This window comes from Halorhodospira halochloris (assembly GCF_002356555.2).
Lineage (GTDB): Bacteria > Pseudomonadota > Gammaproteobacteria > Nitrococcales > Halorhodospiraceae > Halorhodospira > Halorhodospira halochloris.
In genome coordinates, this window is sequence record NZ_AP017372.2 from 2,113,871 (window position 1) to 2,229,213 (window position 115,343).

Annotated in this window: 73 protein-coding genes, 9 pseudogenes and 1 riboswitch (2 of these 83 running past the window's edge); of the genes and pseudogenes, 30 read left to right on the plus strand and 52 right to left on the minus strand. The window is 58.1% G+C overall.

The annotated features are described in order from the left end of the window. The 8 genes from HH1059_RS09635 to HH1059_RS09690 all read right to left on the minus strand — a co-directional run. On the minus strand, window positions 1-5 hold the 5' portion of the coding sequence (locus HH1059_RS09635; protein WP_096409954.1) for a DUF4194 domain-containing protein. It extends 604 nt beyond the left edge of the window; only the first 5 of its 609 coding nucleotides appear in the window; it begins with the start codon at window positions 3-5; the stop codon falls past the left edge of the window. Window positions 6-12: 7 nt separating this feature from the next. Beyond that, window positions 13-1,449, minus strand: coding sequence for a DUF3375 domain-containing protein (locus tag HH1059_RS09640; protein ID WP_096409955.1), 1,437 nt, complete (start codon window positions 1,447-1,449; stop codon window positions 13-15). A gap of 17 nt (window positions 1,450-1,466) precedes the next feature. Beyond that, window positions 1,467-2,249, minus strand: coding sequence for an SDR family NAD(P)-dependent oxidoreductase (locus tag HH1059_RS09645; RefSeq protein ID WP_096409956.1), 783 nt, complete (start codon window positions 2,247-2,249; stop codon window positions 1,467-1,469). A 67-nt stretch (window positions 2,250-2,316) separates the two neighbouring features. After that, window positions 2,317-2,736, minus strand: coding sequence for a secondary thiamine-phosphate synthase enzyme YjbQ (locus HH1059_RS09650; RefSeq protein WP_096409957.1), 420 nt, complete (start codon window positions 2,734-2,736; stop codon window positions 2,317-2,319). 263 nt (window positions 2,737-2,999) lie between these two features. Next, the gene (locus tag HH1059_RS09655; protein WP_096409958.1) at window positions 3,000-8,732 is read right to left on the minus strand and encodes a PAS domain S-box protein; all 5,733 of its coding nucleotides are present in this window, start codon (window positions 8,730-8,732) and stop codon (window positions 3,000-3,002) included. A 32-nt stretch (window positions 8,733-8,764) separates the two neighbouring features. Next, a complete protein-coding gene (locus tag HH1059_RS09675; protein ID WP_096409959.1) occupies window positions 8,765-9,691 on the minus strand; it encodes a diguanylate cyclase domain-containing protein in 927 nt (308 codons plus the stop codon). A gap of 445 nt (window positions 9,692-10,136) precedes the next feature. Continuing rightward, window positions 10,137-10,316 (minus strand): hypothetical protein, encoded by a 180-nt coding sequence (locus HH1059_RS09685; protein WP_096409961.1) that lies wholly within the window; start codon window positions 10,314-10,316, stop codon window positions 10,137-10,139. Between the two features lie 116 nt (window positions 10,317-10,432). Next, the gene (locus HH1059_RS09690; protein WP_096409962.1) at window positions 10,433-10,918 is read right to left on the minus strand and encodes a helix-turn-helix domain-containing protein; all 486 of its coding nucleotides are present in this window, start codon (window positions 10,916-10,918) and stop codon (window positions 10,433-10,435) included. 183 nt (window positions 10,919-11,101) lie between these two features. Between HH1059_RS09690 and HH1059_RS09695 the strand changes: the two are divergent. Beyond that, a pseudogene (locus HH1059_RS09695) lies at window positions 11,102-11,329 on the plus strand (helix-turn-helix domain-containing protein); the annotation flags it as partial. Between the two features lie 250 nt (window positions 11,330-11,579). Here the strand turns inward: HH1059_RS09695 and HH1059_RS09700 are convergent. Then, window positions 11,580-11,888 (minus strand): hypothetical protein, encoded by a 309-nt coding sequence (locus HH1059_RS09700; protein ID WP_096409964.1) that lies wholly within the window; start codon window positions 11,886-11,888, stop codon window positions 11,580-11,582. A gap of 161 nt (window positions 11,889-12,049) precedes the next feature. Here HH1059_RS09700 and HH1059_RS09705 point away from each other — a divergent pair, with 161 nt between their 5' ends. Beyond that, a complete protein-coding gene (locus tag HH1059_RS09705; RefSeq protein ID WP_096409965.1) occupies window positions 12,050-12,682 on the plus strand; it encodes a precorrin-8X methylmutase in 633 nt (210 codons plus the stop codon). Between the two features lie 172 nt (window positions 12,683-12,854). On the opposite strand, the gene HH1059_RS09710 is transcribed toward HH1059_RS09705, so the two are convergent. Continuing rightward, a complete protein-coding gene (locus HH1059_RS09710) occupies window positions 12,855-13,568 on the minus strand; it encodes a hypothetical protein (protein WP_096409966.1) in 714 nt (237 codons plus the stop codon). Between the two features lie 25 nt (window positions 13,569-13,593). Next, on the minus strand, window positions 13,594-14,676 hold the full coding sequence (locus HH1059_RS09715) for a magnesium transporter (protein WP_096409967.1): 1,083 nt from the start codon (window positions 14,674-14,676) through the stop codon (window positions 13,594-13,596). Window positions 14,677-15,487: 811 nt separating this feature from the next. On the opposite strand from HH1059_RS09715, the gene HH1059_RS09720 reads away from it, so the two are divergent. From HH1059_RS09720 to HH1059_RS09730, 3 genes are read left to right on the plus strand one after another with little or no spacing between them, the layout of a single operon-like run. After that, a complete protein-coding gene (locus HH1059_RS09720; protein ID WP_162549485.1) occupies window positions 15,488-18,298 on the plus strand; it encodes an EAL domain-containing protein in 2,811 nt (936 codons plus the stop codon). Next, the gene (locus tag HH1059_RS09725) at window positions 18,289-18,513 is read left to right on the plus strand and encodes a hypothetical protein (protein WP_096409969.1); all 225 of its coding nucleotides are present in this window, start codon (window positions 18,289-18,291) and stop codon (window positions 18,511-18,513) included. Before HH1059_RS09720 ends, HH1059_RS09725 begins: the two co-directional genes overlap by 10 nt. A gap of 23 nt (window positions 18,514-18,536) precedes the next feature. After that, window positions 18,537-18,992, plus strand: coding sequence for a YaiI/YqxD family protein (locus HH1059_RS09730; protein ID WP_096409970.1), 456 nt, complete (start codon window positions 18,537-18,539; stop codon window positions 18,990-18,992). 4 nt (window positions 18,993-18,996) lie between these two features. Here the strand turns inward: HH1059_RS09730 and HH1059_RS09735 are convergent, their stop codons facing one another. Then, window positions 18,997-20,601, minus strand: a complete 1,605-nt coding sequence (locus tag HH1059_RS09735) for a Na/Pi cotransporter family protein (RefSeq protein ID WP_096409971.1) — start codon at window positions 20,599-20,601, stop codon at window positions 18,997-18,999. 754 nt (window positions 20,602-21,355) lie between these two features. Between HH1059_RS09735 and HH1059_RS09740 the strand changes: the two genes are divergently transcribed. The 3 genes from HH1059_RS09740 (at window position 21,356) to HH1059_RS09750 (ending at window position 24,695) form a co-directional block, all read left to right on the plus strand. After that, entirely contained in the window at window positions 21,356-22,444 is a 1,089-nt protein-coding gene (locus tag HH1059_RS09740) for an MBL fold metallo-hydrolase (RefSeq protein WP_231901933.1), read from the plus strand. A 374-nt stretch (window positions 22,445-22,818) separates the two neighbouring features. Further along, complete coding sequence (locus HH1059_RS09745) at window positions 22,819-23,151, plus strand: DUF3006 family protein (protein WP_162549487.1); 333 nt, start codon at window positions 22,819-22,821, stop codon at window positions 23,149-23,151. Between the two features lie 155 nt (window positions 23,152-23,306). Next, on the plus strand, window positions 23,307-24,695 hold the full coding sequence (locus HH1059_RS09750) for a dihydrolipoyl dehydrogenase (RefSeq protein WP_096409974.1): 1,389 nt from the start codon (window positions 23,307-23,309) through the stop codon (window positions 24,693-24,695). Window positions 24,696-24,879: 184 nt separating this feature from the next. Here HH1059_RS09750 and HH1059_RS09755 read toward each other — a convergent pair whose 3' ends face one another. Next, window positions 24,880-25,323, minus strand: coding sequence for a DUF1523 family protein (locus HH1059_RS09755; RefSeq protein WP_096409975.1), 444 nt, complete (start codon window positions 25,321-25,323; stop codon window positions 24,880-24,882). A gap of 599 nt (window positions 25,324-25,922) precedes the next feature. Here HH1059_RS09755 and HH1059_RS14120 point away from each other — a divergent pair. The 3 genes and pseudogenes from HH1059_RS14120 to HH1059_RS09770 all read left to right on the plus strand — a co-directional run. Next, a pseudogene (locus tag HH1059_RS14120) lies at window positions 25,923-26,069 on the plus strand (diguanylate cyclase domain-containing protein); the annotation flags it as partial. Window positions 26,070-26,087: 18 nt separating this feature from the next. Beyond that, window positions 26,088-27,494, plus strand: a complete 1,407-nt coding sequence (locus tag HH1059_RS09765; protein WP_207148202.1) for a serine hydrolase domain-containing protein — start codon at window positions 26,088-26,090, stop codon at window positions 27,492-27,494. A 95-nt stretch (window positions 27,495-27,589) separates the two neighbouring features. Further along, complete coding sequence (locus HH1059_RS09770; protein WP_231901934.1) at window positions 27,590-28,771, plus strand: serine hydrolase domain-containing protein; 1,182 nt, start codon at window positions 27,590-27,592, stop codon at window positions 28,769-28,771. Window positions 28,772-28,887: 116 nt separating this feature from the next. Here the strand turns inward: HH1059_RS09770 and HH1059_RS09775 are convergent, their stop codons facing one another. Continuing rightward, a complete protein-coding gene (locus HH1059_RS09775) occupies window positions 28,888-30,849 on the minus strand; it encodes an ethylbenzene dehydrogenase-related protein (RefSeq protein ID WP_162549488.1) in 1,962 nt (653 codons plus the stop codon). 59 nt (window positions 30,850-30,908) lie between these two features. Between HH1059_RS09775 and HH1059_RS13445 the strand changes: the two genes are divergently transcribed. Then, window positions 30,909-31,079, plus strand: coding sequence for a hypothetical protein (locus tag HH1059_RS13445; RefSeq protein WP_162549489.1), 171 nt, complete (start codon window positions 30,909-30,911; stop codon window positions 31,077-31,079). Window positions 31,080-31,269: 190 nt separating this feature from the next. Here the strand turns inward: HH1059_RS13445 and HH1059_RS09780 are convergent, their stop codons facing one another. Continuing rightward, complete coding sequence (locus HH1059_RS09780; protein ID WP_096409980.1) at window positions 31,270-31,665, minus strand: thiol-disulfide oxidoreductase DCC family protein; 396 nt, start codon at window positions 31,663-31,665, stop codon at window positions 31,270-31,272. A gap of 237 nt (window positions 31,666-31,902) precedes the next feature. After that, complete coding sequence (locus tag HH1059_RS09785) at window positions 31,903-32,421, minus strand: lipocalin family protein (RefSeq protein ID WP_231901935.1); 519 nt, start codon at window positions 32,419-32,421, stop codon at window positions 31,903-31,905. 103 nt (window positions 32,422-32,524) lie between these two features. Here HH1059_RS09785 and HH1059_RS13835 point away from each other — a divergent pair. Then, a pseudogene (locus HH1059_RS13835) lies at window positions 32,525-32,623 on the plus strand (antitoxin); the annotation flags it as partial. A 154-nt stretch (window positions 32,624-32,777) separates the two neighbouring features. On the opposite strand, the pseudogene HH1059_RS13840 reads toward HH1059_RS13835, so the two are convergent. Beyond that, window positions 32,778-33,135, minus strand: a pseudogene (locus HH1059_RS13840) (AAA family ATPase); the annotation flags it as partial. A gap of 368 nt (window positions 33,136-33,503) precedes the next feature. On the opposite strand from HH1059_RS13840, the gene HH1059_RS09800 reads away from it, so the two are divergent. Further along, window positions 33,504-34,874, plus strand: coding sequence for an alanine/glycine:cation symporter family protein (locus HH1059_RS09800; RefSeq protein WP_096409982.1), 1,371 nt, complete (start codon window positions 33,504-33,506; stop codon window positions 34,872-34,874). A gap of 116 nt (window positions 34,875-34,990) precedes the next feature. Here the strand turns inward: HH1059_RS09800 and HH1059_RS09805 are convergent, their stop codons facing one another. From HH1059_RS09805 to HH1059_RS13455, 4 genes are all read right to left on the minus strand, one after another. Next, the gene (locus tag HH1059_RS09805; RefSeq protein ID WP_096409983.1) at window positions 34,991-37,765 is read right to left on the minus strand and encodes a PAS domain S-box protein; all 2,775 of its coding nucleotides are present in this window, start codon (window positions 37,763-37,765) and stop codon (window positions 34,991-34,993) included. Window positions 37,766-37,917: 152 nt separating this feature from the next. After that, the gene (locus HH1059_RS09810) at window positions 37,918-40,002 is read right to left on the minus strand and encodes a putative bifunctional diguanylate cyclase/phosphodiesterase (protein ID WP_096409984.1); all 2,085 of its coding nucleotides are present in this window, start codon (window positions 40,000-40,002) and stop codon (window positions 37,918-37,920) included. A gap of 119 nt (window positions 40,003-40,121) precedes the next feature. Further along, on the minus strand, window positions 40,122-43,325 hold the full coding sequence (locus tag HH1059_RS09815; RefSeq protein WP_162549491.1) for a hybrid sensor histidine kinase/response regulator: 3,204 nt from the start codon (window positions 43,323-43,325) through the stop codon (window positions 40,122-40,124). 309 nt (window positions 43,326-43,634) lie between these two features. After that, complete coding sequence (locus tag HH1059_RS13455; RefSeq protein ID WP_162549492.1) at window positions 43,635-43,802, minus strand: response regulator; 168 nt, start codon at window positions 43,800-43,802, stop codon at window positions 43,635-43,637. A gap of 25 nt (window positions 43,803-43,827) precedes the next feature. On the opposite strand from HH1059_RS13455, the gene HH1059_RS13975 reads away from it, so the two are divergent. Further along, window positions 43,828-43,956: a hypothetical protein gene (locus HH1059_RS13975; RefSeq protein WP_274522533.1), complete on the plus strand. Its 129-nt coding sequence runs from the start codon at window positions 43,828-43,830 to the stop codon at window positions 43,954-43,956. Window positions 43,957-43,990: 34 nt separating this feature from the next. Here the strand turns inward: HH1059_RS13975 and HH1059_RS09820 are convergent, their stop codons facing one another. The 4 genes from HH1059_RS09820 to HH1059_RS09845 form a co-directional block, all read right to left on the minus strand. Further along, entirely contained in the window at window positions 43,991-47,524 is a 3,534-nt protein-coding gene (locus HH1059_RS09820) for a PAS domain S-box protein (RefSeq protein ID WP_096409986.1), read from the minus strand. Continuing rightward, the gene (locus tag HH1059_RS13460) at window positions 47,521-52,893 is read right to left on the minus strand and encodes a PAS domain S-box protein (RefSeq protein ID WP_162549493.1); all 5,373 of its coding nucleotides are present in this window, start codon (window positions 52,891-52,893) and stop codon (window positions 47,521-47,523) included. Before HH1059_RS13460 ends, HH1059_RS09820 begins: the two co-directional genes overlap by 4 nt. A gap of 1,125 nt (window positions 52,894-54,018) precedes the next feature. Further along, window positions 54,019-55,224: an ATP-binding protein gene (locus HH1059_RS09840; protein ID WP_162549494.1), complete on the minus strand. Its 1,206-nt coding sequence runs from the start codon at window positions 55,222-55,224 to the stop codon at window positions 54,019-54,021. A gap of 88 nt (window positions 55,225-55,312) precedes the next feature. Continuing rightward, the gene (locus tag HH1059_RS09845; RefSeq protein WP_096409989.1) at window positions 55,313-56,398 is read right to left on the minus strand and encodes a PAS domain-containing protein; all 1,086 of its coding nucleotides are present in this window, start codon (window positions 56,396-56,398) and stop codon (window positions 55,313-55,315) included. A gap of 652 nt (window positions 56,399-57,050) precedes the next feature. On the opposite strand from HH1059_RS09845, the gene HH1059_RS09850 reads away from it, so the two are divergent. Then, entirely contained in the window at window positions 57,051-57,383 is a 333-nt protein-coding gene (locus HH1059_RS09850; RefSeq protein WP_096409990.1) for a P-II family nitrogen regulator, read from the plus strand. A gap of 69 nt (window positions 57,384-57,452) precedes the next feature. Here HH1059_RS09850 and HH1059_RS09855 read toward each other — a convergent pair whose 3' ends face one another. After that, window positions 57,453-57,719, minus strand: a complete 267-nt coding sequence (locus HH1059_RS09855) for a HepT-like ribonuclease domain-containing protein (protein ID WP_231901936.1) — start codon at window positions 57,717-57,719, stop codon at window positions 57,453-57,455. Window positions 57,720-57,928: 209 nt separating this feature from the next. Further along, window positions 57,929-58,963, minus strand: coding sequence for an Rpn family recombination-promoting nuclease/putative transposase (locus HH1059_RS09860; protein ID WP_096409991.1), 1,035 nt, complete (start codon window positions 58,961-58,963; stop codon window positions 57,929-57,931). Here HH1059_RS09860 and HH1059_RS13465 point away from each other — a divergent pair. Continuing rightward, window positions 58,952-59,278 carry a hypothetical protein gene (locus tag HH1059_RS13465; protein ID WP_162549495.1) on the plus strand — a complete coding sequence of 109 codons (327 nt, stop codon included), beginning with the start codon at window positions 58,952-58,954 and terminating at the stop codon, window positions 59,276-59,278. The two genes, HH1059_RS09860 and HH1059_RS13465, sit on opposite strands and share 12 nt — an antisense overlap. Window positions 59,279-59,415: 137 nt before the next feature. On the opposite strand, the gene HH1059_RS13980 is transcribed toward HH1059_RS13465, so the two are convergent. The 8 genes and pseudogenes from HH1059_RS13980 to HH1059_RS09895 all read right to left on the minus strand — a co-directional run bounded on the left by HH1059_RS13980 (window position 59,416) and on the right by HH1059_RS09895 (window position 74,893). Next, window positions 59,416-59,835, minus strand: coding sequence for a response regulator (locus HH1059_RS13980; RefSeq protein WP_275951853.1), 420 nt, complete (start codon window positions 59,833-59,835; stop codon window positions 59,416-59,418). A gap of 54 nt (window positions 59,836-59,889) precedes the next feature. Further along, window positions 59,890-61,269 (minus strand): annotated as a pseudogene (locus tag HH1059_RS09865) (PAS domain-containing sensor histidine kinase); the annotation flags it as partial. A gap of 115 nt (window positions 61,270-61,384) precedes the next feature. Continuing rightward, a complete protein-coding gene (istB, locus tag HH1059_RS09870; RefSeq protein WP_096409993.1) occupies window positions 61,385-62,164 on the minus strand; it encodes an IS21-like element helper ATPase IstB in 780 nt (259 codons plus the stop codon). Continuing rightward, window positions 62,145-63,662 (minus strand): IS21 family transposase, encoded by a 1,518-nt coding sequence (gene istA / locus HH1059_RS09875; protein WP_096409994.1) that lies wholly within the window; start codon window positions 63,660-63,662, stop codon window positions 62,145-62,147. Before istA ends, istB begins: the two co-directional genes overlap by 20 nt. A gap of 1,006 nt (window positions 63,663-64,668) precedes the next feature. Next, entirely contained in the window at window positions 64,669-68,160 is a 3,492-nt protein-coding gene (locus tag HH1059_RS09880; RefSeq protein WP_096409995.1) for a PAS domain S-box protein, read from the minus strand. Window positions 68,161-68,285: 125 nt separating this feature from the next. Then, a complete protein-coding gene (locus HH1059_RS09885; protein WP_096409996.1) occupies window positions 68,286-70,742 on the minus strand; it encodes a PAS domain-containing sensor histidine kinase in 2,457 nt (818 codons plus the stop codon). After that, complete coding sequence (locus HH1059_RS09890; RefSeq protein WP_096409997.1) at window positions 70,730-71,908, minus strand: HD-GYP domain-containing protein; 1,179 nt, start codon at window positions 71,906-71,908, stop codon at window positions 70,730-70,732. The genes HH1059_RS09885 and HH1059_RS09890 overlap by 13 nt, the downstream gene beginning before the upstream one ends. Window positions 71,909-72,154: 246 nt before the next feature. Beyond that, entirely contained in the window at window positions 72,155-74,893 is a 2,739-nt protein-coding gene (locus tag HH1059_RS09895; RefSeq protein ID WP_162549496.1) for a hybrid sensor histidine kinase/response regulator, read from the minus strand. A gap of 661 nt (window positions 74,894-75,554) precedes the next feature. On the opposite strand from HH1059_RS09895, the gene HH1059_RS09900 reads away from it, so the two are divergent. Continuing rightward, on the plus strand, window positions 75,555-75,887 hold the full coding sequence (locus HH1059_RS09900) for an Hpt domain-containing protein (protein ID WP_096409999.1): 333 nt from the start codon (window positions 75,555-75,557) through the stop codon (window positions 75,885-75,887). Continuing rightward, a complete protein-coding gene (locus HH1059_RS09905; RefSeq protein ID WP_096410000.1) occupies window positions 75,884-76,570 on the plus strand; it encodes a response regulator transcription factor in 687 nt (228 codons plus the stop codon). The genes HH1059_RS09900 and HH1059_RS09905 overlap by 4 nt, the downstream gene beginning before the upstream one ends. A 76-nt stretch (window positions 76,571-76,646) precedes the next feature. Here HH1059_RS09905 and HH1059_RS09910 read toward each other — a convergent pair whose 3' ends face one another. After that, window positions 76,647-80,525 (minus strand): PAS domain-containing protein, encoded by a 3,879-nt coding sequence (locus tag HH1059_RS09910; protein ID WP_109962895.1) that lies wholly within the window; start codon window positions 80,523-80,525, stop codon window positions 76,647-76,649. A 464-nt stretch (window positions 80,526-80,989) separates the two neighbouring features. On the opposite strand from HH1059_RS09910, the gene HH1059_RS09915 reads away from it, so the two are divergent. Then, window positions 80,990-84,127, plus strand: a complete 3,138-nt coding sequence (locus HH1059_RS09915) for a PAS domain S-box protein (RefSeq protein ID WP_096410003.1) — start codon at window positions 80,990-80,992, stop codon at window positions 84,125-84,127. Window positions 84,128-84,393: 266 nt separating this feature from the next. On the opposite strand, the gene HH1059_RS09920 is transcribed toward HH1059_RS09915, so the two are convergent. The 4 genes from HH1059_RS09920 to HH1059_RS09935 form a co-directional block, all read right to left on the minus strand. Continuing rightward, window positions 84,394-85,740: an ATP-binding protein gene (locus HH1059_RS09920; RefSeq protein WP_096410004.1), complete on the minus strand. Its 1,347-nt coding sequence runs from the start codon at window positions 85,738-85,740 to the stop codon at window positions 84,394-84,396. A gap of 317 nt (window positions 85,741-86,057) precedes the next feature. After that, entirely contained in the window at window positions 86,058-86,798 is a 741-nt protein-coding gene (locus tag HH1059_RS09925; protein ID WP_096410006.1) for a response regulator transcription factor, read from the minus strand. A 235-nt stretch (window positions 86,799-87,033) separates the two neighbouring features. After that, entirely contained in the window at window positions 87,034-87,462 is a 429-nt protein-coding gene (locus HH1059_RS09930; protein ID WP_096410007.1) for a DNA gyrase subunit A family protein, read from the minus strand. A gap of 221 nt (window positions 87,463-87,683) precedes the next feature. Beyond that, window positions 87,684-91,127 (minus strand): pyruvate carboxylase, encoded by a 3,444-nt coding sequence (locus HH1059_RS09935; RefSeq protein WP_096410008.1) that lies wholly within the window; start codon window positions 91,125-91,127, stop codon window positions 87,684-87,686. 647 nt (window positions 91,128-91,774) lie between these two features. Between HH1059_RS09935 and HH1059_RS09940 the strand changes: the two genes are divergently transcribed. After that, window positions 91,775-92,071 (plus strand): hypothetical protein, encoded by a 297-nt coding sequence (locus tag HH1059_RS09940; protein WP_096410009.1) that lies wholly within the window; start codon window positions 91,775-91,777, stop codon window positions 92,069-92,071. Window positions 92,072-92,107: 36 nt separating this feature from the next. On the opposite strand, the gene thpR is transcribed toward HH1059_RS09940, so the two are convergent. From thpR to HH1059_RS09955, 3 genes and pseudogenes are all read right to left on the minus strand, one after another. Continuing rightward, a complete protein-coding gene (gene thpR / locus HH1059_RS09945; protein ID WP_096410010.1) occupies window positions 92,108-92,659 on the minus strand; it encodes an RNA 2',3'-cyclic phosphodiesterase in 552 nt (183 codons plus the stop codon). A gap of 4 nt (window positions 92,660-92,663) precedes the next feature. Further along, window positions 92,664-92,837 (minus strand): annotated as a pseudogene (locus HH1059_RS09950) (Txe/YoeB family addiction module toxin); the annotation flags it as partial. Then, window positions 92,834-93,085, minus strand: coding sequence for a type II toxin-antitoxin system Phd/YefM family antitoxin (locus HH1059_RS09955; protein ID WP_096410012.1), 252 nt, complete (start codon window positions 93,083-93,085; stop codon window positions 92,834-92,836). The pseudogene HH1059_RS09950 and the gene HH1059_RS09955, both read right to left, overlap by 4 nt. A 977-nt stretch (window positions 93,086-94,062) precedes the next feature. Between HH1059_RS09955 and HH1059_RS09960 the strand changes: the two genes are divergently transcribed. From HH1059_RS09960 to HH1059_RS09975, 4 genes are all read left to right on the plus strand, one after another. Continuing rightward, window positions 94,063-95,835, plus strand: a complete 1,773-nt coding sequence (locus HH1059_RS09960) for a DUF262 domain-containing protein (RefSeq protein ID WP_096410013.1) — start codon at window positions 94,063-94,065, stop codon at window positions 95,833-95,835. Continuing rightward, entirely contained in the window at window positions 95,828-98,305 is a 2,478-nt protein-coding gene (locus tag HH1059_RS09965; protein ID WP_096410014.1) for a GmrSD restriction endonuclease domain-containing protein, read from the plus strand. The genes HH1059_RS09960 and HH1059_RS09965 overlap by 8 nt, the downstream gene beginning before the upstream one ends. A 319-nt stretch (window positions 98,306-98,624) precedes the next feature. Further along, the gene (dinB, locus tag HH1059_RS09970; RefSeq protein WP_096410015.1) at window positions 98,625-99,776 is read left to right on the plus strand and encodes a DNA polymerase IV; all 1,152 of its coding nucleotides are present in this window, start codon (window positions 98,625-98,627) and stop codon (window positions 99,774-99,776) included. Between the two features lie 30 nt (window positions 99,777-99,806). Then, window positions 99,807-100,166, plus strand: coding sequence for a DsrE/DsrF/TusD sulfur relay family protein (locus tag HH1059_RS09975; RefSeq protein ID WP_096410016.1), 360 nt, complete (start codon window positions 99,807-99,809; stop codon window positions 100,164-100,166). A gap of 284 nt (window positions 100,167-100,450) precedes the next feature. On the opposite strand, the gene HH1059_RS09985 is transcribed toward HH1059_RS09975, so the two are convergent. Further along, on the minus strand, window positions 100,451-104,089 hold the full coding sequence (locus tag HH1059_RS09985; protein WP_096410017.1) for a hydantoinase B/oxoprolinase family protein: 3,639 nt from the start codon (window positions 104,087-104,089) through the stop codon (window positions 100,451-100,453). A 554-nt stretch (window positions 104,090-104,643) separates the two neighbouring features. Then, complete coding sequence (locus HH1059_RS09990) at window positions 104,644-104,931, minus strand: HigA family addiction module antitoxin (protein WP_096410018.1); 288 nt, start codon at window positions 104,929-104,931, stop codon at window positions 104,644-104,646. A 326-nt stretch (window positions 104,932-105,257) separates the two neighbouring features. On the opposite strand from HH1059_RS09990, the gene HH1059_RS10000 reads away from it, so the two are divergent. Beyond that, on the plus strand, window positions 105,258-105,743 hold the full coding sequence (locus tag HH1059_RS10000) for an FMN-binding protein (RefSeq protein WP_096410019.1): 486 nt from the start codon (window positions 105,258-105,260) through the stop codon (window positions 105,741-105,743). Between the two features lie 577 nt (window positions 105,744-106,320). Here HH1059_RS10000 and HH1059_RS10005 read toward each other — a convergent pair. Next, on the minus strand, window positions 106,321-106,779 hold the full coding sequence (locus HH1059_RS10005; protein WP_096410020.1) for a gamma-glutamylcyclotransferase family protein: 459 nt from the start codon (window positions 106,777-106,779) through the stop codon (window positions 106,321-106,323). 336 nt (window positions 106,780-107,115) lie between these two features. Here HH1059_RS10005 and HH1059_RS10010 point away from each other — a divergent pair, with 336 nt between their 5' ends. Continuing rightward, window positions 107,116-107,988: an SDR family NAD(P)-dependent oxidoreductase gene (locus HH1059_RS10010; protein WP_096410021.1), complete on the plus strand. Its 873-nt coding sequence runs from the start codon at window positions 107,116-107,118 to the stop codon at window positions 107,986-107,988. Window positions 107,989-108,030: 42 nt separating this feature from the next. Here the strand turns inward: HH1059_RS10010 and HH1059_RS10015 are convergent. From HH1059_RS10015 to HH1059_RS10040, 6 genes and pseudogenes are all read right to left on the minus strand, one after another. Beyond that, window positions 108,031-108,219: pseudogene (locus HH1059_RS10015) on the minus strand (hypothetical protein); the annotation flags it as partial. A gap of 107 nt (window positions 108,220-108,326) precedes the next feature. Then, the gene (locus tag HH1059_RS10020) at window positions 108,327-108,464 is read right to left on the minus strand and encodes a peptide-methionine (S)-S-oxide reductase (protein WP_096410410.1); all 138 of its coding nucleotides are present in this window, start codon (window positions 108,462-108,464) and stop codon (window positions 108,327-108,329) included. A 98-nt stretch (window positions 108,465-108,562) separates the two neighbouring features. Continuing rightward, window positions 108,563-108,928, minus strand: a pseudogene (locus tag HH1059_RS10025) (class I SAM-dependent methyltransferase); the annotation flags it as partial. Continuing rightward, window positions 108,898-109,073, plus strand: a riboswitch (M-box (ykoK) riboswitch). It overlaps the preceding pseudogene by 31 nt. 184 nt (window positions 109,074-109,257) lie before the next feature. Continuing rightward, window positions 109,258-109,689, minus strand: coding sequence for an FMN-binding protein (locus HH1059_RS10030; RefSeq protein ID WP_162549500.1), 432 nt, complete (start codon window positions 109,687-109,689; stop codon window positions 109,258-109,260). Between the two features lie 207 nt (window positions 109,690-109,896). Then, window positions 109,897-110,568 (minus strand): SOS response-associated peptidase, encoded by a 672-nt coding sequence (locus tag HH1059_RS10035; protein ID WP_096410024.1) that lies wholly within the window; start codon window positions 110,566-110,568, stop codon window positions 109,897-109,899. Window positions 110,569-110,863: 295 nt separating this feature from the next. Next, a complete protein-coding gene (locus tag HH1059_RS10040) occupies window positions 110,864-111,862 on the minus strand; it encodes a helix-turn-helix transcriptional regulator (protein ID WP_096410025.1) in 999 nt (332 codons plus the stop codon). Window positions 111,863-112,153: 291 nt separating this feature from the next. Between HH1059_RS10040 and HH1059_RS10045 the strand changes: the two genes are divergently transcribed. From HH1059_RS10045 to HH1059_RS10055, 3 genes and pseudogenes are all read left to right on the plus strand, one after another. Next, window positions 112,154-113,890 carry a hypothetical protein gene (locus tag HH1059_RS10045; protein WP_096410026.1) on the plus strand — a complete coding sequence of 579 codons (1,737 nt, stop codon included), beginning with the start codon at window positions 112,154-112,156 and terminating at the stop codon, window positions 113,888-113,890. Then, window positions 113,887-114,075: pseudogene (locus HH1059_RS10050) on the plus strand (AAA family ATPase); the annotation flags it as partial. The gene HH1059_RS10045 and the pseudogene HH1059_RS10050, both read left to right, overlap by 4 nt. Before the next feature lie 110 nt (window positions 114,076-114,185). Next, on the plus strand, window positions 114,186-115,343 hold the 5' portion of the coding sequence (locus tag HH1059_RS10055; protein ID WP_096410027.1) for an IS4 family transposase. Its footprint extends 915 nt past the window's final position; 1,158 of the gene's 2,073 nt are visible here — the first part of the coding sequence; its start codon is at window positions 114,186-114,188; its stop codon lies off the right edge, out of view.

Genomic DNA, 115,343 nt, shown 5'->3' on the forward strand with positions numbered 1-115,343 from the left:
TGCATAGGATCTCTATCTGCTGAATATAACACGCGGCAATCGCGCCCGGCGGTTGATACCTTGAGGATCCTGCCAGCTGACTACCTGAACCGACTGCTCATCGATAACAGCCCGCTCATCGGCGCTAGCCAGACTTAGATAAGCTACCAACTCGGCCAGGCCCTGTTCGAGTGGGTAGTGCTCGATAACAGTGGCCAACTCCACCTGCTCCCGCTCCTGCAAGCTGCGCCTGATCCTTCCGGAGAGCTCGTTCTTATCGACATAGACCTGCTCAAAAAGCGCCTCCGGCTGTGCCTCGCCCGTGCCCTCCTCAACCACTTGCTGCTCGATCCGGGCTCGAAACGGCGGCACAAAGAGACGCCGCTCCATGGGCATATCAATCATCGGGGCAGGCTCAGCTACGGCAAAGAAATCGCCGCTAGGCTGGTTATCGCGCACAGCCAAGGCGTGCTGTTCCACGTCGTGGATAAGATCCATGATCCGGCGATTCTCCAGCCATGCCTGATCGTCAAGAAACTTCCGCAACTGCGCCGAGAGCCGGGCCACGGTCCGCTGCGTCTCTTCACCGGCGTCCATCCAATCGTAATGAACTCGTGCCAAGCGCCGATCGGGCCCCAACTGTTGGACCGGGTCAAGCTCAATGACCCGCTCTAGCAACTCGGTAAGCTCTTCTTGGCGGGCCGGCGACATCAAAAAGTCCCAAAAGGCGCGAAAGCTCTTGCCCTGATCCGAGTCAGCTATGGCATCACGCTCACCGAAGACTTCGGCAAGCAGATCACCCTTGCTACCCCCCCAAGTGGTAATGCGCTCGCGGACCTGGCGGTCAAGTTCCCGGAAGTTCTGCTCGACCTGACGAAAATCGGCGAGTAGCCCGCGGGCAGTCCGCTCAACCTGATAGTAGCGCTCCTTGAGCTGAGTCTCATCCATAAACTCAAGACGCCCATCACGGATCGCTGCAATCTCAGCATCTATCTCGGCACGACGCCGCTCGAGTTCATTGATCCGCGCCTCGGGGTCAGTCTCCGCACCGTGCACCATCTGCCGTAATAGATCAAAGACGGTCAGCAGGCGTGATTCGGCGCCGACGAACTGCCGCTCCTCAAGCTCCTCCAGCCAGCCCAGGGCCACTTCGGCTGCCGGGGTAAGATCGAAGTGCGGCTCATCGGTAGCGGGCGGATAGAATTTGCGCAACCATCCGCGCTCATCTGCTGCCCAGTCGTTAAGATACTCCCCGGCTGATCGCGGGTAATGCCCCTCACCAAGCTCAACGCGGAGGTGGTGCAGGTAGTCCTCAAGGGCGTTGATCAGCTCACCCTGCGGCTGCGCCCGCCGATTAGGCGCCACGAATGCCCGGTGCATAAAACCGAGCACCAGCGGCGCACTATCGGCGATTAGCAGCCGCCAGGCCGGGTGGTGGCGACGCAGGGCCTCTATATGGTGGTAATCCAAGGCGGCGATAACAGCAGTTAGTGGGCCGTCATGCCGGCATCGACCATATAATTGGCTCCGGTTATGCCTGAGGCGGCATCTGAAAGCAGGAAGGTTGCGGTAGCCGCCACCTCATCATTAGTGACATAGCGCCCTAGCGGAATGCGGCTGACGAAACCCTCTTTTACTTCCTCGCCATGGCCCGGCTGGACCTGATCTTCAATGGATCGCATCATCCGATTGTCGACCGGACCCGGGTTAACGCTGTTTACCCGAATCCCCTCAATCCCTAACTCGGCAGCTGCGGTACGCATTAACCCCATAACCGCGTGCTTACTGGTTACATAGGGGCTGAGTCCTGCAGACCCACGCACTCCGGCAACGCTGCAAGTAATCAGAATGGTGCCACCGCCGGCACGTCGCAGCGCGGGCAGCGCGGCCTGGATGCCATAGCGCACCCCGTGGACATTGACGGCGAACACCTTCTCCCAAACCTCATCACCGGCAGACTCAAATGGCCCCACCTTGCCCTCAATGCCGGCATTGAGAAAGATCCCGTGCACAGCCCCAAACTCTTTTTCTGCCGCACTTATCATGGCCAGATTATCATCCCAACTAGATACATCTACCGCCATAGCCGCCGCTCTCTCGCCAAGGGAGTCAGCTAGCTGCTGAACACCCTCGATTTCTCGATCAGTCAACAGCAGACTTGCCCCCTGGGCATGGAGAGACCTTGCGGTAGCCTCGCCAATCCCACCCGCAGCACCAGTTAGCACTATAACCTTGCCTTCAAGATTGCCTGCACCTGCTTGTCCTGACATTGCCCTACTCCCCATCGTGATTGTGGTGGGTATATTTTACCAGCTTATTAAGTTATGCTCGCCAGCGTCACTCACCTAAAAAGGTTATTACTACGGTCCTCGAGTGCCGCTGAGTACGATGCTCCCACAGAAAGACTCCCTGCCAAGTGCCTAAACAGAGCCCTTGCTGATTAAACGGCACGGTAAGTCCGGGACCGGTTAGCACACTGCGGATATGCGCAGACATATCATCCGGCCCCTCCATGGAGTGAGCGTAGCGTCGATCACCATCGGGAACGGTCCGGGTAAAATACCCCTCTAAATCCTGCAAAACTGTCGGATCGGCATTCTCCGTTATGGTCAGCGATGCGCTGGTGTGCTTGCAGAAAAGATGACATAGACCGTTTCTCAGCTGCCAAGAGCGTAACAGATCGCTGACCCGACTGCTGATCTCTACCGGACCTCGGCCCTTGGTTGCGACGACTAGTTGATCCTGATGTATGCGCATAGTTAAACCATCTTGTTGAGTTTTTAGCGTCTAAAATTACCCTCCAAGCGACCTCTAAAACCTCCCTAGGGGGGACCTCTAAAACTTCGCCGGCGCCGCCATCCGCCCCGGTGTGGAGGACGCCGTGAATCCATCCCTGGAGGCTTCATTGCGCCATCCCTGGCGCCAAGACCTCCACACCGGGGCGGATGGCGGCGCCGGCGAAGTTTTAGAGGTTCCCCAAGGGCAGCTAATCGGCCCTGGGGCGATTTTAAGAGGCGGTTTTAAGAGGTGCCTTCCAGGAGCAAATCGAGAATCTCAAGCGCCTCATCAAAGGCCATATTCTCTACCTCAGCCTGAAGCTCGTCACAATTTAGGCCCAGGCTGCGCAAATAGGCTAGGGCCTGCTCCAGGGTCTCGGTATCGACCCACTCGCTTGCCGCCAGCTTCGCTCGCAGTTGCTCAACAGCTGCAGCAGTACCAACCATATCTGCCGATTGCCCCTCCTGCACCGGCGTCTGAAGCTGATCCAAAGCCTGATCAGCCTCTTGCAGTGCAGCTTCCAGTTCATCAATTAGAGCAGCATCAACCTCAGCTTCAGCCTTCAGTCTCTCCTCAATCTTGACGCTAAGCTCCTCAAGCCGCACTGCAGCCGCATTGCCGGCAACACCTTTTAGGGCGTGAGCAGCGTAAAGTGATGCCTCCCGGTCAGCATGGCGCAGATAGTCAACCAGTTTGGCGTGCTCATTCCGGAGTCGCCGCTGCAAGCCTTGCAAAACACGTATGTAGTCTGCCTGATCACCACCGAAAAGCCGCAACCCCCGCGCAAGATCGAAGCCGGGGAGTTGTTCCGGCAACCGGGTAGCCGGAGCTACTTCACCCCTCGACGCCGACTCGTCCACGGGCAGCTCTGCAACAGCGTCGTTAGAAGTCATTAGGTGTGCTGCTAGACTAGCGTAGAGGTGCTCGCGGTCGATAGGCTTAGCGATGTGATCGCCCATACCGACAGCTCGGGCACGCCGATGATCATCCTCAGTTACAGCCGCGGACAAGGCTAAAATAGGACCACTATAGCCAGCCGCGCGGATCTGCCGGGTCGCCTCAAAGCCATCCATTACCGGCATCTGTAAATCCATAAGGATCAAATCGGGCACTGCGTCATGAGCCGCTTTCACTGCCACAGCACCATTCTCAGCGACCTCAACCTGCGCTCCGGTCTTCTCGAGGAGCAGCGTGGCGACCTCCTGGTTAGTCTCATTATCCTCGGCCAGGAGTATTCGATAACCGGTTAGATCAGGCAGGCTAGCTTTCGCCTCACGACCGCCGATGCCATCATCATCGCCTTTTTCAGCTCGCAGCAAGGCGCTGTAGAGGGTGTTTGCAGTAATCGGCTTGGAAAGCAGTTCGCCGGTTACCCCCTCGGGGAAATCTATCTGACTGGGGTTATAAGCACTGACCATGATAACTGGCGGACCAATACGTGCTAGCTCCCCACCCCGACGCAACCTATCCAGCTCACGACATGTATTGCTACCACTCATACCGCCGGGCATCATCCAATCTAAAAGAATGAAGTCAAACGGCTCGGCACGAGCTTCTGCTGCTGTGACCTTGGTGATAGCCTCTTCTCCACTTGCCGCCTCCTCTACTCGGAAATTGCAATGCAAGAGCATCTCGCGCAGGGTCTCTCGAGTCTGATCGTGATCATCCACAACCAGAATGCGGCTACCCCTAGTATCCGGGCAACGGGCCATGACCGATTCACGAGCCCCGCCCATATTCAAATTAAGCTCGAAGGTAAAGGAGCTACCCTGATCGGGCACCGCTGCAACCTGCAGTTGGCCACCCATCGCCTCAAGCAAGTGCCGGGAGATAACCAGGCCTAATCCAGTACCACCATAGCGGCGAGTGGTTGAAGTATCAGCTTGAGTGAAGGCCCGAAACAGGCGACTGATCTGCTCCTCAGTCATACCGATACCGGTATCACGCACGCAAAAGCGCAGGGTAGCAGCACCCTCATGCTCTGCCTCGATCTGTCTTATGCTCAACTCAACATCCCCACCCTCCGGGGTAAACTTGGTTGCATTACTCAGTAAGTTAGTCAGCACCTGGGTTATGCGCAGCGAGTCGCCGATCAGGCTAGGGGGAATTTCAGGATCGACGTCGTACACCAGTTCAAGCTGCTTCCTATGGCCAACCTCTGCAAATATCGCAGCAAGGTGATCAACGATCTCGTTGATGTCGAAACTGTGCTCCTCAAGCTCCAATTGACCAGCTTCGATTTTCGAGAAATCCAGAATATCGTTAATGATGCCTAGCAACATCCGCGAGGAGCTATGGACCTTGCCCATGTAGTCGAACTGGTGCTCATCTAGAGAGGTTTCCAGAAGCAGCTGACTGAGCCCAATAACTGCGTTTAGCGGGGTGCGTATCTCATGGCTCATATTGGCGAGGAACTCGCTCTTGGCTCGACTAGCCTGCTCTGCCTGTTCTTGGGCTTGCTTGATCTCGGTGAGATCGTCGTAGACGGCGACGATCTCACCTGCTGATAGGCGGAAGATGTAGTTCTCACGCCAACCGCTGATGCGCTGATCCTGGTACTCAGTCACCGGCAGGTGCTCTGGCTCCCCGGTTTTAGCTACTCGCTGCAAGGCGGCTAGCAATCCCATAGCCTCTGCCCCGGGGAAGCTCTCAGTGAGGCGACGCCCGATGACCTCCTCTCGTGCTATCTGGTCGATGCGCTCGGATGCGGGGTTGAACTCCAAAAACTGAAAATCCTGCCCCCCAGCGACCGGATAAAAGACGGCCACACCGCTGCTAGTCTGCTCGAAGATGCCCTGGAAGCGCTCCTTGGCTGTGTGCAGCGCCTCTTCGGCAGCCTTGAGCTCGGAAATATCCTGGATGATAGACCAAATTACCTCGCGCCCTTCTGGCGTAGTGGTCTTGAAGCCGTGGAGCAGAACCGGGTAGCGGTAGCCGTCCCGGTGGATATACTCTTTCTCAAACGGGCCGTACTGCCCGGTCCGCTGAAGCAACTCGAGCTGCGCCTGCTCCTGCGGTAGGTATTCCTCCGGAGTGACATCCCAGTAGCTAAGCGCCTGGAATTCCTCACGGGTGTAGCCGGCAGGCTTATTTATAGCCTCGTTAAACTCGAGGAACTCACCGGTGTTAAAATCGTTCATGGCGATGCCCACCGGGGAGAGTTCGAACAGCCCCCGGAACTTCGCCTCCTCCGCCGCTAGCCGGCGGCGGTTTTCCTCCTGCTCAGTGATATCCCGGTTGACCCCGACCACTCGGACTGACTGGCCAGTGCTAGAGCGAATTATTTGGGCCTGGCCATGGAGGATCCTCACCGCGCCGTCACTGAAGCGCCGGATGGAGATGGTGACGTCGAACGGCGTGCCCTCTCGCATCGCCTGCTCGAAGGCAGCCACCGCCTGATCACGCGACTCCGGCAGCAGGTGCCTGACCCAGTCCTCGAAGGTACCACCGAACTCCTCGGGCTGCACCCCGTAGAGCCGGAACATCCCCTCGTCCCATTTCAACTTACCACTGGCCGGATCGTAGTCCCAGATCCCCAGCCCCGCAGCCGAGGTCGCTAGCCGCAGGCGCTCTGTCAGGGCCTGCTGAGCCTGCTCCGCCTCCTTCTCCGCGGTGATATCCCGCCCCGTGCCGCGAAATCCCAGCAACTCGCCCCCCGCGTCCAAGATAGGCAAGCCGCTGACACGTTGGTACACCCAACTCCCGTCGGGCCGCACTGAGATATGCTCCAGGCCCTGCCATGAACTCTTGCGCGTCGCCCACTCGTTGAGAAGCCCCCGGACTCTCTCGGCCTCCTCGGCAGGCATGAAATCGAAAGGGGATCGACCGATAATCTCGTCTACGGGCCGCCCAAGAAGAGGCTCTACCGGCGATGTAACAATACTATAGCGGCCCTCGGGGTCGATCTCCCAGATGTATTCCCCCGCGGCAAGCGAGACGTCCCGGAGGCGTTTCTCACTCTGCTCAAGCTCCTCAAACAGTTTCCGGCGTTCGGTCATATCAGCGTGGCTGCCGATCGCCCGCAGTGGCTTACCGTTGGCGTCACGCGTGATCACCCGACCCCGGTCGAGAATCCACTTATAGCTGCCGTCCTTGCAGCGCACGCGGTGCTCGTTTTCGTAAGTCTCGGTCTCGCCGCGAAGATGACGCTCCAGATCGGCCAGGCAACCCTCAAGGTCATCCGGATGCACCCGCCGCTTCCACTCGTCGAGGGTATTGCCGATCTCGTGCTCCTCGTAGCCGAGCATGCGCTTCCACTGCGGTGAGAAATAAATCGTATCGGTGGCAGCATCCCAGTCCCACACCCCCTGCTCGGTGGCCTCCAGGACGAAGCGCCAGCGCTTCTCGCTCTCGGCAAGCCGCTCCTGGGAAATGCGCTCCTCGGTGCGGTCGAGAATGTAGCCACGGATCAGGAGCGGCCTGCCGTCGGTGTCGTACTCTGGGGAGGTGTAGTCATAGAACCAACGGTACTCGCCGGAGCGGGTGCGCAGGCGGTAGTACTGTTCAAAATACTGCGTCCCGCAGGCTAGGTAGCCGGCGACCTCCTGGCCAATCCGCTCGGCATCGTCGGGATGGATCAGGTCCGTGAAGCGGAACCCAGGGGCCATCATCTGCTCCGCGGTGTAGCCCAGGACCTGCTCGACATTGGGGGAAGCGTAGTGGACCGGCCAGCCGGGCTCAGGGCGCCAGAAAAAGATGGCGACGGGACCACCGGTAAGGAATGCTAACGCCTCAGTGCGGCGCTGTTCCTCGCTGGAGACCTCATGGAAGAGCAAAATGGTAGTATTGTCGGCACCGGCGCCCTTCACACTCAGATCGACGACAATGTCCCGTGCATCCGCGCCCCGGAGGACCTCCCGGCTATCGTAGGCCTCTCCCGAGCGCAAGGCACTGAGTAGGCCGCAAGAGGCAGCCGCGACCGGCGTATCACGAAAGGGACAGCCGAGTGCAGGTGCGGACTGTATATCCTTAAGATTCGACAGGTCGGGATTGCAGCCAAGCAGCGCTGTGAAGGGCTGACCGATCAACGCCTCACTCGTGGTACCAAGGATCGAGCCAGCCCGGCGGCTGGCGCGGTTAATGTTGCCTGCGGCATCAATAACGAGGAGTCCGCCGGGGACCTCCTCGGTAATTGATTCCAGGTCGCGGTTGCTCTGCTGCAACTCCCGGTTTAGCTGCGCGAGTTCCCCCTGCTGCTCCTGGAGAAGGGTGAACCACTGGTTGAAGTAGAGATTGACTAGCTCCTTCTGGCTGATTACACCGGTGAGCCTTCCAGTATCGTCGACGACAACAACACGCTTGATCTTCCTTTCACGGCAGAGGCTCAGCGCCTCAGAGATACTGGCATTCTCGGGGAGTTTCTCCACCGGGACGGTCATGGAAGAGCCGACGGTGTTATCCGGATCGGTGCGCGCGGCCAGGAGGTTGATGATATCTTTCTGGGTAAGGATACCAACCGGGTGGTCGTCTTCGACGATCACTGCCGCTCCCTGGCCCTGCTCGGCGATCGCCGCCATCGCCTCGCGTAGCGTAGCACCACGTGTCAGCTGGGGCGCCTTAACCCAGCGGAAAAGTTCCCCGACGCTCTGGGTCTGCGCCAGCATTTGCGGATCCAGACCCGCGGCCAGGTCGGTGTAGCTCAGGATGCCGCACAGCTCGCCTTGCCCATCAACCAGGCAGATATGCTCGCCGCGGTTGCGGATGGCCTTAAGCCCATCAACGACGTTAGCGTCAGGGTCCAGAATAGTAGCCAGAGGCAAATCGAGTTCACCCAGGGGCGTCTCAAGGTCTGAATCCATGGCATCAAGGCGAAGCAACATGGAAGAAAGAAAGAGCTTAAGCCCGTCGTCACTTTTTACGACTACATCACGTATATTGCAGTCGCGCATAGTTGCTACGGCCTCGGCCAGGGTAGCTGTGGTGGGGAGAGTAACAACACTCTTTGTTGCCAGCGCACTCAGCTTAGGGAAGAACATAGGCCCACCTCTTCAGGCAACTGCTACAAAGCTCAGGAAACGGATGCCTCCACCCGGTTACGCCCATGCTCCTTAGCGACATATAGTGCTCTATCAGCCGCTTCTTGAAGAGAACTTGCATCATTATCATGCGGCCCTGGCAAGACTGTTGCTACTCCAACACTGACGCTGACTACGTTTGCCACCGAAGAGTGGGTATGAGGGATGGCGATATCCGCAACGGACTGCCTAAAACTTTCCGCTACCTGCCTTGCGCCATCCGCATCCGTATAAGGCAGCAGTACAACAAACTCCTCTCCACCGTAACGGGCAACAAGATCAGTATTGCGGTTGGGCACTCGGGCCAGAGCACCGGCAACTCGCCGCAAACACTCATCACCGGCGCCGTGGCCATAGTTATCGTTATAAGCCTTGAAATGGTCTATATCCATCATGATCAGCGAAATCGGCGTACTACCCCTCTGAGCTCGCGCCCACTCATCTTTAAGTTGCTGATCAAACCGCCGGCGATTAGGAAGGTCGGTCAGACCGTCGCGCTGAGCTAGGTGCTCAAGTTCGTCTGTCCTGCGCTTTAGGTCTATATGGTTACGCACCCGCTTGCGAGTAATACCGGGAACGAAAGGCTTGACAATATAGTCAACAGCACCTAACTCCAGCCCGCGCTCCTCATCTGCGGCGGTGTTACGCCCAGTCACAAAGATTACCGGTATATTCTGGGTATGCTGAGCCTCTTTAAGGCGTCGGCAGACCTCATAGCCATCAGGATCCGGCATGACCACATCAAGCAAAATAAGATCCGGCTGCGGTTCGCTTGTCGCTAGCTCAAGAGCCTTTTGGCCACCTGTGGCGACTTGAATCTCGTAGTCTCGCTTCAGCAAATGGGCGAGGACCTGGATATTGCTTGGCTGATCGTCGACCACAAGCACCCGAGGCGCTTCTTTGGTATCTTTTTGACTCATCAGTGCCTGCCTACCGTGTGTATCTAAGCCTCATGGGCATACTGCAAGAAGCGACCTCTAAGGGCGTCTCGAAAAACCTCCCCGGGGCTATTAGTCGTCCCGGTGTGGAGGACGCCGTTAATCCATCCCTGGAGGCTTCATGGCGCCATCCCTGGCGCCAAGACCTCCACACCGGGACGACTAATAGCCCCGGGGAGGTTTTTCGAGACGCCCCTAAGAAGAAAATCATTCCAATACTGATTAACTAAGGGGGCCAATGGCTATCTGCTCCAACCATTGAAGCACCGTTTACCATCACATCCGATATAAACTTACTATACCATTAGACGCACCCAAAAACTTCCCATTAACAGCAGCTACTATTGGGTCTTGGGAAGGGAGGCAATGACGCAACCTAGGCGCCATTGCCTCGACATAGGTAGTTTTATATGCCCGTCTAAGGCGGCTAACGCGCCGAATAGGCTACCACTAAGAAAAACAGCGCAAACGCGGTTAAGCCACCAAAGACTGCGATGACTGCCTGGGACTCAAAAACAGCAATGCCAAGAATCGTTAATATTGCAGAGACAACAGCTATAGTTATAGCTATACGCTCATCTGTAATCTTGACCTTCTCTTCTGCCATAAACCTGCCTCCGTTGCGAATATCAGCTTTATCAGCTCAGACTGGGAGCCTCGGGAAGCCCCAGGTACGTACCAGTATAACTGGCTGGGTCAGCAAGGTGCAGGGTTGGCCTTCGGTCATGGGTTACGTGCCGCTAAATCAATGAAATCTCGGATAGTCTCTCTGTCAGGTGTTTCACCACGCCCGACGAAGTGACGGTAGAGCACTCGCAACAGACGTGCCTGGGTAGCAGGCTCAAGACTTAGGGCTCTCTCCTGCAACTCCTCAAAAGCAATCAAACCTAAAGATTCCAAAACCTCTAGGTCCAAAGCCACACCTTCGCTCGGCACCTGCTGACCGGACTCTCGCCCAGTAAGCAACCAATCTAGCGACACCTCACCTATGTGCGCCAAAGCCACTAGCTTACTAGCAGTAGGCTCATTCGCTTCTGAGATGTAACGGTAAAGATGGCCCTCGGATATGTTAACCAGCTCAGCCAATCTCTTTTTGCCCCCCACCGAAGTCGCAATCGCTGCAATGCGTGCCCCTAAACCATACCCAGATACTTGCAAACGATTATTTTTCCGGTTTTGGGCTGCTCCACCTTGATCGATAGTCTCCATCTCAAATCCTCACCAGGCTATCTTCCCTTATGCATCAACTAGCAGCCGAAAGAAAACTCTTATATGATTGATTTTATGCATAAAATCAGATTTCCTCACTACATGACTAAAGAGTAAGCAAGAGCATTAGCACATGAGTGAAAAAAAACCCAAAAAAAACACCACTCTCGGGACTGGCACCGTGCAGATATTGTAGCCGAGCTGCGCAAATCCGGATGGAGCCTGCGCCGCCTTGCGATTCACCACGGCTACTCATCGCCGACCACGCTTACTACGGCTCTTACGCGGCCATGGCCCAAGGGCGAGCGCTTGATCGCATCTGCTATCGGAGTAGATCCGGCTACGATATGGCCAAGTCGCTACATTGCTAATGGTACCACTCAAAAGTCTAGCAATCACCGAAAAAAGTAATCGAGCAACAACATGGCCATTGTGCAGTGCAGCACTAGAATCGACTTCAAGGTGCAAGAACTACCACTGTTTGCTGTCCCTTGCTGCTAAATAGCTTGACACCAGGGATTGACCCACTTTGCCCTCCACACCAGGGCAGTTGAGTGGCTCCGGGGAATCTTGTAGAGGCACCCAACAGCTTGTGGCTAGACGGAGGGGGGGAGCCGCCTAGCCGTTAATTGATTTACCTAGCTCTTTACTCTAGGAACGGTCAAAATCCTTCCATCATGTCGTCCATTTGCTGTTGAATATCACCCATCATGGCTGTAGCTATATCATCCGCCACCTCTGGACATTGCTCGGCCACCCCTTGCTCTATTGTTGCCATATCAAGCTGCTCTTGTTCTATGCGCGCTTCGATATCGCCAATAGCTGCTTGCAGCTCTTGACTATCCATTTCATCAATTGAATGGCCAATATCACAGAAATCGCTTATAACTTGATCTTCCGGACTGCCGCAGCCAGCAAGCAGAGCTAGCGAAGAGCAAACCCCAAACGCAACAGCAACTGTTTTTTTCATCGTCTCGGCTCCTTTTCCAGCCTATTTAGCTTTGATAGTGCATTTGCAAACCGACATATACTTATGTATACAAACGCACGCACGAGAGGGTACATCAGCAACCCCACAGAACTCCACCGATAGCCTCCACAACCGAATACCAAGCCCGGGAGAAGAGCTAGATGCCAGTTGATTACGACTACATAAAAGATGGTGCGGCTATTTATACCAAGTCATTTGCGACCATCCGCGCTGAGGCGCAGCTCGACCGCTTTACCAGCGATGAGTCAAGGGTAGCGGTGCGTATAATCCACTCCTGTGGCATGGTAGAAGTGGCTGACAAAATCTCTTTCACCACTGGAGCCACTCGGAGCGGACAGAACGCCTTGCTCGCCGGCAAACCTATCCTTTGCGACAGCAAGATGGTAGCCAATGGCATCATCCGCAGCCGCCTGCCTGCTGATAACGAAATAATCTGCACGCTCAGCGACCCAAGAGTTCCAGGGCTTGCCGAGAAGATCGGCAATACCCGCTCCGCAGCCGCCCTCGATCTTTGGGGGGAAAAGCTTGATGGTGCTGTTGTCGCTATTGGTAACGCCCCTACTGCCCTTTTCCGCCTGCTTGAGCTGATCGATTCTGGTGCTCCTCGGCCTGCTATAGTTATAGGAATGGCGGTAGGCTTCGTTGGTGCGGTCGAGTCAAAAGAAGCTCTAGCGGCGCGCCCTGAACTGGAGTCGGTTATCATCCATGGTCGGCAAGGAGGCAGCGCTATGGCAGTGGCAACTGTCAATGCTCTTGCCAGCAGCCAAGAATGACGGCGCTACCACTAGGAAACCTCTGACAGCTCCCTCCGGAGTCGTTCCACTGCCTCGGTGTGGAGGTCTTTGCGTCGTGTATGGCGCCATGAAGCTTCCAGGGATGGATTCACAGCGTCCCCCACACCGGGGCAGTGGAACGACTCCGGAGGGAGCTGTCAGAGGTACCTACCTAAAACTGCACCGGCTGAATACCAACCCCAAAAGCCCAGCCACCCTCGCCGCTCTCTTCATTTTCGATCCAGCTAGCGTCGACTGTGACCTGGTCATCGAAGATCACCGCGCGCAAACCAGTCTGCCAAGCAGGATCGTCACCTCCGGTAGAAAAGATCTCGGCAACCCCCTCAAACGGGCCGCCCAGACCGCCCTCTACTGCCAACCCCCAAAAGCCATCTGCATCATTATCGTCATGATCGTAGACGCCGCCGAGATTGACGTGGAGAAAGACCCGCTCATTGGCAAAGCCTTCGGTGTAGGGCACAAGCAGAAAGCTTTCTGCTATCTCCTCGTTATCCCTATCGTATTCAAAGCCGCCAAAGAGCCCTACGCCATACCCATGTGGATCAAGACTACGCAGCAACCATTTGCCCTCTAAGACGTAGTTCTCCTGCGCTTTATTTCGTAAAGACTCTACCTCGGCGGTGACCTGCCAGTTGCCCTGCAGCCGTGTAGTGGCATTAGCAAAGGTGGCCTTATCCTTGTCGCTATGCCAAATCTCCGACTCAATAGCGTTGGGCGCGATTAAATCGGCATCTTCAACCTCGTATTGCCCGGCTGCATGGAGCATCGTCGGTAGCATTAGTGCAGGCAGCAAAGCTGCCTGCCAGGCACTGGACAGCGTCTGTGGTGACCGCCACAACCGTATCTGCTTGTGTTCTTTTGTCATGATTAACTCCCTGAATATTTGCGTATTATGCCTCTATGCCCAACAGCCAGGCGGCCAGGCTGAAATAGATCAGTAGGGCACTGAAGTCTTTGATGGTAGTGATAAAGGGGTCAGCACCCGGAGCATGATCGAAGCCGAGCTTGAGCAGCACCCAGGGCAAGAGAAAACCCAAGACGCAGGCCAAGACCACTGCAGCGAATAGAGACAAGCCGATGACCGGCCCCAGCATAGGCATATCGTTAGGCAGTCCCTGCCAGAAATAGGCAATCAAGCCACCAGCAAGACCCAATACTGCGCCGAGCATCACGCCGACTGCTAACTCACGGAGTATGTGGTAACGGAAGAAGCGTTCCAAGCGGATATGACCCAGGGCAACCCCGCGGGCGAAGATAGTTGAAGACTGGGTACCTACATTACCTCCCATATCCATGATTACCGGCACGAATATGGCTAGAGCCACCAGCGCTTCAAGCACACCTTCAAAGTGCTCGACTACCCCGCCTACAGCCATACCGCCGGCCAATGCTACGCACAAGAAAGCGAGTCGAACCCCAAATGGGTACTTCAATGATCCCTGGGTCAGCCGTTCGCTACGGACAATCTCTTGCGCCCGGGTAAGGCTGCCGACCCCGGCCTTTTTGTAAACGTCCTCCGAGGCCTCTTCCTCAAGCACATCCATTGCATCGTCGAAGCGAATAATGCCAGCCAGGTGGTGCTGCTCATCCAGCACAGGCAGTATTGGTAGATCGCGCCGCTGCAACAGTCGAGCCGCCTGTTCGCGGTCTTCGTCATTATATACGTAGAGGTCTGCTCCCGTTGCTAGCTCCTTGGCGCTGACTTGGGGATCGCTACGCAGTGCTTCAGCCAGGCGGACAAACCCTTGATAGCGGTTGTCGCTATCAATCACACAGACTACCGCGGTTACTTGAGCATCTAACGAGCTATTGCGCACCTGCTCGATTATGTCGGCGGCAGTCTTATCGGAAGTCACTGCTAGGTAATCATCGTGCATTACCTCATGCACCGGGTTGTGAGTCGTTATACCATGCGCATCAATAGCGCTCGCTATACCGACACTATGAATCTCAGTCATGCTGTTATTAGTCATGGCAAAATCTCCCTCTCGAGTCTTTATCTCGCTGTCGAGATATTTTTGATAAAAAAGAGCCCGAGGGGGTTTTTGTCTAAATTAAGCAGATCTTGCATACTTAGACAAAAATCCCCTAACACCCCTGATTTATCAGGAGCTAAAATAGACCCTTTAATGACGTAGCACAGACCAATTTATCTGCAGCAAAACAGCCTAAACAGGCACACGCTGCAGATAGTTATATCCGCTGCCACGACTTACACTCTGAATGTCTTGAGGAGATCCCCAGGTCGGCGCCTGACCTGGAGGCACTAATCCGCGAGGGAGGGAGGCTTCAGGCAGGCTTTCCGACCCGGCAAGCTCCGTCAAAACGGTGTGCTCGGGTCCAATTTGTACTTCGACTACTCGGGTCGTCCATCAGCGCTTTTCTGGTTACCTCCTTAGATTTCCAAATACCGCGCACAATCCTACTCAACCTTGTTGCATAACTCAAGGGGCCAAAGATGAAATTCTCTTTACAATTGACGACCGATGCGAATTAAGAGCGACAAACTTATTTCCGAGTAACAATGCGAAACTTCTGGGGATGCCCTATTTCTCATCACTTGTAACATCTTTACAGGACTACTCCTGAGGTTTGCCGTAGCCAGCACACGCAGTCAGCATAAGCATAACTGAATTCGATTTAATTTGTAGTGATGTTTCGTCGAGTGATAAAGTCATATTTGATCGATACCAAAGCCCAACACTGATGAGAACACGCCCTATGGAAACTCGGAAGGGCTTTCCGAGGCAGGCTAGCCAGCACCAAGGTCCCAGTCAGGAGAGCATGGAGTTTAGGCTTGCGCTGCTCCAAGAAGTGGCTTGCGCAGGGTTCTGGGAGTACGACCTGTGCAGCGGGCAAGTGAAGGCTGATGTGCAATTATTTGCCCTTTACGGCAGTTCACCTTCGACAGATTCTGATACCGGCAATACCGCTTCGTCTCTTGATGCTCTGCGCCAGCATGTCCACCCCGACGACCTACCTAGAGTTGAGATGCATTTGCGGGAGTTTTGCGAGCGCCCTCAACCATGGAATTTGACTTACCGTATAATACGCAATGACGGACTTCTCCGGCATTTTCGCTCGGTGGGACGGGTGGAGAGCGATGCGCAAGGAGAGCCTCACCGATTAATATGCCTTGAACAGGATATCACCGATTATCAGGAGACATTACAGGCGCTGCTCGAGCGCCAACGCCAACTCGATACCATTTTTTACCGAACAAGCAAAATCAGCCTGATCCAGGGCGGCCTAGACGGCGTAATCCAAGATGCCAGCCTGGGGGCAGAGGCACTATTTGGCTACCCGCGCGAAGAACTCATCGGACAGAGCGTAAACGTGCTCTACCCTGATGGGGAACAGAGTATCCCTGCCGACCTCATAGAACGTCTGCACCAAACCGGTCAGGAAGTAGCCGAAGAGGTTAGACACGTACACCGCTCCGGGACTGAGTTCCCGGCCCTGCTAAACCTAGTCCCAATCCATGATGAAGAACACCAATTGGTTGGCGTAATCGGAGTCTGCATGGACCTTAGCGAGCAGGCAGCAGAGCGGGAGCGTTACCGCATGGCCCAAGAGGCAGCCCGATTTGGGATCTGGGAGTGGAATCCCGAGCACGACGAAGTCCACTGGGACGAGGCTACCTGGCGCATGCTCGGTTACGATCTAACCTCGAAACAGCGACTAAGGTTTTCCGACTGGCGAGCACAGGTGCACCCCGAAGATCTGGCTGAGGTCGAGCCTGTAGTCCTGGAGCATATCAAGCAAGGCACCCCCTTCACCATCGAATATCGCTACTATCGCGCTGATGGCAGCTGGCTTTGGGTACAGGCGAGAGGCCAAATCGTCAAGCACACCCCGGATGGCCGACCACAGCTGCTGATAGGCACCCATGTCGAAATTGAGCAGCTTAAACATACTGAACATGAGCTGCGTCTGCGTGAACAAGAACTCCAGCAAGCGGCAATAATTTTCGAGGAGTCGCGAGAAGGGATTGTCATCGCTGACAGTGACGCCCGTATCATCACCACCAACCGCGCCTTTACCGAGATTACCGGCTATCCCGAGGAGCAAGCCATAGGGTGGCGCCCGCAGGACCTACTGGAGTCTGGCTACCACGATGAAGCCTTTTTTGAGGCCCTGTGGCAGGCAGTAGATGAACTCGGCACATGGACCGGCGAGATGTGGGGGCGTCGCCGAGACGGGAAGATTTATTCCGAATGGACAACCATCCGCAAGCTGCACGACGAGCAATACAACCAAACCTACTATGTAATCATCTTCGCCGAAACCACTGACATCAAGGAGTACCAGCAGCAGCTCGAGCACATCCTGTATGTTGACCCACTAACCGAACTACCCAACCGCACGCTCTTTTGGAGCCGCCTGGAACAGGCCCTGCGCCAAAAACACAATAACAGTATATTGGCCGTACTCCTTGCAGATTTCCGCAGTTTTGGGGAACTCAATTACAGCCTGGGGCACGCGGCCGGTGATCACGCCCTCCGGCTCATCGGCAAGCGCTTTGGTGAGGCAGTGGACCAGACGGCTACCGTTGCCAGACTGAGTGGCGATGAGTTCGCAGTTCTGTTACCGCAACTTAGAAACCCAGACGAGGCAGCAATCGCCGCTGAACGGCTTCTAGCCACTGTGGAGGAACCGGTACCGTTTGATGGCACTGAGATTCCGCTCTCCATGTGCCTCGGCGTTGGCATTGCCGCACAGGAACCGGCCAGCGCCGCCACAATCATGGAGCAGGCCAACGCCGCCCTGCGTGAAGCCAAGCGCGAGGGCGTTGGATGCCGCTTCTACAGTGAGGAGCTTACGCAACGTGCCCGCGACCATGTACAACTTGCCTCCGATATGCGCCGCGCACTTGATGCGGACCAATTTGTGATCCACTACCAACCGCAGGTAGACCTCGTCTCTGGCCGCTGGTGTGGCCTTGAAGCCCTCTTACGCTGGGATCACCCGGATCATGGACCTATTTCGCCAGCGCGTTTCATTCCGGTAGCCGAACGCAGCGGTCTCATTGGCCGCCTAGGGACATGGGTCCTTGAGCGAGCCTGCCGAGAATATCAGGAACTGCGCGCAAAGGGACACGACTGGGGCAGCGTGGCGGTCAACATAACTGCGCCTGAACTGGCTGAACCGGCCTTCACTGACCGCGTGCTTGAGACCCTTGAGCGCACCTCGCTACCCCCGAGCTGCCTGGAATTGGAGATTACCGAAAGCCTCTGGGTCAACACAGATCCTAAGACCGTCGAGACCTTAGAGCGATTGCGCCGGCATGGTGTTTCGGTGGCGGTGGATGACTTCGGTACCGGCTACTCGGCACTGAGCTACCTCAAGGACCTTCCCGTCGACAGGATCAAGATCGATCGCTCCTTCATTCACGCCTTGGAACACGAATCCCGCGCCACTACCATCACCGATGCCATACTCGCCTTGGGCCAAAGCCTAGGACTGACCGTAGTCGCCGAGGGGATTGAAACTAGGGAGCAGGAGGCTTACCTGCGCGAGGCGGGGTGCGAAAGAGGACAAGGATTTTACTACGCCCGGCCGGCGCCTTTGGATGCACTGCTCTTATGCTGCTAACTACTCCTTTTTCCTATACAAACCTACCCGGAGTTATCATCCACCCCGGCGTGGAGCAATCCTCGACAGCAGAGGAGATCAATCGCAACATCACCAATATCCGGGATGTCGCCAATGAGACCCAGAACAGCTTCGAGCGTGTCCAGCAAGCGGTCGAGAAACAAAAGAGGCTCGTTGAACAACTCAACGAGGAACTTGCGAGGATTCAGTTTTAGCAACGTCGAGAACTAAACATAATATGAGAATATGGGTTGATGCCGATGCCTGTCCGGTGGTGATTCGCGAGATCCTCTTCCGGGCTGCCGAAAGGACTCGGGTGGAACTAATCCTAGTGGCTAACCACGCCATCCGCGTTCCGCCATCGCAGGTGATAAAATCCATACAGGTTGGCGCCGGATTCGATGTGGCCGACCACAAGATAGTACAAAGCGCCGCGCCAGGGGATCTGGTCGTGACCGCCGACATACCTCTGGCCGCTGAGATTATAGAGGCTGGCGCCCTAGCGCTGAACCCCCGCGGTGAATTGTATACCTCGGAGACCGTCAGGGAACGGCTTAACATGCGCGATTTCATGGACACCATGCGCGCTAGTGGAGTTGAGACCGGCGGAGCTGCAGCGCTTAGCCAGCGCGACCGGCAAGCATTCGCTAATCAGCTAGATCGCATCCTCGCTCAGCGCGATAAAGACATATAGCAGTTTAACCATCTTTATCCATAAGGCTATCTTCTTCAGCCCCCATCTCTTCGTGGCAATAGACATAGACCACCCCGCTCAGGCGTCGGTTAAGCTGTTGGAAGCCGTCTAATACCTCCCAAGCTGGATAAGGCAGACCAGGCTGATAGCGCTTGGTATGGATCAGCCAGCGACTGATCTCCTGCTTACGAGTTAAAATCTTACGCCCTAAGTCGGGGCGCTCGCGCAAGAGCATCCGAGCCACGGTATTCATTTGCTTGGTAAAGCGTGCTGCGGCTTCGAGAATCAGCGGTCGGGCAACTTCTACCGCACTGCGATCGTACTCTAACAGGCGGCCAACTTGGTCATGCATTTCGTGACCGAGGGTGCGCACAATCATCGGCACCTCACGCATAAAATCATCTAGGGTATCTTTCAATGCTTGATCTTCTGGACTCAGCGAGTCGTCGGCGATGGCGTCTAGAAACTCGGTCAGCTCGCTGCATACCTGCTGGATTTCGCGTGAACGATTATCGATTTCCGCGGCCAATTCAGCAGATAAATGGCCCTGGCGCAGCCCCTGCATAACGCTCTCCCCAGTCAGATGTAAGGAATCGAACACCCGCAAGGTTTCGCGCATAGCGGCATTGATAGCCAGGGTATGGTTTTGCAGTAATAAAGGGTCGAGGCGCGCAATAGTGGGCCGCCCCGGGCTTTCCGGCTCGGGAGTAAGGGCGCTGACTAGGCGCTCCAGGGTCGGCACAGCCAGAACTGCCAAGCAGGCCAATGCATTGAAAAGCGTGTGAGCCCAAGCGGCCTGCTGCGGCATGCCCCCTATCCAGTCTTGCGGCTGCAGCGCTGGAAGGGTGAACAAGATCAAAGCTAGAGCTATCGCCAGGGGCACCTTGACCATAAGCACAGCCAACCCTAGACGGCGACCATGCACATCTGCCCAGCCGGCGATCAACACAGTCAAACACAGGCCGATGTTAGCCCCCAAAACCCAGAGCAACAGCATCTCCAGACTAATCTGCCCACCTGCCACCAAGGCCAGCGCCACTGCAATGGAGGCGGTTGCACTCTGAACCAGCAGGGTTAGCAGCATAGCTGCGATCATAAGCAGCAGCGGCAGCTGCGCTAGGGCTTCAAAAAGAGCTTCTACAGCTGGATCCGAGCCTAGAGTAACGGCTGCATCGCTTAGCAGCCCCATACCCAGGAGAATAAAACCGAAGGCCAACAAGGACTGGCCAACCCCACGGAGCCGCCGCGCCTCCAAGAAGAGAAAAAGAAACGCTCCCACAGCAAAGAACAGGCTGTCATAATCTTGGAGGTCAAAAGAGACTAGCTGAACCAGCACCGTACTGCCGAGTTGAGCGCCGAGCAACACCGCTAGTGCATTCCGCCAAGAGACGCTGCCACGCCGCGTCATCTGCACCGAGAGCATAGCAGTGGCAGTGGAGGAAGGCATAAGGGCACCACCCGCCACCCCGCCGGCGAGTGCTCGGACGCGAGTGCGGGTAAACCCTTGCAACCAGTCGAGCAGGTCACCCCCCATAGCCCGCGCAAACCCCCTGCGCAGGAAGTTTAAGCCAAATATAACAAGCAAGATTCCGGCTATGAGATCGATCAACTGCCTTGCCTCGTCCCTAAATTAAACCACACGGTTGAATACCAACGCCGGAGGCATAGCAACTACCCCCGCTCCCTTCATTTTGATCCAGACGGTTTTGCTTACTTAACAAAAATCCCTTAAGGGAGTATCTGAAACTTTCTCGGAGCCACTTTATCTGCAGCTAAAAACCACAACAGATAGTGATGCAGATCAGCACATCTGCTGCTGCAAATCACACCAAAAAGTTTTGAGGAGTTCTCCAGGCCGGGGCCAACCTGGAGGCATTAACCCGAAAGGGAGGGAGGGTTCAGGCAGGCATTCCGACCCGGCGAGCTCCGTCAAAACGGTTAGCTCGGGTCCAGTTTGTACTTCGACTACTTGGATCGCCCATCAGCTCTTTGCTGGTTACCTCTTAGGACTTCTTGATAACGTGCGGAAGTTTACATAATTTGCTTGTACAATTCAAAGGAGACATCAGCTTATCGGCAGTTTGCTTGTGCAGAGATTTTCTAGGTACTCTTTGAGAGGCTTCTAAAACTGGCCATTAATGGCCAATTGTCTCCGGGGAGTCTTTAAATTCCCCCTGAGCCACTCCAACTGCCCCGGTGTGGAGGTCTTGGCGCCAGGGATGGCGCCATGAAGCCTCCAGGGATCGATCTACGGCGTCCTCCACACCGGGGCAGTTGGAGTGGCTCAGGGGGAATTTAAAGACTCCCCGGAGGAGCCCTTTGAGCTCTCTGGATTGACTCTTTTCATGCAGCCAAATACCAAGATGTTAGCAATCTCACAGAAAAAGAAGAAAATCCTAAGTTTGCTAACTATCGGGGCATCCTTATTGCCCTTGCATACTGCAGCAGAGCTGGCCATCGACTTCATTGACATCGGCCAAGGCGACGCCGCTTACATTCACGCCGATGGCTACCATACTCTTATCGACGGCGGCACCCCCCGCTATGACGTCGCTGACTATCTACGTGCTAACGCAGTCGAGCATATCGATGTACTTATCGCCACCCATCCTCACGCCGACCATATCGGCGGACAAATCGGAGTGCTGCAGCGTAAATCAGTCGGCAAGATCTGGTTTAGCGGCGATGAACACGGCACTCAAACTTTTGAGGCTTGGCTTGATGCCGCGCTTGAGTCGAATGCCAGTTACCGTGAACCAACCAGGGGCCACACCAAGCAGCTCGGCGACACAACCCTAACCGTCCTCCACCCCGGCGAACAGACTCGCGGCAACCACCTTCACGATCGTAATCTGGTGGTGCGCATAGAGCGCGGACCATGCGCGGCGATTATTACCGGCGATATTGAAACCGCCGGTGAGCGCGAGATCATACGCGGCGGGCTTGATTTAGACGCCGACCTACTCGAACTCGGCCACCACGGCAGCCGCACCTCAAGCAGTCAAACCTGGCTCGATGCCGTTGATCCTCAAATAGTTGTCGCCCAATACGGCGATGGCAACCGTTACGGTCACCCCCACACCGAGGTTGTGGAGCGCATTCAGGCTAGTGGGGCTGGATTTTTGGGGACAGGAGTTAACGGCACCATACAGCTGCGCTGTGGCACAGATGGCCGTTGGCGAATCAAGACTGAGCGCAGCGGCGAGGTCATCCCGGGGGATCAGCAAGAGACACACGATAGCAAAGCAACCGCACAGGATGTCGATTGTATCGACCTTAACCAAGCAAGCGCGAACGAGCTAGAACGCATAACCCATATCGGCTCTGAGCGTGCCGCACAGATAATTGAGCAACGCCCCTGGTCACAGGTAAGCGATCTCGATAGCATTCAAGGGATTGGCCCAGGGCGATTGCGTGACATTAAACAGCAGGGACGTGCTTGTATTAAATAGCTGCAGAGCCTGATAAAGTTGCACCCAGAGGCATCTAGAGGGCACCTGTAAAACCTCCCCGGAGCAACCATCTGCCCCGGCTTGGAGGTCTTGGCGCCAGGGATGGCGCCATGAAGCCTCCAAGGATGGATTCACGGCGTCCTCCACACCGGGGCAGATGGTGGCTCCGGGGAGGTTTTTACAGGCGCCCTAGAGGGTAATGGCTTAATAATTGTGCTATGCACAAATATCTACTCCAAGGAAGGAGTTTTACAATGAAAGATACCGCCCTTGCCCGGGTAAAGGCTGACACTAACAACCTGCGCACTTTTAGCACTAAGTGCTTAACAATACTGTTTATAGCTGTGCTTTGTTGGCCAACAGGCGTAATTACTATGACTTCCAAATCAGCGGAGCCATTAACCAACCCCGCCCACGAGCAACATGACGACCCGGCAAAAACCGATGAAAACTGGCATGAAGCAAGCGTTGATGCTATCGACGAAGGAATTGCCCGACTATTGGTAGGCTCTGCAGGGAATATTTACGAGATAGATGCCCGGCGCCTCCCCGAAGGGGCCATACCTGGCACATCATTGCTCCTTACTGGGCCGTTAACCGCGGGACTGGAGGCGGTAAGCATTGGCGTCGATACCGCCACAACAAAAGCCCGCCAAGGGCGTGTTCGAAATAAGCTGGACCTCCTAAGACAACGCTCAACAGACTGAATTAGCAATTAATTTTTTTGATCACCTGGCAAAACGCCCAGCTAGTTTGACAATGCTGTCACGCAAGCCTATCCTCGGCTAATAAATATATTCTTATAAAAGCAACCATTCATGCTGAATAAGCCCATCACTGGCTTGCAACTAGAGAGGCTGCAATGACAGATTTGGAGACCGATGTAGCTGTTATCGGCGCTGGCAGTGCCGGATTGCGCGCCTACCGAGCAGCTGCTGCCCACACCAACCGGGTACTACTGATAGAGGGCGGACGCTACGGAACCACATGTGCCAGCGTCGGCTGCATGCCCAGCAAGCTGCTCATAGCCGCCGCAGACTCTGCCCACACTGCTCAGGAAGCAGGCGATCTCGGCGTCTACGCCGACTCGGTTAAGATCAACGGCGCCAAAGTTATGGAGCGCCTCCGGACCCTTCGCGACCGATTCGTCAGCGGCGTCGTCAGCAATACCGAGAAGATCCCAGCCGAGCGGCGGATCCACGGCTATGCCCGGTTCGAGGACGCGCAGACCCTTAAGCTCGACGACGGGCGGCGGATCCGTGCCGAGCGCATTGTAATCGCTACCGGCTCCCGTCCTAACGTCCTGCCGATGTTCGAGGGGCTTGGTGACCGAGTCGTAGTCAACGACGATCTTTTCGAGTGGAGCGATCTGCCTGAATCAGTCGCGGTCTTCGGCCCCGGGGTTATCGGCATGGAGCTGGGCCAGGCCCTTCATCGGCTCGGCGTCCGCGTGCGCATCTTCGGAGTCGGTGGTTTCCTGGGACCGTTGACCGACCCGAGCGTCAAGGAAGCCGCGGAAGGTATCTTTGCTGAGGAGCTAGACCTCGACACCGACGCGCAAGTCGACTCCCTAAGCCGCGAGGGTGATCAGGTCTTGGTGCGCTTCAAAGATAAGAACGGTGACAGTGTGGAAGAGCGCTTCGAGTACCTGCTCGCCGCCACCGGGCGCCGCCCTAACATAGACAAACTAGGCCTAGAGACGACCGGCTTAAACCTTAATAAAGACGGCGTGCCCGACTTTGACCGCTACACCATGCAATGCGGCGATAAGCCGATCTTCATCGCTGGCGATGCCAACAACGAACACCCGGTAATGCCCGACGCCTTTGATGAGGGCGAGATCGCCGGGAACAACGCCGGTCGCTACCCAAAAGTCGAGCCGGGACGCCGCCACCCACCCATGAGCATAGTCTTCACTGAACCTCAAATGGCGTTGGTAGGGATGCGCTACGCCGATCTACCCGACACCGACTACGCTGTAGGCGAGTTCAGCTTCTCCGCTCATCCCCGAGCCATGGTGATGCGTGCAAACCGTGGGCTCATGCGCTTTTACGGACGGCCCTCTGATGGCGCCTTCTTGGGGGCCGAGGTCCTCGGGCCACGCGCCGAACACTTAGGACACCTGCTAGCCTGGGCCGTTGACAGTGGCATGAGCGTCGGGCAGATGCTTGATCTGCCCTACTACCATCCGGTTTTGGAGACGAGCATTCGTAATGCCCTCAGCGACCTGCAGCAGAAGATGCAGCACTAGTTAATAAACCATACCCCCGGTGTGGATGGCGTCGTGAACCTATCACTAGATGGCTTCATGGCGCCATCCCTGGCGCCAAGACCTACACACCGGGGCGGATGGTGGCGCCGGCGAAGTTTTTAGAGGTCCCCTTAGAGGCTGACTAAAGAAGTTCTGGATTTTCTCCTGCTTCACTGCCCATTAATCAATCTAGTTCATCCTCAACATCCTGTAGTGAATCATATTCAACAAACTCTACATCCACTATGTTGGGATATGCGCTTACCAGAGGGAATCTTATTCCATAATATTTGATCTCGACTTCAAGATCATGTTTGGCGGCCCTATCTAACTTCTCCGTTAAGTCACTGGAATTAAAATGCAAATGCCACATTGAATCTCTATTCACAAATTGCCCCTTCGGTGTATATACGCGATAGTGGGCAGTTTCATCACCGCCGACATTCTCCACCCTGGTTACTTCGGTAGTTAATGTGTTAATAGTAGCATGATTGTAACATCCTGGAATAACAACAAAAAAAGTGAGAGCAGCGCCAATCACCGTGTTTCGTATTCTGGCAAAATTACCGAAGAAAAACCGAATAGCCGGATGTGCTGAACGTAAACTATAAAAGACTTCTTCACTCATGACATCTCCTTACAACCCAAAATGCACCTAAGAAGGCCCTCTACAAACCCCCCATGCGAGCCTAGCTTCCTCGGTGTGGAGGTCTTGGCGCCATGAAGCCTCCAGGGACGGATTCACGGCGCCCTCCACACCGAGGAAGATAGGCTCGCATGGGGAGTTTATAGAGGCTCTTTAAGAAGCGCGATGCTTGAGGGCTATATGAACGCCTCTAAAACTTCCCCGGAGCTACTCATTGACTGCCTAGGAAGGAAGACGCAGTGAGCACCAGTCTCCGAGGGAACCCCCTGTGATCTATATGGTAACTAAAGCCATGGATCAACCGCGATGATAGCATAGAGTCTTGAGTGGATCTTTTCAGGTGCATAGAGGAACCTATACCCGGAGCTTTTACAGACACCAATAATCAGACTTCAAACTTACTTGCACTGAGGGCCTGGTAAGATAAATCTCAAGAGGCGGGCAGTGGCATACCTACGGTGCGAGTCCGCTTGGTTATCAGCACCAAACCGCGAATGTTGATGGAACTTCACCCCGAGCATTGAGAGGTTCTTTTCCATTGTCCACCCAGATGACCGTGCTCCGGAAAAGAGGGTGATCCCGTTCGGGTTACCGTGAGCGTAGGTGTTGCCGCTATGGCTGCGGGCCTGTCATTACAGAGCCTTATATCAAGGTCAGATCAGGCGATGTACGAGGCCAAGCAGAAGGGTCGCAACCAAGTTATAGTCTGGCAAGAAAAACGCAGTTAAACATCACATGGTAAGCCCTTGGGGGAGGCTACGTCCGTGAAATATTATGAATTTCGAGAATTAATCGCCGAGTTCGCAAACAAGTTCGGCATCCCAGGCGTAGCTGCCGGCCTGTGGCACAAGGGCAAGACGGTGTACGCCCACCACGGAGTCACCAGCACCGAAAACCCTCTGCCGATCGACAATCACACACTCTTCCAGTCGGGCTCAATCGGCAAGACATTTACAGCGACCGCATTGCTTATGTTGGAGTCTGAGGGGCGTGTAGATCTGCAATCACCGGTGCGCCGCTATATTCCTGAGTTACGCCTAGCGGATGAGTCGGCAGCTAAACAAGTAACGCTCCAACAACTCTTAAACCATACTGCAGGCTGGGAAGGCGATTTCTTCCCGGATACAGGCGAAGGCGATGATGCACTGGCGCGTTTCGTGTGCCGTTTCAACGAACTCACGCAGCTAACGTCACCCGGCAAAGTCTTCTCCTATAACAACGCAGCTTTTAGCCTTGCCGGCCGTGTTATCGAAAAAGTTACCGGAGAGACATACGAAAGGGCAATCCGCAGTATGCTCCTTCAGCCCTTAGGTTTTCGCGAGTCCTTTTTTTCACGCGATGAGATCATGACGCGCCGGTTTGCCGTCGGCCACACGCCTGCAGAGGATGATAGATTACAGATCGCCAGACCCTGGGGATTGCCGCGCAACAGCGCGCCGGCGGGAGGCATCAGCACCAGTATCGCGGATCTGCTCGCCTGGGGGCGTTTTCATGCAGGTGACTCTTTTCGGGGAGATGGCTTACGAGAGTTGAGTTTTTCGAAGCTTTCCGCTATGCGAACTCCCACGGTCCACACCCCTGGTGGGGCGTTTGGCGATGCAATGGGTATCGGTTGGTTCCTAAGCAATCTCGGTGACACTTGGCTAGTGAGTCATAGCGGCAGTACACCTGGCCAAGAAGCCAGCCTCTCTCTTCTCCCTGATTACGATTGGGCCCTTGCTCTGCTGACCAATGCCAGCCCTGTTGGTTTAGCCATGAACCGGGAACTCCGGCAACAAGTACTCGCATCTTGCACTGGGATTATCGAGGAACCCCCTAAGCCAAAGTCAGTGGACTCAGCTAGACTCACTGCGTATGCAGGAGAATATCGCGCTAGAGGAATGTGTTGCCGGGTGGATGTAGATGAAGCAGGGGAGCTGGTTTTAAGTGTGAATAATGACCCGCAACTGGTTGAGCAAGCTACCGAGGCAGACGAGGCTTCACTATCTCACCCAATGACTCTACAAGCAGGGCTTGTGGATGAAGATACGCATCGCTATGTATTCAAAAGCGGTTTATTTCAAGGCATGACCGGATATTTTGATTGTAATAGTGATGGTGAAACCAAGGGGGTACACTTATTTGGACGATGGTTGCATCGCGCAAAAATGTGATTAGTCGAGCGGTCCGGATGGTACTCACTACCATCTTTTAGGCAACTCAGCTGAGTATGCTGCATTAGTCAGGCTGAAACTGAGAGGCAATAAATGTGACTCTCGCAAATAAGATGGTCGATTCCATTCAGCTAGGGAGAGTCCCACCCGCTGTCAATGCCCTGCTGGAAAGCACAGTACAAGACCTGGCCGCTGTGCGTGGAGTTCGGCACGCTATAGTTGGGGTCGAAGCCGGTGACTGCTCTTACCGCTGGATCGGCGCTGCCGGCAGTGCAGATGCGACCGGGGGGTTGATGACAGCGCAGACGCCCTACTTCCTAGCCAGCGTGACTAAGCTATACATCGGCGCAGCGGTCCTACGCCTGCATGAACAGGGCCAGCTGTCCATTGACGATTCACTAATTTACCACCTACCTGCCCGGCAGCTGTCGGGTCTCCATATGCGTCGGGGCATTGATCGCACTGCCGAACTTACCTTGCGACACCTTCTAGGACACACCTCCGGTCTTCCGGAATACATATTCGCGGCACCCAAAGGCAAAAAGGCGCTACTTGATAGGGTCTTAGAACAGGATGACCTGAGCTGGAACACCGCAGATGTGATCGAGATGGCCCGGGCGGCAGGAGAAGCCCACTTTAATCCCCGGCCCTTTGATGATAACAGGCACACTATCCGCTATTCGGACACCAACTTTCAGCTGCTCATGGCCGTGATTGAAGCTGCTACCCGCAGACCAATCCATGAGGCATTTGCTCGGCTAATCTATGAGCCACTTGGCTTAACCCAAACATGGCACCCTGGAACGCATTTAGATACGTCTACACCACTTGCAGCATTGCCGTGGGCGGGAGCAGAGCCGCTGGACAAACCTCTTGCCTTGCAATCGTTTCGGGACTTGTTTAGCACCGCCGACGAGACCCTGATTTTCTTGCGAGCGCTCATTACCGGGGAGCTATTTGATGATCCTGCCACCGCAGGGCTGATGTGGCAGCACTGGAACCCCTTTAAGTTCTCTCTTATACGCAGGGCACCATCCTGGCCCATCGAGTACGGATTAGCCATGATGCGGTTCAAGAGCCCGCGTTTTCTAGAGCCCTTCATTTATTCCCCGCCTTTGATCGGCCATACCGGACTTTCAGGATCTTGGCTCTTCTATGCCCCCGATGCCGATTTATACCTAACCGGGACAGTAGATCAACTGACAGCCCCAGCAGTACCGTTCAAGTGGGTGCCACAACTCGTTAAAGAGCTGCGCACTGCCGGCTCTGAAACCTGAGTATCCCAACTAAGACGCTGGTCCAGATTTTTATTAATACGGCACCCTACTCGGCAGACCACATCGACGTAATCTCATTGGCTGCTTGGGGAAGAGATAGCCTCCCCAAACCTCTGTTACTCGTTCCCGGCCACCTCGATCACCGGCAAGCGCCCGCGCAACCCTTCCTCATCAGTGTCGTAGAGTGATGCTACCTCCGCTAGGTACGCATCCTCTTCGCCCTCCGCCACCAGGCCCACCGGTAACGTTACGTAGTGGCTACGGTTACCGGTGTGATCGTCGTGAATGCCGAAACCGAAGGTCATCCCGGCCCTATCGAGAGCCTTACCCAGCTCGTGATCCGTGATGAGGCCACCGTCAGCTGAACGTGCCTCGAGAGGCCGCACCACCACCACATCATAGCGGCCTTCGCCTGCTTCCGTTTCTGTCCAGCCGGTGAAGGCCCAGACACTGCTCCGCGCCCCCTCCGCCTCCTGCATGACGCGCCGAGGGATCAGCACCCCATCGTCGAGAATGTCACCCAAGGCGTCCCCAGCATCCCCATAAGGACCAAAGTCTTTCTGCAGGACGTAGTCTTCGCCGTCCCAGGCGATGAGATGATCGTCCTCTGCCAGATCTATAGCGTTATTGCGGGGGTGCCCAGGCTCAACGATCAGCGGACCAAGCCCTGCGCGGCGCAGTTTGGCGAATTCTTCCTCGTCTAACCCCCAGAATCCGGTTTCTCGGGGATCGTAGACATACCGCAGGTAGTCACCCTCGACGCCATCCCCAGGATCCTGGTTACGCCAGTTGCCCCGACCACTGGGGCTGAAGCGCTCGTCCTCCTCAACCAACGCATTGTTACCCTCACGGTAGTGGTAGACGTAGTCCCCGGAGGCATGACCCATCGGCGCTGAACGTCCCATTCGAACCTGGAACAGATCGAGAAAACGCCCCTGCTCCAAGGAATCTGCCAGGGCTTGGGTGTCACGTCCCTCGTAACGGGATGCCAGCCGCTCAGGGGCGCGGTAGTCGTCCGGGGTTTGCCCCTCCAGATCGCGACTATTGAGGGTGTAGTGGCGCATGTCCGACTGACCCTCAAGCAGCGTACCCTCAACGTCTGAGGCCTCAGGTTCATAGGCACCGGGCATATTACGCAGATCATCGTGGCAAGCGATAAAGCAGCCCTGAGCATTAAAATTACCGCTCTCGCCGCCGTCGAACTCGTCGGTAACCGGATCGGCAGCCGGCGCACTCATCGCTACGAGTCGCTCCTCGTAGTCGAAGCGCCCCTGAGCGGGGAGATCTTCTGAAGCTACCGGTTCGGCCCGCTCGGAGCCCGCATTGCGCTGCTCACCCCGAGCGCCGAATGACTGCTCATCGGCATCCCAGCGGTAGGTCTGATGGGTTATGTTCGGGCCCGGCTCGCCCCGATCACGACCGCTGGCATCGGTGTCCGAAGTCCACGACGCGTGGATATACAGATACTCGGCATCCCGCGCAGCCCGCAACTCCAGCTCACGCGTGCCCGGCTTGTCGTAGTCTGCTGCTGCTTCGCTGAGATCGACCCCCATCTCGAACGGATTAGACGCGGCCCAGTCCCACTCACTATCTATCCCGCCATGGCCGTAATCCGGATCCGCATGGCAGTTCCAGCAGCCGGTAGGATTGCCAGGCTCAAAGGCGTACCAGCCCTGATGGCCGTCAGTCTCGGCCTCAGAGTGGTAGCCGCTACTCGGCTGGCGACCTTCACCGGCATTGGCGAGCCACAGCCGGCTGGCCTGATTGGGATAGAAGGCAGTGACTCGCACCGGCTCGCCGAAGCTAAGATCCTCTATCCGCCTCGCAACCTCAAGCCGCTCCGGGTCCTCGACAGCAAAGAGATCTAGGGCTAGCAACGAGGCATCCGGGCGTTGAGCATCGGGCTCCGGCTGTGTGTCACCGGTCCTCTCACAGCCAGTTCCCCCAAGAAGGACGAGACTACTGATGACCGCCGCAACCCGAAATCCTCTTCCGGATAAGCGGCCACTCAGCAGCCACGCAACCTTTGTTTCACGCTTGCACACCATGCTCGACACCGCTCCATTAGCCCTTGACATTTGGGAACCTCTAAAAACTTCGCCGGCGCCGCCACCATCCGCCCGGTGTGGAGGACGCCGTGAATCCATCCCTGGAGGCTTCATGGCGCCATCCCTGGCGCCAAGACCTCCACACCGGGGCGGATGGTGGCGGCGCCGGCGAAGTTTTTAGAGGCCACCATTTGCTTGTTAAAGTTACCCGGTTAAGCCAGTTATGCACAACCCGCAAAGCTCGCGATTTTGACGGATAATCAGCCCGTGATAGTGCGCGAGCGTCGCTTTGAGATCTTCAAAAGACTCATAAGGCGTTGATTTAAATGCAGTAGCCACTTTTCTGAACAAAGTCTATTCAAATCCGCCAAAGGCCTGTTCAGATTAGGCAGAGAGACTTTCTCCACAGAGTTTTCCACAGCTTTTGTGGACAACTTCAGCAGCGCTCCATCACTTGCAATCTTTCCCGTCGATGCTACAAACGCGCTGATAACGCCGCCGTGCATACCACCGATAGAAAGGCTCCAGCACCCGGGTAAGCCCCAGTCCACGAACTAACCACGACAGCCAACGCCAGTAAGGCAGGTACGACCACACTACCGTGAAGGCAGCTACACCGCTATGTAAGCTCCCATCTCTATCCCTACAATGGAAACGCTGCATGGCTTGCTCCCAGGTCAACCCGGTTCCCTCTAGCGAATTAGGCTCATGAAGGTCGCGCCACTCAATAGCACCTGCCCGGTCAAGGCGCTGGTATAAAGCAATCTCACGCCGACAGACCGGGCATTGCCCATCAAAAAATACTGTTGGACGGGTATCGGTAGAAGTAGATTGAGAATCAACCAATTTATCAGCCTCTGTCGCTGTATTAAGTTCACATTAACTTTCAGTTCCACCAGCCGGGCACCTCTAGACACCTCCGGCCTCCCAGGCGCCATCACCTGCCCCGGCGTGGAGCTCTTGGCGCCAGGGATGACGCCATGAAGCCTCCAGGGGTGGATTCACGGCGTCCTCCACGCCGGGGGAGATGATGACGCCAGGGAAGTGTCTAGAGTTTCCCCAGTCATAGTGACTGATCAAACATCAAGGACAAACCCCATCCTCCGGTGAGCCGTCGTGTTCGACTTCCACAAGTTCGTCTACCGCGAAACCCCACTCCTCAGCTTTTGTTACCAGGTCAGACAGCACATCCTCATCAAGATCAGGCTCGCGCGCCAAAATCCATAAGTAATTACGGCTAGGCCCTGAAACCATGGCCCACTCGTAGTCATCATCAAGGACGATCACGTGGTATCCGCCAGCGATTGGCCAGAAAAACACCACCCGTAAACTGGCGATGTCGGGGCTTTCGCGAAAGGTAGCTGTACCTTCAATGCTTTTCCACTCGCAATCATCAGTGTCAAAGCCACGGTTAATGACCTTAATTGTGCCATCATCTTGAGCCTGGTACTCAGCTGTAACATGGGTCAAACCACGCTCGAAGCGATGATCCAGCCGCTTGATCTCGTACCATTTGCCAGTATAGCGTTCGGCATCGAAGTCGCTTACAGGCTCAATTCCGGAAGGCGCCCCGGTGCAAGAGCTAAGCAAAAAAACAGCCACGACTGCTCCTATACAAGAGCGGACTGTTAGCCTGGTGGTGGATATTAAATTATTCACAAAAGAACCCTTAAGTTTTTACGGCTGCAGCGTATAGGGCAAGATGCTCCAGAAAAAAGCTCTGGCCGAAGGGATACCATACCAGACACTTATTGCCAGCATCCTCCAGAAATATGTCGAGGGTCGTCTGCATGAAGATCGATAAGCTGCTCTAGCGCCTTCCCTTCGGGCACCTGCTCGACGACCTTGAATTCAAAGAGGTAAAGATGGCCGTCGAAGCCGGTCGTCATATCGACTCGGCCGGTGTTGCTGGCGTCCTTCACGGTTACACCGAGGCCCAAGGCGGCGAAGTGGCTGTCGATGCTGAGTCTCTCTGCCTGATCGTGAAGGATTTCGCTGATGTGCTGGTCGAGTTTGCTGCCGGCTATGCAGTACGCCGTCGGCGAAGCTCAGGCGAATCACCGGATGGTGTACCGACCACTCCCACCGGTCGTGGATGTAGAGACCGCGAAAGAGTGCCTCCCGTCCCTCGAAGAGCGACTTCAGGGTGTCGAGCAACAGGCTCTTGCCGAAGCGGCGCGGACGGGAGAGGAAGAAGTACTTGCCGGCATTGATCAGACGCTCAATGTGAGGCGTCTTGTCGACGTAGTAGTATTCACCGCTGACGATATCGGCAAAGGTCTGGATGCCGATAGGCAGTTTGCGTCGGCTAGTCATAAGAGAGCGCCAAAATACCTATTCCAGGCCACCAAATAGTGACTGTTGATTGGATTCTACGACAACCCGAATTTTTCGAACTTCATGGGCTGGAAAGCCCAGGTTCCTTGCGATCCCTAAGGGATGGCGCCATGAAGCCTCCAGGGATGGATTCACGGCGTCCTCCACACCGGGGCAGATGGTGGCGCCGGCGAAGTTTTAGAGGTTCCCTACAGTGTACTGGTAAAACCTTGCCCAGCGGTAGCACGCAAACCCTAACAATCGCAATCTGCGGCGGGGTGGCCAGAGTGAAGCTAATGTGAATTTATGCAATACCGGGCGATACTGCTACACTCAACTTAAGCCAATACCATCAATGGGAGCTGCCCATGGTAGAGCGCGTAGAGGCGGCTTTCTCCTCACTCTCGGACTTCCTCTGGGGACCGCCGCTAATCGCCCTGGTAGTCGGTGGCGGGATCTTTTTCCTGATCTTCTCCCGCGGCTTGCCCTATCGCCACTTCGGACACGCCCTCGCGGTAGTAGCCGGACGCCACGACCGTCCCGACGACCCGGGCGATATCAACCACTTTCAAGCCCTCTCCACAGCGCTCTCGGGGACCTTAGGCCTGGGCAACATCGCCGGAGTGGCGGTGGCGATAACCATGGGTGGACCTGGTGCTATCTTCTGGATGTGGGTGACCGCGCTCGTCGGCGTCGCCACTAAGTTTTTTACCTGCACCTCAGCCCTGCTCTACCGCGGCTACGACAGCCAGGGCAACCTTCAGGGTGGCCCAATGTACATGATCCGCGAAGGCCTGGGCCGGCGCTGGATGCCGCTTGCTATGTTCTTCTGCATCGCCGGGCTCTTCGGCACCCTGCCAATTTTTCAGATCAACCAACTCACCGAAGCTTTGCGTGATGCGATACTGGTGCCGGCCGACCTGCTCACCGAGGAGCAGATTCCGTGGTTCAATTTACTTTTCGGCTGCGCCATAGCCGCAGTGGTCGCGGCGGTTATATTCGGTGGAATCTGGCGCATCGGTTACGTAGCCTCGCGTCTGGTACCTGCCATGGTCATCGCCTATATGCTTTGTGCGGTAGGCATCCTTGCCCTCAACGCCGCGGAAATCCCGCAATACCTTGGACTGATTGTCACCGACGCCTTCTCAGGGCAAGCGGTAGCCGGGGGGCTGCTTGGGGTGATGATCGTCGGCGTGCGCCAGGGAGCCTTCTCCAACGAGGCCGGGATCGGCACCGAGGTTATGGCCCTTGGCGCAACCAAGACCCGCAAACCGGTTCGCGCCGGCCTGGTGGCCATGATCGGACCGGTTGTCGATACCCTCATCGTCTGCACCTGCACGGCCCTGGTGATCCTCATCACCGGTGCCTGGGTCGCCGACGGCGAAGTCGAAGGCGCGGCACTCACCGCCGCCGCCTTTGCCGAGGCCCTCGGCGGCGCCGGGCCGTGGCTGGTGGCGGTGCTAGTGGTGCTATTCAGTATGACGACGATGTTCACCTTCTGGTACTACGGCGCGAAGTGTCTCGGCTTTCTCGTCGGCGCCGAGTACCAGCACTATTACAAGTACTTCTATACAGCACTGGTGGTAGTAGGTGCAGTGGCCACACTGGAGGTAGTCATCTATCTGGTTACTGCCATGTACGGGCTGATGGCCATCCCCACCATGATCGCCACCTTGCTGCTAGCACCGCGGGTGATGCGCGAGGCGCAGGACTATTTTCGGCGCCGGGATTGGCTGTGAAGGTCTTTATCTATAAAAGACCGCAATTTGCCGGTTCGGCTATGGGGCTCGCTTAGGCTGGTTATCCGGGATGGAGGAAGAACGGATGCCCCATAGCATCCATAGCATCGTCACAGCTAGGAGCTAGATGTGGATCCATGCGTCTCTCCCGGGGTTGTGGCGGTATCGGACGGCCTCCGCGGCGCCAGCGACTCGATCCACTGTCGCAGCTCCGCGCGATCTAGCGGCTTGCTCAGAAATGCATCGAAGAGACCGGCCTCAATGACCGACTCCACCTCGCTGCGGGCATAGGCGGTGTAAAGGGCAATAGGAACTCGGGTGTGTCCTTGGGCCCTCTCCTCTGATCGTATGCGCTCGGCCAGCTCCTCACCATCGAATCCGGGCATGTTGCGGTCGATGATCAAAGCATCGAAAGTCCGTGTTTGCCAAGCCTCCAGAGCGCCGGCGCCGTCCTCGGCCGTGGTGACCGTGCAGCCGAGTTGCTCGAGCAGGGTACGGGCCAGGAAGACATTGACCGTCTCGTCATCGGCCACCAACACATTCAGTGTGCTGGCCGGAGCATCCCCGCTAAGGGGAAGGGAGGCACGGCCGCAGCCTGAGTCGGCGTTCTGGGTCGCCTCGGGCGCCGCAACCGGCGGCAACGGGAGCGTCACGCTAAACGTGGAGCCCACCCCGGGTGCGCTCTGAAGAGAAACCTCCCCGCCGAAAAGCTCAGTGAGTTCGCGCACGATAGCCAGCCCCAGACCGTGGCCACTGCGCGAGCCTCGGTAGCCAGCGCGATCGAAGGCCGCGAAGATGTGCTCCTGATCCTCTGGGGAGATCCCCGGCCCGGTATCGCGTACCCGGAAGCTGATCCATTCACCGTGGCCTGCGCTTACCGTCAGATCGACCTGGCCCTCATTGGTATACTTGATCGCGTTGCCGAGCAAATTCGACAGGATCTGGCCCAGCCGGGTGGCATCGGCCTCTACCCACTGCGGCACGCCAGGCTCGATTTCACTGGTGAACTGCAGGCCGTGCTCTTCGGCGAGGTGGCGGTGCACGGTGCACTGGCTTTCGATCGCGGCGTGCAGATCAAACGGCGCTGGCTGCAACTTGAGCCGGCCAGACTGCAACCTACCGAGATCTAGCAACGAATCGATCAGCTCCAGCAGCCGGCGACTGGCGTGGCGGCACTGCTGCACGTAGCTTTGGCGCTGCTCCTCCTCCAGATCCGATGTGGCAAGCAGCTCGACGAATCCGGTCAACGCGTTAAGCGGCGTGCGCAGGTCGTGGCCGACGGCGTTGAGGAAGGTGGTCTTGGCCGCCACTGCCTCGGCCAAATCCTGTGCCGCTCGCTTCTGATCGCTGATATCGAAGCTTACGCCAAGCATTTCCACCAGCTCGCCGCGAGAATTGGTGATAGGGTGGATCGTGAGCAGCGCCGGGAATCTACTGCCATCCCGGCGAACCAGTTCCGTCTCCATGCGGGCGGGTTGGTGCTCATGGCACAGGGGATCGACATATCCGGGTAGCCGTTCGCTGTCAGCATCAGTATGCAACAGGCTTACGTGTCGGCCGATCAGCTCCTCACGGCTGTATCCAAACAGCGCCTCAGCACCGGTGCTAGCCTCAAGGATTACCGAATTCAGATCCGTTTTAATCAGGCTGACTGACTCGGCGGCCGCGAAGATCGCTTCGAGATCGTGCTTGCGCGCCTCAAGTTGCTCGCGCAGCTGCTGTTCAGCCTGCTCAGCACGCCGGCGCTCGGTGATGTCGTGCAAATAGCCGTGCCAGAGCGTGCTACCATCGGCCTGGCGTTCCGGCGTGGAATTCCCCTCGAGCCAGACCGTTCCCTTTGAGGGGTGGTGGATCCGAAAGCTTTGGCGCCAAGGCGTCAAGGTCTTTGCCGATCGTTCCATGCTTCGGTTAACCTCGTCCCGATCGGCCTCGTACATTAACTCAAAGACGCGATCAGGGCACTCTAGGACCGTTTGCGGCGTAACACCGTAGGTGTCCTCAACCCCACCATTGGCATAGACAAAGGCATGGCGGCCATCAGGCCAGAGCTGGCATTGATAGATGAACCCGGGCAGCTGCGCGGTGAGGTTAGCCAGCTGCTCTCGCACTTTTTCCAAAGCCTGGCGCTCGCTGATATCGCGCAGGATTCCGGCGGCATGCCAGCGCCCGGCAATCTGCACCGGCGCCAGAGACAATTCCAGTGGGATCTCGTGCCCATCCCGGTGGACCGCCTCGACCTCCGTGTGCTCCCCCACGCGGGTCTTCCCCCCAGACTCCCGGAAATAGCGCATACCTGCCTGCATGGCCGCCCTGTGGCGCTCAGGGACGAAGCGGTCATGGAAGGGGACGCCCTCAAGTTCTTCGGCGCGATAGCCGAGCAGCTTCTCGAAGGCCGGGTTGCAGTAGACCAGCCGGTCCTCGGCATCGATCAGCACAATGGCATCGAGTGCGGCGGTGGTGATCGCCTGGAACTTGGCTTCAGCGGCCTGATGCGCCTGTTCGAGATAGCGCCTGTCGGTGATGTCTTCGAGGATATGGACGGAGTACCGGTAGGCTCCTTGTCCATCCCGGGCGACATACGAGCGTGATAGGAAAGTCCGGCCATCCGGCACAGAGAACTCCTCGGCGATCTCTGAGCAGCCGGTATCATAAACATCGCGCTTCTCAGCCGACACCTTGGCCATGGCCGACTGACAGCCGGGCAAGGGGCCCTCGCCGCAGGGGAAGAAGTGCCAGTAGGGGTGGCCGATCACCTCTTCGAGCGTAGCGCCAGCCTCTTGGAGGTAGGCGCTGTTCGCGCGCAAGATCCGATAGTCCTGATCGTGGAGGAAGATCGGATGCCCCATGGCATCCATAGCATCGTCCCAGCTAGGAGTTAGATGTGGGTCCATGCGATTCTCCCGGGGTCTACGCGCTACGGCTGCACCGATCCTACCTGATAGAATACACAATTAATGGAGCGACGGGTAGCCGCGCGACCTGGGTATCAGTAAGCCCCCATGCGCGGGCAATGTTGTTGAGGCGTCTGTCTCGGCCCCGTGACTCACTGCTCATGCACACCCCAGGATGCAAGCACATCCCGGCTGGGCATCGGAGCACTGAAGAGAAAGCCTTGACCCTGCCAGCAACCGGCGCCGAGCAGGGCCGACCGCTGAGCCTCGGTCTCGATTCCCTCAGCTAGCACCTCCATCCCGAGGCGATTACCTAGGGTTACGATCGATTCGACAACAGCCGCCTTGCGTTGGCACTCAGCGATATCCGCGACAAACGAGCGATCGATCTTGACTCGATCGACGGGGAGTTTGGTCAGGTAATGGAGCGACGAGTAACCGGTACCAAAGTCGTCTACTGCCACCCGCACTCCCTGCTCACGCAATTCGTTCAGATCGTTGACTATCGTCTCAGAGGGTTTAACCATGAGACGCTCGGTGATCTCTAGTTCGAGTTCATCCGGGGTCATCCCGATGCGCGCGAGTTGCTCCAGCAGTTGATCGCCCCAGCCGGGGACTTCCATCTGCGGCGCGGCGAGGTTGATTGCCAACCAGCCTGGCTCTAGACCCTGCTCGAGCCAAACCCGGTAGTGCTCACCGGCAATGTCGAGTACTTGCTCACCAACGCAGCGGATTAGCCCCGCCCACTCAGCCACCGGGATAAATCGCCCTGGCGAGATCCAGCCCTGTTCGGGATGGTGCCAGCGCACTAGCGCCTCAATACCGAGCCACTGACCGCTGCTCAAATCGACCTGCGGCTGGTAGTGTGCCGTCAAAACGCCTGCATCCAGGGCCCGGCGAAGCTCCGTACTCAGATAGACCTGCTCCCGTGCCCGCTGAGTGAACTCGTCACGGAAAAACTCGTAACGCGATCCAGACCGCCTCGATTCGCGACGCGCGGCATCGGCCTGATCCATGAGCGCATCAGCAGACTCGTCCTTAGAGCATGTGAGCGTAATGCCTACCCACAAGCCAACCTGAATCGCCTCATCGGAGACCTCAAGCGGGTCACCAACCTTTTCGACAATGCGCTCGGCAAAATCGACCACTGCCTGACTGCTGCGCAGCTGAGGTAACAAAATTCCGAACAGATCTCCACCGAGGCGCCCGACAGTGGCTGTGTGGGGCAGCAACTGGCACAATCGGGCACCGACCGCTGCAAGCACCTCGTCCCCGAAGTCTTGCCCGCGACTGCCGTTGATTACAGAGAATGTCTTGAGGTCGCAGACAATCACCGCCAGCCATGGATCACTTTGGCCCTGGAGGATACGAGCCTGCTCGATGCGGTCATGAAAGAGCATGCGGTTGGGTAAACCGGTGATCGGATCGTGGTAAAGCAGCCGCTCTATCTCTGATTCATGTGCATGGCGCTCAGAGAGATCCCGCATCAGAGTGGAGTAGCGCACTACCGCGCCCTGCTCGTCACGGTGGGCGATCAAGACCTGCTCCACCGGTAGGTCGGTCCCGAACCCCCTGTGCTTGAGGCGCGTCTGCCCGCGCCATAACCCGGTCTTCTCGGCCGTTGGGATGGCCTCATTCAGGAGGCATTGCAAGCTTTCATCGTCATGGGCTTGAACAAGCCGGGCAGATAACGATTCCTCGTTGCCAACCTGCCCTTGAGCTTGACACATAGCCTCATTGTGATAGAGGAGTTGACCGCTGGCGTCAGCGATCCCGATATAATCTGGCAGCGCCTCGAGGAACTCAAGCAGTAGCTGATGCTCGCGCTCCGCGGCAAAGCGCTCCGTTTGATCTTCGATAGCAACCAATACTTTCGGCCCGACCTTGTCCTCGCCGCTCTGTTTGACGGCGCAGCAGTAAAGTACACGGGGTTGGTGCTGTGGGTTCAGGGCGTGAAGGATATCTTCGATAGCCTCTGTTTGCGGAGGGGCGGTGCCGAGCAGCTGCTCCCAGGGCCACACCGGAGTGGGATTCTCCTGAGTAGTTTGCAAATGCCAAGCCAATTGATTTGTCAGAATCGACGCTTCGTCGCTTTGAAGCCCAACAAACTCCCGGCCAGCCGGATTGAGCGGGGTAATCCGGTGCTGTGCGTCAACGACGAGCAGGCTAACCGAGGGTGACCGCAAAGAGCCATCACTTCGCGAGCAAGGCCAAGTTCCGTTGAATCCCTCGATCATTGATCGATCCACCACACGCAGAGATTGACCATGTACCAGCTAGGAGTGGAGTGCGCGTCCATAGGGCTCTCCTGGGTTGATGTTGGGATCAGCAGGCGGCTGCCGCCGTACTAGTGATTCTATCCATTGACGCAGTTTTTTCCACTTCGCTTCTTCGCCCAAGCAAGCAGGTGAGAGAGTGAATCTAACCTTACTGGCTTGGTCATATAAGTGTCGGCACCGCTCTGCAAACACTGCTCGCGAACCTCTGCGGTAGCATGCGCAGAGAGCATGGCTACTGGCGTAGCACCTCGATTTTGCTCTGCTTCAGCCTTGCGCATCTCCATTACCGTCTGTGCCCCGTTTAATACAGGCATCTGCATATCGAGTAGGATCAAATCGAACTCCTGCTCAGCCTGCTGCCAGATATCGAGCGCTTCCTGGCCATTTTCGGCCACTGTGGCCTCCACCCCGCAGCGTTTGAGCAACGACTGAATCAGCAAGATATTTGTCGGCTCGTCCTCAGCGACGAGCACCTGCATACCGGCGATATTCTCTTCAGCAGCTGGAGTGTTACCGGCGGGGCCCGATTCAGCTTGAGCGGAATCTGCTGTTAGCTCGCTTTTATCCCCAATGATCTCGGCAGTGAAGGAGAAGGTCGATCCTTGGCCCGGGACGCTGCGAAGCCATATTTCCCCGCCCATTAGGTTGACTAGCTGCCGGCTGATAGCTAGACCTAAACCGCTGCCTTGCAGGTGCCTAACTTCATCGGTGCCTCGATCAAATGGCTCAAATATCCGCCTTTGCAGTTCATAGGGGATGCCGGGACCATTATCCTGGATTGAGACTTGTAATCTCTTTGTATCGTAGCGGGAGAAATGGACCCGGACATAGCCGCCGTCGGTAAACTTGATAGCGTTGCTGACCAAGTTGAATAGCACTTGGCCAAAACGGGTAACGTCACCGAACAGTAGCTCCGGCAGGTTACTATCAACAGAGTACTGCAGATCTAGACCCTCATCCTTGGCCTGCTTTTCCAGTATCGGCATTTTCTCTGCAAGAAGTTCACTTAGCAGAAACGCCTCTTTGTGCAGCGTGATTCGCCTAGCTTCTAAGCGTGACAAATCGAGCAGCGTATCAATCAGCCCTAGCAGGGTGCGACCAGCGGATTGGCACAGTTCGACGTGCCGCCGCTGCTCGGCGCTAAGCGACGACTCGGCCAACAGGTCGGTAAAGCCGATAATCGCATTCAAGGGCGTACGCAGATCGTGGCTAACCGCGTTAAGAAAGTATGTCTTAGCTGTCACCGCTTCGGCTAAATCCTGTGCTGTACGCGTCTGCTCGCTGATATCGAAGCTTACACCAAGTGCCGCCACCAGTTCGCCATTAATATCGGTGATGGGGTGGATCGTAAGCAGCGCCGGGAAAGTACTACCATCCCGGCGGACCTGTTCCGTCTCCATGCGGACGGGTTGGTGCTCGCAGAAAAGCGATTCAGCATATCCGGGTAGCCGCGCACTGTCAGCATCAGTATGCAATAGGCTGATATGTCGGCCAATCAGTTCCTCACGGTGATACCCAAACAGCGCCTCAGCGCCGGTGCTAGCCTCAAGGATTACCGAATTGAGATCAGTTTTAATCAGGCTGACCGATTCGGCTGCCGCGAAGATCGCTTCGAGATCATGCTTGCGCGTTTCAAGTTGCTCGCGCAGCTGTTGTTCAGCCCGCTCAGCACGCCGGCGCTCGGTGATGTCGTGCACGTACCCGTGCCAGAGCGTGCTGCCGTCAGCCAGGCGCTGCGGCGTGGAATCCCCCTCGAGCCAGACCGTTCCCTTTGAGGGGTGGTGGATCCGGAAGCTTTGGCACCAAGGCGTCAGGGTCTGTGCCGATCGTTCAATGCTCCGGTTAACCTCTCCCCGATCGGCTTCGTAGATGACCTGATAGATGTGATCGGGATGCTCCAAGGCCTGTTCTGGCGTGACGCCGTAGATCTGCTCAGCCCGGCCATTGGCATAGACGAAGGCGTGACGGCCGTCGGGCCAGAGCCGGTATTGATAGATGAACCCGGGCAGCTGCGCGGTGAGATTGGCCAGTTGCTCCCGCGCCCGCTCGGACTCCTGTTGAGCCCGCTTGATCTCGGTGCGATCGTCGCAGACAGCGACCACTTCGCCGGAAGAGAGCCTGAAGATCCGGTTCTCGCGCCAGCCGGTGATACGCTCATCCTGATACAAGGCCAGCGGCAATTCCTCCGGCACCCCGGTGCGGGCCACCCGTTGCAGCGCTGCCAACAGCCCCATTTCCACGACCCCTGGGAAGCAGTCGGTCAGCCTGCGACCGATGACCTCGTCGCGGGTGATCCGCTCGATGCGCTCGGATGCCGGATTGATCTCAATGCACTCGAAATCCCGTCCCTCATCCACCGGACGGAAGACGGCCACGCCACTGCCGGTCTGCTCGAAGATTCCCGCGAAGCGCTCCTTGGCTGCGGCGAGTTGCCGACGATACTCCTGCTCCGCGGTGATATCGCGGCTGATGCCCACGATGCGCTCTGGGCTACCGGAGGCATCGCAAATCACCTGGGCATGTCCGTGCAGGGTACGGCAACTGCCATCATCCGCGCGACGAATCTCCATCTGGATATCGAATGGGGTACGCGAGGCCACCGCCTCATAAGGCTCAGCGACCGCAGCTTCGCGGGACTTAGTCAGTAGTGCCTGGGCCCACTCCTCAAAGGTGTGACCGAAGACCTTGGTGTCGAGGGATTCGGACTCCGGCGCCTCGACCCAGCCTTCAGAGGCGTGACCGAAGGTGGCCGGATCAATCCCGTAGAGGCGGCACATGCCCTCATCACACTCGAGCCGGCCGTTTTTTAGATCGTATTCCCAGATGCCGAGCTCGGCTGCCGAAGTCGCCAGGCGCAGGCGCTGCTCACAGGCAAACTGCGCCGACGAATCGATAAATGAAAGTGCCACGCCCCAGTCCCCGGTCTCCTCGTCATGAAGCGGTGAGGCCTCGATAACTACTGAGAAGGAGTCCCCGACGCGTGGGCGCAGCCAAACCGCGGAGTCTATGGAGAGCGGTTCACCAGATACGGCAACCTGAATCAGCTGTTCGATGAACGCCGTTGCCGATGGCTCAATCCGTTCGGTATCGAGCAGCGTGTCGAAGCTCGTACCAAGCAGCGCGGTTCTATCGGAGTGGCCAAGGAGACGACAGGCGGCTGAATTAAGGTAGGTTAGGCGACCGGTGGCATCCAACACACAGAGGGCTGCGGCTTGACAATCGAGCAGCTGGTGGAGAAACCCGGCCGTGATCTTGTTAGGTTTCGCCGAAGGCCCATCCATCCCTTCACCCCTTAGGTTTCGCCGAAGGCCCATCCATCCCTTCACCCCCCCCCCCCCCCCCCCCCTGTGTCATCCCACCACACTCAGCCAAAGGCTGTACTCTGGCGCCGCAGAATAAACCGGAGTGATTAGCAGCGAGCAGAGCAGCTATCCGGCCAATGGGGGGGAGAGGAGGGACGGACGCACTGGTGGCTTGTCTGCCTTAGCTATTTTGGTTTTAAGCTTACAACTAAAACAGCACGACAAACAAGTGAATATTTAGTGCCCTTCGGGCGCCTAAACCTGCCGGACGAACAACACCTCAGGGCGCTAGCGTTGCAGCCCACTAGCCACCCAGTCCAACAAGCTGCTCAAGGCGCAGCGATCAAGCGGCTTACCAAGATACGCATCGCACCCCGACTCGTTTATCAGCGACTCAACCTCGCTGTAAGCGTAGGCTGTGCGTAGGGGCACCTCCAAAAACTTCGCCGGCGCCACCACCCGCCCCGGTGTGGAGGACGCCGTGAATCCATCCCTGGAGACTTCATGGCGCCATCCCTGGCGCCAAGACCTCCACACCGGGGCGGGTGGTGGCGCCGGCGAAGTTTTTGGAGGTGCCCATAGCACAATCCTGGTAGGCTGCCTGCCCTGATCATGTTCCTCGGCGCGTATTTAGCATCAGGCGGTTACCGCCCTACCAGTGATTCGATCCATTGCCGCAGTTCTGTACTATCCAGCGGTTTGCCCAAAAAGGTATCAAAGAGCCCGCCCTCAAGCACCGGCTCAACCTCGCTGCGAGCGTAAGCAGTGTACAGGGCAATGGGCACCCGAGGGCCACCCTCGACCTGCTCCTCGGTGCGGATACGCTCGGCCAGCTCAACACCATCGAGATCGGGCATGTGGCGGTCGAGCACCAGAGCGTCCAGCCGTTGCGTCCGCCACGCCTCCAAGGCAGCGGTGCCGTTTTTGGCCGTGGTGACCGTGCAACCGAACTGCTCAAGTAGGACCTGGGCCAAAAAGACATTCGTCTGTTCATCATCGGCTACCAGCACATGCAGCGTGTTCGCTGGGGTCTCTTCGCCAAGAGGCAGCGAAGCGGCTTCCATGTCGGGGGCGGCATCGCGTTCTGTCTCTGGTGCTGCGACGGGCGTTAGCGGCAGCGTCACGCTGAACGTGGAGCCCACCCCCGGCGTGCTCTCAAGCGCGAGTTCTCCGCCGAACAGCTCGGTGAGCTCGCGCACGATGGCCAGCCCTAAGCCGTGGCCGCTGCGCGAGCCCTGGTAGCCGGCGCGATCGAACGCCGCAAAGATATGTGCCTGCTGCTCTGGGGGGATCCCCGGACCGGTATCGCGCACTTGGAAGGTGATTCGGTCATCGAGCTCAGTGCATACCCTCAGATCAATTCCCCCATCTTGGGTGTATTTGATGGCGTTGCTGAGCAGGTTCGACAGGATTTGTCCCAGCCGGGTAGCATCGGCCTCTACCCACTGCGGCACGCCGGCCTCAAGTCCACAGGTGCAGGTGAACTCTAGGTCGTGCTCTGCGGCGAGGTGGCGGTAGACGGTGCACTGGCTCTCAATCGCTGCATGCAGATCGAAGGGCGTGGGCCGCAGTTCGAGCCGGCCCGCATGTAGCCGGCTTAGGTCGAGCAGTGAATCGATCAGCTCCAGCAGTCGGCCGCTGGCGTGGCGGCACTGCTGCACGTAGCTCTGGCGCTCCTCTTCTTCCAGATCCGGCGCGGCGAGTAGGTCGACGAAGCCGGTCAGTGCGTTGAGCGGCGAGCGCAGGTCGTGGCTGACGGCGTTGAGGAAGGTGGTCTTGGCCTTCACAGCCTCAGCCAACTCCCGCTCCGCGCGCTTCTGATCGCTGATATCGAAGCTTACGCCCAGTGTTGCCACCAACTCGCCGCGAAGATCGGTGATAGGATGGATGGTGAACAGCGCGGGAAAACGACTGCCATCCTGATGGACTAGCTCCGTCTCCATGCGGATCGGCTCATGGTCCTTAAACAATCTCTCGACGTAATCGGCAAGCCGCTCAATGTCCTCTGCCGTATGCAGTAAGCTGACGTGTCGGCCAATAAGTTCCTCGCGCGAATAACCGAACAGTACTTCTGCACCAGTACTGGCCTCTTCGATGACTGAATTGAGATCAGTCTTGATGAGACTGACCGAGCGGGCCGCCGCGAAGATCGCCTCGAGCTCTTTTTGCCTTGTCTCAAGCTGCTCGCGTAGCTGCTGCTCGGCCTGTTCAGCGCGCCGGCGTGCGGTGATGTCTACGCCTACCGCCTGGAAATGGCTCAGCTCCCCCGCTTCATCGAAAAAGGCCCGGCAAGTCCACATCGCCCAGAGCTGCATACCGTTCTTGCCCGGCATGCTGTTCTCGAATTGGCTAACCGGATGGCTCGGGGTGGAGCCCGCCAAGTGCGCCTCGATGTTCTCACGCTCCTCGGCAGGTAAATAGTCCAGCCAGCGCTGGCCAATCAGCGCCTCCGGCTCCACACCGAGGCAATCCCCCAGGGCAGGATTAGCGTAGGTGACTGTGGTGTCGGGCAGGAAGCGCTCAATCATCAGCGGTTGGTTCTCGACCAGATCCCGGTAGTGCGCCTCGCGCTCGGCAAGTTCGCGCTGCAGAACCCGCTGCTCGGTGACATCCTGGGTTGTACCGCGCACTATCCGCGGCCGGCCCTGGGCATCGAACTCGGTGTATCCGCGCCCAAGCAGAATGCGTTCGTTGCCTTGAGGAAGCCGGATGCGGTGTTCGACCTCGAAAGATTGGCCGGATAGGGCCTGCTCCAAGGATGATTGAACCTGCGAGAGGTCGGGCTTAAGGACTTGATCTAGATACGTCTCCAGATCCAGGGTTTTCGCTTGCGGATCGATCCCGAAAAGCTCGTACACCTCACCGGAACAAAATAGTTCCTGAGAATCAACATCTAGGATCCAATGCCCGAGACGGGCTATGCGCTTGACCTCGACTAAATCCCGCTCATGCTCGCGCAGTGCTTGCTCGGCCTCCTTGATCTGCTGGATATCTACATGCGTTCCCGCCATGTAGGTCGGTGAGCCATCGGCGCCACGGCGCAGGGTCTGCCCCCGGCCCTGCACCCAAAGCCAGCCACCATCGGCGCAGCGGTAACGAAGCTCGATGGTGAACGGACTGCCTGCAGCCAAATGGCTCTCAACGATGGGTTGGACCCGCTCTAGATCCTCGGGATGGACGAGCTCCTGCCAGTCGGCAAACGCCAGAGTGCCCTGCTGCGCGGGATCGTAGCCGAGCATGCGCCAGCACGCCGCGTCCCAGTAGACCTGATCAGCTGCCAGATCCCAATCCCAGACCCCGAATCCGGCCGCCTCCTGGGCCATGCGCAGACGCTGCTCATCGGCGAACTGCGCCGATAAATCGATGCAGGCAGCGATCTCGCCAACCACCTCGCCGCGCTCATTGCGTAGCGGTGCGACACTCAGCTGGGCCCGAAAGCGCTCGCCGGTGCCGCGAATCAGCTCGCACTCCGTGGTGTAGCCTTCGCCGGTTTGCTGCAGGCGAGCGATCTTCTTCTGGACCTGAGCATGCTCGGAAGGGTCGTGGAGGATGTAGATGTTGCTGCCGATTAGCTGCTCGCGCGTGTACCCGAACATGTGTTCGGCGCTGTTGCTGGCCTCGCGCACCGTGCCTTCTAAATCGGTCTCGGTCAGGGCCACATCGGGAATCGCCCGGAAGATGGCCTCAATCTGCTGCCGGCGCGCCTCACTGCGCTGCAAGGCCTGGTCACGGGCCTGGCGTTGCGCCTCCAGCTCGGCAACCTGCTGCTCGAGCAGATCCGACTTGTGGCGAAGGCGCATGTGAGTGTCGACCCGAGCACGAACAATCGCCGGTGAAAACGGCTTGGTGATGTAGTCCACCGCGCCCAGACTCAGGCCGTATTCTTCATCACTGGCCGCATCACGAGCCGTGACGAAGATAATGTCGATGTTGCGCGTCTGCGAATCCGCCTTGAGGCGGCGGCAAATCTCGTAGCCATCGAGCCCCGGCATCTGGATGTCGAGGAGGATCATATCCGGTTTCGGTCGATTCGGCGCTTGTAGCATGGCCAGCGCCCCATCGCCGGAGGTAGCCACCTGGACCCGGTAATCATCTTTCAGAACATTGCCGAGAGCCTGGATGTTAGTTGGCTCGTCATCTACTACCAAAATGGTCTGGAGCGGCTCGTCGCTGCTCATGATTGTTCCCCTTGATCGCCTCGGAGCAGCCTATCGAGACTTTGCAGGGCCTCATCAAACGCGAACTGTTCAACCAACTCCTCCAGGGCGTCGTAGCCAAGTCCCTGACTACGTAAGTAGGCTAGGGCCTCCTGGAGCGTTTCCTCTTCGATAAGCTCGCAGGCCTCCAGCTTTTCACGCAGGCGTGTTACGGCCTCCGCCGACCCTTGCCAGGCTGTTTCCGGCTCTCGGGTCAGCCCATCGAGAGCCTGTTCAGTATCCTGCAAGGTCTGCTCAAGGCGCCCGATGCACTCCGCGGTGACCGCATTTCCCGCTTTCAGGTCGTGATCGATTTGTTCCGCCTGCTGCTGCAGATCCATGGCACCCAGCGTTCCGGCCACGCCCTTGAGGGTGTGGGCGAGCCGATTGGCCTGCTCGTTATCACCGGCGCGCAGGTGATCGATCAGCGCGGCGTAGTCGGTGGTCAGTTGGCCGCGGAACCTGCGTAGCTGCCGCAGGTAGAGAGCCTTGTCTTCGCCGAGGCGGCGAAGCCCGCGTTCAAGATCGAACCCGGGCAATTCGGCTGGCAGGATCTGGACGGCGTCGGCCGCGCCGTCGGAAACATCGGCCGGGGCCGCTGCCACAGCCTTGCCTTCGATGCGCAGGTGCTCGGTCAATGCGGCGTAAAGATCCGGGCTTTCGATCGGCTTGCCCAGGTGACCATCTGCGCCGGCCTGTGCTGCGCGCTGACGATCCTCATCCATCACGGCCGCTGAGAGGGCGAGGATGGGGCGGTCGTAGCCTTCTTCGCGCAACACCCGCATTGCCTCGTAGCCGTCCATCACCGGCATCTGCAGATCCATCAGCACCAGATCCGGCGGATTGGCGCGGATCGCCTCGACGGCCACGGCGCCATTCTCCGCGGTCTCCACGGTAGCCCCGGTCTTCTCCAGCAGTTCTGTGGCCACCTCCTGATTGATTTCGTTGTCTTCAACGAGCAGCAAACGGTGGCCGCGCAGATCCGGCGCGTGGTGGGGTGTGCGCTCATCGCCCTCTGCTTCTGCTCCCTCTCCCCGCTCAGCGCGGGCTAGCGCATCGTAGAGCGAGGAGGCGGTCAGGGGTTTGGCCAAAAAGTCAGTGACTTCGTTCTCGCCGATCTCGACCTCCTCGCGGGCGTAGGCGCTAACCATCAGGATCGGTGGCTGGGTCTGGCGCAGCTCGCCGGATTGGCGCCGGCGTTCGACCTCGGCACAGGTCTCGGTGCCGGTCATGCCCCCGGGCATCATCCAATCGAGCAGGATGAAATCGAATGGCTCCCCGCGCTGCTCCGCCGCTACGATCCGCTCGATGGCTGCCTCGCCGCTAGCCGCCTCCTCGGTCGTGAACGCGCAGTGGTGGAGGAGTTCGCGCATGATCTCCCGGGCACTCGGCTGATCATCGACAATCAGCACGCGCTGACCGCGGGTGTTCGGGCAGGGGATGGTCGCTGCACGGTCCTCGCCCAAAGGCAGAGTGAGTGTGAAGGCAAACGTGCTGCCTTCCCCGGGGGCGGAGTCGACCGTGAGTTCACCGCCCATGGCTTCAACCAGCCGCCGGCTGATCACCAGTCCAAGGCCGGTGCCGCCATAACGCCGGGTGGTGGAGGTATCGGCCTGGCCGAAGGCCTGAAAGATCCGGGCGATTTGCGCCTCGCTCATGCCAATGCCCGTATCACGCACGTAGAAACGCAGCGTGGCGTGGCCGGCAGGCGCCGACTCGACACTCCGTATGCCAAGCTCCACGGTGCCACCTTGCTCGGTGAACTTCGTGGCGTTGCCGAGCAGGTTGCTGAGCACCTGCGCAAGGCGCAGCGAGTCCCCGACCAGGGTCTGTGGGAGGGACGGTGGGATGTCGTAGAGCAGTTCCAGGCCGCCGGCGTGGGCCTTCTCGCCGAAGAGGGTCGCCATCTGCTCAACCACATCGAAGAGCTGGAACTCGCGGGCCTCCAGCTCCAGCTTTCCGGCCTCGATCTTGGAGAAATCGAGGATGTCGTTGAGGATGCCGAGCAGCATCTTCGATGAGTGCTCGATCTTTTGGATCTGATCGCGCTGCTTGGCGCTCAATTCGGTTTGCGCAAGCAGCTGGCTTAGGCCGATGACCGCATTCATCGGCGTGCGGATCTCATGGCTCATGTTGGCCAGGAACTCGCTCTTGGCTTGGTTCGCGCGCTCAGCTTCCTGCCGGGCTTGTACCAGGGCCTCCTGTTGCTGCCGGCGCTCGGTGATATCGTCCTGGATACCGAAGTGGCCGGTGACGCGGCCATGTTCATCGTGCAGGCAGGTATAGTCCCCAAGAATGATCACGGGCGTGCCATCCCCTTTCTGCTCGTGCGTCACCGCATGGGCACGGCCTTGATCGAAAATCTCCCGAAGCACGGCGCGACCATGCTCGATCTGTTCGTCGGGGAAAAAGTCCCGGTAGGTGAGGCCAATGAAATCCTCACGGTCAGCGCCATATTGATCGAGCATAGCCTGATTGATCTTGGTCATGCGGTGATTGGCCATGGCATGGCCAAGCAGCGATTCTTTCTCCGCCTCTGAGGCCGCGTGCCAGTCGATCGGCTCATCGAGCATCATGAAGAAAAAGCCCATGATCGACTGATTGAAGAATTCATCGAGCAGCGCCTTGCTCTCGTTCAACTCCTGCTCGGCCCGGACTCGGTCGGTGATATCGTTCACATACCCGTGCCAGAGGGTGCTGCCGTCAGCCAGGCGCTCCGGTGTAGCATGGCCCTCCAGCCAGACCGGCCCTTTCACGGGATGCTGGATCCGGTAGCTGTAGCGCCAGGGTGTGAGGGTCTCGGCCGATTGCTCAATGCTCCGGTAAACCCCTTCCCGGTCGGCCTCCCAGACGACTTCGAAGAGGCGATCGGCGCACTCCATGGCCTCTGCCGGCGTGATGCCGTAGATCTTCTCAATGCCCTCGTTGGCATAAACGAAAGCCGAGCCTCCGTCAGGCCAGAGGCGATATTGATAGATGAATCCAGGCAGCTGCGCGGCGAGGTTAGCTAGCTGCTGCCGCGCCCGCTCGGACTCCTGTTGAGCCCGCTTGATCTCGGTGCGGTCCTCGTAGACAGCGACCACTTCGCCGGAAGAGAGCTGGAAGATCCGGTTCTCGCGCCAGCCGGTAATCCGTTCGTCATGATAGGCGGCCAGGGGCAGTTCTTCGGGCACGCCGGTGTCAGCCACCCGTTGCAGCGCCGCGAGCAGGCCCATCTCCTCGACACCCGGGAAGCATTCGGTGAGCCTCCGGCCGATGAGTTCATCGCGGGAGGTCTGATCAATGCGCTCGGATGCCGGGTTGATCTCAATGAACTCGAAATCCCGCCCCTCATCCACCGGACGGTAGACGGCCACGCCACTGCCGGTCTGCTCGAAGATCCCGGCGAAGCGTTCTTTGGCCGCCTGCAGGGCTTTCTCGGCGCGCTTCTGATCGCTGATATCGAAGCTTACGCCGAGTGTTGCCACCAACTCGCCACGAAGATCGGTGATAGGATGAACGGTGAACAGCGCCGGGAACGTGCTGCCATCCTGATGGACTAGCTCCGTCTCCATGCGGATCGGCTCATGGTCCTTAAGCATTCTCTCGACGTAATCAGGAAGCCGCTCAATGTCCTCTGCCGTATGCAGTAAGCTGACGTGCTGACCAATAAGTTCCTCGCGCGAATAACCGAACAGTACTTCTGCACCAGTACTGGCCTCTTCGATGACTGAATTGAGATCAGTCTTGATGAGACTGACCGAGCGGGCCGCCGCGAAGATCGCCTCGAGCTCTTTTTGCCTTGTCTCAAGCTGCTCGCGTAGCTGCTGCTCGGCCTGTTCGGCGCGCCGGCGTGCGGTGATGTCTACGCCTACCGCCTGGAAATGGCTCAACTCCCCCGCTTCATCGAAAAAGGCCCGGCAAGTCCACATCGCCCAGAGCTGCATACCGTTCTTGCCCGGCATGCTGTTCTCGAATTGGCTAACCGGATGGCTCGGAGTGGAGCCCGCCAAGTGCGCCTCGATGTTCTCGCGCTCCTCGGCAGGTAAATAGTCCAGCCAGCGCTGGCCAATCAGCGCCTCCGGCTCCACACCGATGCAATCCCCCAGGGCAGGATTAGCGTAGGTGACTGTGGTGTCGGGCAGGAAGCGCTCAATCATCAGCGGTTGGTTCTCGACCAGATCCCGGTAGTGCGCCTCGCGCTCGGCAAGTTCGCGCTGCAGAACCCGCTGCTCGGTCACATCCCGATTGACGCCCACGACCCGCACCGGGGCGCCGGAGGCATCGCAAATCACCTGGGCCTGCCCGTGCAAGGTACGGAACCTGCCATCATCCGCACGGCGGATGTCCATCTGTGTATTGAACAGGGTCCGCGAGGCCACCGCCTCTTTGAACTCCGCCGCTGTTTTCTCGCGGGACTCAGGCAACAGGGTCTCGGCCCAGTCCTCAAAGGCGTGACCGAAGGTGGCCGGGTCGATCCCGTAGAGGCGAAACATACCCTCATCCCAGTCGAGCCGACCGTTTGTCAGGTCGTAGTCCCAGATGCCGAGTCCGGCTGCCGAAGTCGCCAGGCTCAGGCGCTCCGTCAGTCTCTTTTGAGCCCGCTCGGCTTCTTTCTCAGCAGTGATATCGCGCCCAGTGCCACGGAAACCGGTCAGCCTGCCGCTTTCATTAAAAATGGGCAGGCCGCTGACCCGCTGGTAGACGAGGCTGCCATCCGGGCGCAGCGAGGCATGCTCCAGGTCTCGCCACGCACTTCTTTCATCGGCCCAAGCCTTCAGCAGGCCGCGTACCCGCTCAGCTTCGTCATCCGGCATGAATTCGAAAGGCGAGTGCCCGATCATCGCCTCGACCGGGCGGCCAAATAGAGGTTCCGCCGGCGAAGTGATAAAGCTATAACGCCCCTCTGTGTCGATCTCCCAGATATACTCACCCGCTGCCAGGGTGACATCCCGAAAGCGCTGCTCGCTCTGCTCGAGGTCACGGAGGGCTTGCTTTTGTTCGCTGATATTGCGGAATACGGCCAGCAACAGGGTCCGTTCCCGGGTCGGCAGCAGCACCACCGAGACCCGCACATCGATGAGGGTGCCGTCTTTGCAACGGTGCTGGGTCTCGAAGTCGTCTTGCCCCTGTTCAAAGATGGCGCGGATGTGCGCGGTGATCTCTTCCGGCGTCTCTAGGGCCTCGTAATCGTTGATGCGGAGACTAGCGAATTCCTCGGCCGTATAGCCGAGTTGCTCATGGGCGATGCGGTTGAACCGCAGCGGCAGGCTGCTGTCGGCATCGATGAGCAGGGTAGCATCGGGATAGAGTTCAAACAGGGCGGAGTGAATCTCCTGCTCATCAAGATGCTTCCCCGTGTTGTCGTCCACTTCGATGCTCTCCTCTGCGGCCCTCTGCGATTGGAGTCTTGGAGCAGCAGAGAACAGACAGTCTAACACGCTCCACTCAACCCGACTAACAGCGCGGATTCTACTGCTGAGAGTAGGGGTCGCTGCAACTGCTTGTCCAATCGAGCTCTGGGAGATTCCGTCCCGTGTGGTTGAGTGTATCAGGGGGAGTGGGTGTCGATCGCTACCAATCGGTGCCGATTGCTACTGATCTTTGCGTGAGTAAAGCCAGTCGCATGAGCTGGCCTGTGCGCTTATGGTGCTATGTGGGGAAGGCTTTATCTTTGAGAAACTGCGTAACCACCCGCTTCAGGTACCATCGTCGCAGTGCATTCGATCGCTGAGAGTGCCTTCAAAGCAGTGGCTTGTGTGCGACGTGGTTGATTGTACGCGTGTGCGTTGGGTGGCGACTGGAGATTGCGTTACCGTATAGTCTTCTGGATTTCCTTAGCCTCAAAGAGTAAATTGTAGTTTTGTACGATGCCCGCTGAAGGGGACGGTCGTGGAGAGTGGAGAGTGGAGAGTGGAGAGTATAGAGGGTCGGCCGACAGGTGCGGAGTGCTCTGGTCGAATACTCTCGACACATATAGCAGTAGTCGTACCTCATCTCAATTATGCCGCGGCTAAGTTTCTGACTCAGCAAAAAGAGCTCTAAGAAACCTAATGCGGCATTGACAGCCCAAGATCACGACAGATGTGGCGTTCTGTTGTGATCTCAGGAGGGCTATAGTGACAGCGTATAAGAGGCAGACAACGGTGCGAGTAAGACAGCACTGCACCTTGCCCATACCCTCTGCGCTTATCGGTGAGTTAGCCATATACCGCGAGCATCTCGGCCTATCGCCCTACCCTGCCCCGGATAAGACGACTCCCATGCCCTTAAGCCTCTACCCTGTACGCGACGGATGGCAGCCGGTGCATCGCAGGACTGTATACCGGATCGTAAAGCAGGTATCCACGAGACCGCTAAGTGCTAGCCTTCATGGGCCGCTTTGGGACATACCGCCAAATGCTGGAGAGCCGAATCCCATCACCCTAACATCCATCACCACAAAACAGAGCAACTCTCTCAAACCGGGTAGATCCCTCACAGTCCCACTTAAACCACTATGCCTGCTGCTTCGCCCAGCAGAGTAATTCGACCAGTGCATCGAGGCGTATCGGTTTAGTCATGTAAGTGTCAGCCCCGTTTTGTAAGCACCTATCGCGCACCTCAGCACTGGCATGAGCGGAGAGCATAGCGATAGGAGTGTGCCGCCGTCCCTGTTCGGCCTGGGTCTCTCGCACGGCATGCGCAACCTGCACTCCGTCGAGACGTGGCATTTGCATGTCGAGCATGATCAAGTCGAACTCCTGTTCAGCTGCTTGCCAGAGTTCTAGCGCTTGCTGACCATTTTCCGCGATGGTCTGCTGCGCACCACAGCGTTCGAGCAGCTCCTGAATCAATATGATGTTAGTGGGGTCATCCTCGGCTACCATCACACGCATTCCAACAATTTCTTGATTATCGCTTGTTACGCTATTAGAACTGCGATCATCGCTGCCGCGATAGGCTTCCACATCCTCAGGATCGGGTATTAATGGTGCAGTAAAGAAGAAAGTAGCGCCCTCACCAGGGACGCTATGGAGCCAAAGCCGCCCACCCATCATGTGCACCAGCTCGCGGCTGATTGCCAGGCCCAAGCCGCTACCCTGAAGCTGTTTCGCATCCGCAGTACCGCGCTCAAACGGTTCGAATATCTTCTGCTGCAGGTCCACCGGAATACCGGAACCACTGTCCTCAACCGCCACCTGTAAACACCTCTCGCTGTAACGCGATACGCTTACACGGATGCGGCCGCGCTCAGTGAACTTAATAGCGTTGACTACCAGATTAAAGAGTAGCTGACTGAAGCGGGTGGTATCGCCCAACATCTGATCCGGCAGCTCGGCATCGACCGACCACTCAAGCTGCAGCCCTTTTTCTTCTGCCTGCCTTGTGAGTATAGCCATCTGCTCGGAGAGAAATGGGCGTAACTCAAAGGGGGCACTTTGGAGAACAAGGCGACCGGATTCCAGGCGCGATAGCTCAAGCAGCGTATCGATCAGACCGAGGAGATTATAGCCAGCCGCCTGACAGAGCTCGATTTGGCGGCGCTGCGTCGCGTTGAGCGGCGAATCAGCCAACAAGTCGGCAAAACCAATGATGGCGTTAAGTGGAGTGCGCAGGTCGTGGCTAACTGCATTGAGAAAGTCGGTTTTGGCGCGGTTAGCGGCTTTGAGCTGATTTATGGCCTCTTTCTGCTCGCTAACATCGCGCAATATCGTTGACATATGTGTGATCTCACCTTTCGCATCGCGATGGCTAATCATCACTTGGGAGGTTGGGATATGTTCACCATTCGCTCCGATGACGGTTGTCTCACCTTGCCAAATGCCCTCTCTCCCGATCCTCGGGGTGGACATCTTCAAGAAAACTGTCAGCATCAGCACGAAAGAGCTCTGCAGATTGTCCCCAGATTCGCTCATAAGCAGGATTTACATATAAGATCTGATTATCTTTTCGCAGCCAAAAGGCATCACTGATGGTGTTGGCGATTAAGCGAAAACGCTGCTCACTTTCCGCTACCTCCTGCTGAGCCCGCTTTAGATCGGAGATATCGCGGATGATCGTCGAAAATTGAACCACTTCACCGGAGTCGTTGCGGTGACCGATGATCACCTGTGAAGTTGCCACCTCTTCTCCGGCAGCGTTCCAAATGGCTGTTTCCCCTTGCCAGAAGCCGTCGCGCCGGGCGGTCGGCAAACCTTCATTGAGGAGTAATTCGGCGGCCCAAGCGGGATGGCAAAAATAGATGAACGCTCCAATAGATGGTTCGACCGGGATGGCGGTACCACACTGGCATAGCTGCCCATCACTTGCGCGTGGTATATCTGGCACACCGAGCTTTTCCCTGCCTGCGGCATTGACATAAATCAGCTGCCCGCTAATGTCATGTAGCGCGATTATATCCGGCGTCTGATCAAGTAGTGCGATCAACTGCTGTTGAAATTTTGTTTTGGAGTCTTGTTGAACTGAATGTATATCCTCGTCCACACACTCTTGCTGCTTTTTGCACTCGCGGAAGGTAACAACCGTACCCGCCGTCTTTTCACCTTCACGCAGCACAGCAGCTTCAACAATTACCGCAAGGGGATCGCCATTGCGTGTTCGAAGCCAAGTTACTGACTCGAAGTTTTGTGAGGAGCCAGTTCTCGCAACCTGAATTAGCTGCTCAGTGAGCGCCAGGGCGCAAGGGTCATCCCGATAAGCGTACACCACTGATTCTAAGCGCTCTCCGAGCAACTCCTCCGGATCGGGATAACCGAGCCGTTGACAAGCAGCTGCGTTGATGTAGGTAAAACAGCCTTCTTTATCAACAACACAGACAGCACCCGGCTGACTGTCGAGGATACTTGCTAAAAATGCGAGCCTATGCCCTTCCCTTTGTGCTGCATCGTAAGTCATCTTTCCCCCATTGAAGTATCAGCTCCGTCAACCGGCGCTCGCGACTAGCGAAACTCACCGCCTTTGATTAGCGACTAGCCGACTGCCGGAGGGGGGCAAATCGCAGCTATAGGCCTGCAACAGCTGTTATACCAACCTCCAGAGCCTCTTTTTCGCCTTTTCCAAGAAACCTTGCAAAAAATACGCCATTAGTTGGCACCAGGGCCCAGCACTACGCTGACTCAGGGCCACGTAAATACCGTCTAGACCTCTACAACAGGGTCGGTTTTCAGAGCGGCTTCACAACGTGCCGATCTGCCTGTTCCCGCCATCCAAAGCAGTGCTAGCGCTCACTCGGTCGGCAGATCCACTCCTTGGCTCACTAGAAAGTGCTGCCCCCCCCGCTTGGCTGATTCCAAGCAACTTCGTTCGGCTACCCATGAAGTAATGTTTGGGCACGATTTCTAGCCATACCTTGAGCTCTCAAACTCGACGATAAGCTCGATTTTTACACCGGAGTAACCCAGTGGTTCAGGGGGGGCCCTTGGAGGCACCCAGGAAGGGGATCCAAGCTGCTAGCCAGGGGTGGCATATCTTATGCAATCCCCTATATACCGCAGCTAAATTTGTGAACTGGGGGTACGAAACAAAATCGAAACGGGGGGCATGAAGTATGAAATTGTTAACGGCAATTATAAAGCCTTTCAGGCTCGACGATGTCCGGGAGGCGCTCTGCGCGATCGGTGTGCAGGGGATGACCGTCACCGAGGTAAAGGGTTTCGGGCGTCAAAGGGGGCGGACCGAGCTCTATAGCGGGGCTGAGTACGTAGTCGACTTCATACCTAAGATGAAGCTTGAGGTGGCCGTGGAGGATGGCCTAGTGGACCTTGCCTGTGATGTTATTACTAATGCTGCTAACAGCGGCAGGATCGGTGACGGCAAGATTTTCTTGTCCAACGCTGAGCAGACGATTCACATCCGCCGGCAGAGACGACTTCTAAGATAACTCTCGGATGGAGCAGGAGAGATCTGCGAAATGGATTGCTCGAAGATGCAGGTACGTAGGTGAGGATGCTCATGAATCTGCCGGGTTCCACGACACTTCATCTTTCAGCGCCTTGAGCTGGGGCAAAAGTCGGGGCACGTCATCCTGGATGATGCTCCACAGAGTGTCATCGTCGATACCGAGGTGGCCGCGGATGAGGCGGTTGCGGGTGGCGATGATCATCCTCCAGGGGATTTCAGGATGCTCGTCCCGAACCTCATCCGAAATATGGGTGGCGGCTTCGCCGATCAGCTCCAGATTGCGCAGGGTGGCATCGTAAGTGAGACTACTGGCCACGAAATCCGTCTAGTCGAGGCCCTCGGTGTAGGCAAGCACCTTACCGGTGAAGCGATTTGGTAACTCTTCTTTTAGAGGGAGGGACATGTTACATGGCAGCTTGCAGAACACCAGCCGACTCTGGCCATCTAGTCGGGTGAAGCAAACCCATTAGTTTTGAGTTACGTTATGTGTGCCCTCTCTGCCGAGCAATCTTGCGCTAAAAGGCTTTAATCTTCAGCAAAAACGTTCTCTACTCGTGCAGCATCTATGGCTCGATCAAACCAGTGATCAAGCTGTTCTAGGGAAGCATTCTCCACTCGCTCTTTATAGAGCCTTTTTGCCTGAGATCCGAATTTGCGCTCAATCAGGCGAAGAAGGTCTGATGCCTTAGCCTCTAGACGCCCTCTTTGCTGCCCTTCTTGACTTCCCTCTTTCCATCCTTCTTTACGTCCTTCTTGCCGTCCTTCTTTACGTCCCTCTTGTCTCCACTCTTCTGCCACTGCCATCGTCAACTCCTCCGCCCGCTCACCAGAACGGTTTTGCGTCACCGCATAGTTTAGATCCGATTGCTCAATGGTATTACCATGGACTTGGATAAGATAGACCAGTAACGGCTTCTCCAGCGGATGACCAGAGGGCAAATCCTCAAGCAGCTTCTCCAACTGATCGCGGCTGAGACTCTCGAGATATGCCCACGCCATAGCACGGAATACTGATCTGACTTGCGGGTCTTGAGAGTAAGACTCGTCCGCTTCATCGGCTCGCAGATGCCGGAGCTGATATCCAAAATGGCTTTGCAGCTGCCGAATCTGCTCATCCGCTTTAATGCAATCGAGCAAAGATAGCGGCATGTTCCACTCCCGACTACCATTGTAGATAACCAAAGGGATGATAGGCGGCAGATTACGGGCACGTTCGGCCTGTCCCTCACGCTTATCCTCAACATAGCGAAGCCAGATGCGCTGCATATAGCCGAGTAGCTGAAGGGGGGTCTTCGGCTCTGGATCGGATTTGTGCTCGATCAAGACATATATAAACACCGGGCAGCCATCCTGCAGCCAAGCCCTAAATAGCCGGTCGCTATACGTCTTTCTAAGATTAGGCTCGACAAAGCTGCCCGGCAGTGGCTCTGGAAGATCATCGACAAGCCGCTCTCGCACAGCTTTGGGCATATTCTCGCGAAGTACCACACTGGCTCTCTGCGGCGACTCAAGGAGCTTTTGGATCAGCGAATCATGGGGAGTCTTCGGATGATCAGCCATCGGTATAGAGCATCTGCTTTTCTCTTTTGTGTAGGGAGTTTAACCGATGGCCAACCCGAACAGTATCCTGACTGGCACGGCCCGAAGGTCAATCGCTCGGATCCACACTGGCGACCCTGGACCCGTCCACTCAGCGCCCAGGCCCGCTATTACAGCCTGCGCGTAATTCACCGGCTATATGCCTGGCTGGTTCGCCGGGGATATTTGCACTTTAACCCACTTGATACCGCCGATATCGTCGACTCAGCTCCCCGGCGCAGACAGCAGCAGTACCGCTTTCTACCAGAACAGGCCTGCAAGCATTACTTGAAGTAGTAGATACGCCTCCTGGGGCGGCGTGTGCGTGTGGTAGCCGGGCATGGCCGCATTATGCACGTAATCGCTCATCGCAGCTAGTAGTGGCGTGCGCGTCCATAGGGCCCTCCTGGGTTGATGTTGGGATCAGCAGGCATTTACCGCCCTACCAGTGATTTGATCCATTGCCGCAGTTCTGTACTATCCAGCGGTTTGCCCAAAAAGGTATCAAAGAGCCCGCCCTCGAGCACCGCCTCAACCTCGCTGCGGGCGTAAGCAGTGTACAGGGCGATCGGTACGCGGGGGCAGCCCTCAGTTTGCTCCTCAGCGCGGATGCGCTTGGCCAGCTCAACACCATCGAGATCGGGCATGTGGCGGTCGAGCACCAGAGCGTCCAGCCGTTGCGTCCGCCACGCCTCCAAGGCAGCGGTGCCGTTTTTGGCCGTGGTGACCGTGCAGCCGAACTGCTCAAGCAGGACCTGGGCCAAAAAGACATTCGTCTGTTCATCATCGGCTACCAGCACATGCAGCGGGCTCGTTGGGGTCTCTTCGCCAAGAGCCGGGGAAGCGGCTTTCATGTCGGTGGCGGCATCGCGTTCTGTCTCTGGTGCTACGACGGGCGTTAGTGGCAGCGTCACGCTGAACGTGGAGCCCACCCCCGGCGTGCTCTCGAGCGCGATTTTTCCGCCGAACAGCTCGGTGAGCTCGCGCACGATGGCCAGCCCTAAGCCGTGGCCGCTGCGCGACCCCTGGTAGCCGGCGCGATCGAAGGCCGCAAAGATGTGCGCTTGCTGGTCTGGAGGGATCCCCGGACCGGTATCGCGCACTTGGAAGGTGATTCGGTCATCGAGCCCAGTGCATACCCTCAGATCGATTCCCCCCTCCTGGGTGTATTTGATGGCGTTGCTGAGCAGGTTCGACAGGATCTGGCCCAGCCGGGTGGCGTCGGCCTCCACCCACTGTGGCACGCCCGCCTCAAACAACCCACAGGTGCAGGTGAACGCTAGGCCGTGCTCGCCGGCAAGGTGGCGGTAGACGGTGCACTGGCTCTGAATCGCTGCATGCAGATCGAAAGGCGCGGGCCGCAGTTTAAGCCGGCCCGCCTGTAGCCGGCTCAGGTCGAGCAGTGAGTCGATCAGCTCCAGCAGTCGGCCGCTGGCGTGGCGGCACTGCTGCACGTAGCTCTGGCGTTGCTCTTCTTCCAAATCCGGTGCGGTGAGTAGGTCGACGAAGCCGGTCAGTGCGTTGAGTGGCGAGCGCAGGTCGTGGCTAACGGCGTTGAGAAAGGTGGTCTTGGCCGCCACCGCCTCGGCTAGCTCCTGTGCTGCTCGCTTCTGATCGCTGATATCGAAGCTTACGCCAAGTGTCTCCACCAGCTCGCCGCGAGAATTGGTGATGGGGTGGATCGTGAGCAGCGCCGGGAATCTACTGCCATCCCGGCGAACCAGTTCCGTCTCCATGCGGACGGGTTGGTGCTCATGGCACAGGGGATCGACATATCCGGGTAGCCGTTCGCTGTCAGCATCAGTATGCAACAGGCTTACGTGTCGGCCGATCAGCTCCTCACGGTTGTATCCAAACAGCACCTCAGCACCGGTGCTGGCCTCAAGGATTACCGAATTCAGATCCGTTTTAATCAGGCTGACTGACTCGGCGGCCGCGAAGATCGCTTCGAGATCGTGCTTGCGCGCCTGAAGCTGCTGGCGCAGCTGTTGTTCGGCGAGTTCAGCACGCCGGCGCTCGGTGATGTCTTCTTGGACGCCGAAATGGCCGGTGATGCGGCCTTGCTCATCGTAGAGGCAGGTGTAATCCCCATTGATGATGATGGGCGTACCATCCATTCGTTGCTCATGCGTTACCGCATGGCGCTGGCCTCGATCAAAAATCTCTCTGAGTGCATCGCGAGCTTGCTCAATATGCTCATCTGGGAAAAAATCAATGAAGGTTAAACCAATTAAATCTTCTTCCTTAGCGCGGTATTGATCCAGTATGGCCTGATTGATTTTGGTGACTCTTTGATGTGTCTGTTAGCGGCTTTGGAAAACCGTACAAAATTGGCGGAGGATTCAGACATACTAATACGTTGCTGAGATCCACCGCCATGTCCTTTTCCTTACAGGTGGTAAATTAACTCTCTGCTTTGGCTTTTTTGCTCGGGGACTTGCGCTTAGCTTCTCGGGTGTTTCTGCGTTCTTGAGCTTCCTTGTAGCGATATGACTCGCCGTCTATGGCGAGCACTTCGGCGTTATGCAGCAGTCTATCGATCAGGGATACGACACATGCAGCACTCGGGAAGACCTCGCCCCACTCGCTAAAGGGGCGATTGGTGGTGATGATAATAGAGTTCTTCTCGTACCGGCGGCTGACCAATTCGAAGAGCAGATCGGCATAACGCGTCGAGTAGGAGAGATACCCTAGCTCGTCGATGACCAGTAAGCGTGGCCTAGTGAATCGGTTAAAGCGCTGCTGGAGTAGCCTCTCACTGTCTTGTGAGGCCAGCTCGGCGAGAATGGTGCTGGCGTTGACAAAGAGCGCGGTATAGCCGGCGATCACCGCCTGGTAGGCGATATTGCGGGCTATCATGGTTTTGCCGACGCCATTACTGCCGAGCAGGACGACATTACCGGCCTCGGGGATGAATTCCAGGCTCATCAGGGCATTGATAGCGCCGCGGTCACAGCTAGTAGGCCACGACCAATCGAATTCGCTCATCGGCTTGAAACGCCCTATATGTGCTTCGCTCAGGCGGCGCTCGAGAGAGCGGCGGGTGCGCTCTTGCTCTTCCCAGCACAGCATCTGCTCGATCCACTGCTTATCCTCGATCTCTTCCCAGTGGGCGAGGATGCCATGCAAGCGCAGGGCCTTGGCCCGCTCAATCATTTGCTGCTCAGGTGTTTTCGGGGCCATTGTCGTCTTTCTCATAGTTAGGGGTTAGGGCGTCGTAGCCATCGAGCCCGCGCAACCGGATGCTTGGCTCACGTTGACGTAGCTGCTCGGGTAAGCGCAGAGGCAGCGATGGCGGGCCAGGGGTTTGATCGCGGCGTTGTTCGAGGATCTGGCTGAGGGCATGTGGGTGGGGTACACCACGCTCGAGAGCGTGCTCAATGGCGGCATCGAGCTCGCTGGCGCCGTAGTGATCGAGCAGACGAAGTAGCGCAGCTGTGACGCTGCCGAGGCTATTGGTGCGCGTTGCCGCTTGCGAGAGAAACTCCTTGGCGCGCGGTACAGAGCTGCTAAGCCGGTCGGTGCCACGATGTAGTCGAGCAGCTTGCTTCTCTTGGGCTAGCTTATCGATATGGCGCGGGTCCTCTATTTGAGCATGGCGATCATAGCTGCGTGGATGCGAGGCTATAACGTTCTCGCCATCAAGCACCTGGATCCTCTCCAGAGTTGCGCTGACGCTGAGTGTTTTGCGGACATATTTGTGCGGCACCGAGTAGTCGTTAAGGTCAAAGCGCACATAAGGGGTTTTGCCTACCTTTACAGGCACGTTCTCATAGCAAGGAAATGGCTCGCTGGGTAAGGCACGTAAGTAAGGCTGCTCCTCGGCAAATGCCTGGCGAACACTGCTCTTTTGCTCCTGATCGCAGCGCCGCTCGGCGGCAATGCTTACGCACCAGTGCTGCGCCTGCTCGTTCAGATCATCAAGGCAGTTAAACTGCCTACCGGGCCAGAAGCTGGAACGCACATAGCGGATTGCCCGCTCGACACGGCCCTTTTCGTTGCCTCGGGCTACGGCTACTGGCCGTGGCTCAAAGCCGTAGTGGGCGCTAAGATCGAGTAGCTGCGGATTAAAGCGGATCTGTTCGGCGTAGCGCTCCAGCACCGCGCTTTTGAGGTTATCGTAGAGCAGGCACCTGCACACCCCCTGCCAGGCCTCGAAGGCGGCGACGTGGCCACGCAAAAAGTTGGCCGTCGATGAGCCGAGGTAGAAGCGCAGAAAGATCCAGCGCGAATAGCTCAGGACCATGACAAATGCCATCAGTGGGCGCTTAGCCCGACCTATGGGCAGTTTGCCGAAATGGCCCCAATCGACCTGTGCCTGCTCCCCGGGCAGGGTACGCAGGCGCATATACGCCTCAGCGACCGGTTTCGGCCGGTACTGGCTTATCAGGTGGCGAAAGTGATCAGGGCCGCCCGAATAACCACGCTCGCGGGCCATGTCATAGAGCCGGCTAGCTGGTATTTTGGGGTAATCTGCCAGGGTCTGCTCGATCCAGGGTACATAGGGATCAATGATCGATCCTCGCCTAGTGCGTTGTGCACTAGGGATACCGGCCTTTGCCAGCACCCTATGGACGACATCGGTGTGGACATTGAGTTGTCGGGAAATGGTGCCGACGCGCCAGTGCTCGGCGTAGTGATAGCGCATGATCTGCGCCTCAAGCTCTTTGGATATAGCCATATCCTTACACTCCATATGCTCGGCGAGATGAGCGCAGAAACATGCGCCTCGGGCTTAGCGCAAGGCAATTCTCGCCGGATCTCAGGGACCCGAGGGGCGCAACGGCTCGCGGCGAGAATAGCGGCGCAGGGTATTTGTGCGGACAAATACCGAGCACGGGCGAGCGCAGAAGTCACAGCGCGGGGCGCTCTCTGTGAGTCGGCGCGCTTGCTGATAATCGGGCCGCTGAACAGGCCGTGCTCGAGCTTGGTTATCTGGCTGCGAGAGCTTAAGTGAAGCATCACTATCAACAGGTGTGGAACCCTGATGCGTCACTTTTTTGTCTCGGCTTAGGGATAGGGATAGGGATAGGGGTCGAGTCCGGGCCCTGGCTCGATAACGACTCTGGCGCTCTGCATGCTTGGCTTTGCCTCGCCTAGAGTCTTGATAACGCCTACCCGCCTCGCGCAGGGACTGGCGGCGGGCAGCAGTTGCGCATTGCTGGCTACAGTAGCGATTGCCGCGATCACATTGACTGCAGATCATGACCTGTCGATTGCAGCAATCGCAAAAGAAAAGTCGGCGGGTCAATGCTTTAGGCTGGCTCATCGGGGCGCTTATCCAGGTAAATTGCAAACACTGGACAACGGCGCTAAACCCGAGGATACTGATAAGTGCCGTGTCGCAGGACGCGGTGGGCGCGGCATCAGGAGGGTTGTCAGCCTCTGGTTACCTGATGTCGCGTCGCCCTTACTACTTGCCTACCGATTCTCACCCTCTTATAAGCAAATCTCCAGTACTTTTAGCTGCTTAAGCAATAGCTCTGTGGACTTGTGGACGAGCGCTTCGCGCCGCCCTGAGCCCTACGGGCCGTGTGGACAGCCCGTGGACAACCCTGCGGGTTGCCCACCGCCTGCCCACACTCTCAGGGCTCTCGCCCACAGGGCCCACAGAGCCAGTTACTGGTTTATAAGGAAAAGAAGGGACAAGCGAAAGCAGAAATCGACACAGAGCGTGGTAGTTAGTCTTAGCTTTTAACTACCCAGTAGATATGCTTATTCTTGAATCCTCCGCCAAATATGTACGGATTTTGGCAGCCAACAACATGTGTCAAGGCATAGTCAAGCAGCGCCTCTTTTTGCTCCTCTGTAGCACCCTGCCAGTCAATCGGTTCATCCAGCATCATGAAGAAGAAACCGCTAATCGACTGATTAAAGAATTCTTCGAGCCGCGCTTTGCTCTGTGCCAGTTCCTGCTCGGCTCGAACCCTGTCGGTGATGTCGTGTATGTATCCGTGCCAGAGCGTGCTGCCATCGGCCAGGCGTTCCGGCATGGAATTCCCCTCAAGCCAGGCCGTTCCCTTTGAGGAGTGGTGAATCCGGAAGGTCTGGTACCACGGCGTTAAGGCCTGTGCCGATCGTTCAATGCTCCGGTAAAACTCACCCCGATCGGCCTCGTAGATGACTTCGAAAAGGTGATCGGGGTACTCGATGGCCTGTTCCGGCGTGACGCCGTAAATCTGTTCAGCCCGACCATTGGCATAGACGAAGGCGTGGCGGCCGTCGGGCCAGAGCCGGTATTGATAGATGAATCCAGGCAGCTGCGCGGTAAGATTGGCCAGCTGCTTGCGCGCCCGCTCGGACTCCTGTTGCGCCTGCTTGATCTCGGTGCGGTCGTCGTAGACCGCGACCACTTCGCCGGAAGAGAGCCGGAAGATCCGGTTCTCACGCCAGGCAGTGATACGCTTATCCTGATACGAGGCCAGCGGCAATTCTTCCGGTACCCCGGTGCGGGCCACCCGTTGCAGCGCTGCCAAAAGCCCCATTTCCACGACCCCTGGGAAGCAGTCGGTCAGTCTGCGACCGATGACCTCGTCGCGGGTGATCTGATCGAGGCGCTCGGATGCCGGGTTGATCTCAATGCACTCGAAATCCCGCCCCTCATCCACCGGACGGTAGACAGCCACGCCACTGCCGGTCTGCTCGAAGATCCCGGCGAAGCGCTCCTTGGCTGCGGCGAGTTGCCGACGATACTCCTGCTCCGCGGTGATATCGCGGCTGATGCCCACGATGCGCACTGGGATACCAGAGGCATCGCAAATCACCTGGGCATGTCCGTGTAGGGTACGGCAACTGCCATCATCCGCGCGACGAATCTCCATCTGGATATCGAATGGGGTGCGCGAGGCCACCGCCTCGTTTAGCGCAGCCACCGTGCTATCGCGGGAATCGGGTAAGAGTGTCTCGGCCCAGTCCTCAAAGGTGTTACCGAAGACCGTGGTGTCGAGGGATTTGGACTCCGGCGCCTCGACCCAGCCTTCAGAGGCGTGACCGAAGGTGGCCGGATCAATCCCGTAGAGGCGGCACATGCACTCATCACACTCTAGCCGGCCGCTTTTTAGATCGTATTCCCAGATGCCGAGCTCGGCTGCCGAAGTCGCCAGGCGCAGGCGCTCCGTCAGTCTCTTTTGAGCCCGCTCGGCTTCTTTCTCAGCCGTGATATCGCGCCCAGTGCCACGAAAACCGGTCAGGTTGCCGTCTTCATCCAGGATGGGCAGACCGCTGACCCGCTGATGCACGAGGCTGCCATCCGGGCGCAGCGAGACATGCTCCAGGTCTCGCCAAGCACTTCTTTCATCGGCCCAGGCCTGAAGCAGCCCATGCACACGCTCGGCTTCATCGTCCGGCATAAAGTCGAATACCGAACATCCGATGATCGCCTCAACCGGGCGACCTAGAAGCGGTTCCGCCGGCGAAGTGATGAAAGTGTAGCGACCCTCGGGGTCTATCTCCCAGATGTACTCGCCCGCCGCCAGGGTGACATCCCGAAAGCGCTGCTCGCTTTTAGCTAACGCACGCTCAGTCTCCTTGAGCTGCTGGATCTCCACGTGCGTGCCCACCATGTAGATCGGCGAGCCATCGGCCGCGCGGCGCAGGGTCTGGCCGCGGTTTTGCACCCAAAGCCAGCTGCCATCGGCACACCGGTAACGGAACTCGATGGTAAAGGGAGTGCCCGCAGCTAGGTGGTGCTCGAATTCGGGGAGGATGCGCTCCAGATCTTCAGGGTGAACTAGGGCTTGCCACTGCGCGTAGGTCAATGTGCCCTGCTGCTCGGGATCGTAGCCGAGCATACGCCAGGAGGCCTCATCCCAGTGGGCACGATCGGTTTCAACGTCCCACTCCCAGACCCCGAAGCCGGCTGCCTCCTGCGCCATGCGCAGACGCTGCTCACGGGCGAACTGCGCCGATAAATCGATGCAGGCCCCGATTTTACCTACCACTTCGCCGCGCTCATTGAGTAGCGGTGCGACACTCAACTGGGCCCGAAAGCGCTCGCCGGTGCCGCGAATCAGTTCACATTCCACAGAGTAACCCTGAGCGGTGCGCTGCAATCTAGCGATACCCTCGCGCACCTGCGCATGCTCAGCCGGATCGTGGAGCATGTAGATGTCACTGCCGAGAAACGCCTCACGTGAGTAACCGAACATAAGCTCGGCGCTTCGGTTCAGCTCGCTCACCTTGCCCTCAAGATCCGTCTCGATTAAGGCTACATCGGGAACCGTCCGCAGAATAGCTGCGAGCCGTTGGCGCTGTGCCTCGCTACGCTCCAACGCTTTGCGCTGCTTAGTAATATCTTGGATAGTACCCTGGATGATCGACTGGCCGTTCTCGTCCTTCAAGCGCTGCGCGATCTCACGGACCCACAGTGTACGGCCGCCAGGGTGGACGATACGGTACTCCCCTTCACAGGAGCGCCGGGAAGGATCAGCCTTGAACTGAGATTCTGCGATCTGGCCGCGATCCGCCTCTGGGACCCGGGCGATGAACGCCCCCCAGTCCGGTTTCGATCCATCCGGGTCGAAGCCGAAAAGCTCGTAGGTCATCAACGACCAGATCAGTTGCCCGGACTCAGGGTAATGGATCCAGTGCCCGATGGCACCGATTCGCTCGGCCTGCTCGGCGCGCTGTAGGGCTTGGTTAAGGGCGTGGTGTTGCACTGTAGCATCCCGAAAGGTGACCACCACGCCGCGCTCTTCGGTCTCGTCGCTGTTGAGCGGTGAGGCCTCAATGATTACTGGAAAGGATGTCCTGGCACATGGGTGCAGCCAGAGTACCGAGTATATGGAGAGCGGCTCGCCGGTTACGGCAACCGCTGTCAGCTGTTCGGTGAGTGCCGCCGCCGATGGTTCAGCCCGCTCGGTGTCGATCACCGTGTCGAAGCGCTCGCCAAGCAGCGCGGTGTCGTCGGAGTGGCCGAGTCGCCGGCAGGCCGCCGGGTTGAGGTAGGTGAAGCGGCCACCGGAATCAAGCGCGCAGACGGCTACCGCTTGAGAATCGAGCAGCTGGTGGAGAAACCCGGCCGTGAGCTTGTTAGGTTTCGCCGAAGACCCATCCATCCCCCCACCCTCCTGTGTCATCCCACCATACTCAGCCAAAGACAGTACTCCGGCGCCGCAGAATACACCGGAGAGACTGACAGCGAGCAGAGCAGCTATCCGGGCAAAAGGGGGGGGACCCACGCACTGGTGGCTCGTCTGCTTTAACAGTCCCGTTTTAAGCTTACAACTAAAACAGCACGAAAAGCAAGTGAATTTTTATTGTTCTTTGGGCGCCTAAACCTGCCGACGAACAACACCTCAGGGCGCTAGCGTTGCAGCCCACTAGCCACCCAGTCCAACAAGCTGCTCAAGGCGCTGCGATCAAGCGGCTTGCCAAGATATGCATCGCACCCCGACTCGCTTATCAGCGACTCAACCTCGCTGTAGGCGTAGGCTGTGCATAGCGCAATCCTGGTAGGCTGCCTGCCCTGCTCATGCTCCTCGGCGCGGACGCTTCGGGCTACCTGATCGCCATCAAGATCCGGCATCTTTAAATCAAGCAGCAACATATCGAAATCTTCCGCCTGCCAAGCCGCTAGGGCCTCTGTGCCACTCTGCGCGCAAACAACCTCGCAACCGAGCTTGATCAGCAGCGCCTGAGCGAGCATCACATTGGCCGGCTCATCATCGGCGACAAGAACATTGAGGGGGCGCCGTGCTGAACTCGCAGTTGGCTCTGCATCAGACTCGCCCGCCGCTATCGAAGACTCGCCCTCAGGGCTCGGCTCACTGGCTCTGGGCAAGGGAATGGTGAAAGCAAAGGTTGAGCCTTGCCCTGGTGTACTACTCAGGGAGAGCTCGCCATCAAGCAGATTGATAAACTCGCTGACAATCGCCAACCCCAGCCCGTAACCTTGGCTAGTGCCCCTATAGCCACCGCGATCGAAGGCAGTGAAAATCTCTTTTTGCTGCTGCTCGCTTAGACCCGGCCCGGTGTCGTGGACAGCAAAACTGACTCGGGTATCGTCTACGGCACACACCTCAAGATCGACACCGCCCTGCTGGGTGTATTTAACGGCATTACTGAGAAGATTAGAGAGCAATTGCCCGAGTCGCGTATCATCCACCTCGACCCATCTGGGGACAGCTTCAGCTATGCTGTAGTCTAGACTTAGGCCCTTCTCACAGGCCCGGGACCTAAGCATAGCAACCTGGTTATCTATCAGTGCAGGCAACTCGGTTGCTCGTGGGCGCAGTTCCAAACGACCGGCTTCAAGGCGGGCGAGATCGAGCAGAGTCTCAATCAGGCCGAGAAGCCGTTGTGCCCCTTGCCGGCATTGCTCCATGTACTCAGAGCGTTGCTCGGGTGAAAGTTGCGGATCATCGAGCAGCTCAAGAAAGCCCATCAAGGCGTTTAGCGGCGTGCGCAGGTCGTGGCTGACGGCGCTGAGGAAGGTGTCTTTCGCGCGTATAGCGTCGGCGAGTTCCTGCTCAACGCGCTTTTGATCGCTGATATCGAAGGAGACACCAAGAGCGGCGATGATCTGGTCATCTGCATCCAAAATCGGATGCACCGCTAGATGCGCCATAAATGTGGTGCCGTCACGCCGTCGCATTTTGGTCTCTAAGCGAATGGGCAGGCTGCTCTGGTCGAGTTGCCGAGCCTCAACGTGCTCCTGTACATGAAGCATGGAGACGTGCTGACCGATCAGCTCACTCCGCGAATAACCGAATAACGCCTCCGTGCCACAGCTAACCTCCTGGATTACTGTGTCGCGGTCAGTCTTAATCAAGCTAACGGAGCGGGCCGCCGCGAAGATCGCCTCGAGCTCTTTTTGTCTTGTCTCAAGCTGCTCGCGTAGCTGCTGCTCGGCCTGCTCGGCGCGCCGGCGTGCGGTGATATCTACGCCTACCGCCTGGAAATGGCTCAGCGTACCGCTGTCGTCAAAAAAGGCGCGGTTGGTCCAAAGAATCCAGTACCTCAGACCGTCTGCACCTGTCAGGCTGTTCTCGAGCCGGCCCACCGGTTGCTGCGGAGTCAAGCTCGTTAAGTGTGCTTGTGCCCGTTTCTGCTCATCAACGGGAAACAAGTCGATCCAGCGTTGCCCGATCAGTCGATCCGGCTCGGTCTGGACGTAAGCCGCCAGGGCCGGATTGGCATACGTAATGGTGGTATCGGGCAGGAAGCGCTCAATCATCAGCGGCTGGTTCTCGACCAGATCCCGGTAGTGCGCCTCGCGCTCGGCAAGTTCGCGCTGCAGAACCCGCTGCTCGGTGACATCCTGGGCCGTACCGCGTAGAAGTTGCGGATTCCCGGCAGCATCAAACTCCGCATAGCCGCGGGCCTGCACAATCCGCCGACCGCCGTCCACACTCATGAGGTGGTGCTCAAGCTCGTAGGGATCCCCCCGGTTTAGAGTGCGCTCTATGGCCTCATAGAGCTCAGGGTGATCTTCAGGCGGCACTCTGGAGAGAAAGGTGTCCCAGTCCATGGCCGTTGCTGCCGGCTCCAAACCAATAATTTCGTAGATCTCGCTCGACCAGTGGACATCCCCAGACTTTATGTCATAGAGCCAGTGACCGAGTCGGGCAATGCGCTTAGCCTCAGTGAGTTCCAACTCGCTACGGCGCAGCGCGAACTCAGTCTCCTTGAGGGTCTGGACATCAACGTGAGTTCCCACCATGTAGGTCGGTGAGCCATCGGCGCCACGGCGCAGGGTCTGCCCCCGGCCCTGCACCCAAAGCCAGTCAGCATATGCCAGAGTGCCCTTTAGTAACCCCATGGGGCGCACTCCGGAATCGGCACCTTGATGTCTTCGGGACGATAACTACGCACGATCTCTAAATCTTCTTCTGTCAGGTTGCACTCAAAGGCACGCAGCCGCCGCCCAGCGGCACGCTGCAGAGAATAAAACCAGGGCCGTGCCCACTTCCCAGCCCTGCGGGTGACCACGCCCACGTCGCCGGTTTCCAACTCGACCACCGTTCCGGGCGGATAGATACCGAGTTCCCTTACGATATACTGAGCATAATGCGCGGGGTAAAGATGATCGGCCTCGCAGAATAGTTCGCGCAGTACCTCTTTTGGGGGGCGAGCAGACCGGTGGGCCCTAGGCGTGACCATGGCCATATAAACATTAGCGACCATGAGCAGGCCCGCGATATCGCAGACCGAATCACCACGGATACCGCGTGGGTAACCCGATCCATCCAACCGCTCATGGTGCTCCATGACGGCGCGCAACCAGTTATCATCATCCAGCCCAGCTTCGCGCAGGATCTGCGCCGAACGCTCCGGGTGCTCCACCAGCGCCTTGCGCTGAGCCTGGCTAATGTCAGTGGACTGTTGATCGAGTACGGCGCGTAACTCAAGCATGCCAATATCTGCGCTCAGCGCCGCGCCGATAAGACTATTGCGATACCCCTCGCAGCATCCAGCGGCGCGGGCAACAATATCGGCTACGATTGCCTGGCGCAGGGGCTGCAGGATATGTTCCGGATAGGCACGGCTAAGGTGCGCCACCCCCAAAGCAGCGTCAGTGTCCAAATCGATCAACCGTTGCAGACGCTCGACGACTTGCCGAAGCCGAGGCAAAAAGTCGCGCTCACCGGCTCGGATCCTTTCGTAGTTTCGCTGAAGAGCTTGAGCACAGGCATGCAACCGCTCGTGCGGGCTTAAATCTTCCTGAACGGGATTGCCACGCCGGACAGCAGGCCCGCCAGGATGCGTAAAGCGGCTATGCCCTAATTTCGAGAGCGACCGGCCGCTCAGCTCAACCCGTCCATCGTGAAAGATGCGCCGGAGCTGATTCTGGCTAAGGATCTGCTTACCACGGCGCATGAGGAGCCGCCCTTCCTCATCGTAGACATCAAAGGTCAGGCGATCCCCAACCTGTATGTTAGCCCCGAGCCCTAAGATAGCGGGTGAATCCTCGTAGCCTGCGCGCATTGTTAACCTGCCATATAGTTTTCTTTCAGATTATGGGCAGATTAACCGATAAACATTAACTAGAAATAAACCCGGATAATTTAGTGCGCTCCAAAGGTGAGCTTCGCCAATGGAGGGAGGTTCCACCCAGATAATTAGTCAGTTTTATCTAGTGGCTACAACACCGCGCAAGGCGGACAGCGTAACCCGTAACTCCGAGGCTTTCTGCACGCAGACGACACAGTTAATAAACTATGTTCAGCGTTCTCAAACCCCGTATGGCCGCCCCCCAGCTTCAGCCGGATCCAAGCCGAGGCGAACTCGACTGATCAACTGCCTCAGATGCTTTTCACGGATCGGCTTTTCCAAGAGCGCGTCAACCTCGACCAAATCGAACTCCTGCTCTATCTCTTCGCGCGAATAGGCCGTGCAGAGCACCTTCGGAACCCGCCGCACCCCCGGCCGAGCATCCTCTTCTGAGCGCAGCACTCGGGCCACCTCAATGCCGTTCAGTCCAGGCATGCTCAGATCAAGCAGAAGCAAATCGAACACCCCTTGCCGTGCAGCTTCCAGGGCCGCATCCCCCCTCTTAACCAAGGTAACCTCGCACCCTAGGCGCTGCAGGCGCAAGGGAACCACCACCGCACTGGTCTGCTCGTCTTCGGCGACGAGCACGCGCAGCGACTGCCCAAGGGAATTCGACTCCGGCAGCTGCTCCTCGATCTTATCCTCAACCTTCTGAGCCGGTGCACAAGGCGGCAGGTGCGCGGTAAAACCGAAGGTCGAGCCTTGACCGGGGGCAGACTCGACCCAAAGGCCGTCGCCGAGACGATGAGCGAGTTCCTTTGCGATTGCCAACCCCAAGCCAGAGCCGGCAACCGGTCCATCATAACCGAGCCGATCAAAGGCATTGAACATTGTCTGCTGCTGCGCCTCGCTCAGGCCGGGGCCACTGTCCTTCACGGCGAAGCCCACCAGCTCACCGCCCTCGGCCTGAACTTCGACGCACACGCGCCCCCTGTCCGTATACTTGATAGCGTTTTCCACCAGGTTGCTCAGCACTTGGACCAGACGCGTGGGGTCGCCGATAACCCAGCCGGGGACATCTTCAGCGATCGACCACTCAAGGGTGAGTCCCTCCTCTTGCGCCCGCTGCAGCAACAACCGACATTGTTCCTCGAGCAACTGATGCAGTTCCATGGGAACCCGCTTTAGTTGGATATTACCCGATTGCAATCGCGCGATATCCAGCAACGAGTCGATCAGCTGCGCCTGCCGCTCGCCCGCCTCCTGACAACGTTTAACAAAGTTCTGCCGTTGCTCTCTGCTTAGATCGGCGTTGCCGAGCAGTTCCACGTAACTAATCAGCGCATTTAGCGGAGTTCGCAGATCGTGACTGACGGCCCTGAGAAAGGTGGTCTTAATCCGGCTCGCATCCTCAAGCTGCTGCTGCACCGCCTTTAGATCGCTGATATCGAAAGTCACCCCCAGCGTGGCCACGACGCTGCCGTGTTCGTCCTGGATGGGGTGGATAAACAGCCGAGCTGGGAAAGACTCGCCACTCTTGCGCATCAGCCGAGTTTCGAAGTTCAGCTCCCGTTGCTCGCAAACCAAATGGCCTACCCACTTCGCAAGATCAGCTTGATCCTCCGTGATGTGCAGACAATTGACAGGCTGCCCGATCAGTTCCTCTCGGCTATATCCGAAAAGCTGCTCAGCGCCGGCACTCACGTCGATGACGCTTGATGCCAGATCTGTCTTGACCAACCCTACCGAAGTGGCCGCCTTAAAGATCCCTTCGAGTTCCTCCTGACGCTGGCGCGCTGTGGCCTGCGCCTCCTTCATGGCCGTGATGTCCTGGATGGTACCGCGCAGGATGGGTTGCCCTTCTTCACCCTTATCACGCTGGGCAAGCTCGCGAACCCAGACTACCCGCCCGTCAGTGTGAATGATTCGGTATTCGGCCTCCGTTCGCTCACGCTGCGGCTCGCGCGCGAGCTGGGACTCAGCCACCTTGGGCCGATCTTCGGGATGGACCCGCTCTAGGAAAGCATCGAAATCCGGCGGCGATCGGCTGACATCAAAGCCGCACAGCTGGAAGGTTACGGGCGACCAGGTCAAGGTGCCCTCGTGGAGGTCGCTGATCCAATGGCCGAGCCGCGCGATTTGCTCGGCAACCCGCAGATCGTGATTGGCTTGATAAAGCGCCTGCTCGATCTCTATCTGCGCGGTGACATCCCGCGCACTACCGACGCTGCATGCTGTGTAGCCGGCAGAAGCGAACGGTGCAGAATTGACGGCGTGCACCCAACGCACCTCGCCGTCCGGCCGCACGATCCGGTAGGTTTCATCGAATCGGACATCTCCCGCCTTGCACGCGGCCCAGGAACAAATAATCCGCTCACGATCACCCGGGTGAACCGCGTCTAGGAAGCTGTCGGGATTCGCCATCAGCTCCTCTATGCTGCGGCCCCAGATGCGCTCATAAGAAGAGTTCACGTAGAGCATCTGGTCGCCGGCGCGCAGCCAAACCACTTCCTCCATGGCCTCGCTGATAATCCTCGCTCGCCACTCGCTCTCTACAAGCAGCTGCTCACCGCCGGAGTAACAGGTTGCCGCCTCTGCTGCTGTGGCATCGCTGCTACAACCCCCGTCCACAGGGTGCCCCACCGACTGGATCTCCGTAACCTCAAGATCGGGCCCGAAAAGCGCCACATCCGTCCACTGGTACGGCATTACTCCGCCATCGACCAGACAAACCTCGTGGGTATAAGTCTGGAAAGGTGCCGCTGGCCCGAGTTGCGCGAGAACCGACCACACCCGGGGACGGGCGGACACAGGCACCCACTCGATCCAGCGCTGACCGAGCAGCGAGCCCGATCCCCCCCCGAATAGGCGCGCATAAGCTGCGTTCACGAAGGTCAGCGTCGTATCCGGTCTGAAACGGCAGAGGGCTACATCTAAGCTTTCACCAGGATATTCTTCGTTGACGTTGAGTGTGGCCATGGGCACAGCTACTCCGGGACGAGGACGCGAACCCACCATAACGCCGCCGCACAAGGCGGCTAACTCGGCTGCGGTTGGGCAGAGGTAACCCTCACCGACCGGAGCACGCTGCAGCGGGTTTTCAATACTTTATTGTTCCAGCATCGGAGCCGCGATTTTCAGCTCAGACAGTGCACTGGGCTATATTGCAGGTAGCCTACAATGCTTCCCGCAAGTAGTATATACTATTTCATTAAATACTATAAGGTTATTAAACTCTATACATGCATCAGTGTCACGGTAGCGCCCTCATTGAGCTTCAGCACTATGACGGCGACCATGGATTGATGTTGGAATAAGACTTGGAGTATCGTCTTTGGCTGTGGATGTGTCGGGCGAAGTTGCTTCCCTCGGTCGATTCGTCTCTTCGAAGGTACGCCATTCCGGCGCTGCTGCTATGCTGCTTTGGTGATCGGGTCTCTCTCCTAGATTGATATCCGACAGCAGTGGGCCAGCCGATGATCGAGGGCCGGTGAAGCAAATCGAAACGGACCTCTACCTTGTCCCATGAGCCACTGGCACTACGACTAGAGGAACCATGTACGAAAACCACAGAGATCAGGATCAGCTCGGTGCAGAGGACATAACCACCTTCAACTAGGCTAAGCAGAGATTCGATGCCATGGAAATAATCGATATCGACAGCGCGCTCGAACGGCTCGATGGGGATCGGGAGCTTTGTCGCGAGCTGCTTCTCGATTTCTACATTGATTACTACGAGGTCGACCGGATCCTGCGCGATAGGCTTCGAGACGGTGCCACCGAAGACGCCCGGCAGCTGCTCCACAACCTGCGTGGGGCCGCGGGGAATCTGGGCATGGGAAGGCTCGAGACTGTCGCCAAAACCCTGTCGCAGCAGATCCGCCTGGGCGCGGTAGAGGTATCCGCGTTGAACAATTTCAGCGAGGCCCTGCACCGCGTATTGAGCGAACTGGAGCACACTAAAAGACTGTGAAACCACCGCACATTCTCTTAATAGAAGACGAACGGAGCTCGCGATCCATTTGCCTAAACGCTCTTCTTAGGGCCGAGTACCAGGCTACCGTAGCCCTAACAGCACGCGAGGGACTGCGGCTGCTGCGCAGCACTCACTTCGACCTGGTGCTGCTCGACCTCAACTTGCCCGACGCCGACGGTCTATCCCTTGCTAGCACGCTGCACGGCAGCCATCCCGAGTTGCCGATTATTATGATGACGGTACGCACGGCAGCGGAGCAGCGCGCGGCTGGCCTCGAGGCCGGCGCAGTGGACTACTTGAGTAAGCCCTTCCATCAGACGGAGCTGATCCATCGGGTCCGTCGAGCGCTGGCCGCAGGCCCCCCGACTCCAGCCACGCAGATTACCTTCGGTCCATGGCTGCTGGAAGTAGAGCAGCGCTCACTGCACCACGCAGAAGGATTTGAGCTTGAGCTGACCCTAGGCGAGGCGCGGCTGATCGAATTCCTGTTGCGAGCCCGGGGACGGCCGGTCAACCGCGACCAGCTCGCCGAGGCAGTGGCACGCAGCCGAGAAGGAAATCCCAAATCCGTGGACGTGCTGGTATCACGCCTGCGCCGCAAGCTGGAGGACAAAACCCGCGGTCTGCGGCACATCGTGGCCGTACCGGGTTTAGGCTACCGGATCGAAGTCGGCGAATGAGTCGCCGCAGTATCCACACAACGCCCCAGGCACCCCACCCGAGTACAGGCAAGACCGATTCCCGATTCTCTCAATATTATTTGGCATAGCTGCTAGCCACCCAGTCCAACAAACTGCTCAAGGCGCTGCGATCAAGCGGCTTGCCAAGATACGCATCGCAACCCGACTCGTTTATCAGCGACTCAACCTCGCTGTAGGCGTAGGCTGTGCATAGCACAATCCTGGTAGGCTGCCTGCCCTGCTCATGTTCCTCGGCGCGGACGTTTCGGGCTACCTGATCGCCATCAAGATCCGGCATCTTTAAATCAAGCAGCAACATATCGAAATCTTCCGCCTGCCAAGCCGCTAGGGCCTCTGTGCCACTCTGCGCGCAAACAACCTCGCAACCGAGCTTGAGCAGAAGGGCCTGAGCGAGCATCACATTGGCCGGCTCATCATCGGCGACGAGAATGTTCAGTGGGCGCCGTGCTGAACTCGCAGTTGGCTCTGCATCAGACTCGCCCGCCGCTATCGAAGACTCGCCCTCAGGGCTCGGCTCACTGGCTCTGGGCAAGGGAATGGTGAAAGCAAAGGTTGAGCCTTGCCCTGGTGTACTACTCAGGGAGAGCTCGCCATCAAGCAGATTGATTAACTCGCTGACAATCGCCAACCCCAGCCCGTAACCTTGGCTAGTGCCCCTATAGCCACCACGATCGAAGGCAGTGAAAATCTCTTTTTGCTGCTGCTCAGTTAGACCCGGCCCGGTGTCGTGGACAGCAAAACTGACTCGGGTATTGTCTACTGTTCGCACCTCAAGCTCGACACCGCCCTGCTGGGTGTATTTAACGGCATTACTGAGAAGATTAGAGAGCAATTGCCCGAGTCGCGTATCATCCACCTCGACCCATCTGGGGACAGCTTCAGCTATGCTGTAGTCTAGACTTAGGCCCTTCTCACAGGCCCGGGACCTAAGCATAGCAACCTGGTTATCTATCAGTGCAGGCAACTCGGTTGCTCGTGGGCGCAGTTCCAAACGACCGGCTTCAAGGCGGGCGAGATCGAGCAGAGTCTCAATCAGGCCGAGAAGCCGCTGTGCTCCTTGCCGGCATTGCTCCATGTACTCAGAGCGTTGCTCGGCCGAAAGTTGCGGATCATCGAGCAGCTCAAGAAAGCCCATCAAGGCGTTTAGCGGCGTGCGCAGGTCGTGGCTGACGGCGCTGAGGAAGGTGTCTTTCGCGCGTATAGTGTCGGCGAGTTCCTGCTCAACGCGCTTTTGGGCACTCATATCGAGACTGACGCCGAGCGTGGCCACCAACTCGCCGTGCTTATCGGTAATGGGGTGGACGGTGAACAGCGCGGGAAAACGACTACCATCCCGATGGACTAGATCCGTCTCCATGCGGATCGGCTCATGGTCCTTAAACAATCTCTCGACGTAATCGGCAAGCCGCTCAATGTCCTCTGCCGTATGCAGTAAGCTGACGTGTCGGCCAATAAGTTCCTCGCGCGAATAACCGAACAGTACTTCTGCACCAGTACTGGCCTCTTCGATGACTGAATTGAGATCAGTCTTGATGAGACTGACCGAGCGGGCCGCCGCGAAGATCGCCTCGAGCTCTTTTTGCCTTGTCTCAAGCTGCTCGCGTAGCTGCTGCTCGGCCTGTTCGGCGCGCCGGCGCTCGGTGATATCTACGCCTACCGATTGGAAATGGCTCAACTCCCCTTTTTCATCGAAAAAGGCCCGGTTAGTCCACATCGTCCAGAGCTGCATACCGTTCTTGCCCGGCATGCTGTTCTCGAACTGGCTAACCGGATGGCTCGGAGTGAAGCCCGCCAAGTGCGCCTCGATGTTCTCACGCTCCTCGGCAGGTAAATAATCCAGCCAGCGCTGGCCAATCAGCGCCTCCGGCTCCACACCGAGGCAATCCCCAAGGGCAGGGTTAGCGTAGGTGACCGTGGTGTCGGGCAGAAAGCGCTCAATCATCAGCGGTTGGTTCTCTACCAGATCCCGGTAGTGCGCCTCGCGCTCGGCAAGTTCGCGCTGCAGAACCCGCTGCTCGGTGACATCCTGGGCCGTACCGCGTAGAAGTTGCGGATTCCCGGCTGCATCAAACTCCGCATAGCCACGGGCCTGCACAATCCGCCGACCGCCATCCACACTCATGAGGTGGTGCTCAAGCTCGTAGGGATCCCCCCGGTTTAGAGTGCGCTCTATGGCCTCATAGAGCTCAGGGTGATCTTCAGGCGGCACTCTGGAGAGAAAGGTGTCCCAGTCCATGGCCGTTTCCGCCGGCTCCAGACCAATAATTTCGTAGATCTCGCTCGACCAGTGGACATCCCCAGACTTTATGTCGTAGAGCCAGTGACCGAGTCGGGCTATGCGCTTAGCCTCAGTGAGTTCCAACTCGCTACGGCGCAGCGCGAACTCAGTCTCCTTGAGGGTCTGGACATCGACATGGGTACCGACCATGTAGGTCGGTGAACCATCGGCGCCACGGCGCAGGGTCTGCCCCCGGCCCTGCACCCAAAGCCAGCTACCATCGGCGCAGCGGTAGCGAAGCTCGATGGTGAACGGACTGCCTGCAGCCAAATGGCTCTCAACGATGGGTTGGACCCGCTCTAGATCCTCGGGATGGACGAATTTCTGCCAGTCGGCAAAGGTCAGAATACTCTGCTGCTCGGGATCGTAGCCGAGCATACGCCAGCACGCCTCATCCCAGTAGACCTGATCCGCCGCTAGATCCCAGTCCCAGACCCCGAAGCCGGCCGCCTCCTGGGCCATGCGCAGGCGCTGCTCATCGGCGAACTGCGCCGATAAATCGATACAGGCCCCGATTTTACCTACCACCTCGCCGCGCTCATTGAGTAGCGGTGCGACACTCAGCTGCGCCTGAAAGCGCTCGCCGGTGCCGCGAATCAGTTCACATTCCACAGAGTAACCCTGAGCGGTGCGCTGCAATCTAGCGATACCTTCGCGCACCCGCGCATGCTCAGCCGGATCGTGGAGCATGCAGATATCACTGCCGAGCAACTCCTCACGCGAGTAGCCAAATATCCGCTCGGCGCTGCGGCTCGCCTCGCGAATCGTACCCTCAAGATCCGTCTCAGTTAGGGCTACATCGGGAATCGTCTCCAGGATAGCCTCAAGCCGCTGCCGGCGCGCCTCACTACGCTCCAACGCCTCGCGCTGCTCAGTGATATCCTGGATGGTCCCCTGGATGATCCACCGGCCGTTCTCGTCTTGCCAGCGATTGGCTATTTCCCGCACCCATACCACGCGCCCATTCGGGTGGACTATCCGGTATTCACCCTGGCTCTGGTCGGTGTCGGCTTTCGACTGCAGCTGATATTCGGCTACCTGATGGCGATCTTGCTCCGGTATCCGGGCGATAAACTCTTCCCAGCCCGGCGGTTCGGCCTCGGCAGGGAAACCGCAAAGCTGATAGGTCATAGGCGACCAGATCAGCTCTCCTGTTGCAGGATAGGAGATCCAGTGGCCCAAAGAGACTATCTCTTCAGCCCTTTGCAGCCTTTCGTGAGCTTGCTCTAGCGCCTGCTCCTGAAGTTTTTGAGCAGTAACATCCTGTTCAAAACCAATGAGCAGACAGGGTTCACCCTGATCGTCGCGCTCGACGTGGCCACTTGAGTGCAGCCAGCACAATTGGCCATCACTGCGGTATATCCGATATGTGAACCGCCAAGGCTGTCCGTTGGCTATGGCGGCTTGTACCTCCTCTTCTACCCATGATAGGTCTTCAGGATGCACATGCTCACGCCAAAGCGCATAGTCTGTAGCGAGGCTGCGCTCGGACTCGCTATTGTCATAACCGTATAGACTCTGGCACTGCGCATCGGCATTGACCTGCCCGGTGCACAGGTCATATTCCCAAAAGCCGATTCCACTGACCTGCTGGAGCAGGTCCAATTTGCACTTAGCGCTTAGGCAGCCGCACTTGGAGCCTTTTTTATTTTCCATGAGCTTAAGACCTCTCCGGGCCTGTATTTGGACCTTACGCTGTCAGCGCAAAGACTCGGGGAGTGACTGAGCAGATCCTGCGAGTAGGAGACCTGGTGATGGGTGATGTTTGCAGGCCTATATATTGAAATAGCATGCAATTACGCCCCAACAAAAAACCCTACATGATATGCAGAATATGCATTTCTGCAGCGCGAGTCTAGCCTCCTTAGCTACCACTGCTGCATTTCCGCGCAATATAGCAGCCAGACCAGAAACGGGTGCGCGTTAACGCCACTTAAGCTCTTTTTTTGTGGTGATACTATCGTAGCTACAGCATAAGCCGTTATAAACAAAGAATTATTTTTGATGATAAGCAATTGTTAGAGACTGCCTATCTGCGCAGCTAAAGGGGCTTGACGTAGTTAAGCCTGCGAAGTAGCGTTCGGTCGATTTTTTTCAGGAATTGAGGCGGGGGGGGATGTATGGGTCGCGATAAAGTCGAGCAACGCACGTCTGATTTTTCCCAAAACTTGCTCGACAAACTGCCTGTAGCCGTCTGCAGCCTCGATTCAGCAGGCTGCTTCACCTACCTCAACACCGCCGCTTGTCAGCTGCTCGGCTACCCCGATGAGAGTGCGCTGCTCGGTGTAAACTTTAGCGCTGTAATCGATGCCGAGCGCACTCCACTGCCAGCAGATACAGTCACGGAGCGATTAGTTGCGGCAACCGACGAACCGCTATGCGCTGACACGACGCTATGGCTGCAGCCGCGTGTAGGCGCTGCGCTCCCGGTAGAGGTTGAGGTGGCAGCGCTGCGTAGCGCAGAGACAGCCGCGGGCGAAGTGGCGGTTACACTGCGCGAGTGCAGAACGGTGCAGGATATAACCGAACAGCGCGCTCGCGAGCGTTTCCAGCAGCAGCTGGTGGCGATCCTTGATAGCACCTCAGACCTCGTCACTCTCCACGGCAGCGATGGGAGTCTGATCTACATCAATGAAGCTCTTAGGGCGCGTTTTGGCCTGCAGCAATTACCGTCCTGCCCTTCCGTTGAAGAGGCGATCCGCCGCCGCCATCCGCCTTGGGCTGCCGACCTGCTTTTGAACGAAGGGCTGCCGACAGCCCGGCGCGAAGGTCTATGGCAGGGGCAGACGGCCTTTTTAGATGCCGATGGCCAAGAGATCCCTGCCTCTCAGGTGATCATCGGTCATCGCGACTCCTCCGGCGAAGTCGTTCAACTATCAACGATCATCCGCGATATCTCCGATCTGAAGCGCACTCAGCAGGAGGCCGTAGAGAGCGAGCAGCGTTTCCGCCTGATCGCCGAGCATACCCGCGATGTTTTCTGGTTGCGTTCTGAGCAAAAGGCGCTCTATGTAAACCCCGCCTATGAGCGAATCTGGGGACAGACCCGAGAGCACTTCTATGCCAACCCCAACAGTTTTCTTGAGAGCGTTCATCCGGAGGATCGTAAAGAGGTTGAGACTGCAATAAACCAGGCGATAGCGGCTGGCGAAGAGATTAATATCCGCTACCGGATTGTCCGTCCCGATGGCGATGTGCGCTGGATGGAGGCACGCAGCTCCCCCTTCAAGATCAGCGGCACAGAGGAAACGCTACGTGCCGGTGTTGCCCGCGATGTCACCGATGAAGCCCTGGCTATGAGGCGGCTCGAGCAGCTGGTGGCGATACTCGATAATACTTCGGACATCGTCGCATTACACGGCGAAGATGGGACGCTGCTTTACCTGAACGCCGCTGGCAGGGCAAAAGCCGGCATTGATAACCAGGCTGTCGACGGGATGTTGGGTATTGCGGATGATGGCTCAATGCCGCCCCTGAGTCTTGAAGAAGCGATTAGTCGGTTCCATCCACCGTGGGCGGCCGATCTGCTCCTGAACGAAGGTCTACCGACTGTCCGGCGTGAAGGGCTGTGGCAAGGCGAGACGGCGATCCTCAAGGCAGATGGGACACAGGCCCCGACCTCACAAGTGCTGATCGGCCATCGCAATAGCTACGGTGAGTTAACCTATATCTCCACAATACTGCGAGATATCTCTGATCAGAAAAAGGCTCAGCAGGAAGTGGCCGAGAGCGAGAGGCGTTTTCGGCTGATTGCCGAGAATATCCGCGATGCCTTTTGGCTGCGCACCGATGCCCAAACCCTATACGTCAATCCCGCCTATGAGCGAATCTGGGGACAGCCGGTAGAGAGCTTCTACGCCAATCCCAAAGCCTTTTTGGAGAGTATCCACCCGGAAGATCGTTATGGGGTTGAGAAGGCGCTGGATCAGGCGATAAGTGAGCGCGAAGAGTTCAACGCCTTATTCCGGATAATCCGCTCCAATAGTGAAGTTCGCTGGATTCAAATGCACAGCCTGCCGGTGCCAGGCCGTGAAAGTGAGGGCATGCGCGCCGGCATTGCCCGCGATGTGACCGAGCGTGAACAGGCATTAATCCAGCTTCGCGAGGCCAACCGGACTAAAAGTGAGTTTTTGAACGCCGTCAGCCACGACCTGCGCACCCCGCTTAACGCCATCATCGGCTTTACTGATCTGCTCGCTGACTCAGAACTCGACGCTCATCAAAGGGAGCAGGTTAAGCTATGCCAGGCCGCAGGACGCACTCTTTTGGGGCTGATAGATACATTGCTCGATCTATCGCGCCTGAAGGCCGGGCGCATGACGCTGCAAAAAGAGGCTTTTCTGCTGCGTAAATTTCTCGCAGAGAGGATGCCGATGTTGTCTCAGCAGGCCGAGGATAAGGGTCTGAATCTGCAATGCTCAGTCGATAATGGCCTGCCGGATAGGCTTCAGGGAGATACAACCCGCCTCTCCCAGGTGCTATTCAATCTTGTCAGCAACGCCATCAAGTTTACCGACAGCGGCTACGTCCGGGTGCATTTCTCCCGATACGATTCAAAGAGATTACAAGTCTCGGTCCAGGATAATGGTCCCGGCATTCCGGATGAGTTTCAGGAGCGGATCTTTGAGCCGTTTGATCGAGGCACCGATGCAATCAAGCATCTGCAAGGCAGCGGTCTGGGTCTGGCTATTAGTCGGCAGCTGGTTAATTTAATGGGTGGGGAAATATGGCTTCACAGCACCCCCGGCCAAGGATCGACCTTTTTCTTTACCGCCGAGCTTCCCGAGGATGAATCTGAGCCCGCAGTTGATCCTGCTCAAACTGCACCTGAATCTGCCAACGGAGCTCCTGCTGATAGGGAGAATGTTGCTGGCACGCGGGTGCTGGTCGCCGAGGATGAGCCGACTAATATCCTGCTGATCCAGGCGTTACTAGAGCGCTGCGGGGCGGAGGCCACAGTGGCCGAAAATGGTCAGGAGGCGCTTGATATATGGCAGCAGGCTGAGCAGGAGTTCGATTTGATCCTGCTCGATATGCAGATGCCGATACTCGATGGAGCACAGACGGTAAAATCACTTCGTGAAGCTGAAGTAGCACAAAACCGAGTCTATACGCCGGTAGCCATGCTCTCTGCGCACGCCAGCACAGAGGTTCGTGAGCAGTGTTTGCAAAGCGGTGCCGATACCTATATGACGAAGCCAGTACGCTTAGATTCGCTTACTGATCTGCTCAGTTGGGCAAAGCGCAGGCAGAGATAACGCCGAAAGGTGAAAACATAACCAATACGGGGGAACCTCTAAAAACTTCGCCGGCGCCACCATCCGCCCCGGTGTGGAGGTCTTGACGCCAGGGATGGCGCCATGAAGCCTCCAGGGATGGATTCACGGCGTCCTCCCCACCGGGGCTGATGGTGGCGCCAGCGAAGTTTTTAGAGGCACCCACGGGGGATAGAGATAGAAAAATTGAATTTTCCATGCTTCTCGAAGATGCCGTTATTCAAGCTCATTGGCTGAGCACCGAAGGCTCAACTTGCAGGACCTTTAAGGGGCAGCCAAAACCTAACCTCAAGACCTCCTTGCGGACGGTTGTGAGCAGCGACGCTCCCTCCATGGGCTTGAACTGCTCGCCGGACGATAGCCAGCCCCAAACCGCAGCTACCAGAATCACGCTCGCGAGCCGCGGATAAGCGGACAAATGGCTCAAACAAATCGTTCAGCCGCTCTTCAGAAACCCCCGGGCCGCTGTCAATAACGCTCACCCAGATGCCATCTTGATCCCGTTGCCAGGCAACATTTATTACCCCGCCAGCAGGGGTATAGCGCAACGCATTACGCAACACATTCTCTAAGGCCGAACGCAGCAGGTGCCGATCACCGGTTATCTGGAGGTGCGGACCATCCTCCTTGAGCACATTACAACCACTAGCCTGGGCCTCGAACTGAGCATCTTCACAAACCTGGCCTATCAGCTCATGCAGATCAACACTCTCCATGTTTGACGCACCTGCGCCACTCTCTAATCGTGCCAGAGTCAGCAACTGACCGATGAGCTGATCCATGCGCTCGATATCATTTTCCATCTTTGCCAACGCATTGCTATCGCCGCTTGTCTCCCGGCGTGCCAATTCAAGGGCTACCTGCAAGCGCGATAGTGGCGAGCGTAGTTCATGCGATATATCCCTAAGCAACCGATTCTGCGCCTCAACAAGGGACTCCAGCCGTTCGGCCATGGCGTTGAAATCACGCCCCAGGGCGGCTATCTCATCACCCCCGCGCTCTACCACCGGCACGCGGGCGTGTAGATCGCCCGAGGCCAGGGCCTGGCTCGCCCGGCGCAATCGGCGCAGTGGACGACTTAGGTAGGCAGCCAAGCCTCCTGCTAATCCTCCGGTAACCGCCAAGGCAATGACCGCCCGCAACCAAACCGGTAGACCGCCTAGCCCCTCCACCGGATGCAGCGCGATCAGATAGAAATCATGCGCACCGGCAAAATCAACTACGACCCTTTTGTAGAGCATGCCGTTAAGGCGGCCACGATCTTCGGCGGTATCGAGCAATATTTCCCGATCCTGTTGACTGAGCCCCCGCAACATGCGCCTCTGCATCCCCCGGGTAGCCAGCTCATCCTGGCCCAACAAGACAAAACGCAGCTTTTGATCGCGACTCAAAGAGCGCAGATAGCCGTGCACAGCTCCCCAGCCACCCTCCTCGGCGTAGAGGTTGCTGATTTCTTCAGCAACCTGCTCTAGTTCAGCTTGCGAAGGCAGGCTGCTCGCAGGAGCCCAATGGTGCCAACTGACCACAAATGCGCCAGCTATAATGATCCCTGTTAACCAGAGCCAGAGGAAGAGTTTAAGGAAGAGACTGCCCATTAATTACTCATCTATGCGATTTCTTTCAAGAACTTCTAGCTCGAAGCCATTTTGTTTCCCGGTTCGGAGGTCATGGCAACAGGGATGGCACCATAAAAACTCTAGGGTGCCTATAAAAACTTCGCCGGCGCCACCACCCGCCCCGGTGTGGAGGTCTTGGCGCCAGGGATGGCGCCATGAAGCCTCCAGGGATGGATTCACGGCGTCCTCCACACCGGGGCGGGTGGTGGCGCCGGCGAAGTTTTAGAGGTGCCCTCTAGGGATGGATTCACGGCGTCCTCCACACCAGGACAGTTGAATAGCACCGTAGAAAATTATTAGAGGCTCGCCCCGGGGGAGTGTTTATATGTGCCCTTACCAGAGACATACTGATAGCCTACCCCACGCACCGTCTTGATCCGCTCACTGCCATCATCAAACGGACCCAACTTGCGGCGCAGGTTGCTGATGTGCCAATCGATGCTGCGATCGTAGGGGGTTAAGGGCCTATTTAAGGCCTCACGACTGAGCTTATCCTTATCCACGGCCTGCCCTACCCGGCGCAGCAGGCAGGCGAGAAGATCCAGCTCCGCATCTGTCAGTTCAAGCGGGGTTATCGCAGCCGATTCGCAACCGCGCAAGGTTGCACGCCGCTGGCCTAAATCAAGGCACAGGTCACCGACCTGTAACTGCTCCGCGGAAGATGCCACCTCAGACTGCGTACGGCGCAACAGCGCCCGCAGCCGAGCCACTAGGACGCGCGGATTACAGGGCTTAGGCAGGTAGTCGTCGGCCCCGAGTTCGAGCCCCACGACGGTATCGACATCATCTCCCCGGGCAGTAAGCATGAGTACCGGTTGATCGTGATGACTCTGGCGCAGTCGCCGCAACACCTCAAAGCCATCGTATACCGGCAGCATTATGTCCAGAACTATTATATCCGGTCCTGCAGTATCGACCTTCTCCAGGGCCTTCTGACCATCGTAAGCAGTAACCACTTCAAACCCATCGCCAGTTAGATAATCACTAAGCATGGCGGTCAATTCTTGGTCATCATCGACAAGCAGAATCCGGGTCAAATTTGCTTTTCCTCGTTATAGGGACCTCAAAAGCTCTCCCGGAGCCACTTAACTGCCCCGTTGTTGCCCCGGTGTAGAGGTCTTGGCGCCAAGGATGGCGCCATGAAGCCTCCAGGGATGGATTCACGGCGCCATCCACACCGGGTCAGTTGAGTGGCTCCGGGAGAGCTTTTGAGGTTCCATTATGGGCTCTTTGCTATAAAACCGGACTGCTTAACAGCTTATCTCACTCTCTTTAGTTTCCACGACCCGAGCCATCTCGGCCTGGCTCGCCTCGGCCCGATTCACCCCTGCCGAACTCGCCTCGGCCTGAATCACTTCGATTGTTCGAACCGCTTCGGCTATCTCCTCGCCAATCTCCTCCACCTCCTTGACGCAAACGCTGTTCAGCACTTTCACGGAGATCTAAAAATTTCTCAAGCTGTTCGCCGGTGAGGACCTCTTTCATCTCTTCATGCATCTTATCGAGATGCCGATTGCGTATCTCAAGCAACTTATCGCGCTGCTCATCGCTCAGATCAAGGCGCTGAATTATCCGTTCCTGCATAGCGCCCCTCTCCCAGCTCTGCTCAAGCTCACCTTTGCTGTCAGAAGCCAAGACTGACGGGCTAAAGAGAGCCGCTGTAAGGCACAATATACCAGTAGAAAGGATTTGTTTACGCATAGCTAGCCACCTCCAGACAACAGTACAGCCAAGAACACTACTGTCGCGCTAAATTTCTACAGCGCTTAGTGGACAATTTACGCTGTCTGGATGTTAGTTTGGGTAGCCGCTATGCAAGTTTTTGTAAGGGGGATCAAAGTAACATTTAGGCCAGCCGAGCGTTGATCGGCTAAAAGCCGATGTCCAAGTTGGTAGGTCAGCACCAAAAGGCACCGACCCCCCTATTCTGCGAACTCAATCAGCAGATCCTTGGCTTCGATCTGACTGCCAGGCTGCACATGCACAGCCTTTATCTCTCCATCGCGCTCGGCGTGCAGACCCATCTCCATCTTCATCGCCTCGATGGTCAGCAGTAGATCCCCGGCCTTGACTCTCTGCCCCGGGGTCGCGGCCACCGCAGCCACCACTCCCGGCGTGGGGGCACCCACATGGGCTGGATTATCTGATTCAGCCTTGGGGGTCTGCACCACCTGAGCCTTAGCCTTGCTATCCGCCACATGGACGGTACGGGGCTGGCCGTTCAGCTCAAAGAAGACACGACGATTACCGTCGTCACCCGGCTCGCTAACGGTCATCAGCCGGATCTCCAGCGTCTTGCCGTACTCTATGTCGACGCTGATCTCCTCGCCCGGCTCCATGCCGTAGAAGAAGTTGCGCGTCGGCAGGGCGCTCACCGGACCATAGCGCTGAGAACGCCGCATGTACTCGGTAAAGACCTTCGGGTACATCAGGTAACCGTTGAGATCCTCATCGTCAATTTCGGCACCGTCGAGCGCCTCACTCGCCTGCTGCCGGGCCTCTTCCAGATCTAGCGGCTCGAGGTACTTGCCAGGGCGATCTTGCAACGGCTGCTCACCTTTGAGAACTTTCTGCTGGATGCCTTGCGGCCAACCGCCGGGCGGCTGCCCCAAATTACCGCGCAGCATGTCGATTACCGAATCCGGGAAGTTCACATCTACTGCCGGGTCTTCGACCTGCTCACGCGTTATCCCCTGGCTCACCATCATCAGCGCCATATCACCCACCACTTTAGAGGAGGGGGTAACCTTTACGATGTCACCGAAGATTTGGTTAGCGTCGGCATAGGCCTGCGCCACCTCATGCCAGCGCTCCTCCAGCCCCAATGAACGAGCCTGCGCCTTGAGGTTGGTGAACTGCCCACCCGGCATCTCGTGGAGGTAGACCTCGGACGACGGCGACTGCTGGCCGGTCTCGAAGGCGGCGTAGTGGGCTCGCACTTGCTCCCAGTAGTTGGAGATCGCGCGCACATTCTCCATGTCGAAGCCGGTATCTCGCTCGGTGTGCCGCAACGCCTCGACTATGGAACCGAAGACCGGCTGCGAGGTGTTACCGGAGAAGGAATCCATGGCCACGTCGGCCACATCTACGCCAACATCGGCCGCCGCAAGAATAGTGGCGCCAGCAATGCCGCTGGTGTCGTGGGTGTGAAAGTGGATCGGCAGCCCCACCTCCTCTTTGAGCGCCGGGAATAGCACCCGCGCCGCCTCCGGCTTGAGCAGTCCGGCCATATCCTTGACCCCAAGCATGTGGGCGCCGGCATCGCGCAGCTCTTTGCCCATCTTGACGTAATACTTGAGATCGTATTTGGCCCGCCCAGGATCGAGGATATCGCCGGTGTAGCAAATCGTCCCCTCACACACCTTGCCGGTCTCCAGCACAGCGTCCATAGCCTCACGCATGTTCTCGACCCAGTTAAGGCTATCGAAGACGCGAAAGATGTCGACGCCGCTTGCTGCGGCCTGGTGGACGAAGGCGCGCACGACATTATCCGGATAGTTGGTGTAGCCGACACCGTTGGAGCCGCGCAGCAGCATCTGCGTCATCACATTCGGCATCGCCTCGCGGATCTGCCGCAGCCGCTGCCAGGGACACTCCTGCAGGAAGCGATAGGCAACATCAAAGGTGGCCCCGCCCCAGCACTCGACACTGAAAAGCTGCGGTAAGTTAGCCGCATACGCCGGCGCCACCCGCACCATATCGAAGGTGCGCATGCGGGTCGCGAGCAGCGACTGGTGAGCATCGCGCATGGTGGTGTCGGTGAGCAGCAACTCTTTACGCCCAGCCAGCCAATCTACTAGCCCCTGCGGCCCCTGCTCTTCGAGCAAGTTGCGGGTACCCGGCAGCGGCTCACCCTGGGCCTTAGGTGGTGTCGGCAGCGGAATCCCCGCCGCCGGCCGGGGGCGGTCGATGACTTCCGGGTGACCGTTGACGGTGATCTCCGCCAAATAGGTCAGCAGCCGAGTGGCCCGGTCACGGCGCTTGTCAAACTCGAAGAGCTCCGGGGTCGTGTCGATAAACTTCGTGGTATAGGTGTTGTCGAGGAAGACCGGGTGCTTGATCAGATTCTCCACGAACGGGATGTTGGTGGAGACACCACGAATGCGGAACTCGCGCAGGGCGCGATCCATCCGCGAGATTGCCTCTGTCGGCGTGGGTGCCCAGGCTGTCACTTTCACCAGCAGCGAGTCGTAATAGCGGGTGATGACACCGCCGGCGTAGGCAGTACCGCCATCAAGGCGAATCCCCATGCCGGTAGCCGAGCGGTAGGCGGTGATGCGCCCGTAATCGGGGATGAAGTTGTTCTGCGGGTCCTCAGTGGTGACCCGACACTGCATGGCATGGCCGTTTAGCCAGATCTCGCCCTGATCGGCCTTACCCGTAGCCGCATCTAAGTGCTCGCCTTCGGAGATACGGATCTGCGCCTTAACAATGTCGATCCCCGTAACCTCTTCGGTTACGGTATGCTCGACCTGAATGCGCGGATTGACCTCAATGAAGTAGAAGGAGCCGGTGTCCATATCCATAAGGAACTCGACGGTACCGGCGTTCTGGTAGTCCACATGCCGTGCGACCTTAAGCCCCAGCTCGCAGACCTCGGCGCGCTGCTCCGGGGTAAGGTACGGCGCGGGCGCGCGCTCTACCACCTTCTGGTTGCGCCGCTGCACCGTACAGTCGCGCTCGTATAGGTGATATAGGCCACCGTGAGTATCACCCAGCACCTGCACCTCGACGTGGCGGGCCCGCTCAATCACCTTCTCAAGGTAACCTTCACCACTACCGAAGGCCGCTTCCGCCTCGCGCCGCCCCTCCAGGACCTTGGCCTCCAGCTCTTCGGGGCCAAGGATCGGGCGCATGCCGCGCCCGCCGCCGCCCCAGGAGGCCTTGAGCATCAGCGGGTAGCCGATCTCGTCCGCCCAGCGCCGGGCAGCCGCCATATCCTCTCCGAGAACCTCGGAGGCGGGGATCACCGGCACGCCGGCGGCGATAGCCACGTGCCGGGCGCTCGCCTTGTCCCCGAGTGCGCGCATCGTCTCCGCGCGCGGGCCGATAAAGGTGATACCGGCGCGCTCGCAGGCGTCGACCAACCGGGGATTCTCCGAGAGCAGCCCATATCCGGGGTGCACGGCGTCCGCGCCGGCCATCTTCGCCACCCGGATGATCTCGTCGATCGAGAGGTACGCCTCGACCGGCCCCATGCCTTCGCCGATCTGGTAGGCCTCGTCCGCCTTGAATCGGTGGAGACCGAGCTTATCCTCTTGGGCGTAGACAGCAACGGTGCGCTTGCCGAGCTCATTCGCCGCGCGCATCACGCGAATAGCGATCTCGCCGCGATTGGCGATCAGGATTTTGTGAAACTGAGCCATTGATTCCCCGAGTAACTAGTGAATATCTCCCCAGTATACACCGTAGCACCTTGAAAAACTTCCCCGGGGCCATTAGCTGCGCTCACTTGGTAACCTCAAAAACTTCGCCGGCGCCACCATCCGCCCCGGCGTGGAGGACGCCGTGAATCCATCCCTGGAGGCTTCATGGCGCCATCCCTGGCGCCATGAAGCCTCCACACCGGGGCGGATGGTGGCGCCGGCGAAGTTGTTAGAGGCACCCTGTAAACACCACCCAGCCAAGCAAGTTACCCACAGATTTTTCCATAGCTTTTGTGGACAACTGTAGACATAGGGCGACATAATGCGCCGCTACTGACCGACGATTAGATCTTGCCAGTATCACGCACAATACAGCACTATTCCCTATAAAGATCCACAATCGCCGATAGCTAGAAGAGATGTCCGAAAGCCTCCTACGCCAGTGGACAATGCTCCAGTCTATCCCGCGCCAACCGCGCGGGATCAGTGCTCCCCAACTCCACGAACGACTGCACTATGAAGTGCTATTCAAGCTCGCTGCGTATCATACAACGGGATCTAAACACCCTATCCAGTGAGTTTGCTTTAATCTGCGAATATCAAGGCCATGAGCAGCTAAGGCATCAATTTCTAAAGGAAAATTGCTTATGAGCTTTCAATGGCGAACTTATACATTCGAAACCCCCTGGGAAGCCCTTGTTGGTGCTTGGGCCGAAATAAGTGATATCAATAACTTGCAAATAAGCACTGTACGCAGTCTAGCCACTGACTGTGATGCAGCTACCCGACATATTAGCCAGGAGGACGCAAACGACAGCCTGCCTCGAATTTACGACGTCGGCACCCATGCAGAGGAACAAGAGGTACCCTTTGATCCCGATGATCATATAACCGCTTTGATGGAAGCTGCTGAACGAGCTTTACACGAACTAGGAGAGGCTTAGCGGCGAATAACGCGCAGGGCCTTCCTCGATGAGATCCTACGGCAGATCTCCAGTTCCACTCCGGGCGTGGTCTTTGGCTGCACAATAGCTGCGCACCACTTCGTACTTAACGCCGCCCTGAGCCGGGATAGAAGAGACCAGGCAAAAGCGCTCGACCTCCCAGAGTACCGGCTCGATGGGGCCGAGATTCAGCGGCGCCTTTGGCTTGCGAACTACTGTGACATGCGGACAAAACGGTCGCGCCTCGGGCTCGAAGCCACAAGGTTGCAGCACGGCACTCAGATCCTGGGCCAGGCGCTCCAGCGGCTCACGCGGTTTCACATTGCCTAGCCACAGCACTTTGCCATTACCGAAGCACCCCAAACCCTGCAGTTCGAATGCAAACGGCTCGAAGCGGACCGCTTGCGCCGCTTCGGCTAAGCACTCGGCATAGGCGGTGTCGGCAGCACCGATGAAGGCCAGAGTTAGGTGCAGGTTATCGCGGGCTACTGGACGTCCACCGTGCCCGGAAGGCACGCGCGAGCAAATCGCTGAGCGTAAATCGTCATCTGGCCACAGCGCGAAGAAGAGGCGTTGACGCCGATCCATATGGGTTCACACGACGCGCAGTCGAGCTGTGTTTGAGGGGCTCTGGTTTGCCAACACCTTCAAATGGTTCTCGCTTAATCTCTTTGATCAGCCTGTTGATTCGGTTAAGAATCTTTTTGTCGGTTTTCTGCCAGTACAGATAGTCCTCCCAGGCGTTCTCAGAGAAGATGAGCTTCATTCAAAAAGTGCCTTTTCTTGACCACCGCCTTGCTCCAACTCTACGACGGATTCCAGCAAACGCCGAGCGTTCTTTGGTGCGCGCAGTAGGTATGCAGTTTCTTGCAGCGCCTCGTAATCCTCCAGGGAGATCATTACCACGGACTGCGACTTGCTCCGAGTGATGATCACAGGAGAGTGGTCTTCACAGACCTGCTCCATGGTTTTTGCTAGATTGGCTCTGGCAGCTGTGTAGCTAATGGCATCCATAAGATTACTCCTGTACAGAATAACGGCCATATTCAGAGTGCCGTACGTAAAATGATACGTCAACGCTGGCAACTATCCGGCAACAGCGGCTGGTTTAGCCAACCGTACCTTAGCTCATCCTGTCTTCCCGCTGCGTTGTTGACCCATACAGACAGTGCTTTTGACCCTTGACATTTGATTGTCAACACCACCCAGCCAAGCAAGTTATGCACAAGGCTCAATGCTTTCGATTTGAACGAATAATTAGCCTGTGATAAAGCGCAAGCACCTCTTGAATTCTCATACAGCCATCATAACTATCTGATTTTATTCTTATCACTTCTTATGTGAACAAGAACTATCCAAACCCGCCAAATGCCCGTTCTGATTAGGCAGATGGAAATTCTCCACAGAGTTTTCCACAGCTTTTGTGGACAACTTTAGCTGTCCTTCTACCGTCAGACCTACCCTCCGCCGAGCTAGCATCATCCCTAGCCACTTCAATGAGCATGGGTAACCAAGAAGCATCTTGCCTCTACACTACCGCCACTCTTCCCTCCTCTCTCGCCTGCTCCTTCCACCCTATCTATCTGCCATGTCCTTCCATAATCCACCTTCCCGAAACATGGACGGGTGTTGTCATGTTCGCCTAAAAGAATCTTTCACTAATTACGACCAGGCTGCTGCTTACCGATGCGTTCACCCTTGAGCAGGTACGCAGCACCGACGACGTTATGTTTCGTGAAAGTCGATTTCGGACATTCGTAATAGCTGGCTACTCCTGCCCGGAACTCGGACAGAGGGCGAATATCTTCATCGGCACGGAGTCTGCGGAAATAAACATAACTGTTGACCCACAAGACGCGGCCCGCTTGTCCTGCACCGAGTAAATACGGAAACTTATCAATGCGTGAGGTTTATTAACCCAAACCACATGCATCAAGGTTTTTATCGGCAAGGGAGTGCGACCACCCAAAAGCCACTGGAGCGAGGATTTCATGGACACCAGAGGCGATGAGAACAGCGCCCTACAGGTCAAAGTTCAAAGCTTCGAGGAGCTGACCGCGGCGGGTAGGGAGCTGAAACTTGACGACTACCAGCGCGGCTTTGTATGGGATGAACAGCGTGTTCGGCAGCTGATCGACGACCTCGCTGAATTCGCGAACCAACAGCTTTCGAATAGCAAAGCGACTCAGCCGGCATACGCCTACTACATGGGTACGGTGTTACTGAGCAGGGAAAGCGAGCAGCCGGGAGAAAGAGGCAACTCCGCGTACGTAATTGACGGTCAGCAACGGCTCGCCGCTCTTTCACTGCTCTGGAGTGCGGCTCAAGAGGGCTCGGAAGTTCCACCAGCAATGGCTTTCAGCTACCGCGACTCAAGATCCCAGGCGCAACTGCAGGCAGCGTACAAAACGATCATGACCGGACTAGACAGGACCGGTTTGAAAGCTACACACCGGACCAGGGAATTGTTCAAGGACGTCGAGCTATTCAGACACATCACTCTAACTGTGGTAACTACCGGCAGTATCGATGAGGCATTCACTTTCTTCGACAGCCAGAATAGCCGCGGCGTCCCGCTCCATACCACTGATCTGCTCAAGGCCCACCACTTGCGGGCTATTCGCAACCACGCCCCACATCAGAGTTCTCAAGCTGAACCTATCCAGAGGGATAGCGCCCGGCGCTGGGAAGGGATGCAGCAAGCATCTAACGAGAAAAACTCGCCTGCCGGTGAAGATCCAGTGCATCGCCTGTTCAACTACTACCTGTGGCGAGCCCGCAACTGGTTCGGACCTCTTAGCCAGCGCCCCCTCTACCCGAGCCGCAAAGCCCTGCAGAAGACATTCAAACAGAATGCCTACCCTCCCCGGGAGCTAGAAAACCGTCTCCGGGGGCGACCTCCCGAAGCCGTCAACGGCGCCGAGGGGAATAAGCTAGCGGAAGGCGGGATCGACCGCGTGGCATGTTTCCCCTGCACAGCAAGGGTTCACCACTCGGTGGTGAAGTGGGAGCCTCACCAGAAAGAGTGGGACATGGAGGTCAGTCTGCCTTCACTGGGGACTGCGCCACATAACTTGCCCTTCACCCTCCGTCAACCGATCGCCGAAGGGGCAGGTTTCTTTCTCTACGCACAGCGCTACGAACGACTTCTAGCGCACATGGAAACGCCCCCACAGGTAGAGCATGTGCCAGGTCAGCGCTCTGGCGATGACTGGACCGACTTTCGCCACCTTTATCAAAAGGTTGTCCTGGAACTGTCTCACTACCTGCGCCAGGCCTTCCTCCTAGCCTCGATGCTCTACATCGACCGCTTTGGCACTTGCCGACTGTACGAATTTGCTCTCTGGCTTGAGTACATCCTTGGCGCCGAGCGGCTGATCAAGGCCTCGATTTTTCAGTCCAGTTCACGGTCGGTGCTTGAGCGTAATGATGCCGGTAGCGAAAGCATCGGCAACCTACTCGATTTCATCGCCGTCAACGAGATACCAGATCCGGTGATTCGGGCTCTGCAGGAGGATCGAGCTGCTGACAAAGCCCTTGAGAAGGCCCTTCAGGATAACATCAGCGAAGGTTCTTTTACCTTCGGAGAACACAGCGTCCGAGATCGCTACATTAAGGCAGTTAGCCGTTATTTCAACCAAGCGGATAAGGATAGGGATAAGGAAAAATTGCCGGAAAATGATCAGGAACGTCGTGACTGGATCCTGGAACGCCGCAACTGGATAACGGATATGCTCAGGAGTGGAGGAATTAACCATGGGTAACAAGCACGAGGCGCGTTCCGGCTGGCAGGATTCCAGACTCATGACCCTGAGCCAACTAGTCACTGCAACTGATAATGAGGAAACAGGGCGCAGTATCGGCGATCCGACGGTCCGCTTCCGTGTTCCCATCTATCAGCGACTCTACGTCTGGAAAAAGGAGCAGATAGAGCGGCTTCTGAACGATATTCTTGATGCGTGGAAAGCCGGTAATGCCGACTACTACATCGGCGGAACTCTTGTGGTTGAGAGACAGAGCAGCGACCGGCAGTCGCAAGATCTTGAATTAATCGACGGCCAGCAGCGTCTGACCACTTTGCTGCTGACAGCGCTGTATCGGCTTGACGCACAAAAACAGCCTGTCGAAAGCAGTAGCTCTTACCACGACCTGCTTTTCCATCCGGGGACTGCATCCGCAGGGCGCGACCCTAGGCTCCATTTCGAAATACGAGATAAGGCCAACATCTGGTTACATACGGCATTGAGAAAGGGCTTAAAAGAGGCACGCAAGCTTAATCTTGCTGAAGAACAGGCCCACGACAACTTTGGTATCTCTCCGCACAATGAGACTATCTCTGATGACACACCCCGGGACGGCGGTATCGTCAAGCTGGAATATGGTATCGAGATCATCGAGGAATGGTTCACTAACAATAGCACCCTTATCTCGGATCAGCCCCAAGGCCAATGCGACTTTGACACCTACTTGCTAAACCATGTCCGCATGCTCGTAACCAGTGTTCCGGGCACTATGGACCTAAACCATCTATTTGAGACCATCAACGACCGCAGCGTTCAACTAGAACATCATGAGGTGCTTAAAGCGCGCATGCTCAAATGGCTCAAAGGTGATGACAACGGGGAAGGCAAAGAAGGCACTTATACAGCCTGCGCCCGCATCTGGGAGGCCTGCTCGGCCATGGATGACTACTGGGAGGACGCACTTGCGGAGGCGGCAGGAAAGAACAAGGTGAATGTTTACGAGGCAATCATTGAACACAAGATATGGAGATCGGGAGCTTTAGGAGGGAGTGTTCTGAGTTCTGTTGCCTTGAGCGGGAAGGCGGCTATCGATCTCTGTCGACCCAAGGATGTTGCCCAGAATTCGGATCCAGCCAAGGATGAGGTGAGCTTGGAAAAGCTTGTCAAAGATTGGGGAAATGCGAGTGATCTGCCAAGCAATACTGACAAGGCGGGTGATGGGGATCATGCAGAGAAGCAGAGTTCCGCAAGCCTGATCAGCTTCCCGATGCTCCTACTGCACACCTTGAGGATTTGGCTCCACCGTCATGGTCCCAAGGGCGCCGATCTCGAAAGATTCGATAGCTTTAAGCTGCTCGAAACCTTCGATGCCCTGCTGCTCTCAGATAACAGCATGTCCCATCCACTCCCAGATATCCGCGAGCGGGTAAAAAGTTTCATCGAGCTTCTCTGGGAAGTCCGCTTCCTGCTAGATCAGTACATCATCCGCTGGGTTGAGTTGAAGGAAGGGGGAGAATGGGGACACCGGATCCTCAGACTTGAGCAGAATAAGAGCACGAGTCTGCGTCGCGCTGACGCCGAGCAGTCTGGTGACAAGGAACTCTCGCTGCTCCAGAGTATGCTCTATCACAGTCAAGATATTCGCCAGTTGCTCTGGCTGACACCGCTGCTCGGGTATCTGCACTCCCGAACCTTCCCCACTGAAGAACGATCAGGACAAACGGCTCTGGTACCGTCCGAGCAAGGCACAGAAAGCGATCTAACGGTCTTCATGCGCCACCTTGATAATGGCCTGTTCAGCAGCCCCTCGCTAGGTTCTAAAAACTCTGAAACTGAAGCAGAGTCCCTGCTGCAGCGCAGCCGCGCCTTCCTTGAAAAACCCTGGCGCTCGTTCAAAAAACCTACTATCGAGCCTCTTCACGGGGGGTTCCACGGCACCGATGACATGCCCCGAACATCCCACTACTGGTACTATAAGGCCGATTTTGTCATCTGGCGCCGTTATCAAGGGGGCTCGCAATCTAATGAGTCGTTACCGCAGCTCCAAGGCCAGAACGACGTAACCCAAGGCCAGCTTGAAGATGCGTGGCAGCATTTCCGGTTCACGGCTCGCGCCTCAGTAGAACACATCCGCCCTCAGACCTCACAAGAAGAAGGTCAGGAGAAAGAAGGCTGGGGCGATGCCCTGCACTCTTTCGGCAACCTTGCCCTAGTCTCGCGTGAACGCAACTCCGAGTTTAGCAACAAGCCATACCATGAGAAGCGAGTTAAATATTTGACGCGACTTCGACAAAAGGATCTACAATCCCCGAAGCTAGCCTTGGTGTACCTTTACGGCGGTGTGCCTGAACCTTCAGGCCTAGGCCTGAAACATGGAGAGTGGGGAGCCGAGCATGCCAAGGCACATATGGAGTGGATAGAGAGAAGCATGGAAGAGTATTTCAGCCTTGCGGGATATTCCGGTAAAAAGATTGCGGACACCGAGCCTTAGCGGTTGCGGCAACTAGCTAGCCGGCGACACTAATGCAGCTTATCATTCCAACAAGGCAGATGGCTTCTCGCCAGCCTAATAGCGCTATGCTCCCCAGCAGCGCTGGGATTTAACATCGATATGGGTGCCACGGTAACCGAGGAGTTTCTTTACACAGGCGGGCCTGACGGCTCCAGTGAATTCGAACCTGAAAGGTCTTCAAGTACACTGTTGCCCGAGAGGAGCTTTCCTATGGATTGTTTTATCGACTCGAGCTGTAGTTCGCTCATATCACCCTAGAACACCGTGGATAACCCAGTGGTGCAGCTTAGCCGACGCTATGGACCACTCAGAAGATCGCCGCATCGCCCATCTCGATATGGACGCCTTTTTCGCCTCCGTCGAGCTGCTGCAGCATCCCCAACTGCGCGGCCAAGCGCTGGTTATCGGCGGTCGGAGAGCAGCAAGATCGTCGACTGGCGATTATCTGCGCCTGCGCGATTATTCCGGTCGAGGCGTGGTGACCACAGCCACCTACGAAGCGCGGGAGTTGGGAGTCAGATCGGGCATGGGACTCATGAAAGCGGCGCAGCTAGCCCCCGACGCCATCCTGCTGCCGCCAAATTTCGATGCCTACCGCGACTACTCACAGCGCTTCAAGTCCGCGGTCTCTACAATCTCCACACAAATCGAAGATTTAGGCATCGACGAGATCTACATAGACCTGACTGGGCTGCCGGAAGAGAGCGTGGCCCTAGGCCAACGCATCAAAGCCGCCGTTACCGACGCCACCGGACTGACCGCCTCGATCGGCATCAGCCCCAATAAACAGCTAGCTAAGCTCTGTTCCGACCTGGATAAACCCGACGGCCTAACCGTGCTACAGCGCTGCGATATACCTTCCCGAATCTGGCCACTGCCGGTCGGCAAGATTAACGGCATCGGGCCACGCACCACTGCCCGCTTACAACAGCTTGGAGTGCACAGTATTGGTGATTTGGCTGCTTTCACGCCCGCTTGGCTGATTGAGCAGTTCGGTGCCTCATTTGGCCACTTCCTGCACCGGGCCGCTCACGGCATAGACGATCGCCCCGTGGTGACGAAAAGAAGAGCCCCGAAGTCGGTTAGCCGCGAGACTACGTTTGAACGCGATCTGCACGCCCGCCACGATCGAGCAGAACTTGCGCAGATCTTCACCTCCCTCTGCGAGCGCGTTGCCGACGATCTACGCCGTAAGGGCGTTCGCGGACGTACTATCGGCATCAAGTTGCGCTATGCCGACTTTAGTACGCTCACCCGCGATCATTCGATTGACCAGCCGACCCGTGACCCGCAGCGTATCCGCCGCGCCGCCGGTGAGTGCCTGAAACGGGTGCCACTTGAGCAACGCTTGCGCCTACTCGGCGTACGCGTCTCGGGGCTGATCAGCGAAGAGCAGGCCGCTGCCGCAGAACCATTACAGCTGGAGTTCGATTGGACGGGGTGCACATAAAGGCCTAAGCCACGCGAGGAGGAGGACGCCATGCACTTCCTGATCATCATCAACGACACGCCCTACGGTACCGAGCGCTGCTACAACGCCCTGCGCCTGGCCACGGCGCTGCTCAAGCGCTCGGAGGAGAACCAGGTCACGGTCTTCCTGATGGCCGACGCTGTGGGCGGCGCCCAGGCCGGCCAGAAGACGCCGGACGGATTTTTCAACATCGAGCGCATGCTCAAGGGGATCCTGACCAAGAAGGGGCGCAGCCGGGTTCTGCTCTGCGGGACCTGCATGGACGCCCGCGGCATGACGGAGGATCACCTGATGCCCGGCCCCGAGCGCAGCACCATGGACGAGCTCGCCGAGGTCACGGTCAATGCCGACCAGGTGCTGGTATTTTGATACCACGAGGAGGATCAAGCATGAGCGAGCTAGCAAGGACCTGGCTCCAGGACACCTATCCGGTGCGCAGCCTGGAGCTGCCCAAGGGCGGCCAAGGACCCAGTGGTTCCACGAACTGGCGGAGGAGGCGGAGCCGGCCTCCTGCTCGGGGCTCTTGCGACCCCCTTCTATGTTGAGGGCCTGCTAGGCGCGCAGATCGACGTTGATTTTTGGGTCATCGCCCAGCAAGTGCTGGTGATCGTAGCGCTTAGGTGACGACACATAAGACAGCCCGGGGGCGGCGCTCAGCCGCCCCCGTAGCCGCCGCCACCGGGGGTCTCGATGACGATCCGATCTCCCGCCCCAAGCTCCCGGGTGGCGGTGCCCGGCAGCTCCTCGACGCTGCCGTCGCTGCGCTCGATGGCGTTGCGCCCGCACGCCGCATCGCCGCCCCCGGCCAGCCCGAAGGGCGGCACCCGGCGCCGGTTCATCAGCGTGACCACCGTCATCGGCTCGAGGAAGCACAGCCGCCGGATCACCCCCGCCCCGCCGGGATACGCCCCAGCGCCGCCGCTGCCGTGGCGGATGGCAAAACACTCGACGCGCACCGGGTAGCGCCACTCGAGGACCTCCGGGTCTGTCAGGCGCGAGTTGGTCATGTGCGTGTGCACCGCCGAGCTACCGGCGAACCCCGGCCCGGCCCCGGCACCGCCGCACAGGGTCTCGTAGTACTGGTGGCGCTGGTTGCCGAAGGTCAGGTTGTTCATGGTGCCCTGGCTGGCGGCCATCGCCCCCAGCGCCCCGTAGAGGGCATCGGTGACGGCCTGGGAGGTCTCGACATTGCCGGCGACCACGGCCGCCGGATGGCACGGATTGAGCATCGAGCCCTCGGGCGCGGCGATCTCCAGCGGTTGCAGGCAGCCGTCGTTGAGCGGGATGTCGTCATCGACCAGCGTGCGGAAGACGTAGAGACTAGCCGCCCGGGTGATGGCCAGCGGCGCATTGAAATTGCTTTGCAACTGCTCGGACGTGCCGGCAAAGTCGATGCGCGCCCGGCGGGCGGCGTGATCAGGGCGCACCGCCACGCGGATCCGCGCCCCGCTGTCCATCTCGACTGTGAAATCACCGTAACTGAGCCCATCGATGACCCGGCGCACGTGCTCGGCGGCGTTCTCCTGGACGAACCCCATGTAGGCCTGGACCACCGACAGGCCGAACTGCTCGACCATGCGCCGCAGCTCGGCCACGCCCTTCTCGTTGGCGGCGATCTGCGCCTTCAGATCGGCGATATTCTGCGCCACGTTGCGCGCCGGATACGCCCCGGCGCCCATCGCCGCGGTGAACGCCTCTTCCAGCAAGCGCCCCTCGGCGACGACCTGGAGGTCGTTGATGAGCACCCCCTCCTCGCTCACGCAGGTGGAGTCCGCCGGCATCGATCCCGGCGTGCGGCCGCCGACATCGGCGTGGTGGCCGCGGCTGGCGCAGAAAAAGAGCAGCTCCACGCCATCCGCGGAGAAGACCGGCGTCACCGCCGTGAGATCCGGCAGGTGGGTGCCGCCGTGGTACGGGTCGTTGAGTAGATAGACATCGCCGGGACGCATGCTCGCGCCGCGGGTGCGCAGGATAGCGCGCACCGACTCCGACATCGAGCCGAGGTGGACCGGGATGTGCGGGGCGTTAGCCACCAGGTTGGCCTCGGCGTCGAAGAGCGCGCAGGAGAAGTCGAGCCGCTCCTTGATGTTCACCGACTGCGCCGTGCCGGCGAGCGTCGTCCCCATCTGCTCGGCGACGGAGCGGAACAGGTTGTTGAACACCTCCAGCAGCACCGGATCGGGACGGCGGGTGTCGACTTGCGGCGTCCGCGCCGGCACCGCCTTCTCGGCGGTCACCGAACGGCGCAGGATCAAGTGATCGCAGGTGGCGACCTCGCCCTCCCAGCCGGCATCGATCACCGTGGTAGCATTCTCCTCCTGGAGGATCGCCGGCCCCGGGATGCGCATCCCCGGCACCAGGTCGGCGCGGGCGTAGACCGGCTGCTCGGTCATCCGTTGCCCGTCCCAGGCCTGCACCCGGGCCAGTGGCTGCGGCGGGTCCGCCGGTGACGGCGCCTCATCCTCCGGGGCCTCGACGGCCGCGGCGCGGTGGATCGCCTCGACGCTGAGCGCCTCGATCACCCGCGGGCGCTCCTCCAGTACAAAGCCAAAGCGCTGCCGGTGAGCCCGGGCGAAGGCCTCGTCCAGGGCGGCCACATCCGCACCACCGGGGACCACCAGCGCGGTGTCGGTGCCGGCGTAGCGCACATGGGCCTGCACGTGCACCATCGTCGCAGCGGCGGCCAGCCCCTGCTCGGCCAGCTCGGCCCGCGCCTCGGCGGTGAGCTCGTTGATGACGCGCTCAAGCAGCGGCCCGCTAGCCGGCTCCAGCGGCGCCTCCACGCTGCGCTGGGCCATGGCGGTGATATCGGCCAGGCCCATGCCGTAGGCCGAGAGCACCCCCGCCAGCGGATGGATGAACACGGTGCGGATGCCCAGGCAGTCGGCCACGGCGCAGGCGTGCTGACCGCCGGCACCGCCAAAGCAGTTGAGGGCGTAGCGGGTCACATCGTGGCCGCGCTGCACGGAGATCCGCTTGATCGCCTGCGCCATATTCTCCACGGCGATGCGCCGGAAGCCGGCGGCCACCTCGACCGGGTCGCGGGCGTCACCCGTCTCGGCGCGGATCCGCTCGGCAAGCTCGGCAAAGCCCTGGCGGACCCGGTCGGCATCCAGCGGCTGATCGGCGTCGGGGCCGAAGAGGTGCGGGAAGAACGCCGGCCGGATGAGGCCGAGCAGGACGTTGCAGTCGGTGACCGTCAGCGGGCCGCCCCGGCGATAGGCCGCCGGCCCCGGGTCGGCGCCGGCGGAATCGGGGCCCACCCGGTACTTCATGCCGTCGAAGTGGCAGATGGAGCCGCCGCCGGCGGCGACGGTGTGTATCTGCATCATCGGCGCGCGGATGCGATTGCCGGCGATCTCGGTCTCGAAGGTGCGCTCATAGGCGCCGTCGTAGTGGGCTACGTCGGTGGACGTCCCACCCATATCGAAGCTGATCAGCCGCTCGAACCCGGCCATCGCCGCCGTGCGCACCGCCCCGACGATGCCGCCGGCCGGACCCGAGAGGATGGCGTCCTTGCCCTGAAAGTGCGCGGCACTGGTCAATCCGCCGTTGGACTGCATGAATAGCAGCGGCACATCGCCGAGCTCCGCGGTCAGGCGGTCGACGTAGCGGCGCAGCACCGGCGAGAGGTAGGCATCCACAACGGCGGTGTCGCCGCGGCCGACGATCTTCATCACGGCGGCGGCCTGCGCACTGGTCGAGACCTGCGTAAAGCCCACCTCGCGGGCGATACGCGCCACCGCCTGCTCGTGCCCGGCATCCCGCCAGGCGTGCATGAGCACCACCGCCAGCGCCCGGTAGCCGGCGGCGTGGGCGGCGGCCAGGCGCTCGCGCACGCAGGCCTCATCCAGGGGGCGGAGCACCGCGCCGTCGGCACCCAGACGCTCGGGGATCTCCAGAACCTGCGAGTAGAGCATCTCCGGCAGGCGCACCCGGCGATCGAAGAGATCCGGGCGGTGCTGATAGCCGATGCGCAACTGATCGGCGAACCCCTCGGTGATGGCGAGCACAGTGGGCTCGCCGCGGTGCTCGAGCAGGGCGTTGGTCGCCACCGTGGTGCCCATGCGCACCGCCTCGATCCGTTCAGCCGGGATCGGGGCGTCGGCAGGAAGGCCAAGGATCGAGCGGATCCCGTGGAGGGCGGCGTCGCTGTACTGCTCGGGGTTCTCGGAGAGGAATTTGCGGGCGATCAGACGCCCATCGGGGGCACGGGCAATGACATCGGTGAAGGTACCGCCCCGGTCGATCCAGAACTGCCAGCGCTCTCCCATCACACGGCCTTCCACCATGGCCCTCTCCTACGATCCAAACAACCCTGTATTCTCGCACACCGCACGGCCAGGAGCATCCTGGATCGCCCGTAGCGGCCTTAAATTGCCCAAGTCAATTACCAAGTCAATTAAAGGTAAGCTCTGAATCTGGCCCTGTTTGAGAAGGGAATAAGACTACGAGTGGGCATTGACCAACCTATAGAGGGATTTTTGGCCCTTGACATTTGCTTGTCAACACTTCCCAGCCAAGCAAGTTATGCACAGGGCTCATGCTTTGCGATTTAAACGAATAATTAGCCTGTGATAAAGCGCAAGCATCGCTTCAAATCTCAGATAATCATCATAAGTACCTGATATTAGTCTTTTCACTGCTTGTATGAACAAGAACTATCCAAACCCGCCAAATGCCCGTTCTGATTAGGCAGATGGAAATTCTCCACAAAGTTTTCCACAGCTTTTGTGGACAACTGCAGAGGCGGAGATACGCTGATACGAAACAAATTATATAAGGCTGCTAGCGACCTCTGCCCAAGGCACCCCTGCCTTGCCGAGTACATCAGTGAAATCTGCACTCAGGCGGCAACAAGCTTCTTGACCTTAAGCTCTTTACGGTGCTGTTCAGCATGCCAGAGCTCATACTGGGACTGCTGGTCCAGCCAACTCTCTGCCGAAGTATCAAACGCAATGGAAAGCCGAATGGCCATCTCCGGACTAATACCGGCCTTACCGTTCAACACGGCACTCAGGGTTTTTCGGCTTACTCCCAGGGCTTCTGCAGCGGCCGTTACAGAGAGACCCATGGGCTCCAGACAAAGCTCACGCAACACTTCTCCAGGATGCGGGGGATTGTGCATCAACATCGACGGCACCTCAGTGGTAATCTTCATAGTTCACTATCTCGGCGTCTCCGTCCTCGAACCGGAAGGTCACTCGCCAGTTTTCGTATCGTTCGTCCAGGTTTCGGATGATGAGGCTACCGAGTTGGCGGGTGTCGAGGGGGTTCCCATTGCCGTTTAGCAGGCTTATATTGAACTGCCCGGCCAGACCCCGGAGGGCCGGGTGTTAACACAAAAAGAGCAGCTGGATTACGTGATGAAACTGCCTGAACTTCCAGCGGTTCAGAAGAGAATTAGACACTTCACAGGGCAACTAACTGAAGTCCCAACGCCAAAATAGAACAAGTCTCATGAGAGCTAGATCCACTCAAATAAATTCGTTAGCAAAGGCACTACTGCTTGCAGTGTTACTCAGCGTAGGTTGCGAACAAGGTGGGCAACATAATACCTCCGGCAACGCCAATAATTATGATGATGGAACGTACCGAGGCGGATTTTTTGATCGCGATGAGATACAAGTAGTAGTTGAGGTGACCCTAAAGGATAATACCGTCACTCAAGCCAACTTTCGCCATCTTAGTTACTCCGGTGTGGACTATCTAGGTAGCGATAATGAAGCCGTAACAGGCATCGGCAAGCAGTATAAGGCACTGCTCAAACAGCTAATCGATAACGACATTGACAGCGTCCTACCTCGACTCTACGAACCAGGTGAGCTGCTTGGTGAATACGATGATGTAGATGGAGTAAGTGCGGCCACGATCCGCTCCGCCAAGGTTATTTCGGCGATCCGCGATGCTTTGAACCGTGGTATATACTCTCATCCGGATCATTAAGATAGCCTGTAAAACTCCTCTGAATCGTGGGTTTATCTCTCTTACGCTGCACTTCCAAGCTGGCACTGCTCCAGTGTGCGCTTATTAAGCAGTTGAAACTGGGAGCCTTTTGCTGACGACCTGCGCTCCTGGCTGGGCGAAAGCATATAAGGCTGCTAGCGAAGTTGCTAAGCTGACGTCGCAGCCCTGGCCAGAAGTTAGTCCAGGTCATGGATACACAAGCGAGTTAAACCTAGGATCGAAATATCAACGTCCTCTCTCGGAACCCCACGGCTGGCACCCTCCCGGTGGGTATCGAAAGTAAGCGGCTATAGCCCGCCGCATGTAATCGTCGCTCATCGGCTTTGCCTTCTACTGCAAGAATGTATCTCAATAGCAGATGCTGCATGTTATATCGTCAAGTAGGGGTAGACCCAACAGTCGTGTCACCAGCCGCCACTTCTCTCAAGGCAGGGCCAATCGAGTGTGAACCGCCCATACGGATTGACGTATTCCCAGATCAGTGGTGTCAGCGCCGCATAGTCGCGCGACGTGAACCGTCCCTGCCAATGTGGTCTTGCCAGCACTGCCCTGGCCGTTAGTCCGTCACGAGGGCATATCGGCTCACGTACCGAATGGCTTCAATGTGCCACTCCGGCAGTCCGTGCTCGATCGCACCGTCGAGTACGTAGCGGTAGTAAGTTGCTGTCGGCTGGAGTCCGTCCATAACGGCGTCGGGTTTTGCCCGGTAGGTGAAGGCCTCAATGGGCTTGTCGTTGTCGTTTTGGACGGTGACGTCGATGCGGTCATAGCGCGGGCCTTCGGCGTCGTCGAGTGCTGGCAACTGCGCGGCATCCATGCGAAAGATGACTCCCGGCAGCCAGTGTTCCGGCTGTCCCGTCCAGTAGGCGTTGCATTTGGCTGAGCCGTCGGCGCCTCGTTTGTGAAAGGCGAGTTGGTGGCCCTGCAAAAATGCCCGACCCACAGGGGTGGCCGAAGGCACCCGCGCCTGGAGTCTGCTAGTGAGCATGTTGGAGCCAAACGCGAAGTAGAGCATTACCCCTCCCGGTAAAACCGCTGCACCGGGGCCCACTGTTCATGGCCCAGGCGAGTCTGCAAAGTTCCAGCCCCAATCCGGCACGCCGAATCGAGCCTGAGCAACACCACCAGCGATTGTAGCGAGTGGCGTGCTTGCCAAGAGTATACCCCGTCCGTCCATGGGGGGATACCGCCTCGGAGACGGCTCGCTCGGCGAGGGAATGGAGAGCGTCCTGGGTCTTCGGTTCTTCCAGATGCGACGCGTAAAGCTGGTAAAAGCGCTGCGAAGAGGATTAGCATAGACGAGCATGTTCGTCTATCTTTTTTTGCAACTGCTTGAACCCCTTGTTTGACCATGAACGACGACGACACCGATCACCACCCCGCGCTGCTGATCACCGGCTGTTCCAGCGGCATCGGCGAGACCGCTGCAGCGCACATGGCCCTGCGCGGCTGGCGGGTCTTCCCCAGCGCCCGCCGAAGCGAGGACGTGGCCCGCCTGCGCGAGGCCGGCTGGGAGGACGCCCTGGTGCTGGACCTGGCCGACAGCGCCTCCATTGACGGCGCGGTGGAGCAAGTCGCCGAGCGCACCGGCGGGCGCATCGACGCTCTGTTCAATAACGGCGCCTATGGCCAGCCCGGCGCGGTGGAAGACCTCTCCCGCGCGACCCTGCGCGAGCAGCTGGAGACCAACCTGCTCGGCACCCACGAGCTGACCACCCGGGTGCTGGCACACATGCGCCGCCAGGGCCGCGGGCGCATCGTGCAAAACAGCTCGGTGCTCGGCTTCATCGCTTTGCCCTACCGCGGCGCCTACGTCTGCTCCAAGTTCGCCCTCGAGGGGCTCACCGACGCCCTGCGCCAGGAGCTACGCGGCAGCGGCATCCACGTCAGCCTGATCCAGCCCGGACCCATCGCCACTCGCTTCCGCGACAACGCCCACCGCGCCTTCCAGGCCCGGATCGATCCACAGAACAGCGCCCACGCCGCCACCTATCGCGCGGTGGAGCAGCGCCTGGCCGGCGCCGGCGCCTCGACGCCCTTCACCCTCGAGCCCGAGGCGGTGGCCATCAAGCTGGCCCAAGCCCTGGAGCACCGGCGCCCGAAGGCCCGCTACCACGTCACCGTGCCCACCCACCTCTTCGCTGCGCTCAAGCGCCTACTGCCCACGCGCTGGTTGGACCGGCTCCTGCTGGCGGCCACGGCCTCGGAGCGCCGCACTCGCTAGCCCTGCTCAGACCACCTCGCCCTCGACCACCGGCTCGCCGCGCTAGAAGCGGAACGCGCAGTCCTGCACATCGACCCGGATGCGATCGCCCTACCCGAAGTTGCCCTTGAGTATCTCCCGGGCCAGCGGGTTCTCGACCTCGTGCTGCAGGATCGGCTTGAGCGGGCGGGCGCCGTAGACTGGGTCGAAGACCGCTTCGCCGATGCGGTCCGGGGCCGCTTCGCTGAGTTGGGGTAGAACAAGCAGTCATGTCACCAGCCACCACTTCTCACAAAGCCGGACCAGCCGAGTGTTCATGTCGAGTTCGAACCGCCCGTACGGAGTGACGTGCTTCCAGATCAGTGAACCTGGGCTACCTCGGCGTGTCCGGTACGGCCGCTGCAAACCTCGCGGTAGCTTGGGTCGGGCGACTCGCCGCCGGCATAGCCGGAGATGGCTTGGTGTACTGCAGGAAGCTGCTGAAAGACGCCTTCGATAGCAAAGCAAGCCTAAAGGAACAAAGAGCCAATCGAACGGGGTGAGGCATCACTCCTCTCACTGAAGGCGAGACGAAAACCGACAGCTACAATCTGATCAGCCCCGGCAGCTCCGTGCGCAGGCTATCCAGGTCCATCATCATCTCCGCTGTCGGCGGCCCGCCGGTGCCGTAGGCCAACTGCTGCGGCGTGTATGCCTCGAGCAGGAGGATGCCGCCGGGGCGCAGGCCGCGCGCGGCGCGGCGATGCACCGCCGGGCGAATCCCGGATGGCAGGTGACCGAAGATCGATACGATCCCCGCCCAGGCGCCGGGCTTGATCGGGTGCTCGGCGAGGTCCGCGTGGACGGTTTCCAGGCTGACGCCCCGCTCGGCGGCGAGCCGACGCGCCTTCTCGAGCCCGACGGCGGAGGCGTCAACCGCGGTGACGGGGTAGCCGCGCTCGGCGAGCAAGACGGCATTGCGCCTGTACTGCCCAGAAATGTTGAGAGACGCCAATGGGTTGAACAGGCCCTGCCGAACGAAGGCTTGGTCTAACGTACACTGCGGATTGCGCTAAGTCGCAGCCTTCAAGTCGCACAGTGCCGAAGCTCTACGAAGGGGACTCGGTCGCTCGCCCCGGCCTCGGGGCGTTGGCGCGGTCTGGATAGGCTGCTTCGGCACTGCTCCAGGCCTTACGCGATGACTGACCTCTTGGTAGCGCTCCAACGGTCAATTGGCGCAGTGCCAACTCGGAAGCGCAGCGTAAGAGAGATAAACCGACGATTGATTCAGAGGAGTTTTTCCAGGCTCTCTTAGTGATCCGGATGTGAGTATACACCACGGTTCAAAGCATCGCGGATCGCCGAAATAACCTTGGCGGAGCGGATCGTGGCCGCACTTACTCCATCTACATCATCGTATTCACCAAGCAGTTCCCCTGGCTCATAGAGTCGAGGTAGGACGCTATCAATGTCGTTATCAATTAGCTGTTTGAGCAGAGCCTTATACTGCTCGCCGATGCCTATTAAGGTCTCATTATCGCTGCCTAGATAGCCCACACCAGAGTAACTAAGGTGGCGAAAGCTGGCCTGAGTGACGGTATTATCCTTTAGGGTCAACTCAACTACTACTTGTATCTCATCGCGATCAAAAAATCCGCCTCGGTACGTTCCATCATCATAATCATTGGCGTTGCCGGAGATATTAGGTTGCCCACCTTGTTCGCAACCTACGCTGAGCAACACTGCAAGCAGTAGTGCCTTTGCTAAAGAATTTATTTGTGTGGATCGAAATCTTGTGAGGCTTGTTCTACTTTGGCGTCGGGACTTCATGTCAATAGTGGCACTATGCGGATTGGCGAAGAAGTTGAGTAAAACTAGCAGCAAGGCTACTTTGAGGAATCCTCTAATCCATCGAAATGTACCTAGCGTGCAGACAGAAAGCAAGGTCAGCTAGGCCGAGCCCCCCGATTGTATCAATTCCTGGCCATCGTTCTGTGGCCTATTAACGGCTGTCGATACTCGCCAATACTGCAGCCGAGCCGCGGGCAGCCGTCGAGAGGCCTGGCGCACCGCGGTGCGCGTGGTGCGCTCCGGACTCAGCCACTCCCAGCGGCAAGCAGGGTCGAGGACAACCGGTTGCCGCGGATGGATCGTCTCAAGTGCCGGCGCCGCCGGTTCGGTCAGCACGACACAGCAAGCTCCAGGGGGCTCGTCAAGTGGCTCCCACAGCCCGGCGAGAAAGATTACCCGCTCTGCGTCCTCTTCTTTAAGTGTTATGTAGTAAGGTTGCTTGGTGCCGTTTTCCTGCCGCCACTCATACCAGCCGCTAGCAGGGATCAGACAGCGACGACGCTCGAAGGCCTCTCGGAAGTAGCGACTGGTCGCTGCCTTCTCGGCACGAGCGTTGATCGGCTGTGGGGCATGCTGGTCAGCCCAGCGCGGGCGAAACCCCCAGCGTGCCCAGCTACACTCAACTGCACCTGACTCCCCGGTGCGTATGGTAGCGATAGCAAGGCCAGGGGCAATGTTAAACGAAGGGGTAAATTCCTCAACGCCGCTGATGTCGAAGTAGTTGGCGGCGATCTCGGCCATCGGTGTTGTGAGCGCAAAGCGACCGCACATGGGGCAGGCCCCCTCTGGTGCAACTACAACTACATGCTACACAACCGCGTATTGCATAACTAAGTGCGCATTATGTACGCGACTATAGCGTAGCTAAAGGGGGAGCATTGGCGGCATACCGCTTTACCGGCGAGCAGCAGATATGTGAAGAATGTTTCGAGGCGGTGCAGGCAAGCAATGTCATATGAGGTTAATGTGCAATAGCCATACAAGCTTGCTAGCCTGCGATAAGGTACAGTTGCTAAAACTTATGCCCGAAATCGTTTAGCCAGGCCACTGCGAATCGGACTCGGCCTCAGTCATAGGCGTGCGCCGCCGCCCTGAGCTCCGCGGCTATCTCCTCACGCAGCGCTTGCGGCTCGAGGACCTGGACAGCCTGACCAAAGCCGAGCAGCCACCAGCGCAGCTGCGCTGTCAGCGGAACCGACGCCCACAGGGTACACCAGCCGTCGTCGCAGGCCTCAATCACCTGATCCGTGGCAAGGGGCGCCTCGCCCAGGTGCTCGGCGACTCCAGCACTGATCCGCAGTTCTAGATCAATCGGTTCACCTTGCTCGGGAAGGTCGAAGGCACGCTCCTCCTCGATATAGGCATCGACGTCGAACCCCTCGGGTGGCACGACCGGATCCTCGAGCAGTTCCGCCGCCTCGACGCGGTGCAGGGCGAGCTGACGGACATCCGTGTAATCGCGGAGTGTCGCAACCAGATAGGTGACAGGGTCACGCGATACCAGCGCGAAAGGGTGCACCCGGTAGCTCTTCAGTTCGTTGCCCCGGCTGCGTGTTCGGTATTGGGCATAGAGCTGACGCCCTTCAAGCAGCCCCTGGCAGACCCGGTCGTACACCTCCTGGTCTATGGGAGGCGCAAGCAGCGGCTGCGAGCGACTGATCACCCGCACCCGGTCCGGCCAGTTCGCCAGTTGCGAGCCACCATGGGCCAGCACGCGCTTGGCGGCCTCGAAGTGTGGCTGCAGCGCCCGCAGGGCCTCGGGAGCGAGCAGCCCACTCAGGTGCAGTTCGGCCAGACGGAAGGCCAGTGCGGCTGCCGGAGATAGGCCGGGGACGTCGAGCACCGGCGCATCGGGCCGCCACGACCAGCGCTGCTCATTGCCCTGGCGCTCACAAAGCAGGGGGAATTCCAGCGAGAGGGTGTTGAGATCCCGCTGCACGGTGCGCAAGCGGATGTCGTAGCCTTCGCTGAAGAGCCGCTCATGCAGCCCAGGGGCACTGACCCCTCGCGGGTAGCGGGGGATGGCCTGGAGCATCGTCCACTGGCGCAGGATGGTGTCGGTCATCGCTCGTTCCCTGGGCTATTAGCGGGATTCCAGCGAGCATTATGCGGGATCCGACGTGTCCGAGCCAAGCCCGTCAGGCCGTCGCGGCGCCCCCCCGGCACAGGCCGATGCACAGTGTCACAAGAAATGTGGAAGAATCGGTGGAGTGAACTGACGCCCGCGGGCGAAAGCCGCATCCGCAGGGTATACGAGCCTGCAGAAAGCTTGCATCCGCATCCGGGCAGCCACCGACGACACAATTTGTCGCCCCCTTCCGGCACCCTGTTACACGTTCATCAAGGAGAACGTGCCATGGCTTGCCTATCCCTGACTCGCGAAATACAGCATGAGCGCCGAGTCGTGCAGCCCGAACCTGACCGTAACGGTGGGGCGCGGCTTACCGATCTCGGCGAGCGCAGCGTACGCATTGAGGCGGCCTCGCTGCATGCCCTGGATCTGCTTGACGCACCGCGGCTGGAGCATCTCGATCTTACCGGCTGCCGACCGGGTCTCTTCCTCGCCCTAGCGCGCTGCCCGCATCTGCAGCGCATCGACCTGCCTGCAGGCGAACCCGGAGCCGTCATCCACTGGGATCAGCACGGAGTGATCGATAACGAGGCGGTGATTTACGGGGCGGTGGAGCATCTAGATCTGTGTGGTCGCGGCTACGCCTTCGGTCTACCTAGCACCGGCGCCGCGGCGCGCAGCTGGCAGGGGGCGCGTATCTGTACAACGCCGGCGAGCTGGTTTGCAGCCACCGAGCAGGCCCTGATCTGGCTCGGCAGCGAGTGCACGCCGGTGAAGCTGAAGATCCCGCAGCCGGCGCGCAGTATCGCCATCCATGGCCCGGGGGTCGAGGCGGTAGAAGCTAGAGAGGATGCCGCCTTGGAAGCAATTGATCTGCATCAGGCACTGGATCTGCGCCAGATTACCCTTGCCTCACCGCTTTATGGGCTTGCCATTGAGCGCGCCGAACGTCTCGAACGGGTTCTGGCTAGCGGCGAGGCGCTTCAGCTCAAGTACTGCGGGGATCTGCTCAGCGGCGTCCTCCTGGAAGGCACTTGGTCCCACGCGCTGCTGGCTGACACAACCATTCGCGACGATACTGCGCCGGTCCTAGAGCAGGTCGTGGTCCGCGGCGGTGAGCGCCCCATCGGTCAGGGCCAAGCCCGGCACGTCCATCCGTGGCTGCCGGAGAACCGGCGCACCCCTTTACTCGCTAGCGAAATCCCGCTGCTGCTTGAGGCCGCCCAGGCCGGTGAGCGCCGCGCCAGCACCGCGCTGATCCGCTGGGCCGAAGCAGTGCCCCGGCGCAATGTCCTGTTCGCGCTGCAGACCCTTTACAGCCTGCTGGAGCGTCCCGATCCTCCCTTCGAGCGTATCTGGCAGGCTCGGCAGACCCTGGCCCGGCGCTTTAGCAGCAGCCAAAGACCGCGTCCAGAGTGGGGCTGGAATCTGCCGGAGGATCTCATCGAGGAGGCCCTGCGCATGGACTTGCGTCTCTTTGCTCGTTGCCGGGGCCAGGTGACCGCGACCATGCGCCTGGATGTCCACCTGCGCAACGCCCCACGTTCTCAAGTCTTACGGATTTTGGCGGCGATCGCTGCTGATCGCGGCGTGCCGACCGCGGAGCGCAGTGTGGCGCTAGATTTGCTGCGCGAGGCGCTAGCGGTGGCTGCGCGCGGCTTTATCGCCCGCCCCCGCGGCGCCGAATACCAGGGGCCGCCGAGCGATCTCGGTCCGCTGGTGCGCGTGATCATCGAACAGGCTGATCGCTCCATGGCCGACGATCTGCTCACCTGGGGCGAGCGCGTCGTAACACTCAGTAAGCGGGTGCGCTACCTCGGCGAGTTCGCCGCCCATGGCCACGCGCCGAGTCGAGCGGCAGCACTGGCCATTGGGCTGCAGTGTCCGCCCTCGGGTCAACACCGGCGCTGGGGTGCTGAGCAAGCGCAGGCGATCCGGCAGCAGGCAATGGCTGCCGCCCTGACCCCGCCCCGCAGTGACCGGCTAGCCGACCTCAATGCCAATCAGGAGGCCCGATCATGAGCACCACCCCTGTCTCCCTGAAGGATGCTCACGCTATCTTGCATCATCAGGCCTCGGCGCTGCTCGCCGAACCGAGCCGCGCCCATCAGCTGCCTCCGACCCTGCTCTGGGGGCCGCCGGGGGTGGGCAAGAGCAGCGTCATCCGCGACGTATGTGATGAACTTAACATCGGTTTTATCGATATCCGTCTCTCCCAACGCGAGCCGGTGGATCTGCGCGGATTACCCGTCCCCCGGGCTGGGCGTGACACACAACTCCGCTGGACACTGCAGCTCTGCCCCTGTACTCTGCCGCCATGGATACTGGAAGAGACATGGCGGCATTGGAGGACTGGGCTACGGCGCATCGTGGGCGACCTGTGCTCGAGCACCGGCTCAGAGATCTGGGGCGAATCGAGTGCTACCCGGTTGAAAGCGATGAGGATCTGCGGCTCTGGGAGGAGCTACTCGAAGCCGAGCACTTTCTTGGCTCCGGCCCGCTGGTCGGGCGGCGCCTGCGCTATCTCGTGCGCAGCGAGAACTTTGGCGACGTAGCGGCGCTCGCCTTTTCGGCGCCAGCTTTGCGGCTTGGCGCCCGCGACGGCTGGATCGGTTGGAGCGATGTTACCCGCGCCGAGCACCTCGATCGGGTGGTTTGCAACACGCGCTTTCTGGTCCGGGGGCACCTGCGTGTGTCGGGACTGGCGAGCCATGTGCTTGGTCAGATCCTGCGCCGCCTGCCCGAGGACTGGGCCGCTAAGTACGGCGAGCCCCCGGTTTTGGTCGAGACTTTCATCGATCGCAGCCGCCATCGTGGCGGTTGCTACCGGGCGGCGAACTTCATCTATATCGGCGACACCGCCGGGCGTGGGCGTAATGATCGCTACCATGAGGGCGGTGCCGGGGCGAAGGCGGTCTATCTCTACCCGCTGTGCTCCGACTGGCGTCGCCGGTTGGGTGCCCCAGAGCAGCCGCCCTGCACGCCGGATATTGACGATTGGGCCAGGCATGAGTTCGCCCATGTGAGCTTGGGGGATCAGCGTCTGCAGCAACGCTTGATCCGCGTCGGCCGCGCATTGGCCGCACAACCGACGGCCTCTTTGCCCCAGGCCTGTGGCAATCGGGCGGCGACTCAGGCAGCCTATCGGCTATTTGCGCACCCGAGGGTCACCATGAATTCTATTCTCGGCTCACACTACCAGGCCACCGTCTCACGCTGCCACGCCGAACCGGTGGTGCTCGCCGTCCAGGATACGACCACGCTCAACTATGTCGCGCACCCGCTGAGCGAGGCCGGATTCGGCCCGATCGGCTCGCGAGCTGACGGCGCCCATGGGCTGATCGTCCACGACACCCTGGCGATCAACCCCTCCGGCACGCCGCTCGGGCTAATCGACGTGCAGGCTTGGGCGCGGGAGACGGAGGATCACGGCTTGCGTCGGCTCGGGTCCGACGAGTGGACTCTGGATAACAAA

Bases quoted from the DNA above. Each gene is read 5' to 3' on its own strand.
- HH1059_RS09710 (WP_096409966.1), bottom strand. From the start codon at position 13,568: ATGACAAAAGAACACAAGCAGATACGGTTGTGGCGGTCACCACAGACG.
- HH1059_RS09985 (WP_096410017.1), bottom strand. From the start codon at position 104,089: ATGGTGGAAGGCCGTGTGATGGGAGAGCGCTGGCAGTTCTGGATCGAC.
- HH1059_RS09815 (WP_162549491.1), bottom strand. From the start codon at position 43,325: ATGGATGGGCCTTCGGCGAAACCTAACAAGATCACGGCCGGGTTTCTC.
- HH1059_RS09885 (WP_096409996.1), bottom strand. From the start codon at position 70,742: ATGGGGTTACTAAAGGGCACTCTGGCATATGCTGACTGGCTTTGGGTG.
- HH1059_RS09750 (WP_096409974.1), top strand. From the start codon at position 23,307: ATGACAGATTTGGAGACCGATGTAGCTGTTATCGGCGCTGGCAGTGCC.
- HH1059_RS09930 (WP_096410007.1), bottom strand. From the start codon at position 87,462: ATGCGTAAACAAATCCTTTCTACTGGTATATTGTGCCTTACAGCGGCT.
- HH1059_RS09820 (WP_096409986.1), bottom strand. From the start codon at position 47,524: ATGAGCAGCGACGAGCCGCTCCAGACCATTTTGGTAGTAGATGACGAG.
- HH1059_RS13465 (WP_162549495.1), top strand. From the start codon at position 58,952: ATGATCAGCCATCGGTATAGAGCATCTGCTTTTCTCTTTTGTGTAGGG.
- HH1059_RS09965 (WP_096410014.1), top strand. From the start codon at position 95,828: ATGGGTAACAAGCACGAGGCGCGTTCCGGCTGGCAGGATTCCAGACTC.
- HH1059_RS09920 (WP_096410004.1), bottom strand. From the start codon at position 85,740: ATGGGCAGTCTCTTCCTTAAACTCTTCCTCTGGCTCTGGTTAACAGGG.
- HH1059_RS10010 (WP_096410021.1), top strand. From the start codon at position 107,116: ATGAACGACGACGACACCGATCACCACCCCGCGCTGCTGATCACCGGC.
- HH1059_RS09935 (WP_096410008.1), bottom strand. From the start codon at position 91,127: ATGGCTCAGTTTCACAAAATCCTGATCGCCAATCGCGGCGAGATCGCT.
- HH1059_RS09645 (WP_096409956.1), bottom strand. From the start codon at position 2,249: ATGTCAGGACAAGCAGGTGCAGGCAATCTTGAAGGCAAGGTTATAGTG.
- HH1059_RS09960 (WP_096410013.1), top strand. From the start codon at position 94,063: ATGGACACCAGAGGCGATGAGAACAGCGCCCTACAGGTCAAAGTTCAA.
- HH1059_RS09900 (WP_096409999.1), top strand. From the start codon at position 75,555: ATGGAAATAATCGATATCGACAGCGCGCTCGAACGGCTCGATGGGGAT.
- HH1059_RS09800 (WP_096409982.1), top strand. From the start codon at position 33,504: ATGGTAGAGCGCGTAGAGGCGGCTTTCTCCTCACTCTCGGACTTCCTC.
- HH1059_RS09675 (WP_096409959.1), bottom strand. From the start codon at position 9,691: ATGAGTCAAAAAGATACCAAAGAAGCGCCTCGGGTGCTTGTGGTCGAC.
- HH1059_RS09755 (WP_096409975.1), bottom strand. From the start codon at position 25,323: ATGAGTGAAGAAGTCTTTTATAGTTTACGTTCAGCACATCCGGCTATT.
- HH1059_RS09805 (WP_096409983.1), bottom strand. From the start codon at position 37,765: ATGGACCCACATCTAACTCCTAGCTGGGACGATGCTATGGATGCCATG.
- HH1059_RS09730 (WP_096409970.1), top strand. From the start codon at position 18,537: ATGAGAATATGGGTTGATGCCGATGCCTGTCCGGTGGTGATTCGCGAG.
- HH1059_RS09685 (WP_096409961.1), bottom strand. From the start codon at position 10,316: ATGGCAGAAGAGAAGGTCAAGATTACAGATGAGCGTATAGCTATAACT.
- HH1059_RS09720 (WP_162549485.1), top strand. From the start codon at position 15,488: ATGGAGTTTAGGCTTGCGCTGCTCCAAGAAGTGGCTTGCGCAGGGTTC.
- dinB (WP_096410015.1), top strand. From the start codon at position 98,625: ATGGACCACTCAGAAGATCGCCGCATCGCCCATCTCGATATGGACGCC.
- HH1059_RS09810 (WP_096409984.1), bottom strand. From the start codon at position 40,002: ATGATCGAGGGATTCAACGGAACTTGGCCTTGCTCGCGAAGTGATGGC.
- HH1059_RS09775 (WP_162549488.1), bottom strand. From the start codon at position 30,849: ATGTCAAGGGCTAATGGAGCGGTGTCGAGCATGGTGTGCAAGCGTGAA.
- HH1059_RS09910 (WP_109962895.1), bottom strand. From the start codon at position 80,525: ATGGAAAATAAAAAAGGCTCCAAGTGCGGCTGCCTAAGCGCTAAGTGC.
- thpR (WP_096410010.1), bottom strand. From the start codon at position 92,659: ATGGATCGGCGTCAACGCCTCTTCTTCGCGCTGTGGCCAGATGACGAT.
- HH1059_RS09740 (WP_231901933.1), top strand. From the start codon at position 21,356: ATGTTAGCAATCTCACAGAAAAAGAAGAAAATCCTAAGTTTGCTAACT.
- HH1059_RS09745 (WP_162549487.1), top strand. From the start codon at position 22,819: ATGACTTCCAAATCAGCGGAGCCATTAACCAACCCCGCCCACGAGCAA.
- HH1059_RS09840 (WP_162549494.1), bottom strand. From the start codon at position 55,224: ATGTCAACGATATTGCGCGATGTTAGCGAGCAGAAAGAGGCCATAAAT.
- HH1059_RS10045 (WP_096410026.1), top strand. From the start codon at position 112,154: ATGGCTTGCCTATCCCTGACTCGCGAAATACAGCATGAGCGCCGAGTC.
- HH1059_RS09895 (WP_162549496.1), bottom strand. From the start codon at position 74,893: ATGGCCACACTCAACGTCAACGAAGAATATCCTGGTGAAAGCTTAGAT.
- HH1059_RS09650 (WP_096409957.1), bottom strand. From the start codon at position 2,736: ATGCGCATACATCAGGATCAACTAGTCGTCGCAACCAAGGGCCGAGGT.
- istB (WP_096409993.1), bottom strand. From the start codon at position 62,164: ATGGCCCCGAAAACACCTGAGCAGCAAATGATTGAGCGGGCCAAGGCC.
- HH1059_RS09725 (WP_096409969.1), top strand. From the start codon at position 18,289: ATGCTGCTAACTACTCCTTTTTCCTATACAAACCTACCCGGAGTTATC.
- HH1059_RS10035 (WP_096410024.1), bottom strand. From the start codon at position 110,568: ATGTGCGGTCGCTTTGCGCTCACAACACCGATGGCCGAGATCGCCGCC.
- HH1059_RS09715 (WP_096409967.1), bottom strand. From the start codon at position 14,676: ATGACTAATAACAGCATGACTGAGATTCATAGTGTCGGTATAGCGAGC.
- HH1059_RS10005 (WP_096410020.1), bottom strand. From the start codon at position 106,779: ATGCTCTACTTCGCGTTTGGCTCCAACATGCTCACTAGCAGACTCCAG.
- istA (WP_096409994.1), bottom strand. From the start codon at position 63,662: ATGGCTATATCCAAAGAGCTTGAGGCGCAGATCATGCGCTATCACTAC.
- HH1059_RS09690 (WP_096409962.1), bottom strand. From the start codon at position 10,918: ATGGAGACTATCGATCAAGGTGGAGCAGCCCAAAACCGGAAAAATAAT.
- HH1059_RS10040 (WP_096410025.1), bottom strand. From the start codon at position 111,862: ATGACCGACACCATCCTGCGCCAGTGGACGATGCTCCAGGCCATCCCC.
- HH1059_RS09845 (WP_096409989.1), bottom strand. From the start codon at position 56,398: ATGACTTACGATGCAGCACAAAGGGAAGGGCATAGGCTCGCATTTTTA.
- HH1059_RS09860 (WP_096409991.1), bottom strand. From the start codon at position 58,963: ATGGCTGATCATCCGAAGACTCCCCATGATTCGCTGATCCAAAAGCTC.
- HH1059_RS09705 (WP_096409965.1), top strand. From the start codon at position 12,050: ATGCCAGTTGATTACGACTACATAAAAGATGGTGCGGCTATTTATACC.
- HH1059_RS09655 (WP_096409958.1), bottom strand. From the start codon at position 8,732: ATGTTCTTCCCTAAGCTGAGTGCGCTGGCAACAAAGAGTGTTGTTACT.
- HH1059_RS09955 (WP_096410012.1), bottom strand. From the start codon at position 93,085: ATGGATGCCATTAGCTACACAGCTGCCAGAGCCAATCTAGCAAAAACC.
- HH1059_RS09890 (WP_096409997.1), bottom strand. From the start codon at position 71,908: ATGCGCGCAGGCTACGAGGATTCACCCGCTATCTTAGGGCTCGGGGCT.
- HH1059_RS09915 (WP_096410003.1), top strand. From the start codon at position 80,990: ATGGGTCGCGATAAAGTCGAGCAACGCACGTCTGATTTTTCCCAAAAC.
- HH1059_RS09975 (WP_096410016.1), top strand. From the start codon at position 99,807: ATGCACTTCCTGATCATCATCAACGACACGCCCTACGGTACCGAGCGC.
- HH1059_RS13980 (WP_275951853.1), bottom strand. From the start codon at position 59,835: ATGAAAGCCGCTTCCCCGGCTCTTGGCGAAGAGACCCCAACGAGCCCG.
- HH1059_RS09990 (WP_096410018.1), bottom strand. From the start codon at position 104,931: ATGTTGATGCACAATCCCCCGCATCCTGGAGAAGTGTTGCGTGAGCTT.
- HH1059_RS09700 (WP_096409964.1), bottom strand. From the start codon at position 11,888: ATGAAAAAAACAGTTGCTGTTGCGTTTGGGGTTTGCTCTTCGCTAGCT.
- HH1059_RS10000 (WP_096410019.1), top strand. From the start codon at position 105,258: ATGAGAGCTAGATCCACTCAAATAAATTCGTTAGCAAAGGCACTACTG.
- HH1059_RS09940 (WP_096410009.1), top strand. From the start codon at position 91,775: ATGAGCTTTCAATGGCGAACTTATACATTCGAAACCCCCTGGGAAGCC.
- HH1059_RS09850 (WP_096409990.1), top strand. From the start codon at position 57,051: ATGAAATTGTTAACGGCAATTATAAAGCCTTTCAGGCTCGACGATGTC.